This is a genomic window from Dehalococcoidia bacterium (genome assembly GCA_030018455.1).
GTDB lineage: Bacteria > Chloroflexota > Dehalococcoidia > DSTF01 > JALHUB01 > JASEFU01.
Genome location: JASEFU010000001.1, coordinates 1 through 115,343 on the forward strand (window position 1 = coordinate 1; position 115,343 = coordinate 115,343).

At 66.0% G+C, this 115,343-nt stretch carries 102 protein-coding genes, 3 tRNA genes, 2 other RNA genes and 1 pseudogene (1 of these 108 running past the window's edge); 36 read left to right on the top strand and 72 right to left on the bottom strand.

Annotated elements, in window-relative coordinates:
* The first annotated feature begins 167 nt into the window (after positions 1 to 167).
* The 4 genes from QME71_00005 (at position 168) to QME71_00020 (ending at position 4,320) form a co-directional block, all read left to right on the top strand.
* Positions 168 to 680, top strand: coding sequence for a helix-turn-helix domain-containing protein (locus QME71_00005; GenBank protein MDI6856694.1), 513 nt, complete (start codon positions 168 to 170; stop codon positions 678 to 680).
* Between the two features lie 61 nt (positions 681 to 741).
* Entirely contained in the window at positions 742 to 2,439 is a 1,698-nt protein-coding gene (locus tag QME71_00010; protein ID MDI6856695.1) for a peptide ABC transporter substrate-binding protein, read from the top strand.
* A 68-nt stretch (positions 2,440 to 2,507) separates the two neighbouring features.
* A complete protein-coding gene (locus QME71_00015) occupies positions 2,508 to 3,425 on the top strand; it encodes an ABC transporter permease (protein MDI6856696.1) in 918 nt (305 codons plus the stop codon).
* Positions 3,418 to 4,320 carry an ABC transporter permease gene (locus QME71_00020; protein MDI6856697.1) on the top strand — a complete coding sequence of 301 codons (903 nt, stop codon included), beginning with the start codon at positions 3,418 to 3,420 and terminating at the stop codon, positions 4,318 to 4,320. Before QME71_00015 ends, QME71_00020 begins: the two co-directional genes overlap by 8 nt.
* A gap of 144 nt (positions 4,321 to 4,464) precedes the next feature.
* Here the strand turns inward: QME71_00020 and QME71_00025 are convergent, their stop codons facing one another.
* Positions 4,465 to 5,346: a GGDEF domain-containing protein gene (locus QME71_00025; GenBank protein ID MDI6856698.1), complete on the bottom strand. Its 882-nt coding sequence runs from the start codon at positions 5,344 to 5,346 to the stop codon at positions 4,465 to 4,467.
* Between the two features lie 151 nt (positions 5,347 to 5,497).
* On the opposite strand from QME71_00025, the gene QME71_00030 reads away from it, so the two are divergent.
* Complete coding sequence (locus tag QME71_00030; GenBank protein ID MDI6856699.1) at positions 5,498 to 6,043, top strand: hypothetical protein; 546 nt, start codon at positions 5,498 to 5,500, stop codon at positions 6,041 to 6,043.
* Between the two features lie 142 nt (positions 6,044 to 6,185).
* Positions 6,186 to 7,694 carry an acyl--CoA ligase gene (locus QME71_00035; protein MDI6856700.1) on the top strand — a complete coding sequence of 503 codons (1,509 nt, stop codon included), beginning with the start codon at positions 6,186 to 6,188 and terminating at the stop codon, positions 7,692 to 7,694.
* Here the strand turns inward: QME71_00035 and hflX are convergent.
* Genes hflX through QME71_00095 form a run of 12 tightly spaced genes read right to left on the bottom strand, consistent with a single transcriptional unit; the run spans position 7,691 to position 19,659 of the window.
* Entirely contained in the window at positions 7,691 to 8,947 is a 1,257-nt protein-coding gene (gene hflX, locus QME71_00040; protein ID MDI6856701.1) for a GTPase HflX, read from the bottom strand. The genes QME71_00035 and hflX overlap by 4 nt on opposite strands.
* Complete coding sequence (locus tag QME71_00045) at positions 8,889 to 10,265, bottom strand: glycosyltransferase family 39 protein (protein MDI6856702.1); 1,377 nt, start codon at positions 10,263 to 10,265, stop codon at positions 8,889 to 8,891. The genes hflX and QME71_00045 overlap by 59 nt, the downstream gene beginning before the upstream one ends.
* Before the next feature lie 28 nt (positions 10,266 to 10,293).
* A complete protein-coding gene (locus QME71_00050; protein ID MDI6856703.1) occupies positions 10,294 to 11,472 on the bottom strand; it encodes an LL-diaminopimelate aminotransferase in 1,179 nt (392 codons plus the stop codon).
* Between the two features lie 10 nt (positions 11,473 to 11,482).
* Positions 11,483 to 12,421 carry a GNAT family N-acetyltransferase gene (locus QME71_00055; protein ID MDI6856704.1) on the bottom strand — a complete coding sequence of 313 codons (939 nt, stop codon included), beginning with the start codon at positions 12,419 to 12,421 and terminating at the stop codon, positions 11,483 to 11,485.
* Positions 12,418 to 13,344: a diaminopimelate epimerase gene (dapF, locus tag QME71_00060; GenBank protein MDI6856705.1), complete on the bottom strand. Its 927-nt coding sequence runs from the start codon at positions 13,342 to 13,344 to the stop codon at positions 12,418 to 12,420. The genes QME71_00055 and dapF overlap by 4 nt, the downstream gene beginning before the upstream one ends.
* A gap of 1 nt (position 13,345) precedes the next feature.
* The gene (miaA, locus tag QME71_00065) at positions 13,346 to 14,293 is read right to left on the bottom strand and encodes a tRNA (adenosine(37)-N6)-dimethylallyltransferase MiaA (GenBank protein MDI6856706.1); all 948 of its coding nucleotides are present in this window, start codon (positions 14,291 to 14,293) and stop codon (positions 13,346 to 13,348) included.
* A 3-nt stretch (positions 14,294 to 14,296) separates the two neighbouring features.
* The gene (tpiA, locus tag QME71_00070) at positions 14,297 to 15,064 is read right to left on the bottom strand and encodes a triose-phosphate isomerase (protein ID MDI6856707.1); all 768 of its coding nucleotides are present in this window, start codon (positions 15,062 to 15,064) and stop codon (positions 14,297 to 14,299) included.
* Between the two features lie 2 nt (positions 15,065 to 15,066).
* The gene (locus QME71_00075) at positions 15,067 to 16,272 is read right to left on the bottom strand and encodes a 2,3-bisphosphoglycerate-independent phosphoglycerate mutase (protein ID MDI6856708.1); all 1,206 of its coding nucleotides are present in this window, start codon (positions 16,270 to 16,272) and stop codon (positions 15,067 to 15,069) included.
* A gap of 27 nt (positions 16,273 to 16,299) precedes the next feature.
* Positions 16,300 to 17,493, bottom strand: coding sequence for a phosphoglycerate kinase (locus QME71_00080; GenBank protein MDI6856709.1), 1,194 nt, complete (start codon positions 17,491 to 17,493; stop codon positions 16,300 to 16,302).
* 32 nt (positions 17,494 to 17,525) lie between these two features.
* Entirely contained in the window at positions 17,526 to 18,569 is a 1,044-nt protein-coding gene (locus tag QME71_00085) for a polyprenyl synthetase family protein (protein MDI6856710.1), read from the bottom strand.
* Positions 18,566 to 19,012 (bottom strand): ribose 5-phosphate isomerase B, encoded by a 447-nt coding sequence (rpiB, locus tag QME71_00090; GenBank protein ID MDI6856711.1) that lies wholly within the window; start codon positions 19,010 to 19,012, stop codon positions 18,566 to 18,568. Before rpiB ends, QME71_00085 begins: the two co-directional genes overlap by 4 nt.
* 2 nt (positions 19,013 to 19,014) lie before the next feature.
* Positions 19,015 to 19,659, bottom strand: a complete 645-nt coding sequence (locus QME71_00095) for an L-threonylcarbamoyladenylate synthase (protein MDI6856712.1) — start codon at positions 19,657 to 19,659, stop codon at positions 19,015 to 19,017.
* 219 nt (positions 19,660 to 19,878) lie between these two features.
* Here QME71_00095 and guaA point away from each other — a divergent pair, with 219 nt between their 5' ends.
* The 10 genes from guaA to purS all read left to right on the top strand — a co-directional run bounded on the left by guaA (position 19,879) and on the right by purS (position 30,384).
* Positions 19,879 to 21,483: a glutamine-hydrolyzing GMP synthase gene (gene guaA / locus QME71_00100; protein MDI6856713.1), complete on the top strand. Its 1,605-nt coding sequence runs from the start codon at positions 19,879 to 19,881 to the stop codon at positions 21,481 to 21,483.
* 311 nt (positions 21,484 to 21,794) lie between these two features.
* Positions 21,795 to 24,455 (top strand): aldehyde dehydrogenase family protein, encoded by a 2,661-nt coding sequence (locus tag QME71_00105; GenBank protein MDI6856714.1) that lies wholly within the window; start codon positions 21,795 to 21,797, stop codon positions 24,453 to 24,455.
* A gap of 6 nt (positions 24,456 to 24,461) precedes the next feature.
* Positions 24,462 to 24,830, top strand: coding sequence for a hypothetical protein (locus QME71_00110; protein ID MDI6856715.1), 369 nt, complete (start codon positions 24,462 to 24,464; stop codon positions 24,828 to 24,830).
* Between the two features lie 166 nt (positions 24,831 to 24,996).
* Positions 24,997 to 26,289 carry a phosphoribosylamine--glycine ligase gene (purD, locus tag QME71_00115; protein ID MDI6856716.1) on the top strand — a complete coding sequence of 431 codons (1,293 nt, stop codon included), beginning with the start codon at positions 24,997 to 24,999 and terminating at the stop codon, positions 26,287 to 26,289.
* A gap of 75 nt (positions 26,290 to 26,364) precedes the next feature.
* Complete coding sequence (gene purE, locus QME71_00120) at positions 26,365 to 26,829, top strand: 5-(carboxyamino)imidazole ribonucleotide mutase (GenBank protein MDI6856717.1); 465 nt, start codon at positions 26,365 to 26,367, stop codon at positions 26,827 to 26,829.
* A gap of 71 nt (positions 26,830 to 26,900) precedes the next feature.
* Positions 26,901 to 27,191 carry a cupin domain-containing protein gene (locus QME71_00125; protein MDI6856718.1) on the top strand — a complete coding sequence of 97 codons (291 nt, stop codon included), beginning with the start codon at positions 26,901 to 26,903 and terminating at the stop codon, positions 27,189 to 27,191.
* Positions 27,188 to 28,480: an adenylosuccinate lyase gene (purB, locus tag QME71_00130; GenBank protein MDI6856719.1), complete on the top strand. Its 1,293-nt coding sequence runs from the start codon at positions 27,188 to 27,190 to the stop codon at positions 28,478 to 28,480. The genes QME71_00125 and purB overlap by 4 nt, the downstream gene beginning before the upstream one ends.
* A gap of 22 nt (positions 28,481 to 28,502) precedes the next feature.
* Positions 28,503 to 29,234 carry a hypothetical protein gene (locus QME71_00135; GenBank protein MDI6856720.1) on the top strand — a complete coding sequence of 244 codons (732 nt, stop codon included), beginning with the start codon at positions 28,503 to 28,505 and terminating at the stop codon, positions 29,232 to 29,234.
* The gene (locus QME71_00140) at positions 29,218 to 30,111 is read left to right on the top strand and encodes a phosphoribosylaminoimidazolesuccinocarboxamide synthase (GenBank protein MDI6856721.1); all 894 of its coding nucleotides are present in this window, start codon (positions 29,218 to 29,220) and stop codon (positions 30,109 to 30,111) included. The genes QME71_00135 and QME71_00140 overlap by 17 nt, the downstream gene beginning before the upstream one ends.
* Before the next feature lie 18 nt (positions 30,112 to 30,129).
* Positions 30,130 to 30,384, top strand: coding sequence for a phosphoribosylformylglycinamidine synthase subunit PurS (gene purS, locus QME71_00145; GenBank protein MDI6856722.1), 255 nt, complete (start codon positions 30,130 to 30,132; stop codon positions 30,382 to 30,384).
* Between the two features lie 81 nt (positions 30,385 to 30,465).
* Here purS and hisB read toward each other — a convergent pair whose 3' ends face one another.
* From hisB to QME71_00175, 6 genes are read right to left on the bottom strand one after another with little or no spacing between them, the layout of a single operon-like run.
* Positions 30,466 to 31,062 (bottom strand): imidazoleglycerol-phosphate dehydratase HisB, encoded by a 597-nt coding sequence (gene hisB / locus QME71_00150; protein MDI6856723.1) that lies wholly within the window; start codon positions 31,060 to 31,062, stop codon positions 30,466 to 30,468.
* Entirely contained in the window at positions 31,052 to 32,170 is a 1,119-nt protein-coding gene (gene hisC / locus QME71_00155; GenBank protein MDI6856724.1) for a histidinol-phosphate transaminase, read from the bottom strand. The genes hisB and hisC overlap by 11 nt, the downstream gene beginning before the upstream one ends.
* The gene (hisD, locus tag QME71_00160; protein ID MDI6856725.1) at positions 32,167 to 33,507 is read right to left on the bottom strand and encodes a histidinol dehydrogenase; all 1,341 of its coding nucleotides are present in this window, start codon (positions 33,505 to 33,507) and stop codon (positions 32,167 to 32,169) included. The genes hisC and hisD overlap by 4 nt, the downstream gene beginning before the upstream one ends.
* Entirely contained in the window at positions 33,504 to 34,256 is a 753-nt protein-coding gene (locus QME71_00165; GenBank protein ID MDI6856726.1) for a zinc dependent phospholipase C family protein, read from the bottom strand. Before QME71_00165 ends, hisD begins: the two co-directional genes overlap by 4 nt.
* 2 nt (positions 34,257 to 34,258) lie before the next feature.
* A complete protein-coding gene (gene hisG, locus QME71_00170) occupies positions 34,259 to 35,671 on the bottom strand; it encodes an ATP phosphoribosyltransferase (protein ID MDI6856727.1) in 1,413 nt (470 codons plus the stop codon).
* Positions 35,668 to 36,891, bottom strand: a complete 1,224-nt coding sequence (locus QME71_00175; protein ID MDI6856728.1) for an ATP phosphoribosyltransferase regulatory subunit — start codon at positions 36,889 to 36,891, stop codon at positions 35,668 to 35,670. Before QME71_00175 ends, hisG begins: the two co-directional genes overlap by 4 nt.
* A 215-nt stretch (positions 36,892 to 37,106) precedes the next feature.
* Here QME71_00175 and QME71_00180 point away from each other — a divergent pair, with 215 nt between their 5' ends.
* A complete protein-coding gene (locus QME71_00180) occupies positions 37,107 to 38,438 on the top strand; it encodes a nodulation protein NfeD (protein ID MDI6856729.1) in 1,332 nt (443 codons plus the stop codon).
* Between the two features lie 23 nt (positions 38,439 to 38,461).
* Positions 38,462 to 39,334 carry a slipin family protein gene (locus QME71_00185; GenBank protein ID MDI6856730.1) on the top strand — a complete coding sequence of 291 codons (873 nt, stop codon included), beginning with the start codon at positions 38,462 to 38,464 and terminating at the stop codon, positions 39,332 to 39,334.
* Between the two features lie 22 nt (positions 39,335 to 39,356).
* On the opposite strand, the gene QME71_00190 is transcribed toward QME71_00185, so the two are convergent.
* The 11 genes from QME71_00190 to QME71_00240 all read right to left on the bottom strand — a co-directional run bounded on the left by QME71_00190 (position 39,357) and on the right by QME71_00240 (position 48,906).
* Positions 39,357 to 40,136: a biotin--[acetyl-CoA-carboxylase] ligase gene (locus QME71_00190; GenBank protein MDI6856731.1), complete on the bottom strand. Its 780-nt coding sequence runs from the start codon at positions 40,134 to 40,136 to the stop codon at positions 39,357 to 39,359.
* Positions 40,133 to 41,677, bottom strand: coding sequence for a UDP-N-acetylmuramoyl-L-alanyl-D-glutamate--2,6-diaminopimelate ligase (locus QME71_00195; protein MDI6856732.1), 1,545 nt, complete (start codon positions 41,675 to 41,677; stop codon positions 40,133 to 40,135). The genes QME71_00190 and QME71_00195 overlap by 4 nt, the downstream gene beginning before the upstream one ends.
* A 108-nt stretch (positions 41,678 to 41,785) precedes the next feature.
* The gene (locus QME71_00200; protein MDI6856733.1) at positions 41,786 to 44,212 is read right to left on the bottom strand and encodes a DNA translocase FtsK; all 2,427 of its coding nucleotides are present in this window, start codon (positions 44,210 to 44,212) and stop codon (positions 41,786 to 41,788) included.
* Positions 44,213 to 44,241: 29 nt separating this feature from the next.
* Positions 44,242 to 44,850, bottom strand: a complete 609-nt coding sequence (locus QME71_00205; protein ID MDI6856734.1) for a uracil-DNA glycosylase — start codon at positions 44,848 to 44,850, stop codon at positions 44,242 to 44,244.
* Positions 44,851 to 45,097: 247 nt separating this feature from the next.
* Entirely contained in the window at positions 45,098 to 45,871 is a 774-nt protein-coding gene (tatC, locus tag QME71_00210) for a twin-arginine translocase subunit TatC (GenBank protein ID MDI6856735.1), read from the bottom strand.
* A gap of 45 nt (positions 45,872 to 45,916) precedes the next feature.
* A complete protein-coding gene (gene tatB, locus QME71_00215) occupies positions 45,917 to 46,300 on the bottom strand; it encodes a Sec-independent protein translocase protein TatB (GenBank protein MDI6856736.1) in 384 nt (127 codons plus the stop codon).
* 98 nt (positions 46,301 to 46,398) lie between these two features.
* Positions 46,399 to 46,662, bottom strand: coding sequence for an acyl carrier protein (acpP, locus tag QME71_00220; GenBank protein MDI6856737.1), 264 nt, complete (start codon positions 46,660 to 46,662; stop codon positions 46,399 to 46,401).
* A gap of 37 nt (positions 46,663 to 46,699) precedes the next feature.
* A complete protein-coding gene (gene nusB, locus QME71_00225; GenBank protein MDI6856738.1) occupies positions 46,700 to 47,107 on the bottom strand; it encodes a transcription antitermination factor NusB in 408 nt (135 codons plus the stop codon).
* Between the two features lie 88 nt (positions 47,108 to 47,195).
* The gene (fabD, locus tag QME71_00230; GenBank protein MDI6856739.1) at positions 47,196 to 48,104 is read right to left on the bottom strand and encodes an ACP S-malonyltransferase; all 909 of its coding nucleotides are present in this window, start codon (positions 48,102 to 48,104) and stop codon (positions 47,196 to 47,198) included.
* A gap of 67 nt (positions 48,105 to 48,171) precedes the next feature.
* Positions 48,172 to 48,369: a 50S ribosomal protein L32 gene (gene rpmF / locus QME71_00235; protein MDI6856740.1), complete on the bottom strand. Its 198-nt coding sequence runs from the start codon at positions 48,367 to 48,369 to the stop codon at positions 48,172 to 48,174.
* Positions 48,370 to 48,372: 3 nt separating this feature from the next.
* Complete coding sequence (locus QME71_00240) at positions 48,373 to 48,906, bottom strand: DUF177 domain-containing protein (protein MDI6856741.1); 534 nt, start codon at positions 48,904 to 48,906, stop codon at positions 48,373 to 48,375.
* A 203-nt stretch (positions 48,907 to 49,109) separates the two neighbouring features.
* On the opposite strand from QME71_00240, the gene QME71_00245 reads away from it, so the two are divergent.
* The 5 genes from QME71_00245 to QME71_00265 all read left to right on the top strand — a co-directional run bounded on the left by QME71_00245 (position 49,110) and on the right by QME71_00265 (position 54,738).
* Positions 49,110 to 49,814 (top strand): hypothetical protein, encoded by a 705-nt coding sequence (locus tag QME71_00245; protein ID MDI6856742.1) that lies wholly within the window; start codon positions 49,110 to 49,112, stop codon positions 49,812 to 49,814.
* Positions 49,815 to 49,816: 2 nt separating this feature from the next.
* Entirely contained in the window at positions 49,817 to 51,232 is a 1,416-nt protein-coding gene (locus tag QME71_00250) for a recombinase family protein (protein MDI6856743.1), read from the top strand.
* The gene (locus QME71_00255; GenBank protein MDI6856744.1) at positions 51,229 to 51,696 is read left to right on the top strand and encodes a ribonuclease HI family protein; all 468 of its coding nucleotides are present in this window, start codon (positions 51,229 to 51,231) and stop codon (positions 51,694 to 51,696) included. Before QME71_00250 ends, QME71_00255 begins: the two co-directional genes overlap by 4 nt.
* A 19-nt stretch (positions 51,697 to 51,715) precedes the next feature.
* Positions 51,716 to 52,125: RNase P RNA component class A (rnpB, locus tag QME71_00260), an RNA gene on the top strand.
* 135 nt (positions 52,126 to 52,260) lie between these two features.
* Positions 52,261 to 54,738 carry a S8 family serine peptidase gene (locus QME71_00265; GenBank protein ID MDI6856745.1) on the top strand — a complete coding sequence of 826 codons (2,478 nt, stop codon included), beginning with the start codon at positions 52,261 to 52,263 and terminating at the stop codon, positions 54,736 to 54,738.
* Positions 54,739 to 54,748: 10 nt separating this feature from the next.
* On the opposite strand, the gene QME71_00270 is transcribed toward QME71_00265, so the two are convergent.
* The 11 genes and pseudogenes from QME71_00270 to polA all read right to left on the bottom strand — a co-directional run bounded on the left by QME71_00270 (position 54,749) and on the right by polA (position 67,456).
* Positions 54,749 to 55,459 carry an adenylate/guanylate cyclase domain-containing protein gene (locus QME71_00270; GenBank protein ID MDI6856746.1) on the bottom strand — a complete coding sequence of 237 codons (711 nt, stop codon included), beginning with the start codon at positions 55,457 to 55,459 and terminating at the stop codon, positions 54,749 to 54,751.
* Between the two features lie 148 nt (positions 55,460 to 55,607).
* Positions 55,608 to 57,686: an excinuclease ABC subunit UvrB gene (gene uvrB / locus QME71_00275; GenBank protein MDI6856747.1), complete on the bottom strand. Its 2,079-nt coding sequence runs from the start codon at positions 57,684 to 57,686 to the stop codon at positions 55,608 to 55,610.
* A 222-nt stretch (positions 57,687 to 57,908) separates the two neighbouring features.
* Positions 57,909 to 58,502, bottom strand: coding sequence for a Holliday junction branch migration protein RuvA (gene ruvA / locus QME71_00280; protein ID MDI6856748.1), 594 nt, complete (start codon positions 58,500 to 58,502; stop codon positions 57,909 to 57,911).
* Positions 58,499 to 59,002 (bottom strand): crossover junction endodeoxyribonuclease RuvC, encoded by a 504-nt coding sequence (gene ruvC / locus QME71_00285; protein MDI6856749.1) that lies wholly within the window; start codon positions 59,000 to 59,002, stop codon positions 58,499 to 58,501. The genes ruvA and ruvC overlap by 4 nt, the downstream gene beginning before the upstream one ends.
* 49 nt (positions 59,003 to 59,051) lie before the next feature.
* A complete protein-coding gene (locus tag QME71_00290; GenBank protein ID MDI6856750.1) occupies positions 59,052 to 59,801 on the bottom strand; it encodes a YebC/PmpR family DNA-binding transcriptional regulator in 750 nt (249 codons plus the stop codon).
* 117 nt (positions 59,802 to 59,918) lie between these two features.
* A complete protein-coding gene (gene panC, locus QME71_00295; protein MDI6856751.1) occupies positions 59,919 to 60,827 on the bottom strand; it encodes a pantoate--beta-alanine ligase in 909 nt (302 codons plus the stop codon).
* A 1-nt stretch (position 60,828) separates the two neighbouring features.
* Positions 60,829 to 61,671, bottom strand: coding sequence for a 3-methyl-2-oxobutanoate hydroxymethyltransferase (panB, locus tag QME71_00300; GenBank protein MDI6856752.1), 843 nt, complete (start codon positions 61,669 to 61,671; stop codon positions 60,829 to 60,831).
* Positions 61,672 to 61,748: 77 nt separating this feature from the next.
* Positions 61,749 to 62,078: pseudogene (locus QME71_00305) on the bottom strand (aspartate 1-decarboxylase).
* A 319-nt stretch (positions 62,079 to 62,397) separates the two neighbouring features.
* Positions 62,398 to 63,375 (bottom strand): P1 family peptidase, encoded by a 978-nt coding sequence (locus QME71_00310; protein MDI6856753.1) that lies wholly within the window; start codon positions 63,373 to 63,375, stop codon positions 62,398 to 62,400.
* A gap of 108 nt (positions 63,376 to 63,483) precedes the next feature.
* Positions 63,484 to 64,317 carry a bifunctional DNA-formamidopyrimidine glycosylase/DNA-(apurinic or apyrimidinic site) lyase gene (mutM, locus tag QME71_00315; GenBank protein MDI6856754.1) on the bottom strand — a complete coding sequence of 278 codons (834 nt, stop codon included), beginning with the start codon at positions 64,315 to 64,317 and terminating at the stop codon, positions 63,484 to 63,486.
* A 361-nt stretch (positions 64,318 to 64,678) separates the two neighbouring features.
* On the bottom strand, positions 64,679 to 67,456 hold the full coding sequence (gene polA, locus QME71_00320; protein ID MDI6856755.1) for a DNA polymerase I: 2,778 nt from the start codon (positions 67,454 to 67,456) through the stop codon (positions 64,679 to 64,681).
* A gap of 95 nt (positions 67,457 to 67,551) precedes the next feature.
* Between polA and QME71_00325 the strand changes: the two genes are divergently transcribed.
* The gene (locus QME71_00325; GenBank protein ID MDI6856756.1) at positions 67,552 to 68,142 is read left to right on the top strand and encodes a hypothetical protein; all 591 of its coding nucleotides are present in this window, start codon (positions 67,552 to 67,554) and stop codon (positions 68,140 to 68,142) included.
* A 4-nt stretch (positions 68,143 to 68,146) separates the two neighbouring features.
* Here QME71_00325 and QME71_00330 read toward each other — a convergent pair whose 3' ends face one another.
* The 12 genes from QME71_00330 to QME71_00385 form a co-directional block, all read right to left on the bottom strand.
* Positions 68,147 to 69,202 carry a GntG family PLP-dependent aldolase gene (locus QME71_00330; GenBank protein MDI6856757.1) on the bottom strand — a complete coding sequence of 352 codons (1,056 nt, stop codon included), beginning with the start codon at positions 69,200 to 69,202 and terminating at the stop codon, positions 68,147 to 68,149.
* Between the two features lie 90 nt (positions 69,203 to 69,292).
* Positions 69,293 to 69,369: transfer RNA gene (locus QME71_00335), tRNA-Glu, on the bottom strand.
* Between the two features lie 36 nt (positions 69,370 to 69,405).
* Complete coding sequence (locus QME71_00340; protein ID MDI6856758.1) at positions 69,406 to 69,636, bottom strand: winged helix-turn-helix domain-containing protein; 231 nt, start codon at positions 69,634 to 69,636, stop codon at positions 69,406 to 69,408.
* Positions 69,637 to 69,640: 4 nt separating this feature from the next.
* Positions 69,641 to 70,288 carry a peroxiredoxin gene (locus tag QME71_00345; GenBank protein ID MDI6856759.1) on the bottom strand — a complete coding sequence of 216 codons (648 nt, stop codon included), beginning with the start codon at positions 70,286 to 70,288 and terminating at the stop codon, positions 69,641 to 69,643.
* 37 nt (positions 70,289 to 70,325) lie between these two features.
* Positions 70,326 to 70,399 (bottom strand) — tRNA-Gln (locus QME71_00350).
* Between the two features lie 124 nt (positions 70,400 to 70,523).
* Positions 70,524 to 71,993: a glutamate--tRNA ligase gene (gltX, locus tag QME71_00355; GenBank protein ID MDI6856760.1), complete on the bottom strand. Its 1,470-nt coding sequence runs from the start codon at positions 71,991 to 71,993 to the stop codon at positions 70,524 to 70,526.
* A gap of 48 nt (positions 71,994 to 72,041) precedes the next feature.
* Entirely contained in the window at positions 72,042 to 72,410 is a 369-nt protein-coding gene (locus QME71_00360; protein MDI6856761.1) for a hypothetical protein, read from the bottom strand.
* Between the two features lie 88 nt (positions 72,411 to 72,498).
* Positions 72,499 to 73,440 carry an RluA family pseudouridine synthase gene (locus QME71_00365; protein ID MDI6856762.1) on the bottom strand — a complete coding sequence of 314 codons (942 nt, stop codon included), beginning with the start codon at positions 73,438 to 73,440 and terminating at the stop codon, positions 72,499 to 72,501.
* Positions 73,416 to 73,934 carry a signal peptidase II gene (gene lspA, locus QME71_00370; protein MDI6856763.1) on the bottom strand — a complete coding sequence of 173 codons (519 nt, stop codon included), beginning with the start codon at positions 73,932 to 73,934 and terminating at the stop codon, positions 73,416 to 73,418. The genes QME71_00365 and lspA overlap by 25 nt, the downstream gene beginning before the upstream one ends.
* A 131-nt stretch (positions 73,935 to 74,065) precedes the next feature.
* Positions 74,066 to 75,292, bottom strand: coding sequence for a thiolase family protein (locus tag QME71_00375; GenBank protein ID MDI6856764.1), 1,227 nt, complete (start codon positions 75,290 to 75,292; stop codon positions 74,066 to 74,068).
* A gap of 94 nt (positions 75,293 to 75,386) precedes the next feature.
* Positions 75,387 to 77,747: a glycoside hydrolase family 3 N-terminal domain-containing protein gene (locus QME71_00380; protein ID MDI6856765.1), complete on the bottom strand. Its 2,361-nt coding sequence runs from the start codon at positions 77,745 to 77,747 to the stop codon at positions 75,387 to 75,389.
* Between the two features lie 131 nt (positions 77,748 to 77,878).
* Positions 77,879 to 79,291 (bottom strand): NAD(P)/FAD-dependent oxidoreductase, encoded by a 1,413-nt coding sequence (locus tag QME71_00385; GenBank protein MDI6856766.1) that lies wholly within the window; start codon positions 79,289 to 79,291, stop codon positions 77,879 to 77,881.
* A gap of 233 nt (positions 79,292 to 79,524) precedes the next feature.
* Between QME71_00385 and QME71_00390 the strand changes: the two genes are divergently transcribed.
* Both QME71_00390 and QME71_00395 read left to right on the top strand, forming a co-directional pair.
* Positions 79,525 to 80,154, top strand: coding sequence for a hypothetical protein (locus QME71_00390; protein ID MDI6856767.1), 630 nt, complete (start codon positions 79,525 to 79,527; stop codon positions 80,152 to 80,154).
* 113 nt (positions 80,155 to 80,267) lie between these two features.
* Positions 80,268 to 81,392 (top strand): CapA family protein, encoded by a 1,125-nt coding sequence (locus QME71_00395; protein MDI6856768.1) that lies wholly within the window; start codon positions 80,268 to 80,270, stop codon positions 81,390 to 81,392.
* A 42-nt stretch (positions 81,393 to 81,434) separates the two neighbouring features.
* Here QME71_00395 and QME71_00400 read toward each other — a convergent pair.
* The 3 genes from QME71_00400 to QME71_00410 all read right to left on the bottom strand — a co-directional run bounded on the left by QME71_00400 (position 81,435) and on the right by QME71_00410 (position 83,629).
* Positions 81,435 to 81,510 (bottom strand) — tRNA-Glu (locus tag QME71_00400).
* 86 nt (positions 81,511 to 81,596) lie between these two features.
* Positions 81,597 to 82,145 carry a hypothetical protein gene (locus tag QME71_00405; protein MDI6856769.1) on the bottom strand — a complete coding sequence of 183 codons (549 nt, stop codon included), beginning with the start codon at positions 82,143 to 82,145 and terminating at the stop codon, positions 81,597 to 81,599.
* Between the two features lie 236 nt (positions 82,146 to 82,381).
* The gene (locus QME71_00410; GenBank protein MDI6856770.1) at positions 82,382 to 83,629 is read right to left on the bottom strand and encodes an acyl-CoA dehydrogenase family protein; all 1,248 of its coding nucleotides are present in this window, start codon (positions 83,627 to 83,629) and stop codon (positions 82,382 to 82,384) included.
* Between the two features lie 263 nt (positions 83,630 to 83,892).
* On the opposite strand from QME71_00410, the gene QME71_00415 reads away from it, so the two are divergent.
* Together QME71_00415 and QME71_00420 are read left to right on the top strand one after the other, a co-directional pair.
* Positions 83,893 to 84,264: a DUF488 family protein gene (locus QME71_00415; protein ID MDI6856771.1), complete on the top strand. Its 372-nt coding sequence runs from the start codon at positions 83,893 to 83,895 to the stop codon at positions 84,262 to 84,264.
* Positions 84,261 to 85,685, top strand: coding sequence for a hypothetical protein (locus QME71_00420; GenBank protein ID MDI6856772.1), 1,425 nt, complete (start codon positions 84,261 to 84,263; stop codon positions 85,683 to 85,685). Before QME71_00415 ends, QME71_00420 begins: the two co-directional genes overlap by 4 nt.
* Here QME71_00420 and QME71_00425 read toward each other — a convergent pair.
* The 3 genes from QME71_00425 to rnc form a co-directional block, all read right to left on the bottom strand.
* On the bottom strand, positions 85,655 to 87,187 hold the full coding sequence (locus QME71_00425; protein ID MDI6856773.1) for an MFS transporter: 1,533 nt from the start codon (positions 87,185 to 87,187) through the stop codon (positions 85,655 to 85,657). The two genes, QME71_00420 and QME71_00425, sit on opposite strands and share 31 nt — an antisense overlap.
* 159 nt (positions 87,188 to 87,346) lie before the next feature.
* Positions 87,347 to 91,018 carry a chromosome segregation protein SMC gene (gene smc, locus QME71_00430; protein MDI6856774.1) on the bottom strand — a complete coding sequence of 1,224 codons (3,672 nt, stop codon included), beginning with the start codon at positions 91,016 to 91,018 and terminating at the stop codon, positions 87,347 to 87,349.
* A gap of 6 nt (positions 91,019 to 91,024) precedes the next feature.
* On the bottom strand, positions 91,025 to 91,720 hold the full coding sequence (rnc, locus tag QME71_00435) for a ribonuclease III (protein ID MDI6856775.1): 696 nt from the start codon (positions 91,718 to 91,720) through the stop codon (positions 91,025 to 91,027).
* A gap of 303 nt (positions 91,721 to 92,023) precedes the next feature.
* Between rnc and QME71_00440 the strand changes: the two genes are divergently transcribed.
* Positions 92,024 to 93,283 (top strand): hypothetical protein, encoded by a 1,260-nt coding sequence (locus QME71_00440; GenBank protein ID MDI6856776.1) that lies wholly within the window; start codon positions 92,024 to 92,026, stop codon positions 93,281 to 93,283.
* Here the strand turns inward: QME71_00440 and QME71_00445 are convergent.
* The 7 genes from QME71_00445 to ffs all read right to left on the bottom strand — a co-directional run bounded on the left by QME71_00445 (position 93,255) and on the right by ffs (position 100,944).
* Positions 93,255 to 96,068 (bottom strand): helicase C-terminal domain-containing protein, encoded by a 2,814-nt coding sequence (locus QME71_00445; GenBank protein ID MDI6856777.1) that lies wholly within the window; start codon positions 96,066 to 96,068, stop codon positions 93,255 to 93,257. The genes QME71_00440 and QME71_00445 overlap by 29 nt on opposite strands.
* Before the next feature lie 68 nt (positions 96,069 to 96,136).
* Complete coding sequence (locus QME71_00450) at positions 96,137 to 96,841, bottom strand: PHP domain-containing protein (protein MDI6856778.1); 705 nt, start codon at positions 96,839 to 96,841, stop codon at positions 96,137 to 96,139.
* Between the two features lie 55 nt (positions 96,842 to 96,896).
* Positions 96,897 to 97,322 carry a hypothetical protein gene (locus QME71_00455; protein MDI6856779.1) on the bottom strand — a complete coding sequence of 142 codons (426 nt, stop codon included), beginning with the start codon at positions 97,320 to 97,322 and terminating at the stop codon, positions 96,897 to 96,899.
* Between the two features lies 1 nt (position 97,323).
* Complete coding sequence (gene ispE, locus QME71_00460; GenBank protein ID MDI6856780.1) at positions 97,324 to 98,220, bottom strand: 4-(cytidine 5'-diphospho)-2-C-methyl-D-erythritol kinase; 897 nt, start codon at positions 98,218 to 98,220, stop codon at positions 97,324 to 97,326.
* On the bottom strand, positions 98,217 to 99,164 hold the full coding sequence (gene rsmA, locus QME71_00465) for a 16S rRNA (adenine(1518)-N(6)/adenine(1519)-N(6))-dimethyltransferase RsmA (protein ID MDI6856781.1): 948 nt from the start codon (positions 99,162 to 99,164) through the stop codon (positions 98,217 to 98,219). The genes ispE and rsmA overlap by 4 nt, the downstream gene beginning before the upstream one ends.
* Entirely contained in the window at positions 99,139 to 100,611 is a 1,473-nt protein-coding gene (locus tag QME71_00470) for a ubiquitin-like domain-containing protein (protein MDI6856782.1), read from the bottom strand. Before QME71_00470 ends, rsmA begins: the two co-directional genes overlap by 26 nt.
* A 69-nt stretch (positions 100,612 to 100,680) precedes the next feature.
* An RNA gene (gene ffs / locus QME71_00475) (signal recognition particle sRNA large type) lies at positions 100,681 to 100,944 on the bottom strand.
* Between the two features lie 312 nt (positions 100,945 to 101,256).
* Between ffs and QME71_00480 the strand changes: the two genes are divergently transcribed.
* Genes QME71_00480 through QME71_00495 form a run of 4 tightly spaced genes read left to right on the top strand, consistent with a single transcriptional unit; the run spans position 101,257 to position 105,032 of the window.
* Complete coding sequence (locus QME71_00480) at positions 101,257 to 102,120, top strand: UTP--glucose-1-phosphate uridylyltransferase (GenBank protein ID MDI6856783.1); 864 nt, start codon at positions 101,257 to 101,259, stop codon at positions 102,118 to 102,120.
* Positions 102,121 to 102,148: 28 nt separating this feature from the next.
* Positions 102,149 to 103,525 carry a hypothetical protein gene (locus QME71_00485; GenBank protein MDI6856784.1) on the top strand — a complete coding sequence of 459 codons (1,377 nt, stop codon included), beginning with the start codon at positions 102,149 to 102,151 and terminating at the stop codon, positions 103,523 to 103,525.
* 13 nt (positions 103,526 to 103,538) lie between these two features.
* Positions 103,539 to 104,351 (top strand): SDR family oxidoreductase, encoded by an 813-nt coding sequence (locus QME71_00490; protein MDI6856785.1) that lies wholly within the window; start codon positions 103,539 to 103,541, stop codon positions 104,349 to 104,351.
* A 3-nt stretch (positions 104,352 to 104,354) separates the two neighbouring features.
* Positions 104,355 to 105,032, top strand: a complete 678-nt coding sequence (locus QME71_00495; protein ID MDI6856786.1) for an adenine nucleotide alpha hydrolase — start codon at positions 104,355 to 104,357, stop codon at positions 105,030 to 105,032.
* Here QME71_00495 and QME71_00500 read toward each other — a convergent pair.
* The 5 genes from QME71_00500 to lepA all read right to left on the bottom strand — a co-directional run bounded on the left by QME71_00500 (position 105,001) and on the right by lepA (position 112,785).
* Positions 105,001 to 106,308 (bottom strand): MFS transporter, encoded by a 1,308-nt coding sequence (locus tag QME71_00500; GenBank protein MDI6856787.1) that lies wholly within the window; start codon positions 106,306 to 106,308, stop codon positions 105,001 to 105,003. The genes QME71_00495 and QME71_00500 overlap by 32 nt on opposite strands.
* A gap of 102 nt (positions 106,309 to 106,410) precedes the next feature.
* Positions 106,411 to 108,693, bottom strand: coding sequence for an MMPL family transporter (locus QME71_00505; GenBank protein MDI6856788.1), 2,283 nt, complete (start codon positions 108,691 to 108,693; stop codon positions 106,411 to 106,413).
* A gap of 29 nt (positions 108,694 to 108,722) precedes the next feature.
* Positions 108,723 to 109,826, bottom strand: a complete 1,104-nt coding sequence (locus QME71_00510; protein ID MDI6856789.1) for a branched-chain amino acid ABC transporter substrate-binding protein — start codon at positions 109,824 to 109,826, stop codon at positions 108,723 to 108,725.
* Between the two features lie 296 nt (positions 109,827 to 110,122).
* The gene (locus QME71_00515) at positions 110,123 to 110,881 is read right to left on the bottom strand and encodes a glutaminyl-peptide cyclotransferase (GenBank protein MDI6856790.1); all 759 of its coding nucleotides are present in this window, start codon (positions 110,879 to 110,881) and stop codon (positions 110,123 to 110,125) included.
* A 68-nt stretch (positions 110,882 to 110,949) separates the two neighbouring features.
* The gene (gene lepA / locus QME71_00520; protein MDI6856791.1) at positions 110,950 to 112,785 is read right to left on the bottom strand and encodes a translation elongation factor 4; all 1,836 of its coding nucleotides are present in this window, start codon (positions 112,783 to 112,785) and stop codon (positions 110,950 to 110,952) included.
* A 61-nt stretch (positions 112,786 to 112,846) separates the two neighbouring features.
* Here lepA and QME71_00525 point away from each other — a divergent pair, with 61 nt between their 5' ends.
* The 3 genes from QME71_00525 to QME71_00535 all read left to right on the top strand — a co-directional run bounded on the left by QME71_00525 (position 112,847) and on the right by QME71_00535 (position 114,839).
* Complete coding sequence (locus QME71_00525; protein MDI6856792.1) at positions 112,847 to 113,404, top strand: hemerythrin domain-containing protein; 558 nt, start codon at positions 112,847 to 112,849, stop codon at positions 113,402 to 113,404.
* Positions 113,405 to 113,423: 19 nt separating this feature from the next.
* A complete protein-coding gene (locus QME71_00530; protein ID MDI6856793.1) occupies positions 113,424 to 113,927 on the top strand; it encodes a GNAT family N-acetyltransferase in 504 nt (167 codons plus the stop codon).
* Between the two features lie 159 nt (positions 113,928 to 114,086).
* A complete protein-coding gene (locus tag QME71_00535) occupies positions 114,087 to 114,839 on the top strand; it encodes a dockerin type I domain-containing protein (protein MDI6856794.1) in 753 nt (250 codons plus the stop codon).
* A 72-nt stretch (positions 114,840 to 114,911) separates the two neighbouring features.
* Here the strand turns inward: QME71_00535 and QME71_00540 are convergent, their stop codons facing one another.
* A protein-coding gene (locus QME71_00540) for a dipeptide ABC transporter ATP-binding protein (protein ID MDI6856795.1) crosses the window boundary here: on the bottom strand, positions 114,912 to 115,343 show its 3' portion. 588 nt of this gene lie beyond the right edge of the window; the window shows 432 of its 1,020 coding nt (coding positions 589–1,020); its start codon lies beyond the right edge, outside the window; the stop codon is at positions 114,912 to 114,914.

Below are 115,343 nucleotides of genomic sequence, written 5' to 3' on the forward strand. Positions count from 1 at the left end.
ATGAATCGCATAGTGACACCATTCTAGGTGTCACCAATGTTTCTGAACGAGCACAGCCCCTGCCGGGCCCAGTTGTCACTTTATTCGGTATCCGACGAATTACGCACCGGCCTGCGCCTAAAGTGAGGGGCCTTAGTAGACGATAAGAACAACAGGCGGTGTATGGGATGAACGGGGCTGGCTTTTCAAAACGACAACAGTCCCACGAGGGGCGATCGCGGCTCCTGTGGGCAGCGCTCCGCGTCTTCGAACGCGAAGGGTTCGAGGGCGCCACCGTCGATGCTATCTGCAGGGAGGCAGGTTATTCGAAGGGAGGATTCTACTTCCACTTCTGCAGCAAAGACGCCCTTATCGATGAACTATTGAGGAGAACGCCCGCCGATCATCTCTTTGGAACCGGACGGCGCTCGCTGCTCACCCAACTGTGGGCGGAAACCCGGCGCGAACCCGTCCGCAAGTGGCTTGTGACGCATTACTCGCGGCGGCTCGCCCAGCTTCAAAAGGGAATGAGAACACGGGGGTACCATGACGCGGACGCTCTGGCCCGCCTCCTACTGACGTTGGAGACCGGACTCCAGGTGCAGTGCCAGATGATGGCTTCAGCCCCCGGAAGGAGACAGATACAGCGAGCGCTCAACGACTTGATACCGGAGAAGACAGCCGCAACCGCCGCAGCGTAAGAGGCCGCGCGACGCCCTGCGGCGCTTTTCGCAGCCCGGGAGACTCCGAAGGAGGAGTAAAGTGGTACAACGCAATCTTGTGAAACGATTATTGCCGGCGGTCCTGCTCGCGGTGGTCGCCGTTCTCGCCTTTGCCTGCAGCAGCGACGAGACCGGCGCGCCGTCGACGCAACTGGCGCCCGTGCAGGAGCTCCGGCTCAATCTCGGCGGCGAACCGCAGACCATCGACCCCAATCTCGCCGACGACGCCCTGTCGGTCGGTGTCGTCCGTCAGCTTTACAGCGGCCTCCTCGGCTTTGACGAGAACCTCGAACTAACGCCGGTGCTGGCGAAGGAACTGCCGTCACAGGCCAACGGCGGCATCTCCGAGGACGGCCTGGTCTACACTTTCCGTCTGCGGGAAGACGCCGCCTGGAGCGACGGCGAACCGCTGACCGCGGATGACGTCGTCTACAGCGTGAAGCGCCTGCTCGACCCCATGACAGGTTCGCCCTACGCGCCGATGTACTTCGATATCAAGGGCGCCGCCGAATACGCTATGGCCATGGGCAATCCCGCCGATCCGCAGCCGGTCGACGAAGCCACGCTGGCGCAACTTCGCGACGGTGTGGGCGTGGAGGCGGTCGATGAGCGCACGGTGCGGATAACGCTTGTCAGCCCCCGCTACACGTTCGCTTATCTGGCCGCTATCTGGCCCATCTACCCGCTGCGTGAGGACATCGTCGAAAGCGGCGGCGACTGGACGGAGCCCGGAAGACACGTCAGCAGCGGCCCGTTCATGCTCGATGAATGGACCCACAACGACCACATCACGCTCGTCCCCAATCCCTACTGGTGCGGAGAAGAGCCCAAGCTGACGAAGATTGTGCTGCGGATGATGGCCGACCCCAACGCGGCTTACGCCGCATATCTGAACAACGAGCTCGACGTCGTGATCGTCCCGCCTCCCAACGTGAAGGCGGTCGAGGGCGACCCTGAGTTGAGCAAGCAAATTGCGCGCTGGGTCGACATGAGCACGTTCGCCTATGAGTTCAACGTGAATCAGCCGCCTTTCGATGACCCGCGCGTGCGCCAGGCGTTCGCCATGGCGGTCGACCGCGAAGCGTTCGTCGACAAGGTCCAGTTCGGCATCGGCGAGGTGGCCTACAGCCTCATTCCCCCGAACATGCCGGGCTATGACGAAGACCTCGGACAGCAGTGGCAGTACAACCCGGAGCGGGCGAAGGAGCTGCTGGCCGAGGCCGGCTATTCCGGCGAGAATTTCCCGGTAGTGACCATCCATGCGCCGGACGTAGGCGCCAACCGGCTGTGGGCGGAGTTCGCGCAGGGCCAGTTCGAGCAGAACCTGGGCATCGACGTGGAGCTGGAGCCCCTCGAACCTCACGCGTTTGCAGCCACAGTGATGCAGGGACAGTTCATGATCATCCCTGTCGGCTGGGGCGCCGATTACCCGGAGCCGGACAGCATGCTCCCGCAGAACTTCGGCAGCATGGGCGGGAACAACCTCGCCGGGTACAGCAACGCTGAATTCGACGCGCTGGTGCAGCAGGCCATGGCCGAGCCCGACCCGCAGAAGCGGCTTGCGCTCTGGAACGAGGCGCAGCGCATCCTCGTCGACGACGCGGCCGCCGTATTCGTGAGCTACCACGAGCGCCTGCTGCTCGTGAAGCCGTATGTCAAGAACCTGGTCCTCTCGGGGATGGACGCCGCGCTGGACGGCGAGCTGTTCCTCACGAAGACATACATCGCCGAACACTAACAGCAGTACCGATGGGCCGGCCCGGCGCGTTCGAAGTCGGGCCGGCCTTTTCTCAAAGACACTTTCAAATGGTCGGTTACGTTCTGCGGCGCATCCTCACCCTGGGGCCCGTCCTGCTGGCGGTTGCCCTGATTACATTCCTGCTGATGCACGCCGTCCCCGGCGGCCCGTGGGACACCGAGAAGCCGCTCGACCCGGTTACTGTTGCCGGCCTCAACCGCAAATATGGTCTCGACGAACCGCTCTGGCGGCAGTTCCTGCTCTTTCTCGCCAACGCGCTGCGCGGCGACCTCGGGGTGTCCTACATGAACCAGGGGCGGCCCGTAACTGAAATCCTTAGCGATGGCCTTTTGACCTCGGCAACACTGGGCGGGGCCTCGCTGGCCGTCGGCCTCACTTTGGGGCTTGCGCTCGGGCTGGCCGCTGCCCTGCGCAGGAACTCCGCCCTCGACCGCGCGACGTCGATCGCTTCCGCCTGCGCCGCCAGCACGCCAACGTTCGTTCTCGGCGCCTTCCTCGTCGCTCTCTTCTCGGTGCGGTTGCACTGGCTTCCCGCGAGCGGCTGGGGGAGCCTTCAGCAGATGGTTATGCCTGTAGCGGTCCTCGCCGCCCTGCCCGCAGCCTACATTGCCCGCGTGAGCCGCGCCGCCCTGCTGGAGGTACTCGATGAGGAGTACATACGCACCGCCAGGTCGAAGGGTCTGCCCGAGCGGACCGTTCTACTGCGTCACACCGTCCGCAATGGCCTCGTCCCCGTCATCACCGTCGTCGGGCCTGTCGCCGCCGCCCTTGTGACCGGCTCTTTCATCGTCGAGTCCTTCTTCTCGATACCGGGTACGGGGCGTCTCTTCGTTCAGGCCGTGTTTGCCCGCGACTACGGCCTGATCATGGGCGCCACCCTGTTCTACGCCTCCATCGTGGTAGTTGCGAACCTCATCGTCGACCTGCTGTGCGCGGCCGTCGACCCGCGGATCCGTTATGAGTAGAAGGGACGTGGCTGGAAGCAGTCTGTTGTTAGGCGGGCAGGCCACGCCGTACCCTGAGGGCCGCGCAGAATCGGGGGTATGGCGGCGGCTTGGCCGCCAGAAGGGCGCCGTGCTGGGCGCCGCTGCAATCTGCCTGCTTGTCCTCATCGCCGTCATCGGACCCGCCATCACGCCCTATCACTACGCCCGCCAGAACTACGACGAGATCTACGTGTTGCCCGGCGCCGATCACTGGCTGGGCACCGATGGGCTCGGCCGCGACGTCCTCAGCCGGCTGGTGCAGGGGGCGCGCACGTCGCTTGCCGTGGGGATTACGTCTCAGCTTGTTGTGCTTTGCATCGGTCTCGCCGTAGGGACGCTCGCGGCGATGGGAGGGCGCGTTCTCGACGGCATTCTGATGCGCTTCACCGACGTCGTCTTTGCCTTTCCCGATCTGCTGTTCATCCTGCTGCTGCGGGCGGTCTTCGGAGGTGGCTTGTTCATGATCATCCTGGCGATAGCGCTCGTGCAGTGGGCGACGATTGCCCGTCTCGTCAGGGCACAACTGCTGTCGATGAAGGGGCGCGACTTCGCGCTGGCGGCAAAAGCCGTGGGCGCGGGCGATGCGAGGATTGTATTTCGCCATCTGCTGCCCAACAGCCTGGGGCCGGTCATCGTCGCGCTGACCTTTGGAGTGCCTCAGGCCATATTCGCTGAGGCGGCGCTGAGCTTCATTGGCATAGGCGTGGCGCCGCCGCTGCCCAGCTGGGGCTCGATGGTGCAGGACGGCTACCGCGCGATCTACGCTTACCCGCACCTCGTGCTATCGCCCGCCGCGGCGATAGCGGTGCTCATGCTCGCCTTCACTCTCCTCGGCGACGGCCTGCGCGACGCCCTCGACCCGCGGCGACGATGACGGTTCGCCATCACGCGAAGTGTTGAGGCGCTCGCGCACGCGGGGTACCCGTTCGTCCCTCGATTCAGGCTGGGCAAGCTGATGTGATGACAGCGGGCGAGACGTTCCGGTGGAAGTGAGGCTTCTTGAGAACGCGCGTGACGTCTAAGCGGGACGGCTGCTCCAGCGCTCGCGGCGGCGATCGCGGTCCTCCTTGGCCATCTGGAGATCGCGTCGCGCCTCCGCCAGCAACTCTTCGGGCGACTGCGTTTCGCGGGCGGAGGCAAGGCCCGTGCAGACGCCTATCCAGAGGTTTACCATCTGGTCCTCCACGCTGACGGTCACCGCCTTGCGCGTGACGTAATGCTCCAGGCGGCGAACGTACTGGACGGCGTCCGGCTTGTCACACTCGAGCAGGATGAGAGCGAATTCATCGCCGCCCAGGCGGACGGCGATATCGGAGGCGCGCTTCGTCGACTCGATGATGGTGGCGACGTGCTTGAGGACAGCGTCTCCGCAGGCCTCGCCGTAGGCTTCGTTTACGGACGTGAGGTTGTTGACGTCGATGATCGCGAGGGAGACGGGGATGCCGTAGCGATGGACCCGCTTGCATTCCTCGCGAAGACGGAGCCGGAAGTAATGCTCGTCGGGCAGGCCGGTGATGGAATCGCGCGCCGGTGGAGGCGCCGTCCGGATCAGTCCTTCAGCCACCCGGCGGGCCCTGTATATCGCCAGCAGGCTTGTGGCGACGACGGCGATCATTATGGTCGTCGTGCCGGCTGTCAGATGAGGAACGCCGTACGTCTCGTCGACGATGGCGAAAAGCAGGCCGACGCTGATCATTCCCAGCATGACCAGCAGGTACCGTTTCAGCTCCCGCAGCTCCACCGGCTGCTTCGCGGTGAATGCCACCGGCGCCACCTTGCGCAGCACCGTTTCCCTGGTCTCCCGCCAATGACCGGCGGTTTCAGGCTGGGCTTCCGTCTGCTGGTGTTCAGCTCGCCCTGGTGTGTCTTCGCCTGACACAGCGAATTCGCCGTCGTCCATACGGCTCCTCCTGTCGATTGAATTATCGGACACACGAGACCGCATGTTTATAACCTCACACCGCTTTCACGCAGTCTCTCGCGCTCTTCCTCCCGCTGTTGACACTCATGCGGGCGATAGTATGATTGAAGATGAATGTTGCGAGGCCTTTATGCAGATCGACTGGGGCAAAACGGTAAACGATATCCTCGATGATAAGGTGTCCTGCCCGCGTTGCGGACGCCTGGAGTCGACGGTCCACGTGGGCTACTCCCGCTCATCGGCGGCGGCCGAATATGCGCCACGATGTCAGACCTGCAGCCGCAAGGACGGGTGCGAGGCCCGAAAGCTGGTGGTGGTCTGCGAGGACTGCGCCCGGTACTTCCACATCCGGGCGAGCGCCGTCGACAAGGCGGGGATGATGGCCCTCCTCATGAACGACTGCCGCAAAGACCTTGAGGACTGCCTCGACTACCTGGCGGACTACTGGCAGGAAGACCTCGAGATTCCACCGGAGGAGGCGGACGGCACGCTGGAGGGGCTGGCCCCTGACGTCTTCGAGGAAGAGAACGCCTGGCGCCGCCAACTGGAGGAGGAGTACCTCTCCTACCACCGCTGGTTCCGCGAGCGCGGTCTCCGCGTCCCCAACGCGCACTGGCGCTCCGAGTACGTCGAAGAAGTGATCGCCCTCGGCTACGCCACCCTGCTTGGCGACTAGCCCTTTTCCCCCACGCCAACCCTCGAATCGACATATTCGCCTTCTTCGGCGTATGATGCCTAGGCGCGCGACGGGTATGCGGAAGAAAGGGCGTGACATGTCGATTACCAGTCCGTGGATGAGTCTTGAGCCGTATCCGAGGATGAATCTAGCGCATTTCGTGGAGGACCAGGGCAGGCGTTTTGGTGACAAAGCGGCGGCGGTCTCGGCGGAGGGCAAAGAATACTCCTTCCGCCAGATTCATGAATGGTCGAGACGGGTCGGCCGCTTCCTTCAGGAGAAGGGCGTTGGGAAAGGAGACCGCGTGGGTCTCTTTTCCACGAATTGCCCCGAATACTTTGTCGCCTTCTTCGGCATTCTGCACGCCGGCGGGGTTGTGACGCCCCTTAACTCGATGTACCGGGAACGCGAGGTGCATCACCAGATGGCGGATTCAGGAGCTACCGCTCTTCTTGCGGGCAGAGCGATGCTGCCGGTGGCGCAGGCGGCCACAACGGAGCTGTCCGACCTGAAGGCCGTCTATTGCCTCGACGACGTCTGGGAGTGGGCGGCAAACACGCCGGCCGAGCCTGCGCCGGTTGAGATCGATCCGGTGGAGGACCTCGCGGTCCTGCCGTACTCCAGCGGCACCACCGGACTCCCCAAGGGCGTCATGCTCACTCACTTCAACATCACCAGCAATCTCCGCCAGTCGCTCACGCTCGGATACACGACCTCCTACTCCGTCTCCGTCGATTTCCTCCCCTTCTATCACATATACGGACTCACCGTCCTCATGAACTGCGGCCTCGTCGTAGGCCAGACGCAGGTAGTGATGCCGTCGTTCAGCCCTGAGCTGCTCATGTCGCTGATCGAGAAGCACAAGGTCACGGACATGTTCGTGGTGCCGCCGGCGTTGCTGATCATGCTTAACCACCCGAGCTTCGGCAAGTACGACACGTCCTCGCTGAAGTTCATCTACGCCGGCGCGGCGCCTTTGCCTGCCGAGCTGGGCGAACAGGCGCGGCGCGCGTTCAAATGCGCGCTTGTGGAGGCGTACGGCCTGACGGAGACCAGCCCCGTCATCAACACGCCGCCGGTCCACATGATCGTCCCCGGCGCCGTCGGGCCGCCAGTATCGGACACCGAGGAGAAGATAGTCGACCTCGACACGGACGAGGAGCTGCCGACGGGCAAGGCGGGCGAGCTGCTGGTCAGGGGGCCGCAGATAATGAAGGGCTACTGGAACCAGCCGGAGGCGACGGCGGAGGCGCTGACGGAGGACGGCTGGCTGCGCACCGGTGACATCGCTTACGCCGACGAGCTCGGGTACATCCGCATCGTCGACCGCAAGAAGGAGATGATCAAGTACAAGGGGTACCAGATCGCCCCCGCCGAGCTCGAATCGCTCCTCCTCGATCACCCTGCGGTCCTCGATGCCGCCGTCATCCCCAAGCGCCAAGCCGACGGGAGCGAGACGCCGAAAGCCTTCGTCGTACTCCGGCCAGGTGCGACATGCACCCCGGAGGAGATTCGGGCCTTCATCGAGGAAAGGGTCGCCCCCTACAAGAAGATCCGGGACGTGGAGTTCCTGGACGTGATACCGAAAAGCCTCTCCGGGAAGATCCTGCGCCGGGAGCTCATCGAGCGGGAGCGGCAGGGAAGCGGCTAGCGAACCGTTGCCTGATGACCTCCCGCTGACGCTCGCGATGGCGCCCAGCGCGAGCCCGGCCTCGCCGGAGCGGCCGCGCCCTCTCGCAGCACCGTTTCGATGCGTTCGAGGAGCGTGTCCAGCCCCCATCCCTTCTCTGCCGAGATGAGCAGCGCGTCCGGACGGTAGGCCAGCGTCGCCGCCTGCTCGCGCAGCTCGTCGACGCCGCCCACCGGCGAGCCGTCGCGCCGCAGCAACAAGTCGACCTTGTTCAGCACGCTGATCACAGGCTTCTCCGCAAGGCCAAGCTCCGCGAGCGTCTCCTCCACCGTCTGGCTCTGGAGCGCGGCGTCCGGGTGCGTTATGTCGACCACGTGCACAAGGACGTGGGCCGCCTCCAGCTCCTCGAGCGTGGCGCGGAAGGCGGCGACGAGCTGCGTAGGCAGCTTCTGAATGAAGCCCACCGTGTCGGAGAGGAGGACGGCGCCGCCGCCGGGCAGCGCAATGCGTCTTGTCAGCGGGTCGAGGGTAGCGAAAAGCTTGTCCTCGGTGAAGACGTCGGCGCCGGAAAGGGCGCGCATCAGCGTGCTCTTGCCCGCGTTCGTGTAGCCGACGAGCGCGATGACCGGCACTCCCGCTCTCGCCCGCCGTCGACGATAGAGCGCCCGCTGGCGTCGCACCGCCTCGATCTGCCGCTTGAGGCGCGCGATCTTGTTACGCACCAGGCGTCGGTCGGTCTCGAGCTGCGTCTCGCCGGGGCCGCGCGTCCCGATGGCCCCTTCCAGACGCTCGAGGTGGCTCCACTGGCCGGCGAGGCGCGGCAGGAGGTACTCGCTCTGGGCAAGCTCCACCTGCAGCGCGCCCTCCCGTGTTCGCGCCCGCTGCGCGAAGATGTCGAGAATCAGCGCCGTGCGGTCGAGCACCTTCACGCCGAGGGCGTTCTCCAGGTTGCGTTGCTGCGAGGGGCTGAGCTCGTCGTCGAAGATGACGAGCGAATAGCCGGCCGTGCCCCGCTGCGATTTGATTTCCGCGAGCTTGCCCTTGCCCACGTAGTGCGCCGGGTGCGGGCTCTCCAGCTTCTGGACGGCGCGTCCGACGACCTGCGCGCCTGCGGTCTCGGCGAGGAGCGCCAGCTCGTCGAGCGAGCTCTCGCTGCTGAAGGGGGAGCCATTAGCGTGCGACCCCTTCATCTCCACGGCCACGAGGTACGCCCGCTCAATCGGCTCTGCTGTAGGATACGTTCTTGCCGTCTGTATCAGCCTCCCTGTCTTCACCCTCTATTATATCCGCTGGAACGAAGGCGCGTTGCTCTGCTCTCCGAGGTGAAAGTTGCGAGATAGCCGCCTCCCAGAGCCAGACGAGCGGGGCCGCAGCCACCGGTATCATGAGCGCCAGCGCGGGCAGGTGATAGCGCGGCTCGCCGAAGAAGACGATATGCGTCGCCGTCCACAGGACGACAAGGGCGGCCAGCAGAGAGAGCTGCGGCGCGAAGGCCCGAGCTCGCACGAACGCGCAGCCTACAAGCCACAGCAATACGGCGTAGCTGCCGTCGACCAGCCAGCGGAGCGGCCCGACAGCACCCGCGGGCAGAGGCGTGCGACCGTAGCTCTCCACCCAGTCGAGGGCGTCGGAGTCGGGTGCCCACAACCATAGCGTCTTCCGCACCGCAAGCTCCGCCTCTTCAAGCGGATGTCCCAGCGCGTACTCCGTTGCCCGCTCGAGGCCAAGATCGTTGAATACGGGCTCCAGTTCCCGAAAGGTCGTCCTCTCGGACCGAGAGTTCCACAAGTCGTCAGGCAGGATGTAACGTCCGGTCGAGTACGGGGCGTGCCCGACCCGAAGGTTGTAGCCCACGTTCGCCGAAAGAAGAATCGGCGAACCCATCGCGGCGGTGTTGCGGACGCTCCACGGCACGACGACGGCTGCGGCCAGCGCCAGGCAGGCGCCTCCCGAGAGGAGGCACTTCGCAGGTTTCGCGCCGGCAACGGCCCAGTACACCGCGACCACCGGCACCAGCACCAGGGCCTGCCCCCGCACCAGCATCGCCAGCCCAAGGACGACCCCACCAGCGGCGAGCAACGCAAGGCTGAATGTCCCGTCTTGCCGCAGCGCATGGAGCAGGAGCGCGGCGACCATCGCGAAGAGGAGCGTGAAGAGCGTGTCCGAGAACAGCACGGGGACCCAGTAGACGAGGCTCGGGAGCAGGGCGGCGGCGGCGGCGGCGACCAGGGCGATCCTTCGTCCGAAGAGTCGCAGCCCGATGAAATAGATGGGCACGACGACGAGCGCTCCGGCGACGACGTTTGCCGCCTGCGCCACTTCATCGCCTTTGCCGAAGAGCCAGTAGAAGGTCGCCAGGTATGCCGAGTAGCCCGGCGGCCAGAACGCCGTTTCCTCGCCGCCGGGAAGGAAGCCAACGTCCCTGTGAAAGGTTACGCTGTACCCCTCGCCGCGGGCGAGACTGAGCGCGGTCGCGTTGTAGTACTGGGGATCGGAGAGCTCGGGCGGCGTCGGATCGGTCCACCACGTCCACGCGAGACGGGCCACCAGGGCGGCTGCAAGAATGACGGCCAGGGTGACAGCCCATCGCACGTGGTCACGCTCCCATGGTAGACCGGGCCTACTGTGAAGTCTGGCGCGTCCCTTGCCACGACGCCAGGCGGCGGAGGGCTTCGTCCAGACTCTCGTCCGGTATCGTCAGCGAGAGGCGCACATACCCCTCGCCGTGCTCGCCGTAGCCCGAACCCGGGGTTACCACAATCGATAGTTCGTCCAGCAGCCGCTCCGCGAAGGACGCCGACGTGAACTCCGGCGGCACCCGCGCCCACACATAGAGGCTTGCTTTCGGCGGCTGCACGCGCAACCCCAGCGACTGCAGCGCCGCGACCAGCCGGTCGCGCCGCCGCTGGTACACCGCGTTGTGCTCCGCGATGCAGTCCTGCGGGCCCCGCAGCGCCGCGATCGCCATGCGCTGTATCGCCTGGGGTATGCCGGAGTCGAGGTTCGACTTCACCCGCCGGAGGGCGTCGATCATGCGCGCGTTGCCGACGGCCATGCCGATGCGCCAGCCGGTCATGTTGTAGGTCTTGGAGAATGAGTGGAACTCGATTGCAACCTCGCGCGCGCCTTCCGCTTCGAGAAAACTGACCGGTCGGTATCCGTCAAACGCGACTTCGCTGTAGGGGCCGTCGTGGCAGATGGCGATGTCGTGGCGGCGAGCGAAAGCGACCGCCTCTTCGAAGAACGAGCGCTCGGCGACCGCGCCGGTCGGGTTGTTGGGGTAGTTGAGCCACAGCAGCTTTGCCCGCCGGGCGACCTCCCCCGGGACGGCGCTGAAGTCGGGGAGGAAGTCGTTCTCCTCCAGGAGAGGCATGAAGTGGCACTCGCCGCCCGCGAACATGGTGCCGACCGAGTACACCGGATAGCCCGGGTCGGGTACGAGGGCAACGTCGCCGGGGTCGATGAAGCAGAGCGGGACGTGGCCTATCCCTTCCTTCGAGCCGATAAGCGCTACGACCTCTGTATCCGGGTCGAACGATAGGCCGAAGCGCCGCTCGTACCATTCGGCGATGGCCTGTCGAAGCTCCGGCATCCCTTCCGACTCCGGATAGCGGTGGTTCGCGGGGTCGCGCGCGGCGTCGATGAGGGCGTCGATTACGTGCGGCGGAGTGGGGATATCGGGGTCGCCGATGGCGAAAGTGATGATGTCTGCGCCCTCGGCCCGTTTCTGCGCCATCTTGCGCGAGATCTCGGCAAAGAGGTAGGGCTTCAGTTCCCGGACACGCCTTGCCAGCTCCATCTCGCCCTCGCTATCGCCAGTCGCCGAATTTGACGTACGTCCCCTTGCGTTTCTGCGCCATCTCGGCAAGCTCGCGCTCGTCCGTGGGGCGGCGGTACGTCAGCCCCGAGCGGTGGTGGGTGAACCCGAGCTTGCGGTAGAGCGCAATCGCAGCGGCGTTGTCCGTGTGCACCGTTAGCCGCGCGCGCCGCATGCCCTGCCCGCGGAACCATGCGAGGCTCCAGCGCAGCATCGTCTCCGCCAGGCCACGACGACGGAAGTCGGGATGCACGCCCAGCAGATCGATCTTCCCGACGCGGCCCTCCTCGAGCCAGAGACCGATGTATCCGACGATGCGCGCGCCGTCGCGCTCCTCGAGAACCCTGAACTCGGACGCCTCGCGAGCGGCATCGACGAAGTCCGCGACCTGCCATGCCTCGTCGGCGAAAGCGGCCACGTCGATAGCGCCCGCGGCCTCCTGTTCGGCGGGAGAGGCCCGTCGGAGGACAAACCCCGGCGCAATCTCATCGGTGGGGGCAGTGTCTTCGGGCAGGCGGGCAAGGCCCATCTCCATCCATTCGTGCCGCAGCTCGAAGAAGCAGTCGACCAGGACCGGCTCGACGTACGGGCGGTTCGGGTGGTCGGCAAACCAGAGGAAGATGCCCCTTGTCGCCTCGCCCGTCTTCAGGGCGGCTACCAGTTTCTCGAACACCGGCTTGAACTCTCTGCGCAGAGCGTCGAGGTTGCTGAAGCCGTAGCAGAGCCAGGCGCGGTTGCGCTTCGGCTGGAGGAGCATTACCCCGTCGTCCCTCGACACGACCAGCTCCGGCCGCTCCGTTTGCACGCGCCGCACCTCCTCGCGCGTCACCTCGAAAGCGCGTACAAGGCTCCTGCTGCCCCGCTCGAAAACGTCCTTCTCCGGCGGTACCTCAAGCCGCCGCATGTCCTTCATCTGCTTCAACCCCCTCAATCAGGCCATTCGCCTTCGAATACCATCGCCGCCGGCCCGCTCAAGAACACCTGCCCTGCCCCGTCCCATTCCGCCCTCAGCGTGCCGCCCGGCAGCGTTATGTCTACTACATCGTCCACCAGCCCCTGCAGCCGCGCCGCCACCATCGCCGCGCACGTGCCCGACCCGCAGGCGAGCGTGATCCCGACGCCCCGCTCCCACACCCGCGCCTCCATCCGCCCGCGATCGATGACTGACGCGACGGTGAAGTTCGTCCGGCTGGGGAACAGCGGATGCCGCTCCACTCGCGGCCCCATCTCCGCCAGCGGATACCCGGCAACCGGGCCGGGCAGGAAGTAGACGGCGTGCGGATTCCCCATCGACAGGCAGGTCAGGGGGATGATGAGGCGGTCGCTGCGCTCGGCGCTCGCCGGTCCGCGCGCGATATCCAGTAAACGCTCCATGCTCAGCGGCGCCTCGCTTCCCGCAGCTCCCAAGTCGATCTCCACCGGTGCGTTGACTAGCGGCGGTTGGGCGTCGATTAGCGTGGGCACTTCCTCCGGGCGGAACCGGGGCGCCCCCATCCCAACGCGCGCCCTTTCGACCTTGCCGCCTTCTCCCATCACCTGCACGGGCAGGATGCCGGCCACCGTCCCGACGCTCAGCTTGCCCTCTTTCGGCCGCACGAGGCCGCGCTCGACGGCGTATTTCGCCAGACAGCGGACCGCGTTGCCGCACATCTCCGCCTCTGAGCCGTCGGCGTTGAATATGCGCATGCCCACGTCCGCCTCCGCCGACGGCAGCACTAGGACCAGGCCGTCGGCGCCGATTCCGAAGTGGCGGTCGCACATTCGCAGCGCGAGGTGTGGCCAGTGCCGCTCGTCCCCCTTCGCCTCCACGAGGACGAAGTCGTTGCCCGCCCCCTGCATCTTCGCGAACTTCATGCTACCTTCGTTTCTCGCTCAACCATCCGGCCACGAGACGCGCCCCCTCGTCCCGAAGGCCCTCTCCGCCTTCCACCCAGCGGATCCGTGGGTCGTCGCGCCGGAACCATGCCGACTGCATGCGGGCGAGCCGGTGGTTTTCCGTCTTCATCTCCGCCGCCGCCTCAGCGAGCGTCATCTCACCCCGGAGGTGCCGGCAGATTTGCCTGTACCCGATGCCCGACATCGAGGGCAGCTCCGGGCTGTACCCGCGTTCGAGCAGCCCTCTTACCTCATCGACGAAGCCGGCCGCCAGCATCCGCTCCACGCGCTCGTCGATGCGCTGGTAGAGCTCGGCCCGCGGCCAGGCAATACCAAGGATAAGCGCTTCGAAGGCAGGTCGCAACTTGTCCTGAAGCGATGAGATAGGGCGGCCGGTCATTCTGTACACTTCCAGCGCCCTTATTACCCGCCGTACGTTTCGCGGGTCGGCTCGCTGCGCCGCTTGCGGGTCGACCTCCGCCAGCTCGCGGTGCAGCGAGTCCGCGCCCTCCCGTCGGGCCCGTTCTTCGAGGCTCCGCCGGAGCTTCCAGTCCGGCGGCACCCGCGGCACTTGCCAGCCTTCGAGCAGCGCCCACACGTACTGCCCCGTCCCTCCGACCAGGAACGCCGTCTTCCCCCGCGACCAGATGTCCCTCAGGGCCGTCAGCGCATCCTCCTGGTAGCGCGCGAGGCTGTACTCCTCGTCGGGCTCGATGACGTCGATGAGCCAGTGGCGCACTGCCGCGCGCTCTTGCGGCGTGGGCTTCGCCGTGCCGATGTCCATGTGGCGGTACACCTGGCGCGAATCGGCGTTGACGATCTCGCCGTTAAAGCGGGACGCCAGCTCAAGGGACAGCGACGTCTTGCCGGAGGCCGTCGCGCCGACTATGGCGACGAGGGGGCCCGACGCAGGGGAATCCGGGGTCATTGGCTACTTGCTTGCGGCGGTCCGCGCTGACTGCTCGATGATGGCGGAAAAAGAATCGACGTTGAGGCAGGCGCCGCCGACGAGCGCGCCGTCTATCTCCGGCTCGCGCATGAACTCGACGATGTTGTCGGGCGTGACGCTGCCGCCGTAGAGGACGCGCAGGGAGTCGCCGCGCGGCGCGTCGAAGAGACGCGTCACCTCGGCGCGGATGAGCCCTATCGCCTCGTTGGCCATGGCGCCGGTGGCCGCCTTGCCCGTTCCGATTGCCCATACCGGCTCGTAGGCGATAGCGAAGCTCTCCGGCAGGTCTACTCCGTCGAGGCCGCCGCGGACCTGACGCAGCAGCACCTCTTCCGTCTGCCCGGCCTGGCGTTCCGACTCCGTCTCCCCCACGCACATGATGGGCCGCAGGCCCGCCGCGAGCACCGCTTTGACCTTCTTGTTCACCGTTTCGTCCGTCTCGCAGAAGTAGGCGCGTCTCTCCGAGTGGCCGATTATGACGAAATCGACGATTCCCTTGAGCATCGGCGGCGACACTTCGCCGGTGAAAGCGCCTTTCTCCTCCCAGTAGACGTTCTGGGCGCCGGCCTTTATCGAACTCCCCTTCAGGCACTCGGCCACGAGCATGAGGAAAGGGAACGGCGGGCACATCACCTTCTCGACGCCGCTGACGCCGTCGACGCGCTGTCTGACGCCCTCGCACAGCTCTCTGGCGCCCTCCGCGTCCTTGTTCATCTTCCAGTTGCCGGCGATGATCGGCGTTCGCTTCATTATCAAGCTCCGAACTTTGTCAGCCGAAGAGCGTTGGCCAGCGCCAGCGGCATAGCCTCCTTTGCCGGGAAGACGCCCAGTCCGCCGTGCCGGCAGCGCGCCTCATCGAACGTCTCGATTTCATCAGGGCGGCACCAGCGCGAGTGCATAATAAAGGGTACCGGGTGCCAGCTATGTGCGCCCAGCAACGACGGCGTCGAGTGGTCGCCGCCCACCATGAATACGTCCGGGCCGAGTTCGCGTATAGCTGGAACGACCGAGTCGACCTCCTCAAGGGCAGCCACCTTGCCCTCAAAATCGCCGTCCTCGCCGCGCGAATCGGTCGCCTTGTAGTGCACGAAGAAGAAGTCGAACTCGTTCCAGTTCGCCTTCAGCGTTTCGATCTCGTCGGCGATGCCCGAGCCGGCCGGCAGGACTGTCATGCCCACCAGCTTCGCGAGTCCCCGGTACATGGGGTAGACCGCTATCGCCGCCGCCCGCAGACCGAAGACGTCGCTCACCTGGGGAATATCCGGCCACTTCGAGAACCCGCGCAGAAGGAGCATGTTTGCGGGATGCTTGTCGTGGAGGCGCTCGCGGGCGCGGGCGATGAACTCGTTCGCCAGCCGCGCCGTCTCCTCTGCTTCCGGGCGTTCCGCCTGCGCCGGCAGCGGCGGCGCTTCAAGGCGCTGCGGGTCGGTGTCCGAGACGCCCTCGGCGAGGTGGCCGCCGCGCAGCACGAGCAGGAAGCGGTGCTCGCGCACAGGCTCGACGAAAAGCTCGACGCCGGGTAGGGAGATTGTCCGCAGCTCGGCGCACAGCTCAGCGTTGCGATCGGTGCTGATGCGTCCCGCCCGCCGGTCCGTGACGGCGCCTTGGGAATCGACGGTGCAAAAGTTGCCGCGCGCCGCGACGTCCTCGCGTCTGAGATCGAAGTCGATCCCGAGGGCTTCGAGGACGCCGCGCCCCACCTGGTACCTGAGCGGATCGTACCCGAAGAGAGCGAGGTGGCCGGGGCCGCTGCCGGGGGTGATGCCGAGTCCGACGGGGACGGTCAGCCCGCAGACACCGTCGGCGGCGAGGCGGTCGAGATGCACAGTATTCGCCGCCTCCAGCTCCGAGCGCCCTGTCTCGTTGTGAGGCAGGCCTCCCAGGCCATCGATCACGAGGAGAACGATCTTCGTATCGTTCTTGACTACAAGCTCGCGGATGATATCGAGGTCCATCAACGCATCCCGGCGTATGGTCTGCTGCCGCTACCGGTCCATCAAGGCAGCCACTCCCGGCAGCGTCTTCCCCTCCAGGAACTCGAGGGAGGCGCCGCCGCCAGTGGAGACGTGAGTAAACTTGTCTTGCAGCCCCGCGTCCTCGATCAGCGCCACCGTCTCGCCCCCGCCGACGATGGTAACAGCGTCGAGGGCGGCGAGGGTCTTGGCCATCGCCAGCGAGCCCTGGGCGAACTGCGGGAACTCCGCTACCCCCAGGGGGCCGTTCCAGACCACCGTTTTGCAGTCCTCCACCGCCTCCTGAAAGGTCGCAACGCTGTCGGGGCCTATGTCCATGATACGCATTTCAGGCGGTATGTTCTGCACCTCCACTGTCTCGGCGTTGGCGTCGGCAGCGAAGCGGTCGGCAACGACAGCATCCGAGGGGAGCAGGAGCGGGACGCCGCGCTCGTCGGCCTGGCGCATGAGATCGCGCGCCACGTCGATCTGATCGTCCTCGACCAGCGATTGCCCCACGTTCATGCCGTTAGCCTTGAGCAGAGTGGATGCCATGCCGCCGCCGACGATGAGGCAATCGAGCCGCGACAGGAGGTTGCGGAGCACCCCGATCTTGGTGCTTATCTTCGCCCCGCCGATTATGGCGGCGAAGGGCCGTTGCGGGTTCGTGAGCGCCTTGCTTAGATAGTCCACTTCTCTCTCCATCAGGAAGCCGGCGACGGCGGGAAGCTCGCCGGCTATGCCGACGGTGGAGGCGTGCGCCCGATGGGCCGACCCGAAGGCGTCGTCGACATACACGTCCGCGAGTTGCGCCAGGGCGTGCGACATCTTGGGGTCGTTCGCCTCCTCTTCGGGGAAAAAGCGGACGTTTTCCAGGAGGAGGACCTCGCCGGGCTTCAACTGCCGCGTGGCTTCCTCAGCCTTCGGCCCGATAACGTGGTGAAGGGTGCGCACGGGCACCCCCAGCAGTTCGGAGAGCCGCTCACCAATTCCTGCCCGTGACATCCGCAGCTCCTCAACGACCTTGCCCTTTGGGCGGCCGAGGTGCGAACAGAGAACGACGCGCGCCCCCTTGTCCATCAGGTATCGGATGGTGGGCAGCGAGGCCCGAAGCCGGCTGTCATCGGAGATCTTGCCCGTTTCCTTGTCGAGCGGGACGTTGAAATCGACCCGCACGAGCGCGCGCTTCCCCGCGACGTCGATATCGCGGACGGTCTTCTTGTTCATGGTTCCCTCCTATCAGGACGCGAGGGAAAGGCTCAGGCCTCCCGATCAACGAAATAGTCCGCCAAGGCCTTCAGGTTGCGCCTGCTTTCGGCGGGCATCTTCACGCCTCGCAACCGGCCGAGAGCGCGAGACGCGTACCGCATAGCGGCGTTCTGGCTCTCTTCCCGCGACGAGACGCTTTGGAGCGCCGCCAGGACGTCCTCGACATCGGCTGCTGTCAGTTCCGGCTTCTCGTACAGCGCTTGCAGCTTTGTCCTGTCAGCGCCGCGCGACCGCTCCAGGGCAAAGACGACGGGGAAGGATTTCTTCCGCGCGTAGATGTCTTCCCCTGTGGGCTTCCCCATCTCGGTCGACTTCCCCCAGATGCCAAGGATATCATCCCTTATCTGGAAGGCAAAACCCAGGTTCCTGCCGAATTCCTGAAAGAGGCCGACTATATCGGGCGTCGCGCCGCCGATGACGGCTCCCCCGGCGGAGGCCGCGGACATCAGGGCGGCCGTCTTGCCTGCGGCCATGTCCAGGTAATGCTTGCAGGTGACGTCGAGCCGCCTCTCGTACTCAAGGTCGAGGTACTGACCTTCGCAAAGTTCCAGGGAGGCGATGTCGAGCAAGCGCCGTATCTCCAGCGCCTTTTCGGGCGGCAGTCCCGTCTCGCCGAGTCTCTGGAGCGTCACGTGGGCGAGCGCGAACATGCCGTCGCCGGCATTTACGGCCAGGGGGACGCCCCATATCTTCCACAGTGTCTCGCGGCCATGCCTTTCGGGGGAGCAGTCCTCAATGTCGTCATGGATGAGGCTGAAGTTGTGCAGGAACTCCAGCGCCGCCGCTGCCGGCAGGGCGCTTTCCGCTTTGCCGCCCACAGCTTCGCAGCTCAGGAGGCAGAGAAGAGGGCGCAGCATCTTGCCGCGGAACCAGTGCTCGGGCCTGCCCTCGCGGTCCTCCCACCCGAGGTGGTAGCGCATGAGGCCGTAGTGAACGAGCCGCCTGTCCTGGAGGGCCCGCTTCATCTCCCCCTCGATGAGCGGAACGTACCGCTCCTGCAAGTCGAGAAGGCGTTCCGGCCCCAATAGCGTCACCTCTCCTGGTTCTCGAGCGCCTTTACTTTTTCCAGCCGTCGGACGTGACGCCCACCCTCGAAGCCGGCGGCGAGGAATGCCTCGACCACCTCTCTCGCTACCCCTTCGCCGATGCACCAGGAGCCGAGGCAGAGGACGTTAGCGTCGGTGTGCTGTCGGGCGCGGCGTGAACTGAAGGGGTCGTGACAGAGCGCGGCGCGTACCCCCTTCACCTTGTTCGCGCAGATGCACATGCCGACGCCATTGCTGCAGACGAGGATTCCGAGGTCGTGCTCGCCGCTGACGACCGCCTTCGAAAGCGGCACAGCGATGTCGGGGTAGTCGACGGAGCTTGTATCCGGGCAGCCGAAATCCGTAACGCTATGACCGAGCGACCCGACGTGTTGGGCAAGCACCTGCTTGAGAGCAAACCCCGCGTGATCACTGCCGATGGCAATGCGCATTCTCACCCCTCGCTTGCGTCTACGTGTCCGACGACGGCTTCGATCTGAGCGCGGGTGAGCGCGCCCTCTCGCAGCAGCCGCGGCGTCTCTCCTACTAAGTCTATCACGGTTGACTCTACGCCGATCGGCGTGCGGCCCCCGTCGATGATGATGTCGACGCTGTCGCCAAGCTGTTTCGCCACGTCTCGAGCCGTCGTCGTGGGAGGCAGCCCAGAAATGTTGGCGCTGGTACCGGTGATGGGTTCGCCCAGCGTCTCGATCAGCAAACGCGGCACCTCGTGGGCAGGGACACGGACGGCCACATCGTCGCGCCCGGCGAGGGCAAGCGAGTGAAAGGCAGGGTTGCGGGGCAAGACAAGGGTGAGAGGGCCCGGCCAGAAGCGAGAGGCTAACTTCAACGCCAAATCAGGCACTCTCAGGGTTACCTGCCGTGCGTCATGGGGATGAGAAAGAAGCATGGGAAGCGGATCGTCCGCGGGGCGGTTCTTGGCTTTGTATAGCCTCTTCACCGCTTCGTCGTTGGCGGCGGCGGCAGCCAGACCGTACAATGTGTCGGTTGGGAAGGCGACGAGGCCGCCATTGCGCAAACACTCGACGACAACGGAGAGTTCGCGCGCAAAAAGGGCTTCACAAGTGATTATCCGCATATTCTCAAGAGCAGAAGCGCCGGTTGACGGTAGTATAACACGGGTGCTATTCTGAGGTCGACATGGACGCTGCTGAGCAAGAGGCCTGGGCACGAGAACCCGGGCCTTGCTGCTTAGCTCGGCAGCGCAGCTTCGAGTCCCGGTAGCGCCATGGACAGCTCTGAGGACGCCCCCGACCGGCGGTTCCGCACAAGCGACGACATCGAGGTGTCGACGTACCTGGAGATTGCGCGCGAAAAGGGCGGCGAGCGTCCGGTCGCGGCGGAGCCGGGACGCGAGGTAAAGCCGGAAGCGGTAGTGGTCCTCGATTTCGGCTCGCAGACGAGCCTGCTCATCGCGCGGCGCATCCGCGAGTGTCATGTCTACTGCGAGCTCGTCCCCTACTATGCCCCCTGGGAGGAAATCGCCGGCCTCAACATCAAGGGCTTCGTCCTGTCAGGCGGACCGGCAAGCGTTTATGCGGAGGGAGCGCCCCTCACCCCATCATACGTGTTCGAAGCGGGAGTCCCTGTGCTCGGCATCTGCTACGGGATGCAGCTGCTCGCTCACCAGCTCGGCGGGCGCGTGTCCCCCGGCGAGAAGCACGAGTACGGCCACACCATGCTGCATCAGGCGGAGCAGTCGGACCTGTTCGCCGACCTGCCGCCCTCGATGCCGGTCTGGATGAGCCACGGCGATCACATTGTCGAGCCGCCGCCCGGCTTCCGATCCCTCGCCTACTCCGACAATTCGCCCATCGCCGTCATGGGCAACGAGCGCGGGCTCCTCGGCTTGCAGTTCCATCCGGAGGTCGTCCACACGCCGCAGGGCAAGAAGATCATGGAGAACTTCCTGTACCGGGTGTGTGGCTGCCGCGGCGATTGGACCCCGGAGAACTTCGCGGCGGAAAGTGTGAAGCGCATAAGGTCGCAGGTCGGCGACGGGCGGGTAATCTGCGCCCTTTCAGGCGGCGTCGACTCTGCGGTGGCCGCCACGCTTGTGCACCGGGCCGTTGGCGACCAGTTAACGTGCATATTCGTGAACAACGGTCTGCTGCGGCGCGAGGAGCCCGAACGCGTGCTGCAGACGTTCCGTCGCAACATGAAGATGAACCTGATTGACGTCGACGCCACCGACCGCTTCCTCAAGGTGCTGGCCGGCGTCACTGACCCCGAGGAGAAGCGGCACCGCGTCGGGGAGGAGTTCATCCGCGTCTTTGAGGAGGAGGCGGACAAGCTGGGCCGGGTCGACTTCATCGTGCAGGGGACCACGTACCCCGATGTCATCGAGAGCGCGTCCTCGCCCACGGGCGACGGCTCCGCCGCGAAGATCAAGAGCCATCACAACGTCGGCGGGCTGCCCAAAGAGATGACGCTACAACTCATCGAGCCTTTGCGCTATCTGTTCAAGGACGAGGTGCGACAGGTGGGCCTGGAAGTTGGCCTTCCGGAGGAGATGGTCTTCCGCCAGCCTTTCCCCGGGCCCGGGCTTGCGATCCGCATTATCGGCGAGGTGACGCCGGGGAAGCTGGAGACGCTTCGCGCCTGCGACTGGATAGTTATGAACGAGATCAAGAACGCGCGCCTCTATCGCGAACTGTGGCAGGCTTTCGCGGTGCTGACGGACAGTCGCAGCGTTGGTGTCATGGGTGACTTCCGCACCTACGGGCACGTCGTCGCATTGCGCGTCGTCACGGCCGAGGACGCGATGACTGCCGACTGGGCGCGGCTCCCCTACGACCTGCTGGCGCGGATCGCGAGCCGCATCGTCAACGAGGTGCCGGCGGTGAACCGCGTAGTTTACGACATCACGTCGAAGCCACCCGGCACAATTGAGTGGGAGTAGTTTCCCGCCCACCGGCAAGCGCGCGATCATTTTCCCACACGGTCCCACCCCAGAACTGTCAGACCGCAATCGAAATGTCCGCGTTCCCACCCCGCCCCTTCCCCACACGCAAGCGGCGCGCAGTTTTTCCCACGTCCCACCCCAGAAACGTCTCGCGGCAAGCGAGGCGCCGGTACTCCCACCCCACCCTTCCCCAGCACCTTTCCCGCCCTTAGCAGCTTCTACCTAAGTGGGAGCAGTGGTATCTTTCAGCTACCTCGGAGCGTCCCGACCGGGGGGACGCAAGGTCGCAGCCTGCAGGGAGGAGTTCAATGGAGCAGTACAAGCTCTTCATCAACGGCGAGTTCGTCGACGCCCGCGACGGGAAGACATTCGAGTCCATTGACCCGGGGACGGAGCAACCTATCGCCACCATCGCCCAGGCGGGGACCGCCGATGCCGAGGCCGCCATTGCTGCCGCGCGCAGAGCGTTTGACAGCGGGGTATGGAGCGGCCTTTCGCCGAAAGCGCGCATGGCCAAGATCCAGGACTTCGCCGACCAGGTGGCGCGGCAGGCCCTTCGGCTGGCCGCAACGGAGTCGATGGACTCAGGGCAGGTCATATCACTCGCCAAGTTCTTCCCCCTGCTGGGGGTCGGTTTTCTTCGCAACATAAGCCTCTACGCCGCGACGAAGTTTCCCTGGGAAGAGGAGATACCCGTCTCGGGCAACGTCTTTGCCCCCGGGCGCGACTTCATCCGTCGCGAGCCGATCGGCGTCTGCGTGGGCATCATCCCCTGGAACTACCCGATGACGATGGCGTTCTGGAAGATCGCACCCGCGCTCGCGACCGGTAACACCGTCGTGCTCAAGCCTGCCTCCTACACCTCGCTGAGCGCCCTCATCATCGCCGAGGCAGCGCAAGCGGCCGGGCTTCCCGCGGGCGTCTTGAACGTCATTCCCGGGCCGGGCGGCTCGTTGGGCAAGACCCTTTGCACCCATCCCGACGTCGACAAGATCGCCTTTACCGGCAGCACCGAGGTGGGACGCGAGATCATGCGAATGGCCTCCGACACGGTGAAGAAAGTGACCCTCGAACTTGGCGGCAAGTCGGCCAACATCATCCTCGACGACTGCGACATGGAGCTTGCCGTTGAAGGCGCGTGCTTCGGCACGTTCTTCCACCAGGGTCAGGTGTGCGAATCGGGCACGCGCGTGCTCGTCCAGTCGAAGATCTACGACGAGTTCCTGGGGAAGATGAAGAAGCGCGCCGAAGCCCTCCGCGTCGGCTACCAGCTCGATCCCACCTCTCACCTCGGGCCGCTTGTCAGCAAGGAGCAGCTCGCTACCGTCGAGCGCTACGTGGCGCTGGGCAAGGAAGAGGGCGCGACGCTTATAACGGGCGGGCAGCGCGTGGAGGTCCCCGGCATCGCCGGCGGCTACTACTACCCCCCCACGATCTTCGCCGACGTCGACAACAAGATGCGCATCGCCCAGGAGGAGATCTTCGGCCCTGTCGTCTGCGTCATCAAGTTCCACGACGACGATGAGGCGGTTGCCATCGCCAACGACTCCATATACGGACTCGGCGGCGGCGTCTTCTCCTCCAACACGGCGAGAGCGGAGCGCATCGCCCGCGGCGTGCGCACCGGCACGATGTGGATCAACAACTACCACATTTTCGCCGACTTCGCCCCCTTCGGCGGCTACAAGCAGTCGGGCGTCGGGCGCGAGCTGGGCGGTGCCGGACTGCACGAGTACGTGGAAATCAAGCGCGTGCACGTGCCTGCCCTCGCCGACAAGAACTCCAACATGACCTTCCAGATACTATCCGACAACAAACGAGTCGAAGGCTTCTCTTACTCCTGCCCCACAAACGTCATCGTTGGCCACGGGTCGCTCAGCGGCATTTACAAGGCGATCGCCGACCTCGGCTGCCGGAGGGCGCTGATCCTCACCGACCCCGGCGTCCGGAAAGCGGGGCTCGCCGACCTGACGAAGAACGCGCTCGTTGATTTCTGCGTCGGCATCTACGACAGCATCCCGGCCGACCCCGACCTCGAATCCGTTGACGCCGCCGTCGAAGCCGCGCGCGAACTAAACGCCGATTGCATCGTCAGCGTGGGCGGCGGCAGCGTGCTCGACACGGGCAAATCCGTTTGCGTCACGCTGAAGAACGGCGGCAAGGCCAACGACTACCTCAACATGCAGGTGCTCACCGAGCCGCAGACGCCCCACATCGCCATCCCCACGACCGCGGGCACGGGCAGCGAGGTGACGACCATCGCCGTGCTCACGAGCAAGGGCGCCGGCCGCAAGCTCTTCATCGTCGACCCGCGCATCCTGCCGAACGTCGCCATCCTCGACCCCCGCTTCACGATGACCCTGCCCAAGGACATGACGGCCTGCACCGCCATGGACGCCCTCACGCACGCTGTCGAGGCGCTGACGAGCACGATGGCCAACCCGATGTGCGACGGCCACGCCCTGCAGGCAATACGCCTGATAACCGAGAACCTGCCGCTCGTCATCGCCGACGGGAGCAACGAGAAGGCGCGGCTCAACATGCAGATCGCGGCCACGGCGGCCGGGCTGGCCTTCACCACCGCCCAGGTCGGGCTGGCGCACGGCATGGCGCACACCCTGGGCACGCTGCACCACGTTTCGCACGGCGCGGCCTGCGGCATCGTCCTCCCCAAAGTGATGCGCTACAACGTCGACTATGCAGCGCCCAAGCTGGCCCTTGTCGCGCAGGCTATGGGGGTCGACACCCGCGGCATGGACGAGCGCGAAGCGGCGCTGGCCGCCGCCGAGGCGGTCGAAGCCCTCATGGTGAAGGCGCAGCACCCGCTAAAGCTGCGCGACGTGGGCGTGCCCGAAGACAACCTGCCTATGTGCGCGTTCCACGCCATCGCCGACACAGCCGTGATCTTCAACGCCCGCCCCGTCAATGACCCGAACGAAATCCTGGCACTCTATCAGCAGGCCTACTAGCGACGGGTGGACCACCGCGCGGGGTGGATAGGCAAGGAGCAGACCATAGCGGCGATCACGGCGGACGCGGCGGCCATCGCGGCCATTAAATCGTTCCTGGCTGAGGCGGGCGCGCGGGGCGCCGTGCGCGTCGAGCTCGCTTCCAGCGGCTGTTGCGACGCCGCGCTCGCACTGCGAGTGGACGCCGCCCGCGAGTCCGACCACGTGGAAGAGGTCGACGGCCTGACGTTCGTCATCGACAGGGAGACGCTGGAAATCGTGGGCGAGGTGCGTATCTCTCACGCCGACGAGCGGGGGCGAAAGGGCTTCGTCGTCACTTCCAGCAACCCCGTCAGCGAATGGGACGGCTTCGCGCCTACAGGCATCACAACATGAGATGCTCCCTCGTCGGGCATCTTGCCCGCCCGCTTCGGCGCCGTGACGTCCCCGCATATCCGTTTATCCGTTATCCATCCGCTGACAGGTCTCATCTTGCCCCTGCCGCCGTCACCGGATACCATCATAGCGGCCGTCTCGCTCACACCCACCGCAGAGGAAGCGTTTGCGAGTTCTCATCGTCGGCTCCGGTGGCCGTGAACACGCCCTCGCCTGGAAGATAAGGCAGTCTTCCCGGCTCGACGCCCTCTACGTCTCCCCGGGCAACGCCGGCACCGCGGCAATCGCCGATAACCTGCCCGTCAAGGCCAACGATATCGAAGGCATCGTCCGCGTGGCCCGCGAGCAGCGCATCGACCTCGTCGTTGTCGGACCGGAGGAGCCGCTAACCCTGGGCCTCGTCGACGCCCTCGCTGCCGCCGGGATCGCCGCCTTCGGCCCCACGAAAGCGGCCGCTGAGCTGGAGGCAAGCAAGGTCTTCGCCAAGGAGCTGATGGTCCGCCACGGCATCCCGACAGCGCGACACCAGAGCTTCGACTCCATGTGGGAGGCAGGCCTCTACATCGCCGAGCATAAGGAGCCGCTTGTCATCAAGGCCGACGGGCTCACCGCCGGCAAGGGCGCGATCGTCACCCGGGATGCGGCGGAAGCCCTGGAGGCCGCCGACGCCATACTCTGCGACCGCGTCTTCGGCGCGGCGGGCGCCCGCATCGTCGTCGAGGAGCGGCTGAGCGGCCGCGAAACGTCGGCGCAGGCGTTCACCGACGGGCGTACCGTTGTGTCCATGCCTCTCTCTTGCGATCACAAGCCCGTCTTCGACTACGACGAGGGGCCGAACACCGGCGGCATGGGCGCCTACAGCCCGCCCGGGTGGATCCGGCCGGAGCTGGTGCCCTGGATCCACGAACACGTCACCCAGGCCACCGTGCGGGCCATGGCGGAAGAGGGCCGCCCTTACTGTGGCGTCCTCTACCCCGGCCTGCTGGTCACCGAGAACGGGCCGAATGTGCTCGAGTTCAACTGCCGCTTCGGCGACCCCGAGACGCAGGCGATCCTGCCGCGCCTCAAGAGCGACCTGCTCGAAATACTGTGGGCGGTGGCGAACGGACGCCTGCACGAGGCGCAGGTGGAGTGGCGCGACGAGCCGTGCGTCGCCGTGGTGCTGGCGTCCGGCGGCTACCCCGGCAAGTACGACACCGGCTTCCCGATACGGGGGCTGGACGAGCTTGACGAAGACGCTATAGTGTTCCATGCGGGTACGCGCCGCGAGAATGACGGACAACTCGTCACGTCGGGGGGGCGGGTGATGGCAGTGACGGCGCTGGGCGCGACACTCGAGGAGGCGCGGCGCAAGGCGTACACCAACGTCGAGCGCATCCGCTTCGAGGGGATGCACTACCGTCGCGACATCGGCGGGCGGCGCTTCCGCCCCCGCCCCGAATGGCTAGAGATACCGTAGCGCGCATCAACAGATCGGGTCTCGCAGAAGAGTAATGGGTCGGGCATTTTGCCCGACGCCCAAAAGGAACTTGCCATGCCAGAGGCAATCGTCGCCGTTGTGATGGGGTCGAAGTCAGACGCTCCGCTCGTCCAGGAGTGCCTCGACACCCTGAACGCCCTCGGCATCCCCCACGAGACGCACGTCCTCTCCGCCCACCGCACCCCCGACAAGGTGCGCGAGTTCGCCCAATCGGCGGAGCAGCGGGGGATACGCGTCGTCATCGCCGCCGCCGGCGGCTCCGCTGCTCTTCCGGGCGCCATCAAGGCCTACACCGCCGTGCCGGTCATCGGCGTCCCCCTCGCCTCCAGCGACCTCAAGGGCGTCGACGCCCTCCTCGCCATCGCCCAGATGCCGCCGGGCGTTCCGGTCGCCACCGTTGCCGTCGGCAAGTGGGGGGCGCGCAACGCCGCCCTTCTCGCCGCCGAGATCCTCGCCCTCAGCGACGCGCGGATAAGACAGGCGTACGGGGCCTATCGCGAGAAGCAGGCGTCGAGGTAAACTGAAGAGTGGCCGTGCCGGAGAAATCGAATCCCGCGTTCAAAGCCAACTCTGAATGCAGACCCGTTGAGATGTCGGCGGGCGTGGTGCGCCGCACTCTCGTCAGCGGCGAACGCGTCACCATCTGCGAGTTCACGCTGACGAAGGGGGCAGTGATTGCCCCGCACAACCACGAGCACGAGCAGGCGGGGTACGTCGCGCGTGGCCGGCTGTCATTCGTCATCGGCGGCGAAGGCCGGGAGCTGTGCGCCGGCGACGGCTACGTCGTCCCGGCCAACGTGACCCATGCCGTGACGGCGCTCGAGGACAGCATCGCTATCGACGCCTTCTCACCGCCTCGATTGGAGTACATGGACTCATGATCCCGAAATACTCACGACCCGAAATGGCCGCCATCTGGTCGGACAAAGGGAAGTACGACCGCTGGCTTCAGGTGGAGATCGCCGTGTGCGACGCCTGGGCGCAGCGCGGCGACATCCCCGAAGAGGCGGCGGAAAAGATCCGCCACGCCTCCTACGACCTGGAGGCGATGGAGCGCTACCTCGCGGAGACGCACCACGACGTCATCTCCTTCCTCCGCACCGTCGCCGACAGCCTCGGCGAGGAGGGGCGCTACGTCCACATGGGCCTCACCTCGTATGACGTCGTCGATACCGCCCTCGGCATCGCCCTGCGCGATTCGTCCGACATCCTCCTGCGCGATCTCGCCGCCCTCATCGAGGCGGTGGAAGAGAAGGCGCGCGAGCATAAGTACACGCTCATGATGGGGCGCACGCACGGCGTCCACGCCGAGCCCATAACCTTCGGGCTGAAGCTGGCGTCGTGGGTGGACGAGCTGCGCCGCAATGAGCGCCGCCTCGCGGAGGCGAAGGCGGAGGTCGCTGTGGGCAAGATAAGCGGGCCCGTGGGCAGCCACGCCACCGTCCCGCCCGACATCGAGGAGGCGGTCTGCAAGCGGCTCGGCCTGGGAATCGAAGCGATAAGCACGCAGATCGTCCACCGCGACCGGCACGCCCGCTTCCTGACCACGCTTGCCGTCCTCGCCTCGTCGCTCGACAAGTTCGCCACCGACCTGCGCAACATGCAGCGCACGGAGATCCTCGAGGTGGAGGAGCCGTTCGAGGCGGGACAGACGGGGTCGAGCGCCATGCCCCACAAGCGCAACCCCGAGAAGTGCGAGCGCATATCCGGCCTCGCCCGCGTCGTCCGTGGCTATGCCGTCGCCGCGCTGGAGAACGTCGCTCTCTGGCACGAGCGCGACCTCACGGACTCCGCGCCCGAACGCATCATCCTCCCCGACGCATGCCTGCTCGTCGACTACATGCTGGACCTCTTCACTTACGTCGTGCGCGGCCTCCAGGTCTACCCCGACCGCATGCGCGAAAACGTCGAGCTCACGCAGGGCCTTGTCTTCTCGCAGCGAGTGCTGATTGCCCTCATAGAGAAGGGGCTGAGCCGCGACAAGGCCTACAAGACCGTGCAGGCCAGCTCGATGCGCGCTTGGAAGGAGCGGCGGCCCCTACGAGGCCTGCTCGAGGAAGACCCGGAGGTCACCAGCCGGCTCAGCGCACAGGAGATGGACGCCATATTCGACTACGGCGTGTACACCCGCTACGTCGACCACTCCTTCGAAAGACTGGGCCTGTCCTGAGCGCTGCCGCAGGGAGGCGTGAATGACGAATAACGGCGGCGAGCCCGACCTGCTCCGCCGGCGCATGGAGCTGGGACAGATAATCGACCGCTCCCTCACCCTGTACCGGTTGAACTTCCCCGAACTCGTGGCGATGGCCGCCATCACTCTCCCCGTCGACATCGTCAGCGCGCTGGCCGCCGCTGCAATCACCGACGCAATCGTCCTGACAATCGCAAGCATCCCTCTTTACGTGGTGAGCATCGCCGTCACCGTCATCGCGACTGCCGCCATCGCCCGCGCCGTCGACGACATCGCCGACGGGCTTCCGGCGGATTTCAATCGCAGTTATCGCTACGTGGCGGAGCGCCTTCGCACGCTCATGCTGGCTGCGCTGCGGGTCTTCCTCCCCGTCGTCCTCGCCGCCGTCACCGTGGTAGGAATCCCGCTCGCCGTTTACCTGCTCGTCCGCTGGATATTCTTCCCGCAGGCGGTCGCAATCGATGGCCAATCATCAGACGACGCCGTCGCCTTGAGCGCGCGCATAGTCAAGGGACAGTGGTGGCGTACTTTTGGTATACTCCTGGTGGTGTGGCTGCTCGCCAGTTTTCCGGCCGTTGCGGTCGCCATATTGTTCGCGCCCGCGGCGGTGATTGCGTCCGGGCTGGCGAGCGCAGCCATCGCAGTCATCATCCTGCCGTTTGTAGCGGTGGCTTCCACCCTCCTCTACTACGATTTGAGAAGCAGGGAGCGCGAGCGTGCCGGTACTACTTGAGACCCAATTGCCCAACCTCTACGCCCGCGGCAAGGTGCGCGACACGTACGACGTCGGCGACGGGCGCCTGCTCATGGTCACCACCGACCGCATCTCGGCGTTCGATGTGGTGCTACCCAACGGCATCCCCGACAAGGGCGCCGTCCTGACGCAACTCTCCGGCTTCTGGTTCGGGAAGACGGCCGGAATTGTCCCCAACCACCTTCTGCGCATCATCGAAGACACGAAAGCGCCCGACTTGCCGCTGGCCGTGCCGCCTGAGCTCGTCGGACGCTCGATGCTGGTGAAGAAGGCGGAGCGCATCGACATCGAATGCGTCGCGCGGGGCTACCTGTCCGGCTCGGCGTGGGTCGAGTACCAGGAAACGGGTCGCGTGTGCGGCGTGGCGCTGCCGGAAGGGTTGCGAGAGAGCGACCAGCTTCCGCAACCGATATTCACGCCGGCAACGAAGGCGGAAAGCGGCCACGATATTAACATCAGCTACGACGAGGTGGCTGCGAAGGTCGGGCCGGACCTGGCCGAGCAGTTGAGAGACACAACGCTGGCGGTTTACCGTTACGCCGCCGGCTACGCCCGTCGCCGCGGGATCATAATCGCCGACACGAAGATGGAGTTCGGGCGCGCGGACGGCCAACTGATCCTCATCGACGAGCTGCTGACGCCAGACTCAAGCCGCTTCTGGTCGCTCGACACGTACGAGCCGGGCAAGCCGCAGCCCAGCTTTGACAAGCAGCCTGTGCGCGACTGGCTGATCCGCTCCGGCTGGAACCGCGAGCCGCCGGCGCCCGAGCTGCCGCCGAAGATCGTCGCCGAGACGTCGGAGCGCTACAAAGAGGCGTTTCGCCGCCTCACCGGACGCGAGATCCGCCACCGCTAGCGCTGCAAGGAGAGAGCCGTGTATCTGGCGAAGGTGTACGTGACCCTCAAGCCGACGGTGAACGACCCACAGGGGCTGACGATACGAGGAGGTCTGCACTCGCTCGGCTTCGGCGAGGTGGAGAGCGTGCGGGCGGGGAAGTACCTGGAGATACGTCTGGACGAGGAGCAGCGGTCGGAGGCAGAGGCGCGCGTGCACGACATGTGCCGCAAGCTGCTGGCGAACCCCGTCATCGAAGACTACCGCTTCGAACTCGAGGAGTTGCCGCGTTAGCGGCCGATGGACATACGGTATGCGGGTGAGAGACGGCCCGGAGCCCAGGTAGGGGCGGGCCTCTGTGCCCGCCCAGTCAGATCAAAGCTGCCCCTTCGTGCTGGGTACTTCGCTGCCCAGGCGCGGGTCCCGGCGCACCGCCTCACCCAGCGCGCGCGCGAGCGCCTTGAACACCGCCTCGGCCTTGTGATGGTCGCTCGCGCCCGCAAGCGTGCGCGCGTGCAGCGTCAGCCGCCCCTCCGTCGCGATCGACCACAACAGATGGCTGACAAGCTCCGTCGGCAGCTCGCCCACGCGCTCCCCTGTCCACGAAAGCTCCGTCGAGGCGTACCCGCGCCCGCTGACGTCCACGGACACGAGCGCCAGCGCCTCGTCCAGCGGCACGACCGCATGCCCGAAGCGAACGATCCCCTTTCGCTCGCCCAGCGCCTTGCGCAGCGCCCGCCCCAGGCAGATCGCCACGTCCTCCGCCGTGTGGTGCGGGTCGACCTCGAGGTCGCCTTTCGCTTCGACAGTTATGTCAATCAGGCTATGCCGCGATAGCTGCTGCAGCAGGTGGTCCAGCATCCCGATGCCGGTCTCCACCTCGGCGCGTCCGCGTCCGTCGAGGTTGACCTCAACGCGGACGGTCGTCTCCTTCGTCTCGCGCTCTTCCTTGCCGCGACGTTCACCGGCCAATCTCGCCTCCTATCTCTTGCAGCGCCGCAATCAGCGCCTCCGTTTGCTCGGGCAGCCCCACGCTTATGCGCAGGCAGTCGCGCAGGCGCGGCGCTTCGAAGTAGCGCACCATTATCCCGCGCTCGCGCAGCCTTCGCCACACGTCCTTCGCGTCCGCTCCGATAACGCGGCAGAGGACGAAGTTCGCCTGCGAGGGCAGCGGCCGCAGGAACGGAACGCCGCTCAGGAGTTCGAACAGACGCTCCCTTTCGCCGAGCAGGCGCCGCACTCGCTCCTCGAGCAGCGCCGCGTCCTCCAGCGAGGCGATGAGCGCCGCCTGCGCCGCCGCGTTCAGGTTATACGGCTGCTTGATCTTCATCAGCGTCCGCGCTACGGCCGGCGTCATCACACCGTACCCCGCGCGCAGCCCGGCCAGGCCCGCCCACTTGCTGAACGTCCGCAGCACGATGAGATTGTCGCGCGACGGCACGAGCGAGGCGAAGCTTCCGCCCGAAAACTCGACATACGCCTCATCGACAACGACGATGAGCCCCGTCGCCAGCAGCGCGTCCAGCTCGTCGCGGCCGGTCACATTCCCCGTCGGGTTGTTCGGCGAGGCGACGAACAGCATTTTCGCGTCGCGGGCGGCCGCGCGCACCGACGCCACGTCCAGCGAATAGTCGTCGCTGCGCGGCGCCTCGATGACGCGTCCGCCCGCCACACTCGTCAGGAACGAGTACATCCCGAACGTGGGCGGACAATCGATGACCGCTTCGCCGGGCGAAAGGAACGCCTTGATCAGCAGCTCGATCAGCTCGTCGCTGCCGCTCCCCGCGACGATGTGCTCCTCGCTCAGCGAAAGATAAGCGGCAATCGCCCGCCTCGCCTCCCGCTGCACGGGGTCGGGGTAGATGTGGTAACTGGGGTAACTCGCCAGCGCCTCCAGCGCCCGCGGCGATGGCCCGTAGGGGTTCTCGTTGCCGTCGAGCTTGACGATCTGCTCCGGTTTCACCCCCAGCCGCTGCGCGAGCTGGTCCACTGGCTCAATGGGCTCGTAGCCCTCCAGCGCAGAGAGATCAGGCCGCAACAGGCGCTGCACGTCGATATCCAGACTGCTCTTCTCGCTCATCCGTCAGAGCCCCCGTCGAGGCCGAGCCGCATCTCGATGGCGCGGGCGTGCGCCGTCAGTCCCTCCGCGCGCGCTATAGCCGCCGCCGCCGGCCCCCACTCGCGCAGCGACTCCTCGCCGACGCCCACGACGTTGGTGATCTTCAGGAAGTCGAGCACGTTCAGCGGCGACGAGAAGCGGGCGCTCCCCGCCGTGGGCATGACGTGGCTGGGGCCGGCCGTGTAGTCGCCCATCGCCTCGGGCGAAGACTCTCCAATGAAGACGCCGCCCGCGTTGCGCACCCGTCGCGACCACGGACGCGGGTTGCGGACGAGCAGACAGAGGTGCTCCGGCGCGTACTCGTTGGCGAGGGCGATCGCCTCGTCCAGCGTGCGGACGATGACGGCGCCGCCCCGCGCCTCCATCGACGCCCGCGCGACCCGTTCGCGTTCGAGGCCGGTAAGCTGCCGTTCCACCTCGCGCTCAACGTCCGCGGCAAACCTGCGGGAGGTCGTGATCAGTAAGGCCGTCGCCAGCTCGTCGTGCTCCGCCTGCGCCAGGAGATCGGCCGCGCACAGGGCGGGATCGGCGCTGCCGTCAGCGATGATCACGGTCTCCGTCGGCCCGTAAACGGAATCGATCCCGACGACACCGTAGAGCTGCTGCTTCGCTAGGGTGACGAAGATGTTCCCGGGACCGCAGATCTTGTCGACGCGCGGCACCGTTTCCGTCCCGAAAGCAAAGGCCGCGATGGCCTGCGCGCCGCTGCCGCAGAACACGCTGTCGATGCCGGCGATATCGGCGGCGACAAGCTTCAGCGGGGAGACGCGGCCCGCCCTATCGACCGGCGAGATCATGAACATCTCTTCGACGCACGCGACCTTGGCCGGCAGCGCGGTCATGAGAACGGAGGAGGGGTAGACGGCGTCGGTGCCCAGCGCGTACACGCCCACGCGCTGGAGAGCCCGGACGCGCATCCCCAGGCCGTCCTTCGTGAAGCTGGACATGGTCCGGTCGTACTGCATCTCGTGGAACAGCCGGATACGCTCGGCGGCGAACCGCAGCGCGGCCGCGATTCTCGGCTCGACCTGCTCGTACGCGGCCTTCACCTCTTCGGGAGAGACGGTCAGGGACGGGTACGGCACGCCGTCAAACGCTTCGCTGTAGCGCCTGAGGGCGGCGTCGCCCTCGTTTCGCACGTCGCGTATGATGCGCGCCACCGCCTCCGCCGGCGAAAGCTCCCGACCGAACACCGCCCGCGTCCTCTCGTGAATGTGGGGCGGCACGTCCATCTGCGTCAGGGGCCGGCGGCGTAGCAGCGAGCGGCGCGCCTCGTCCGCGCCGAGAACGATCCTCATTTCAGGTACCTTCGCAAAGCAGCCAGGGAACCGGTTGTGACAGCATGGAGGAACTCCGTCATGCGGTGCTCCGTTACGTGCTCCTTTGCCTCCCTGAGCAGGTCGGGGACGGTTGACAGGAACTCGTCGAGCTTCTCTTCGGTATCGATTCCGGCGTTAAGAAGAAAACGTCCCGCCAGATAGCGGAAGCGGTCCCAGCTCGGCGGGCGTTCGAGCATTTCGACGGCAACGTCCCGCCAGCGCCGCAGCGACGCGCTGTCAACGAAGGCGATGTCAAGGTCCAGGTCGCTCCCCAGAAGCACGGCTCTGATCTCGCGCGTGATCTCCGCGCGGCGACGGCGCTCCAAGTCCATATCGTACTGCAGCACCCGGTCCATTATGTTGGCGCGGGCGTCGCCGCCGAGGGGCGAGTCGGGCCCGAAGACAGGACGGTATATCTCGGTTATCCAGAGCTCGTCGATTACCAGGTGTGAGATGTACCCTGCGACAAACGCCGGCGCGCCGCCTCTAAGCTCGTCGGGGCAACGAAGTTCGGGATGCGCCTCGAAAAACGTCGCCACGCTGTTCTGCTCGTGCAGCTCGTCGAGCTCGAAGTAGTGAGAAAGGCTCCTCTTCCGCCCGTCAAGGATGTGCATGTCGGGGCCCGTCGAGCCCATATAATAGGCGCCTCGGTAGGCGTCGAGCGTGGGATGTGAGAGGGTATCGGCCAGCTCTCTCGCGACGGACATGTGAAAGACGAGATGCGGCATCGCTACCCCTTGAGCGCCACGTTGCTCAGGAACATGCCCGTCAGCTCCTTGACGAGGCGTTCTCGTTCGCCCGGCGGCTCTTGCGTAGACGCAATCAGGCAGGTGGTCGATTGGAAGAGCCGCTCGATTACCTTCAGACGGTTGGCGGCGAGCGTAGCGCCGGTCTCCGTCCCTTCGATCAGAAGCTCGGCGTCCTCAGGAACAAACCCTTCCGAGGCGCCACTTATCGGCACCACTTTGTAGCGGCCCAGGTGACGGCCGCGGGCGAAATGGTCGGCGACGTTTACGTACTCGGAGGCGACCCGAATGAAGGCGCGTCCTTCCGCCCGCCACGCTTTCAACGCCTCGTCGAGACCCGCCGCCGGCAGCTCCTCGCTCACCACGGCAGCGATGCTGTAGCTCCCGAGATGCAGGTCCGCCGCTTCCCTGACGGGGCTAAGGGGAAAGCGGTACAGGTGATCGAGCAGCCAGTCGCGGCCGGTGATCGCCAGGTCGAAATTGCCCAGCGCGACCTGCTGCGGCATATCCTGCGGGCGGATCACCTTCACTTCGACCCCGTCCATACTGCAGCCGGGTCGCCGCGCTGCCGTCTCCTCGTCATAGCCCGACAGCTGGATGCCGGCTTCCCTCAGTGCAGCGACAGCGTGGCGTTGCTGGTGGCCGTCCGGCAGCGCCAGGCGCACCGCGTTGTCGCGCCGCTTCCACGGGACATCCTGTCTCCTTCCGGGTGCGCGCGCAAGCGGCGGAGGCGGCGTCAGCGGCGGGCGGCCGTTTGTCACGCCCTTCAGCGATAGCAGGGGCTTAATGAGGCGGCCCAGGTCCTTCGAACGCAGGCTCTGCTCGTTGGCGACAAGCCACACTGAGCTCTCCAGCAGCCGGTGAACGGGGCGCAAGCCGTTTCTCGAAAGGTCGTCCTCGTCCTTTGTCGCCACGAGCGCCAGCTCGGCGTCCTCCGGCGGGTACGCCTCGGCGGCGCCCCACACGGGAAATATGCGATACGAAGGCAGCCGGGCGGCGCGCGCGAAGGCCTCCGCTAGGCCGGGGTACTCGCTTACGAGACGCACGACGGGCGTCTCCCACCAGGGGGCGTTTTCGCCCGACGCAGCGGCCGCGACGTATATCGAGCGCTTCCCGAGCCCAAGGTCGCACAGGGGGACAATCGCCTCGCTCGAGTAACGGCCGAGCAGCTCTTCGACCCACGCCGCATCGCAGATACCGAGGTCGTAGTTGCCGAGGGCGATCTGGATCGGTATGTCCCGCTCGCGGAAGACGCGGACCCGAAGGCCGTTCTCCCGCGAGGCGGCGACGTAGGCACGCGAGCCCCGCGCGTACTCCTCGAGCGGCAGTCCCACCTCCGTGAGCAGCCGTCCGAGGGCCGGTCTGACGTCGCCGGCGGGGAGGGCGAGCCTTATCATCGCCGCTCCTCCTGCCAGCGCAGCGCATCTTCGAGAGCGCCGTACCGCGCCTCGCTGCCGCTCTTCGTGTCCCGCAGCTCGTAGACGAGAGGCCCGGCCGGCTGCGATATTGCCAGCTCCCAGCGCGCGGGTTCCTGCTCGCCGGAGGGCGCCCCTACCACCGCCCGGCGCCCCTCCTGCCGCAGCCGCTCGACGGCGGCGAAGACGGCGGCCAGCACCTCCGGGCCATCGCTGTCCGCCTTCACGACCCATGCCTCGCTTTGCTCAGTCCTTACGGGCCCATCGATTCTGGCGGCGACTGCGTCGAGGCCGAGGGCGAAGCCGGAGGCGGGCACCGATCTGCCGCCGACGAGGGCGATGAGATCGTCGTAGCGGCCGCCGCCGCCGATGCGCTTTCCGTCCACCCTGAACTCGAAGACCGGGCCCGTATAGTACTCGAAGCTCCGTACAAGCGTCGTCTCGATCTCGTACTCACAGCCGGCGCGCTCCAGCACATCGGTTATCTTCGCCAGGTCATCGAGCGGCCTTTCGAGGCCAGGCAACGCGGAGAGGAACGCTGCCCGCAGATTGGCGAGGTAGGGGGCCTTGCCGCCCTCCACGTCAAACAGGAGATGCAGGGGCGCCTTCAGGTCGGGCAGCCTCGCCTCTATCTCTTCCAACACCGTCAAGTCGCCGTCGAGGAGGCGGTCGTAGCAGGCCACCTGCTGTTCCGGTGATAGCGATGCCGCTGCCAGCACTGTCCTGACGAGACCCGCGTGCGAAAGCCCCACCTGCGCCCGCTTCAGCCCCATTTCGGCGAGCGCGGCCCGTCCGAGAAGCACCAACTCGATATCGCCCGCCAGCCCCAGATCGCCGATAAGCTCCACTCCGCACTGCCAGTCCTCGCGGCTCTCGTCCCCTGTGGAGAAGCGGAAGACGCTCTGGCTGTAGAAGAAGCGGGCAACGTCGCCGGGAGAAAGGTTCTCTACGTAGAGGCGGGCCGCCGGGATCGTCGCGTCCGGCCTGAGGACCACGCGCTCACCGCTCCAGCCGTCCCAGTCGAGGAACGAGTAGGTGCGTTCGAGCATCTGCGGCGAGAGGGTGCCGGCGGCGGTGAAGAGGTGCAGGAATTCGATGGTAGGGGTCCGTATCTCCGAGTAGCCCCACGCCCGGCAGACGCGGCCGAAGGCCTCTTCGGCACGGCGGTAGCGCGCCATCTCATCCGGCAGAAGGTCTCGCATACCCCGGCAACGCAATGATTTGTCTCCATCGGACATCAAACGCTCTCTCGCCCGGCTCCGCTCAGGGGAACGCCTCAATCGAAACGCTTTCCTCGGTGAGGGCAGCAACATTCTACAATAGCCCTGTTCCGCTTTCAACCGAAATGCGCCTTCGCGTGGCCGGTTGCTCGTTCGAGAAACGACATTGCGAATCGGGTATAATGACTTGACACAGCATGAAGAAGCGAAGACGCAAGTTTGCACGCTCTGTGCGCCTTCTCGCCGCCGGCGCGCTCATGGCGGTAGCTCTCCTCGGCTTTGCTTGCGCCTCGTCCGTCGATACGCGGGGCGCAGTCAACGTCCTGACAGCGGAAGGGACGGTCAACCCGATCATGGCGCGCTACATCGACCGCGGCATCGACGCCGCCGAGGACGCCGACGCTACCGCCGTTGTCGTCCGGCTCGACACTCCTGGGGGGCTGGACACTTCAATGCGGGACATCGTCAAGCGCTTCAACGAGGCGGAGGTCCCCGTCATCGTCTACGTCTGGCCCTCCGGCGCGCGGGCGGCCTCCGCGGGCACCTTCATTACGATGGCAGCGCACGTTGCAGCGATGGCCCCGAACACCACCATCGGCGCTGCCCATCCTGTCGGCGCGGGCGGCGAGGACATCGAAGGGACGCTTGGCGACAAGGTGACAAACGAGGCGGCGGAGTACATCCGCGGCATCGCGCAACTGCGCGGCCGCAACGCCGACTGGGCGGAGGACGCCGTTCGCCGCAGTATCGCCGCCAACGAGAACGAGGCGCTGGAGGAGAATGTGATCGACATCGTCGCCGACAACCTGGACGATCTCCTCGAGCAAGCAGACGGCCTGACGGTGCGGCCGGCATCGGGAGAGACGACGGTGCGCACGGTCGGCGTTCCCGTCGTCCACAACGACATGACCCTGATCGAGCGCTTCCTTTCCATCATCAGCGACCCGAACATTGCCTTCATACTGCTGAGTCTGGGCATGTTGGGCGTCTTCTTCGAGCTGCTGAACCCCGGCGCCCTCTTTCCGGGCGTCCTGGGCGCCATCGCCCTCCTCCTCGGCTTCTTCTCGCTGGGGACGCTGCCCATCAACTGGGCGGGCGTCTTCCTCATCGTCCTCGCGTTCGTCCTCTTCGTCGCCGAGATCGCCGTCGCGGGCTTCGGGATACTCGGCGTCGGGGGCGTCATCTCGCTGATTCTCGGCGGTCTCCTCCTGACCAGCACGAGTAACCCCGAGTTCCAGGTCTCGCGCTGGCTCATCTTCGGGATGGCCGCGGTGATCGGCGTCTTCTTCCTGACGACGATCGGCGCCCTCGTGCGCGCGCGGCGGCAACCGGTCGCTCTCGGCCCGCAGACGCTTGTCGGCAGGCAGGCGGTGGCGCGCTCGCCCCTTGACCCCAGTGGTATCGTCTTCCTGGAAGGCGAGCGCTGGACGGCCGTAAGCGTAGGCGGGCGGGTCGAAGAGGGAGAGACGGTGGAGGTCGTCGGCATGGAGGGCATCAGGCTGAGAGTGCGCCCCGTCCAAAAGGAGTAGTCCCGATTGAAGAGGAGGGGAAAATGACAACTGTATCCGTTGACACGGCGGCTGTCCAGGAAAGGACGGTGACCAACTGGTGGGCGCGCTGGTTCCTTCTGCCGCTTGCCATCCTGGGTTCGCTGCGCATCGTGCAGGAGTATGAGCGCGGAGTGTTGTTCCGCCTAGGACGCGCCATGGGCGTCTGCCCGCCCGGGCCGTTCCTGATTATTCCCGGCGTCGAGCGCCTGGTGAAGACCGACCTTCGCATCGTGACGATGGACGTGCCCAGCCAGGAGGCGATCACCAAAGACAACGTCACTGTGAAGGTCAACGCGGTGGTCTACTTCCGCATCGTGCGGCCCTGGGACGCCGTCCTCAAGGTGCTCGACCACATACGCGCCACCTTCCAGATAGCGCAGACCACGCTGCGAAGCGTCCTCGGCCAGTCATCGCTGGACGAGCTGCTTTCCGAACGAGAGCAGATCAACCAGCGCCTGCAGCAGATCATCGACGAGCAGACCGAGCCCTGGGGGGTGAAAGTCAGCACTGTCGAGGTGAAGGACGTCGAGCTGCCGCAGGGGATGCAGCGTGCGATGGCCCGTCAGGCGGAAGCAGAGAGGGAGCGGCGGGCGAAGATCATCAACGCGGAAGGCGAGTTCCAGGCGGCGGAACGCCTGGCGCAAGCGGGACGCATAATCGCCGGCACGCCGACGACGCTGCAACTGCGCTTCCTGCAAACGCTCAGCGAGGTGGCTTCGGAGCGGAACAGCACGATCGTCTTCCCGGTGCCGATAGACGTGCTGCGCGCCTTCATGGGGGACCGCGCGCCGGAAATCCAGTCACCGCCCGCAGCGCCGAAGAGCTCGGAAGAGACAGGGCCCGCGGAACTTGAAGGCGGCGGCGAGACGCAGTAACCTCAAGCGTCTCCGGCAGCTTTCACGCCTCGAGTGTGACGTCGCCGGCGGCAAGTGGGATGACGCTGCCGTCCGGGCGGCGTAGCAGCAGGTTGCCGTTGGCGTCCACGTCCTCCGCCATCCCCTCCTCGACGCGATCGCCAATGCGCACCGTAACGCGGCGCCCGAGCGTCTCCAGCCGTTCTTTCCAGGAGCCGGCTGCGCTTTCGCCCCGTCGCGCCGCCACGTACAGGCTCTCAAGCCGCTCCAGGAAGGTGGCTAGCACCGCTTCCCGCGACACTTCGCGGCCCGTTTCCCGCTTCAGGCTGGTAGCCGATGCCGCGATCTCCTCGTAGCGCTCGGGATCGAAGTTGACGTTGATACCGACGCCCAGCAGCGCGTAGTCCAATTCATCGCCGGCAAACCGGAGGTCGATGAGAACGCCTGCGACCTTCCTCCCGCCGATAAGCACGTCGTTGGGCCACTTGATGGCGCTGCGCGTCCCCGCGACCGCGTCCGCCGCCTCGCATATGGCGAGCGCGACGGTCATCGCCAGCGAGCGCGCCGTGGCCGCATCCGGCCGCAGCACGACCGTGACGTACACGTTGCTGCGCGGCGGCGACACCCAGGAGCGTCCTCCGCGGCCCTTGCCATGTGTCTGCTCGTCGGCGACGACGATCATGCCGTCCGGGGCGCCGCCTTCCGCCTCCTCGTGCGCGACATCCATAGTCGACCCGATGCGTTCCTGGTAGACGGCGGTCCGCCCTATGAACTCCGTCGTCAGCTTCGCCTGCAGCGCCGCCAGCGAGAACGCTTCGCTCATCGCGCTCGCCAGCCCATCTCGGCAAGCAGCTCCCGCGCCACGACCCGCTCGTCCCACGGGATATGCTCGTGCCCCACGACGATGGACTGCTCGCTGCCCTTCCCCGCCAGCAGCACGAGGTCGCCCGCTCTTGCCTGCCCGAATGCGTACGCCAGTGCCTCCCGCCGGTCAAGGACGCGCACGAAATCGGCGCCCTCTCGCCGTCCTGTCTCAGTCAGCCCCCGCGCGATATCGTCGGTTATCGCCAGCGGGTCTTCGCTGCGGGGGTCCTCGTTCGTCAGCACAACGAAGTCGGCCAGCTCGCCGGCGGCGCGGCCCATGCCGTCGCGGCGTCCGGGATCGCGCTCGCCTGCGCACCCGAACACCGCGATCAGCCGCCCCTTCGTCTGCGGGCGCAGCACCGTCAGCAACCGCCGCAGGGCGTCGGGCGTCGATGCGATATCGACGACGACCGCGAACGGCTGCCCGCAGTCGACAGCCTCCATGCGGCCGGGGACACCTCGGAATTCAGACAGACCGCCGGCTGCGGCATCGAGTGGGAGGCTGAGGGCGTGAGCGACGGCGATGGCGGCGAGCGCGTTGTAGACGTTGTGCCGCCCCGCGAGCGGAAGGCGAACGGGAACGCGCTGCTGCTCGCAGGTCGCCGTAAAGACAGAGGACAGCCCTTCGGAGCGAACGTCGCTTGCGGTGACGTCCGCCGCGTTTTCCAGGCCGTACGTGAGCGCGCGTGCCCGCGTCCGCGACCGCAGGTACTCCGAAGCAAAGTCGTCCGCATTGAGGACGGCTGTCTTTGGCACGCCCTTGTCGACCGCCTCATCGAGCATAGCGAAGAGGCGCCCCTTTGCCGCGAGGTACTCGTCGACGGAGCGATGGAAGTCGAGGTGGTCGCTACTGAGCATCGTGAAGACGGCGACATCGAACTCGCAGCAGTCGACTCGGTTCAGCGCCAGCCCGTGTGAGGACGCTTCGATCACCGCCGTCCGGCAGCCCGCCGCCGCCATCTGCGACAGCAGCGACTGCACCTCCGGCGACTCTGCGGTTGTCATGTGCGTCGCGTTGAGCCGGGGGGCGCCCGTCGTCTTGAACTCGACGCTGCTCAGATAGCCCGTGGGCATGCCGGCGGCTTCCAGCAGCGATGCGATCAGATGGATAGTGGTCGTCTTGCCGTCGGTGCCGGTCACGCCGACGGTGGTGAGATGGCGCGCGGGGCGCCCGTAGTACTCGGCGGCGACTTCGGCGAGGGCGCGTCGGCTATCGGGGACGGCCACGAAGGCCGCGCGCCCGGCCATCGCGATTCGTTCCCATTTCGGGCGGTGGTCGGCCTGGACGACGATGACGGCCGCCCCGCGGTCGAGGGCGTCCCCAATGAAGTCATGGCCGTCGCGGCTGCGGGGTGGCATTGCCCCCGGCACGGCGACGAAGACGCACCCGGGGACGCCGCTGCGCGAATCGTAGTGGATGCCGCTCACGGTCGGCGTCGGCGCGCCGATGATCTCCGCGGAAGGGAAGAGACGCCGCCAGTCGATAGGATTGCCGTCCATACAGGCAATTTACGGCACGGGGATGGCGCAGTCCAGTCCAAAGAATAGGGCGGGCATCTTGCCCGCCGCGTAATTGCAGTACGGCTTTCTGCCCACTGCCGGGTTGTGCTAACCGTCGGCGTCGTCTTCTGCGCGGGCGAGGACCTTGCGCGAGCTGCCGCCCTCGGCCTCGCCGACGATCCCCTTCTCCTCCAGCATGTCCATCAGCCGCGCCGCCCGCGGATAACCGATGCGCAGCCGGCGTTGCAGCAGGGACGTCGATATCCGCGTGTGCTCCATCGCCAGGTCCTTCGCCCTCTCGTAGAGCGGGTCGTCGGCGCCGAACAGCTCATCGACCTCCGGCCGCGCTTCCTCGATCAGGTGGTCGTACATCTGGCGCTGGAGCTCCCGAAAGCGCTCTTGCGTCCAGAACTTCACCAGCCGCTCGATCTCCTGGTCGGAGACGTAGACGCCCTGCAACCGCTTGGGCTTGGCGGCGTCCGTGGGCTGATAGAGCATGTCACCGCGGCCAAGCAGCTTCTCGGCGCCGGCGCCGTCGAGGATTGTGCGCGAGTCCACCTGCGATGACACGGCGAAGGCGATGCGCGTGGGAAAGTTGGCCTTGATAAGGCCGGTCACGACGTCCACCGACGGCCGCTGCGTGGCGACGATGAGGTGGATGCCCGTCGCGCGGGCAAGCTGCGCCAGCCGACAGATCTGACGCTCCACTTCGTAAGGGGCGGCCATCATGAGGTCGGCCAGCTCGTCGATAATCACCACCCAGTACGGCAGCCTTCCCGGGCAGCGCGGGTGACGGTTGTACGCTTCGATGTTGCGCACCGCCAGGGACGCGAAGCGGCGGTAGCGGCTCTCCATCTCGTGGATTACCGCCTGCAACGTCCCCACCACCTTGTCGAGATCGACGACGATGGACGAGAAGGCGAGATGCGGTATGTGCGCGAAAGCCGCCAGCTCTACCCGCTTGGGGTCGATCATCACCAGCCGCACCTCATCAGGCGTGGAATGCATCAGCAGGCAGGTGATGAGGGAGTTGATGCAGACGCTCTTGCCGCTGCCCGTCGCTCCCGCGATGAGAAGGTGCGGCATCTTGCTGAGGTCGGCGACGACAGGCTCACCCGAGACGCTCTTCCCCAACGCTATGGCCAGCTTCGAGCGCCCCGCCAGCCGCTGGAACGCCGTGCTTTCGATCACGCTCCGCAGGCTGACCAACGACGTCGTGATGTTCGGTACCTCGATGCCGACCACAGGCTGCCCCGGCACCGGCGCCTCAATGCGGATCGACGGGCTGGCCAGCGCGAGCGCCAGGTCGTTGGCGAGGGAAGTAATCTGACTCACCCGCACCCGCGTCCGCGATACCTCCTCCGTCTTCATCTTCGGCTGACCGTTCCGGTCGAAGACGGGGCGGCCCTGAGCGTCGCGCTCCTGCACCGTCCGCGTCTTGACCTCCCATCCGGGCTCGACGCCGAACTGAGTGACGGCAGGCCCCTCGTTTATCTGGACGACTTCCGCATCGACGCCAAAGCTGGCCAACGTCTCGACGATGAGGCGCGCGCGGGCGGCGTTGTCCGGCTTTTCCCCCGTGTCCGGCCCAGCCACAGCGAGGACGTCGATGGGCGGGAGTTGCCAGCCTTCACCTCCTGGCCCCCACGCCGGCTGCGCTTTCTCTTCGACCGCCGGCTCCACGTCGAGCGGCAGCGACGGTTGCCAGGGCTGCTGGGCCGCCGCTTCCTCCTGGGCCGGCGTGCCTTCTCCGGCCGCGGGCGCTGGGGCAGCGGCTTCCTCCAGGGGCGGCGCCGCCGTCCGCGCCCACATCAACGTCTCCATCGAAAGGGGCGCCGGCGGCTCCGGCTCCGGCTTCGTGGGGAACAGCATGTCGACGATTGCCCGCGAAGCCCCCCACATCCGCTGCGGGATACGCCATCGCCAGACGATGACCGCCAGACGAGGGCTGTTCCGCAGGCCGCGCGCCACCGTGTGCGGCATGACCGTCGATACGGCTGCGAACCCCAGCCCCAGCCACACCAGGATGCCGAGCCAGTCGCCGGCGAGGATGTGCCCCAGATCGCCGCCGGCCGTCTTTTCCGAAAGCGATGTGCCGCCCAGCTGCCAGTCGGGACGCCAGAAGCCGAGCAGCCCAATGGCGAACGCGGCGATGAGAGCGGCGGCCAGCCACACGCGCCAATAGTACCGGAACGATGTGAAGAGGGCCCCGCGAATGATAAGCCAGCCGAGCAGCGCCAGAAGCGCTATCAGAAGAAAGACGTGCAGCCCCAGCGCCTCGACCACACCGTCGCGGAGTTCGGAAAGGCTGGTGGTGATTGGGACCAGCCAGGGGATGGCGACGATGGCGGTAACGAGAAAGGCGACCCCCAGGGTCTCGCGCCGGAAGACGATGCTCGCGACCGTTCTCGGGAAGGATGAGCGCTGGCGGCGGCGCCCCACGGGACGCAACCGCGCGCCTCCTCCCCTGGGCAGGGCCGCTCCCGTCCTGGCCCGTGCGCCTCCCGTCTGCGGTTTCGTGCTCGCCTTCGCCATCGCCTCGTCCTCACCTCATCCGCTCGCCGCTAAAACAGCGACATCTGCTTGCTCTCGACCGCCTCCGCCGGCGCTTCCTCCTGCGTCGCCGCCTTCAGGAAGCCCGGCAGCCTCCGAAAGTCCTCCTCAATCGTCCTGCGCAGACTGCCCTGGTGCAGCGCTGCCGCGGGATGGTACATGGGAACGACGACAAGCTCGCCTACCCGGCGCGCCTGGCCGTGAATGCGGCTTATCGACTGTCCGGGGAAGAACCGCGCCAGAGAGTAGCGCCCCAGGGTGACGACCATGCGAGGACCTATCAGTTCAAGCTGTGAGGTCAACCACTTATCGCAGGCCCTGATCTGATGGGGAAGCGGGTCCTGGTTTTGGGGCGGCCGGCACTTAACAACGTTGCAGATGTAGACATCCTGGCGCCGCAGGCCGATAGAGCCGAGGAGCTGGTCGAGAAACTGGCCGGCAGGCCCGACGAAAGGGCGCCCCTGCTGGTCCTCATAGTACCCGGGCGCCTCGCCGATGAATACGATCTCCGCGTCCGGGCGTCCCTCTCCCGGCACCGTTCGCGTTCGCGTCTCCGCCAGGTCGCATTCCCGGCAGCCTGCGATCTGCGCGTACAGCTCTCTCAGGTTGTCTCCGGCCAATCCCTGCCTCCGCTGTTCGCTCCCTGTTACAGCGGTCTATAAGACAATAGCGAAGGGAAGTCTACGGCCCGGGAGGGACTCAAGATCAGAGCAACGGTCATCCCTGCCGCCGGGCCTGAGGTCGCCTGTGCGCTCCGTCCGTCGCTTTCCAAGCTCGTTTCGCGACCTCAGACTGCCACCTCGCCACCTTGCGGCGAATGATAGCACAGGCCGAAACGGGATGTCAATGAGAAAGCGATAAGACTTATTAGCTGTTGTTTCGCCCTCTCTCCACCACCTTGGCGAGGATGATGCCGGTGAAGTAGAGGACAATGATGGGGCCGGCGACGAGCGACTGCGTGACGGGATCGATGGACGGGGTGACGACGGCAGCGGCGACAAAGGCGAGGACGATGGCGTACCGCCACCAGGAGATAAGCTTGCGCGACGACACGACGTGCAACTTCGCCAGCGCCATGATCACGAGGGGCATCTCGAAGACGATGCCGGTGACGAGCATCAGCCGCGTGATGAAGTCGATGTAGCTTGTGACGTTGATGAACGGCTCGATTCCGCCGCCGGAGTTCAGCAGGAAGCGGAGGGCAGGCGGCAGCTCGATGTAGTAGGCGAAAGCCCCGCCGGCGACGAACGCCAGAGAAGCTCCGATGACCAGTGGGTACACCCAACGCCTCTCCTGTCGGGTGAGCCCCGGCCCGACGAAAGCCAGCACCTCGTAAACGATCACCGGCATAGCAATCGTGACACCGGAAAGGAGGGCAACCCGGAAATACGCTCCCCAGTAGCCCAGCGGGTCGGTGAAGATGATTCTGACGTCCTCCACCGAGTTGCGCGCCGGCGCTGTGAGCCATCCGAGCAGCCAGTTCGTGAGGACAAGGGAACCGACTGTGGCAAGTATCAGAGCGCCGGCGGCAATCATGAGCCGCTGCCGAAGCTCCTGCAAATGTTCGAGGATGGTGAGTTCTTTGCCCTCGCTCTCCGCTTTAGGAGGGGCAGCCACTGCTGGATTGCTGTCTGCGCTCATCGGTTGAGGGGTCGTTTCTTAACGGAGATTCTGGGCAGCGCGTGGTCAAGGCTCTTCACTCTTGAGCTCACTCGCTGATGTATTGAGAGGGGCGCCGTCTTTCTCGCCGCGGGCATCTGCAACCGACTGCCGCAGCGTTCGCTCCGCCTCTTCGGTGGCCGCGGTCAGCTCGCCGCCGACCGACTGCGTCTCTCGCCGGATCTCCTCCCTCGCCTCTTTGAGCTCGCCTTTCAGCTCTTCGTACTCCCGCTCCAGCTCTTTGACCGCGTCGTTGAGTTCGCGCGTCACGCCGGTGCTGTACTGGCGAATCTGGCGGATGGTACGGGCGACCTGGGCCGCTGTTTCAGGCAATCGCCGGGGGCCTACGACTATCAGGGTGAGGACGAGTATGACGATCAGCTCAGGCAGGCCAATCCCCAGGAAATCCATCGAGCATATTCACTCTGAAAACAGACTTTCTCTACCAATTATGCTCTTTTGGAGGGGCTTATGCCAACCCGTGCGGATACAGGGGCGAGTCCAAGAGTCTAGGGTTGATCCTCTATTCCCAGGTCCTTCAGGTAATCGATCGCGTCCTGGACGGTGACGATCTTCTCGGCGTCCTCGTCGGATATCTCCAAAGGCTTGCCGTCTTTGCTGAACTCCTCCTCCATCGACATGATGAGCTCGACGAGGTCGAGGGAGTCGGCGTTCAGATCGTCGACAAAGGAAGCGCTGGGTACTACCTGTTCCTCATCAACTCCCAATTGCTCAACAATGATCTTTCGTACCCGTTCGAAGACTGTCGCCAAACTGACACCCCCTTCTTCTGGCACTGGCGCAGCGCCCTCAGCCTTTCATTAAGCTGACAGAACCAAGGACGCCATTAACGAATTTCGCGGAGTTGTCGCTGCCGAAGGTCTTGGCAAGTTCAACTGCCTCGTTTATGGCAGCTCTCAACGGCGTTCTATTATTCAGCAAAATCTCCAGGATTGCAAGCCGCAGGATGTTGCGATCGACGGCCGCCATTTGTTCCAGCGGCCACGCCGGCGCCACCTTCGCTATCACGGAATCAATGTACTCACGGTGCTCCGTTGCGCCGCCGACAAGCTCACGCGCGAATTCAGCAATCTCCTCCGGCGCGAGCGCGTCCTGCAGCAGACGCTCCAGGATGCCCATCGCTTCGTGGCCCGTTGTGTCGGCCTCGTATAGCGTTTGAAGGGCAATGATCCGCGCCCGCCGTCGCCTGCTCGGCATCGTCTTACCGTCTACCGCGCGACTATCGTCTGACTATGATGACGACAAGGTGAGTGCCCGTCAAGACGCGCCGGGACGGATTCTGAAGTCATCCTTCGACCGGAACGACAGGGCGGCTGACATTCAGCGTCCGGACAGAGGGAGCGGTCCGGCGGACCAGGCCCGTCAGCACTTCCCCCGGCCCGATCTCAATGAACAACGACACACCGTTGTCCGCCATAAGCTCCACCGATCTCTGCCAGAGAACAGGGTGCGTGAGCTGGTACAGCAGCTCGCTTCGAAGCTCCTCGCCGCTGGTGATCACCCCCGCCGTCCCGTTGGCCACCAGCGGGATAGCGGGATCGCGGATTTCCACCGCGGCCAACGCCGCCCTCATCCCCTCGACAGCGGGGGACATGAGGCTGGTGTGGAACGCGCCGCTCACGTTCAGGGGCACTGCCCGCTTGGCGCCGTAGGAGCGGCACGTCTCGACCGCCTCCGCCACGCACTCGAGCCGCCCGCCGATGACGATCTGGCCGGGCGCATTCAGATTGCAGAGCTCGGCGCCGACACAACGGCAAAGCTCCGTCGCCTGCTCCTGAGTCAGCCCCAGCACGGCAGCCAGCGTCCCGGGGTTCTCCTCGCCGGCCTGCTGCATCAGGCGGCCGCGCTCCTGCACGAGGCGCAGCCCGTCGGCGAAGGACAAGGCGCCGCTCGCGACCGCGGCCGTGTACTCGCCGAGGCTGTGCCCCGCGACGAACGCCGGCGGCGAGGGAAGATATCCCGACTCTTTCGCGAAGGCGAGACAGGCCAGACTCACGACCATGATCGCAGGCTGCGCGTTCTCCGTCCGGCGCAGGACGTCCTCCGGACCCTCGAAGCAAATTTCGCTCAGCGGCCGTCCGAGGATGCGATCGGCGTCTTCAAAGACGCGGCGGGCGGCGGGTGACGATTCGAAGAGATCGCGTCCCATCCCGACTTGCTGCGATCCCTGCCCGGGAAAGAGCCAGGCCGCCATCTCGCCCTGAATGGGAGACGCCGGCCCGGATGATATCGCGTCGTTTGCCGGATCAGCGGGCACAGGATTACGGGCCAAGGGCGGGGCTCTCGATCTTGATAGCCTCGCGCCCGCGGTAATTGCCGCACACGGGGCACGGATGATGCGGAAGCCGCGGACTGTGGCACTGCGGACACTCGACCAGTTGGCGGACGCTCAGCTTGATGTGGCTGCGGCGTTTCCCCTGGCGCGATTTCGGGTACTTTCTCTTCGGTACGGGAGGCAAGCCTTATTCACCCCCTCTCCCCTCGCCCGTCTTCAGCCGGCTGAGGACGCTAAGACGCGTATCGGTTGTTTCCTTCGGGCAGTCGCAAGGACCCAGGTTCAGGTTCTTGCCACACGTCGGGCAGAGTCCTTTGCAGTCGGGGCGGCACAGGTTTTGCAGCGGCTGCGCCGCGAAATGGTACTGCCGTATCGCCTCGCCGAGCTCCAGCGTCTGGCGCTCGTCGATGAGGAACGCTTCGTCATCGTCCGGCGGCTCGATCGGCATGCCTGTGCCGGCGTCGACTGTTGCGTAGTACTCTTCTTCGAAGTCAAGCTCTACCGGCACGTCCAGGGGCTCCAGACAGCGGCTGCAGCGATCAGCCGTTATCGACCGCAGGCGCGCCCTCACCAGTATCCCTCGGCCCGCCTTGGAGAGCGACACCCGGCCCGAGATCTCGTCGTACGGTTCCTCTTCGTCGCCGGGCTCACTCAGCTGGTACGTCTTCGTCGCGCCGGCTGGCCCGCGCAGCAAAGGCGCAACGTCAAAATCGATTCTCATGGCAAGTCTATTCCCAAAGCCATCATAACAATCGGTCTGACCCCCGTCAAACCAGCGCCGCCCACGCTCCGCCCGCCTTGCCGCTCTCCCGCCGCAGGCATATAATCCTGGCGTCGGTGGCGACAACTCCTCCGAACCATTCCGCCTTGAACGCCGCAGCGAGCATTAACCGGAACGGCTCCATGCACTAAAATGAATCTGATATGAGCAGGGTATCGGAGTTGTACCAGCTTCAGGAGACCGACCTGGAGATCGACGCGAAGCGCGCCGCCCTGGCCGAGACCGAAGAACAGATCGGCGAGACCGAGGAGATGCTTTCGGCGAGAGAAGCGGTCGACCGGTTGCAGGAGACAGTGGCGGAGTTGCGGAAGCGCCTGCGCGCCGCCGAGTACCAGGTCGACGACGTGGACGGCAAGATCCAGCCGCTGAATAAGAAGCTCTACGGCGGCACTATCCGGAATCCCAAAGAGCTTTCCAGCATCGAGGACGACGTGAAGGCGCTGCTTTCGCATAAGCGCAAGCTGGAAGACCAGGTGCTGGAGGTAATGGCGGAACTGGAAGAGGCGGAAGCCACCCTGGCGGCGGCCCGCAAGAACGCCGCCTCAATTCAAGCAGCGTGGGAGGCCGAGCAAGAGCGCCTGAAACGGCAAAAGGCGACCCTCGAGGAAGAGATCGCGCGGCTGGACGAACAGCGGCGGGCGCAGAGCGAGCGGTTCGACGCCGCCACCCTCGCCGTTTACGATTCGCTGCGCGTTAAACACCAGGGACGCGCCGTCGCCAAAGTCGAGCGCGGCATGTGCCAGGGGTGCCGCATATCGTTGCCCATGACGCTGCTTCAGAAGGCCCGCAGCAGCGGCGACGGCCTCGTCCACTGCAGTAGCTGCGAGCGCATTCTCTACGTGAGCTGACGGTGAAAGCGGTAGGATACTTCCGAGAGCTACCCGGCAAGCAGGCCCTCACCCTGGCCGACCAGAGCAAGGCGTTCCTCGAGCTGTGCAAGGAACAAGGGTACGAGGTCGTCGCGTCGTTCGTCGACGGCCTGAGCGCGGAGGAAGACGGCCGGCCAGGGTTCCGCCAGCTCATCGAGTTCCTGCGGCGCCCCGAGAAGGGCTTTATCGCCGTCATAACCCCTTCCATGGCGACTCTGGGGCATGACCTGCGGGAGGCGGCGCGAAGCTGCTTCGAGCTGGAAAGCCTGGGCGCGCAGGTCCTATTGATCGACGGCTTCGAGGAGGCAAGCAACCGCCTGCTCGCCGACTGGGCCAAGAGCGCCGAAGGCCGGCTTGCCGACCGCGTGCGCTCCGCCATGCGCCGCAAGGCGGTGAAGGGAGAGGTGCTGGGCCGCCCGCCTTACGGATATCGCGTCGGAAACCGGCGGCGGCTGGAGCTCGTCCCCGAGGAAGCCGTGGTCGTGCGCTACATCTTCCGTCTCTACCTCCAGGAAGGGCTCGGCATACGACGTATCGCCCGCTGCCTGAACGAGGAGGGGATAAAGACGCGGCGCGGCGGAAACTGGAGCATGGTCAGTATCCGCGACATCCTGCGCAACCGCGCTTACCTCGGGACCTACAGCCGCTTTGGCGTGCGCGTGCCGGGGAGCCATCCCGCCCTCATCTCGCCGGAGGACTTTCGTCGCGCGCAGGACTGCCTCATCGCCCGCCGCAGCAGCTACTCGCCGCGCCAGGTGACGCCCTTTCTGCTGTCGGGAATCGCGTTTTGTGGCTACTGCGGCAACAAGATGATAGGCGTCTCCCGCAGGCAGACTTGGAAGCGCCAGAAAGACGGCACGAAAGCGGAGGCCTCCTATCGCTACTACCAGTGCGAGTCCCGCACCAACCACAGCCTTTGCGATTATCACACGCGGCGGGCCGACGATCTCGAGGAGGAGGTCCGGCAGAAGCTGGCCGGCCTCGATGCCGAGTCCGTGCGCGCGTTCCCGAAGACGGGCGACGAAGCGGGCGTCCTGGCAGAGGCCCAGGAGCAGTGCCGGCAGCTCCGGCGCCGGCTGGCGCAGCTCGACAAGCGCCTTGAGCAGTGCGTCGACGCCGGGGCCCGCGGACGCCTCAGCCGCGACAAGATGCGCGCGCTCAGCCTCGACCTGGCAGCGCAGCGACTGGAGACGGAGGAGCGTCTCCAGCAGGCGGAGCGGCGCGCGCAGGAGCAGGCGTCGCTGGCGGCCCACGAGCGCGCGCAGGCGCAGGCGCTCGACCGGCTCATCGCCACATGGGACTCCCTCGACTTCAACAGCCGCCGGTCGCTGCTTCGGGAGGTGGTCGACCGCCTAATCGTGCGTGACGACGAGGTCAGGGTGCTATTGAGGCCGTGACCGGCAAATCTGCTTCCGGGACCTACGCCGTCTACGCCGATGGCGCTTCGCGGGGCAACCCCGGCCCGGCTGCTATCGGCGTCGTGGTATACGACCCGGCAGGGAACGAGGTCTACGCGACGTCGAAGGCGCTGGGACGGACCACCAACAATCAGGCCGAGTACAAGGCAGCGATCGCCGGCCTGGAGGCGGCGCTCGGTCTGGGCGCGCGGCAGGTCGAGCTGCGGATGGACTCGGAGCTCGTGACGCGGCAGCTCAGCGGCCGCTACCGCGTGCGCAATCCGCGCCTCATCCCCCTCCACAAGAGGCTGCTCGACCTCCGCACTCGCTTCGATAAAGTGAGCATCCGGCACGTTCCACGCGGCGAAAACGTCCTCGCCGATAAGCTGGCGAACCAGGCGCTCGACAACGTGTCGCGTCAGGAGCCGTGGCCGCGGCAGCAGCGGTTTGACTTCCCTCGTTGATGAAGATATACTGACACTGTCAGCAGACCGGGTGGCCGCTCTTCCGAGCGGTTCGCTTTTGCGGGCCGAACGGAGGGGAGGAAAGTCCGAGCTCCAGCGGACGAGGGTGCTGGGTAACCCCCAGGAGGGGCGACCCTACGGATAGCGCCACAGAAACTACACCGTCCTTCCGGGAGCTGTCCGGGAAGGACAAGGGTGAAAAGGTGAGGTAAGAGCTCACCAGCGGTCGGGTGACCGGCCGGCTGGGCAAGCCCCACCCGGAGCAAGACCGAATAGGAGGGCTAAGGGACGTCCGCCCTGCCGTGGCTTTCGGGCTGCGGGTGTCCTCGGGTTGGTCGCTAGAGGTGGCGGGTAACCGTCATCCCAGATAGATGGCCACCGTCCTTCGCAGGAAGGAAACAGAACTCGGCTTACAGGTCTACTGACGCACGTGGCCCGCATCGCAAAGATGCGGGCCGACCTTTTCTCTATTCAGGACATCGGACAGACGCCGTTGACGCTGCGGCAGCAACCCACTACGCTTATTCCCAAATTGCTGACTTTGGAAGAAGAAGGGAGGCGAAGATGGGAAGTCGGCTGCCGCTGCGGATTCTTCTGGGAACCACGCTGGTATCGATAGCCGCCTGCTTGGGCGGCGTTTTCGTGGCCGGGCCGGCGGGCGCAGACCGATCGGGCGCCCCGTCCGCATTCGGCCCAACGCCGTCACCCCCTCAGCGGACCGAAGCTGTGCTATCGCTGCCCGCTCAGCCAGCGCTCAGGAAGGCGCACCCCAAGCTGGACACCGCGCTGACGGAATTGAGCGACGCCTACGCGCGCGGCGGGATCGGCGAGGCGCGAGCGGCCGCCGCCACACTCGCCCTCGACCTGCCGCAGGACAGAGCGCGGGTCATCATCGAAACAGTCGAGGGACGGGAGTCGGCGCTGCGCGGGCCCGTCCGTGGCCTGGGCGCGACGATCGAAAAAGAGAGCGGGAGTCTGGCGCAGGCGCTCGTACCCGTGCAGGCACTGAGAGGCCTGGCGGCGCTCGACTCCGTCGCGCTCGTGCGCAGACCGCTTGTCGCCCTCCCCGCCGCCGTCGGTGAAGGAGTGGCGCTCGTCAATGCCGACGACTGGCACGCCGCCGGAGTTACGGGCAGCGGCATGAAAGTCGCGATCGTCGACCTCGGGTTCCAGGGGTACTCCTCGCTGCTGGGAACGGAACTGCCGTCGTCGGTGGTTACGCACTCCTGCCGTACCGACGGCGACATTACGGGCGGAGGCGAAAAGCACGGCACGGGCGTCGCCGAGATCGTCCACGAGATGGCGCCGGACGCCGAACTGTACCTCGTCAATTTCGAGACGGAGGTCGACCTGGCAACGTGCATCGACTGGATGGCGGCGCAGGGAGTGACCGTGGCCAACCACTCGGTGATCTGGTTCGGCACCGGCCCCGGCGACGGCACGGGCATAATCAACGATATTGTGAACGATGCTATCTTGACGCACGGCATTTTCTGGGCGAACGCGGCCGGCAATCACGCTCTAATGCACTGGATGGGCAACTGGTCGGACCCGGAGGAAAACGGTTTTCACAACTTCACGGCGCTGGATGAGGGAAATACCATTTCCGTAGGGGCCGGCGAGTCCGTCCTCGCGGTCCTGAAGTGGGATGACCCCTTCGGAGGCTCCTCGAACGACTACGATATTGGGCTGTATTCTCCTGAGCTTGAAAGCTTCGTCTGTTGGTCGGGCAACTGGCAAGACGGCGACGATGATCCGGTCGATTTCTTCGTCTGCCAGCCTGGAGCTGGGACGTATGAACTGGCTATCGCGCTCTATAGCGCCGACGGAACGGCTAATTTCCACCTGTACACCGGCAGCCATCCCCTCGAGTACTACGACGTACAGAGCAGTATCCTCGAGCCCGCCGATAATCCCAACGTTCTGACAACGGGGGCCGTGTTCTGGGGCACGCCCACCGTGATCGAATACTTTAGCTCCCAGGGGCCGACCGAGGACGTGCGCATAAAGCCCGACATCGTCGCGCCCGACGGCGTTACGAACGCGACGTATCCCGGCGGCTTTTTCGGCACGTCCGCCGCCTCGCCTCACAGCGCCGGCGCTGCCGCCCTCGTCAGACAGACGTATCCGTCATACACGCCAGCGCAGGTCGCCGCGTTTCTTACCGGCCCGCGCTGCATCGACCTCGGCGCGGGCGGTGACGACAACGTGTTCGGCTGCGGCAGGCTGAACCTTGGCTCTCCGCCCGACACCGACACAGACGGCGTGATTGACGCCTTCGACAACTGCCCGCTGGTCGCCAACCCGCCTGTCCCCAACGGCCTCGACGATGACACAGACGGCACGGTCGACGAGGCGGGCGAGCAGGTCAACACCGATAACGCCGCCATCCCCAACGGCCCCGTCGTGGCCCTCGACGATGTCACCGTCCCCAACGGCGACCCCCTTGGCGACGCCTGCGACGACGACGACGATAACGACGGCCTAACAGACGCCGAGGAGGCATCCGCGGGCACCAACCCCCTGCTCCGCGACACCGACGGCGACCGCGTCATCGATGGCGCCGAGGTGCTTCTCGGCTCCGATCCCCTGAACCCCGGAAGCAAGCCCGGTTGCACGGGGATCATCGACGTCGACAAGGACTGCCTGTCGGCCAATATCGAGGCCCTGCTGGGAACGAGCGACAAGATCAAGGACACCGACGGCGACGGCATAAACGACGGCGTCGAGGTGATGGGCTGGGGTACCTCCCCCACCAGCGTCGACACCGACGGCGACGGCTGCAACGACGACAAGGAGATCGCAGACGTGAACGGCGACCGCATCAGCGGCGTCCTCGACTATGTCAGGGTGGCCCAGCGGGCCTTCAGCGCCCAGGACGACGACCCCGATGACGGCGACCCTGTTCCCGACATGTCGATGGTCGTCGACCCGTCATTCGACGTGAACAAGGACAGAGTGATGACTGCGCTCGACGTGACTCTGACAGGGCTGAACTCCAGCCTGGTGGAGCCGGTGGAGGACTGCAACTGCAATTTCTGACCGGACAGGGCTAGCTCCGCCAGACCACCTCGTACAGCCGGTAGCGGCCGGGGAAGCCGCGCAGGCGGAAGCTGCCGCAGGGGGCGTATTCGAAGCCGGGGTACGGTCCCGCGAGGCCCTTGACCAGCTCTGACATCAGGATCTGGCCGCCCTTCGCCTTCTCCGCTATTCGCGCCGCCATGTTGACTGCCGCCCCGAAGAAATCGTCCTCTTCGCGCAGCACGTCGCCGGCGTTGAGCCCCATGCGCAGCACCAGCGGCCGCGTCGGGTACTCGCGGTTGTACTCCGCCATCTTCTTCTGGATGTCGACGGCGCAGAGGACCGCCCGGCGCGCCGTGCGAAAAGCGACCATGAACCCGTCGCCCTGGTACTTCACCTCGAACCCCCCGTGGTCCTGGATCTGCGTGCGCACGATCTGATTGTGACGCTTGAGGACATCGAGCGCTTCTTCGTCGCCAACGGACGACATGAGCTGCGAGAAGCCCGCCATGTCGGTGAAAAGGATTGTCGTCGTGCTCTCGACGGCCGGACGCTCGCTTGAGCTGCTCAGAGGGTAGCCGCAGTGGCCGCAAAAACGGAACTCCTGCGGCATGGGAGAACTGCAACTGGGGCATATGCGCGTGTCGGGGCCCGAGGGCGCGTAGGCCACCGGCATGAGCGATTCGACGTGCGGGTCAAGCTCTCGAGCCGGCGGGAGCTTCTCTACTTCCCGTTCATGCAAGTCCGGCCTCTCCCTTCAACATACGAAGGCCCGCTCAAGACTATCGAGCAGGCCTCCGCCGTATAGTCATCGGGCTTGCGCCTCTGTGCCTCATAGAAAAGTCTAGCACTACGAACAGGAGCGGGTCAACGAAAGAATCCCCGCGGCGCTAGCGGTAGGGGTGGCGGCGGCCGCGACGCCCCCTATCGTTGAAACTCGGGGCGGGCCGCGCAGGCTTGCTCGCCGCCTCAGCGAACTCGTGCAGCACGTCCTGGTCGCTCACAAGCTGCTTGCGGAACTCGCTTATCTGGTCGCGCAGGAGCGCCGCCTTCTCGAACTCGAGGTTCTTCGCCGCCTGCTTCATCTGCCCTTCGAGGTCGCGCACCAGCCGCGCCAGCTCGTCCTTCGGGATGGCGCCCGCTGGATAGTACGCCGCCTGCTCCTCCGCCACCTTCTTCACGCGGTCCGTTATGTCACGTATCGCCTTGCGTATCCCCTGCGGCGTGATCCCGCGCTCCTCGTTGTACGCGATCTGGATGCGACGGCGGCGGTACGTCTCATCGATTGCCCGCCGCATCGAATCCGTCATGGTGTCGGCGTACATGATGACGTGCCCCTCGATGTGGCGCGACGCGCGCCCTATCGTCTGGATGAGCGAATCGCGCGACCTCAGGTACCCCTCCTTGTCGGCGTCGAGGATGGCGATGAGGCTCACCTCCGGCAGGTCGAGCCCTTCGCGCAGCAGGTTTATGCCCACCACGACGTCATATACGCCCATGCGGAGGTCGCGCAATATCTCCACCCGCTCCAGCGTGTCGATCTCCGAGTGCAGGTAGTGGGTGCGGATGCCCATCTCGACCAGGTAGTCGGCAAGGTCTTCCGCCATCTTCTTCGTCAGCGTGGTCACCAGCGCGCGCTCTCCCCGCTCGACGCGGACGCGTATCTGTTCCAGGAGGTCGTCGATCTGCCCGGCCGTCGGCTTCACCTCCACCGATGGATCGATCAGCCCCGTGGGCCGCACGATTTGCTCCACCACCTGTTCGCTGTGCTCGTACTCGAACGGGCCGGGCGTCGCCGACACGTATATCACCTGGTTGAGGTGGTCCAGAAACTCGTTAAAGTTCAGCGGGCGGTTGTCGAGCGCCGACGGCAGGCGAAAGCCGAAGTCGACAAGCGTCTGCTTGCGCGAGACGTCGCCGTGGTACATGCCGCGCACCTGGGGGATGCTGATGTGCGACTCGTCGATGAACATCAGAAAGTCGTCTGGAAAGTAGTCGAGCAGCGTCCAGGGGGTGCTGCCCGCCGGACGCCGCGCCAGGTGACGGGCGTAGTTCTCGATGCCGGCGCAGTAGCCCGCCTCCCGCAGGCTCTCGATGTCGTACTTAGTGCGTTCCTCCAGCCGCGCCGCCTCCAGCAACTTTCCCTGTGAGCGCAGCTCCGCGACCCGCTCCTCCAGTTCCGCTTCGATATCCAGGATCGCTTCGTCGAGCTTCTCGCGCGATGTCACGAAGTGCTTCGCCGGATAGATATCGATCCGGTCGCGCTCCGCCAGCAGCTCGCCGGTCAGGGGGTCGATCTCGATGATACGCTCGACCTCGTCGCCCATGAAGTCGATGCGCGCGGCGAGTTCCTCGTATGCGGGCATGATCGTGAGGCTATCGCCGCGCAGACGGAAGTGGCCGCGGGTGAGCGTCATGTCGTTGCGGTCGTACTGCATGTCGACCAGGCGGCGGACGGCGCGTCCGCGGTTGAACGGCTGCCCCTTGCGGAAGGTGAGGGTGAAGCTATGGTACTCTTCCGGCTCGCCGAGACCGTAGATGCAGGAGACGGACGCCACGATGAGCACGTCGCGGCGCTCGAAGAGGGCGCGCGTGGCAGCGTGGCGCAGCTTGTCGATCTCGTCGTTGATGTCGGCGTCCTTCGCGATGTAGGTATCGCTCCGGGGGATGTAGGCCTCCGGCTGGTAGTAGTCGTAGTAGCTCACGAAGTACTCGACGGCGTTCTCGGGAAAGAACTCCTTGAACTCGGAGGCGAGTTGCGCGGCGAGCGTGCGGTTGGGCGCGAGGACGAGCGTCGGACGCTGCGCGCGCTCGACGACGCTTGCCATCGTGAACGTCTTGCCGCTACCGGTCACGCCGAGGAGCGTCTGGTGCTTGTAGCCCCTGCGGAGCCCATCGACGAGCTGGTCGATAGCCTGGGGCTGATCGCCCGTGGGCTTGAAATCAGAAACGAGCTTAAACTCTGCCATTGCATGATCCAGTTTACCGTATTCTCGCGGGATTCCCTAGTGCTCGCCTGTCGTTTCCACGCTGCGCCGCTGCCGCCAGCCCTAACATGGACGTCTATCTCCCCCCACCCACCCCAGGGCTGTTTGGAGGAAATCGCGGCGGCACCCCCTGTAACCCCCGGCCTGCGGGCGGCTGGTTTCACGCAGCGGGCAAGATGCCCGCCCTATCGGTTCGTGGAGCCGCTATTCCGAGGTGAAGGAGGAGAGGGCGATGCGGATCTTCTCTTCGAGGGTGAGGGACTCGTCCCTCGGAACGCGCGATGCTGCGGCGGAAGCCTCCGCCTGGCTGTACCCGAGCGCGACAAGCGCCGCCACCACGTCGTCGTCGTCCGAACGCGGGGCCACGCCGCCCGCCGCGACGGGGATGTGCTCCGGCAACCGCCCCTTCAGATCAAGCACGATGCGGCTCGCCGTCTTCGCGCCGATCCCCGGCACCCGCCGTATCCGCTCGACGTCGCCGCCTGCTATCGCCTCCCACAGCTCGTCGCCCGGCAGCCCGGAGAGAAGCGCCAGCGCCCCCTTCGGCCCGAGGCCCGACACGCCGATGAGCATGCGGAACAGCCGCAGCTCCTCCGCCGTCGCGAAGCCGAACAGCGCGACGTCGTTCTCGCGCGCCTGAAGATGCGTGTACAGCGACACCTCGCGCCCGGCCACGCCCAGCGCGTCCCGCGTGTGTCCCGCGACCTGCACCAGCAGCCCGAGACCCACGCCTTCCGGCCGTATCACCAGGCCGTCCGGGGTCGCTTCTTCGACCGTGCCCCGGATGCGGGCGATCACGTCTGCGTCCCTTCGCGGAGCATATCGTTCGTTCGGCAGCGCGCGAGGTGGCACAGGGCAACGGCGAGGGCGTCGGCGGCGTCCTGCGGCTCCGGCGCCTCCGTCATCCCCAGTTGCAGCCGCACCATCTCCTGCACCTGCCCTTTCGAGCCACGGCCGTACCCGGTCACGCTCTGCTTCACCTCCGCCGGCGAGTAGCGGCATACCGGCACGCCCGCCTGCGCCGCCGCCAGCAACGCCAGCGCGCGCGCCTCGCCTATCGCCATCGCCGAACGGACGTTAGCGGCGACGAACGGCTCCTCCACCGCCACCTCCGACGGCTGGCAGCGCTCGATCAGCGTCCGCAGGCCGTCGTAGAGATAAGCCAGGCGCTCGGCGAGGGGCAGCCTGGCGTTGACGCGCAGCGCGCCGCAATCGATAAGAGACGGCTCGCTGCCCGGTGTCTGACAGAGCACGCCGAAACCGGTGACTCGCAGACCGGGGTCGATGCCGAGGACGATTAGACGTTCGCCGGACGCGACCGGCGCGGCCCCCTCGACCGCGCGGCGCCTAGCCGCTGTACGTCGCCAGGACTTCGTCGGGGAACTCCGCGTTGGAATAGACTCGCTGGACGTCGTCGAGCTCCTCCAGCTTATCGAGCAGCTTGAGTGACTGCACGGCCTGCTTCTCGTCGAGGCTTATCGTGCTTTTCGGCAGTTTCGCCAGCTCAGCCGACTCGATATGCACTCCCTGCTCTTCCAGGGCTCGCCGCACCTTCTCCAGGTCCTCGGCGGCGGTGCGGACCTGCACGCGGCCGTCATCGATGTCCACATCTTCGGCGCCGGCGTCGATTGCCATCAGGGCCAGGTCCTCGCTGTTCTGCTCGTCTGCGCCGACCATGATCAGCCCCCTGGTGTCGAAGAGCCAGGCAACCGATCCTGCCTCGCTGAGACTGCCGCCGTGGCGCGAGAAGGTGGCGCGGATATCAGCGACGGAGCGGTTGCGGTTGTCGGTCAGCACCTCCACCAGCACGGCGGTGCCGCCGGGGCCGTAGCCCTCATAAGTGGCCTCTATGAGCTCGCTGGCGCCCTCGCCGCCGGCGCCGCGGCGTATCGCCCGCTCGATGGTGTCATTGGGCATGTTGGCGTCGCGCGCCCGCTGGACGGCGAGACGCAGGCGGAAGTTCGATGCCGGATCGGGCCCTCCCTGGCGGGCCGCGACCGTTATCTCACGGCCGAGTTTGGTGAAGATCTGACCCCTGCGGGCGTCGGCGGCGCCCTTCTGCCGCTTGATCTGAGTCCAGTGTGAGTGTCCACCCATACGCGTCTAGGTTACTTTTCAGGATGCGGCATCATTCTAGCATTTCGGAGCAGGCGACGAAAAGCCTCAGGGCGCCCGTCGAGGACGCCCTGAGACCGGTGTGTTGCGAAGCGCCGGCTATTTGGCGCCCAGGTCGGCGTAGCGGGAAACGCGCTTCTCGCCTACCGTTACGTTGTCGATGAGCCTCGTCTCGCCGATGCGGATCGCCAGCGATATCAACGCCGGCCCCTCGATCACCTCCAGCTCCTGGAGCGTCTCCGGGTCGGCGATGCTGATGTAGTCGATCCTCGCCAGCGGCTCCCGCTTGATGAGTCCTTCCAGCCTGTCGCGCAGCCTGCCGGCGTCTCGTTCTCCCGTGCGGTGAAGGCGCTCGGAGAGGCTGAGCGCGCGGAACAGGATGAGAGCGGCCCGCCGCTCGTCGGGCGACAGGAAGACGTTGCGGCTGCTCATCGCCAGACCGCCCGTTTCGCGGACGGTGGGGCAGGGCACTATCTCAACGTTCAGGTTCAGGTCCCGCACCATTTTGCGAATCACGACGAGCTGCTGGGCATCCTTCTGTCCGAAATAGGCCCGGTGCGGCTGGACGATGTTCAGAAGCTTGAGGACAACGCTCGCGACGCCTCGGAAATGCCCAGGACGACAGGCGCCCTCGAGGACTTCCGTTACGCCTCCCACCTCGACAGTCGTGCCGAACCCCTCCGGGTACATCTCGATCGCCGGCGGCATGAAGACGACATCCACGCGCTCCTGCTGCAGGAGCGTCAAGTCGCGCTGCGGGTCGCGGGGGTACTTCTCAAAGTCTTCGTTGGGTCCGAACTGAGTGGGGTTGACGAAGATGCTGGTGACGACCACATCGTTTTCGGCGCGGGCGCGGCGCACGAGCGAGAGGTGTCCCTCGTGCAGGTAGCCCATCGTGGGCACAAACCCGACGCTTCCCGAGGCCTGCGACCGCAAGCGCCGCATTCCATCGATTGTCGCCACCACTTGAAGTACGGGGAGGGCACGGATGGTTTCGGAGAGAGCCATGTTACACCGCCATCTTTGAGAGCTCCGCCAGGACGCTCTCGTCCATCAGAAAGCTCTCCTTGTCGGTCGGGAAAGCCCCCGACCGCACCTCTTCCAGATAACGAAGCACCGCCTCCCGTATCTCCTCGTGAAGACGGAGGTACTGTTTGGCGTGCTTGGGTACGAAATCGGAAAGGAGACCGAGGAAGTCGTGGATCACCTGCACCTGGCCGTCGCACTGGGGGCCGGCGCCGATGCCGATGGTAGGGATGTCGAGCCGCTCGGAGATGATCCTGCCGAGAGGAGCGGGTATGGTCTCGAGGACGATGGCGAACGCGCCCGCTTCCTGCAATGCGAGCGCATCCTGGAGCGTCTTGACGGCGGCTTCCGGCGTCTTGCCCTGTACCTTGTGGCCGCCGATCTGGCTGACCGACTGCGGCGTCAGCCCGATGTGCCCCATGACGGGAATACCTATCGAGACAAGCCGCCGGACCGTCTCCGCCATGTGGACGCCGCCCTCCAGCTTCACGGCGGTGGCGCCCGCCTCCTGCAAGAAACGACCGGCGTTTCGGAGCGCGTCCTCAATGCCGGTCTGGTAGCTCATGAAGGGCATGTCGCCTACTACGATCGCCCTCTTCGTCCCCCTCACCACCGCCCTCGTGTGATGGAGCATCTCCTCCATCGTGACGGGTATCGTCGAGTCATAGCCGAGGACGACCATGCCGAGGCTGTCGCCGACGAGGATTATGGGGATGCCCGCTTCGTCGAGGATGCGCGCTGTGGGGTAGTCGTAGGCGGTGAGCATGGGGATCTTTTCGCCCCGCTGCTTCATCGCCTTCAACTCGTGGACGCTCAGTCGAGCCATGGCTGGACCTCCTGGCTGAACGGATCGGCGCGGCCGTGCGCGAGAGCGAACTCCTCGACGCGGGGGCCGATCCAGGAGATGCGGTTGTTCTCATCGACGTGCACCACGCGCGGCCTCAGGTTTCGCGCCTCTTCTTCCGTGCACGGCGCGTATGTAAGAACGAGGACGATGTCGCCAGGATGGACGAGGTGCGCAGCGGCGCCGTTTATGCACGCTTCGCCGCTGCCGCGGCAGCCGGGGATGGCGTAGGTGATCAGGCGGTTGCCGTTATCGACATCCAGGACGTGCACCTGCTCATAGGGCAGGATATCGGCCGCTTCCATCAGCTCGGGGTCGAGCGTAATGCTCCCCATATAGTTCAGGTCCGCCTCCGTGACGCGCACGCGGTGGATCTTGCTCTTGAACATCAGCCTCAAGGCTCTACCTCCTTACTCCGCTCCGGACGCAGCGGTGGAAGCGATAACCAAAAAGCCCTTCCGGCCGGAACCGAAAGGGCAAGCAAAGTCAGGCCATCTTGCACGTCTCGGTCGACCAGGCGATCCAAGCGGCTTTTATTGACTTTCGGAGGCTTCCTGAGCCCCCTGGTTGGCGTCCGCAGCGCTTGCCCAGACGCCGGTTATTGCCCCACCCAAGGTCAATACCGACCATAGTATAGGTCTGAGAATGAGGGCTGTCAAGCAAATCCGGGGAATGAATCCGGTGATTATTGTGTCGATGGGGTGCGGCCTACTGCCGCCCCGTCAGCCACTCCCGCGCCGACGGTACGCCCGCGAGCCCCTTCGCCTCGCGGATGGCGTTCAGCACGGCCCGTTGCACCGCTTCTGCCGCCAGCGCGCCGATGACCCCGGCGTTCGCGGCGCCCGCGGCCTCGCTGGTCGCGAGCGCGAAGATCGCGTCGCCGTCGACGGGGCAGTGGGCAGGCCGGATGGCGCGGCTTATGCCGTCGTGCGCCATCTGCGCAACGGTCGTCGCCTGTGTTTTGGTTAGGGTCGCGTTCGTGGCCACGACACCGATGGTCGTATTCGCCAGCGGCAGCGTCGCGAACGGACCCGCCGTCCGCATGAGGTCGACCGCGCTCTCAAAGCGCCCCTGCTCGCCCCGCACGCCGGCCACGATCTGCCCCGTCTGCGGGTCGACGATCTCCCCAAACGCGTTCACCGCCACGAGCGCCCCGACGACCACCTCGCCGGTCCTCTCGCTCGCCGTGCCGATGCCGCCCTTAAGCCCGCGCGCTATCGTCCGCACCTTGGCGACGGTCGCGCCCGTGCCCGCGCCCACGCTGCCTTGCGCGACGCGCCCCCCTTTCGCTGCCTTGCAGGCCCGGTAGCCGGCCTCAGCGTTCGGCCGCACATCGTGGCGTCCGATGTTGAGGTCGAAGAGGACGGCGCCGCAGACGATCGGGATCACCGAACCGCCGTAGGAGAAGCCGATGCCGCGCTCCTCGAGGTAGCGCATGATACCGGAGCCGACGTCGAGCCCAAACGCGCTGCCGCCGGTGAGGAAGACGGCGTGCACCTGCTGGACGAGCGCCTCGGGGCGCAACAGCGACGCCTCGCGGGTGCCCGGGGCGCCGCCGCGCACGTCCACGCCGGCGACCGCGCCCTTCTTGCAGAGGACGACTGTGCAGCCGGTGGCGGCCCTCCGGTCCGTCCAGTGCCCGACGAGTATGCCGGGGACGTCCGTTATCGCGTCGTGTCTTCTCATCTCATAGGGCGAGCATCTTGCCTGCCGCGCATGTCCTGGTTTATGCGCCTCTTCCGCAACATTGAAGCGTGGCCCGAATCGCCCCTGGTCGGGTACGGAGCGCCGACCCTACGGGGAACCGGGCGCAGGCTGGCAGCGCGGACAGAAGTGGGCGCTGCGGCCTCCTACCTTCGCCCGCTGGATTTCGGCGCCGCAAACATAGCACGGCTGCCCCGTACGGCGGAAGACCTTCACCTTGATCTGGTGCCGCCCTGCCTGCCCGTTCGCATCGACGTAATCGCGGAACGACGACCCGCGGTTGCCGAGGGCCTCGCGCAGCACCTCACGTATGCCGCGCCGAACGCCCTTCACCTCTCGCTCCGACAGGGAATCGGCGCGACGCAGCGGGTTGACGCGCGCCGCGAAAAGCGCCTCGTCGGCGTAGATGTTGCCGAGTCCCGCCAGCGTCTTCTGGTCCATCAGCACGGCCTTAACCGGCGCCCGCCGCCGCTCGAAGGCGCGTTGCAGGTAGCCGGCCGTGAACCGATCCGACAGGGCGTCGGGGCCGAGCTTGTCGGTTACCGCTCGCAAGTCCTCGACGAGGCGCAGTCGCCCCAGCTTGCGCAGGTCGGCGTAACGCAGGTCCGCACCGTTGTCGAGCGAAAGGACGGCGCGAAGATACGGGTCATCGGTGTCGCCGGCGTTGCGGAGGAGGAGCGAGCCGGTCATGCGCAGGTGGACGGCGAGGTGGAGCCCGCCCGAGAGCGCGAACAGGAGGTACTTCCCCCGCCGTTCGATCCCCTCGATGCGGCGTCCCTTCAGCTTGCTGCGGAACGTGACGGGCGAGGCGCCCTCGACGGTCGGCACGCGGTCGCGGACGATGCGGACGGCGGTTATGGAGCGTCCGACGACGCGGGGCGCGAGGTCGCGGCGTATCGTTTCTACTTCCGGCAGCTCAGGCATGGGGAGCGCATTTGGGACGGGGTCGGCACACGGTTCCGGGGTTTCAAACTCTCGGCCTAGCGCGACGCTGTCAGGCGCGGGCCGCGGGATTCATCCCACAGAACCGTCCAGTCATCCATCGTCTCTACCTCGGGCAACTCAGCCAAATCAGGGGGAGCCCGGAGGGCGATGTCCCTCTCCGGCGGGAGTCTGGACCCGCCTCCCGGCAAAGCAGGTGTGTCCCCCCGGCACTAACAAACGCCCCGCGGGTGGGCGGCGGGAAGATGGGCGCAAGTGTTCCGGCGATAACGCCAACGCCGTACAGGAACGCCACGCTTCATTCCTGGTCAACACCTTACATCCGCCTGGAAGAGCACCGGGATTACACTTCGCCCCAGTTCTTGCCCAGCTTCACGTCCACCTTCAGCGGCACGTCCAGCTCCAGCGACGCCGGCATGATCCGCAGCACCATCTCCCGCAGGTCGGTCATCTCCGAGGCCGGCCCTTCGAAGATCAGCTCGTCGTGCACCTGCAGCAGCATCTTCGAACGCATCTTCCGCGCCTCGAGCTCCGCGTCCAGCCTGTCCATCGCCACTTTGATGATGTCGGCGGCGGTCCCCTGCACCGGCATGTTGATCGCGATGCGCTCGGCGGCGCCCCGCACCTGCGGGTTCGCCGAGTTGATCGCCGGGATGTAGCGCCGGCGCCCCATCATCGTCTCCGCGTACCCCTTCACCCGCGCGTCGCCTATCACCTCCTCGCGCCATTCCTTCACGCGCGCGTACTTCTCGAAATAGCGGTTGATGAACTCTGTCGCCTCCTCGCGCGATATCCCCTCGCGCTGCGACAGCCCGAACCCCGTCAGCCCGTACAGCACGCCGAAGTTGAACACTTTCGCCCGCCTTCGCATCGTCGGCGTCACCTCCTCGATGGGAACGCCGAACACCTGCGACGCCGTCGCCGCGTGGATGTCCTCGTCCTGCCGGAACGCTTCCAGGAGGCCGGGGTCTTTGCACAGGTGCGCCAGGATGCGCAGCTCCACCTGTGAGTAGTCGGCGGCGAGCAAGTAGGGGTCCGGGCCTACGTCTCGAGCGATGAACGCGGCCCGGATCTGGCCCCCCAGTTCGCCCCGCACGGGGATGTTTTGCAGGTTCGGGTCGTTTGACGACAGCCGGCCTGTCGCCGTGATCGTCTGGTTGAACGTCGTGTGGATGCGGCCGGTGTTCGGGTTGATAAGCGCGGGCAGCGTGTCTATGTAAGTCGACTTCAGTTTCGTAAGCTGGCGGTACGTCAGGATCATGTCGATAACCGGATGGGCGTCCCGCAGCGCCTCGAGCACCATCGCGTCGGTTGCGTAGCCCTGCTGCCTCACCTTGCGCGGCTTCGGCAGCCCGATCTCCTCAAACAGCACCACCGAAAGCTGCTGCGGCGACCCGATGTTGAACTGGTGCCCGCAGGCCTCGTATATCTGCTGTTCCAGCGCGACAATCTGCGTCTCCAGTTGCTGCGACATCTCCCGCAAGACCGCCACATCGATCGCTACGCCTGCCAGCTCCATGCGCGTGAGCACCGGCACCAGCGGCATCTCAACTTCCGTGAAGAGGCTCCACAGGTTCTGTTCCTTCAGCTCCTTCTCGAGTAGCGCGCGCAGACGGAAAGTCACGTCGGCGTCGCCGCATGAGTAATCGGCGACGGCGCTCACAGGCGCCTGCGCCATCGAGAGCTGCTTCGGCCCGCGCCTGCCGAGGATCTCCGTGATGTCCGTCATCTCGATGCCTAGGCGGCGCGACGCCAGCCACTTCAGGCTCAGCGATCCCTCGCCCGGCCGGTACGCCTCCGAGCCGCCGCCCTCGCCGAGCAGATACGCGGCGACCATCGTGTCAAACGCAAGGCCGCGGACAGTCACGCCGTGGTTCGCGAGCACCACCATGTCGTACTTGCCGTTGTGCGCCACTTTGGGGCGCAGCCCGTCCTCCAGCACCGGGCCGAGCTTCGACAGCACGGTCGAAAGCGGCAACTGCGGCCTGCCGCCGAGCTCCGCGATGTGCCCGACGGGGATGTAGAACGCCTCCGCGATGGAATCGGAGAACGACAGGCCGACGAGCCGCGCGCGCATGGCATGTATCTCGTCCGTCTCGGTGTCGAACGAGAAACTCTCGGCCTTGGACAACCGTTGCGCCAGCGAGTCCAGCTCCTCTTCGTCGTAGATGCAGTGGTATATCTTCTCCGGCGCTCCCAGCTCGACCGGGGGCGCCTTCTCTTCCAGGGGACGCACGTACTCGGGCAGTCTGCCCATCAGGGTCCGGAACTCCAGCTCGCGGAAGATCTCCAGGACCTTCTGTCGGTCGTACCCTTTAAGCTCGGCGGCCTTGAGATCGAGGCTGACGGGCACGTCCGTGCGGATCGTCGCCATCTCCTTACTGTGGCGCGCTTCTTCTTCGTGGGCGGCGAGCGTCTCCCGCAGCTTCGACGGCTCGACGAGATCGAGGTGCTCGTAGATTGTCTCGACGCTGCCGAACTGCTCGATGAGACGCACTGCCGTTTTCTCGCCGACGCCGGGCACGCCGGGAATGTTGTCCGACACGTCGCCCTTGAGCCCTTTGAAGTCCGGCATCTGCTGCGGATCGAAACCGTAGCGCTCGCGCGCCGACCTCTCGTCGTAGACGACGGTGTCGCGCTGGTAAGGGCGGAACATGAAGAGTTTTACGTTCGGCCGCAGAAGCTGGACCATGTCGCTGTCCAGGCTGACGACGTACGTCTCGATGCCCTGCTCCGCAGCCTGTCGCGCGAGAGTCCCGAGCACGTCGTCGGCCTCGAAGCCCTCGACCTGAAAAATGGGGATGTTGAACGCCTCGATCAGCTCCACACAGCGCGCGAACTGCTCGCGCAGGTCTTCGGGCGCACCGGGGCGCTGCGCTTTATACGTGTCGTCAAGCTCGTGTCGGAACGTCGGCCCCTTGGGGTCAAGGGCGACGATTATGTGCGTTGGGCGAAGCTGTTCGAGCACGCTCAGCAGCGTGTTGGCGAGCCCGTATACCGCGGTCACCACTTCGCCCGTCTTGCGCACGACCAGCGGCTCGCGGAAAGCGTGATACGCGCGGTGGATGATGCCGTGTCCGTCGAGGAGCGCCAGCAGGGGTTTGTCGGTATCCGAAGCCATCGACACGATTATAGCATCGGAAGCGGCGGCTGCGAAGGAGCGCGGATGGCCTGCTCACCGGCGACGTGCTAGGATCGCGGTCGGGGTCTCGATACGTGGTCCTTCACCTTCTGCTCGTGCGCCTGAAAGCGCGGGACCGTCACGAAAACGGGGAAGCGCTCGTCTCCCGATTCCTGCGCCTTCAACACGCCTGCGAAGTGTTGCGCCTCGGCTGCGTCGTTGGCAGCCGCGCCGGCTCCACGCACGATCTCGCGCTCTTCGCCTACCTCGCGGACGCCGCCGCCCTCGAGCGCTTCGGCACCGACGCCCGCTACATGCGGTTTCTTCAGCAGTCCTTCCTGCCTGCCGTCGGCGATTTCGTGACCATGGACATCGTCATCGACGACGGCCCGCTGCCGGAGAACCGACCATCCGCTCTTTGCTTCTGCCTCAACGTCGCGCCGGCCACCTACGACTGGCAGGTGCGCTCGCTCCTCGAGAGGTTCATCGCCGCGCCGGGCGCGTCCGCGGCATCGCTGGGAATGGCGCTGAACGACCGCCAGCCGTACAGGGCAGGGGGTGTGGTGTATGCGCCGAAGGGGCAGATCGAGGCGTTTGCGGAGATGTTTCGGGAGCTGGCGGCTGAGGCCGTTGTCACCGGCGCAGTATCGGTTGCGGGCGGGCTGACCCTTCAGGCAACCGGCTGACGTTTCACTGTGCCGCCTGTCCCGCTTTCAATTGCTCGCGCGCCACTTTTTCGACAACCGTGAGCGCCTGCTCAATGTCCTCGCGGTCGACACCGTAGTGGGTGACCATCCGCACGCGGTCGGGCCCGACCGGCAACGCCAAGACTCCTCGCTCCGAAAGCGCCGTGAGAAAATCCCGCATCTCCCACCGCTCGTCGATCGAGAAGATCACGATGTTTGTAGGCGCGCGGGCGGGATCGATCGAAATGCCTTCAATAGACGAAAGCCCTTCGGCCAGCGCGCGTGCGTTCTCGTGGTCCTCCGCCAGCCGGTCGACCATCTTTTCAAGCGCGACGATGCCGGCCGCGCCCAGGATGCCGACCTGACGCATGGCGCCGCCGACCCATCGCCGCGACTGCCGCGCCCGCACGATGAACTCGCCACTGCCGCAGAGGACGGAGCCCACCGGCGCCGATAGCCCTTTCGACAAGCAGAACATCACCGAGTCCGCTTCTCTCGCCAGCTCGGCGGCAGGCACACCGAGCGCGACGGCGGCGTTGAATATGCGGGCTCCATCCAGATGCAGGGGGACGCCACGCTCGTGCGCCACCTCCGCCACCCGGGCCGTGTACTCGGCGCTCAAGGGGACGCCGCCGCAGCGCATGTGTGTGTTCTCCAGGCAAACGAGGGTAATGGGCGGGCCCTGGCTCTCCCACAGGACCTTGTCAAGCTCCGCGACGTCGATGCGCCCGTCCTCGTCGTTCGGCAGCTCACGCATATCGACGCCGACGAGGTGGCTTATCCCCTCGCCTTCGTAGTAGTGGATGTGGGCCTCGCTCCCGACAATTATGCGATCGTCGGCCTCGCAATGCGTCAGCACGGCCACGAGGTTGCCCATCGTCCCGCTGGCGACGAAAAGAGCGTCTTCTTTGCCCAGCTTTTCGGCGGCGATGCTCTCCAACCGCTTTATCGTCGGGTCCTCATGGTGGACGTCATCACCGACTTCCGCCCTGTACATCGCTTCGCGCATCTCTTGAGTGGGGAGCGTCACCGTGTCGCTGCGAAGGTCGATCGTCTTCACAGTTGCCTCCTCGGGCTTGCGCAACGTCTCATCGCCCACATTATAGATGCAAGAAGGCAGGAGTTCATCTCCTGCCTTTCGCGTTCTGTATGGTAGCGCATGCGGGATTCGAACCCGCGATCTCCGCCTTGAGAGGGCGGTGTCCTGGGCCGCTAGACGAATGCGCCGAACCTATTATCGTTGAACCCGCGCTGCGGCGCAACCTACTGCGCGTCTTGCAGGCTCTCAGCGCCCTTCGCCGTCAGCTCGTACCGCTCGCCCGCCACTTCGACGAGCCCGGCGTAGGAAAGCTCCCGCAGCCCGCTCCGAACACGGAAAAGTGACATGTTGGTCTTTTCGGCGACCTCTTCGGGCGAACGGGGGCCTTCCTTCAGGGCGCTCAGCATCGCCCTTCCCGATGCCGTCGGCTTGCCTTCAGGCGTAACGCATGCCACGGCGTCACACCTTCTTCCGACACAGGTACCAGTCTGTGCAGTCGTAGCCCTCGGTGAGCCGTTCCTCCGCGCCTTCCTGCGTCAGCGGCGGCGGGACGATCACGGGGTCGCCGGGGCGCCAGTTGGCCGGCGTCGCCACGTTGTGCTCGTCCGTCGTTTGCAGAGCATCGATCAGTCGCACGATCTCGTCCATGTTCCGCCCCGCGCTCAGCGGGTAATACAGCATCGCCCGTACTATCTGGTTAGGGTCGATGATGAAAACGCAGCGCACGGCCTCGGTGTTGCTCTGATCGGGGTGGATCATGCCGTAGGCGTTTGCCACCACTTTGTTCAGATCGGCGATGATGGGGTACTGGATTTTCACGCCGGTCTTCTCCTCAATGTTGCGCAACCAGGCAATATGCGAAAAGACGCTGTCGATGCTGAGCCCGAGCAGGTCGACGCCGCGCTTCTGCAGCTCGTCGTATATCTCGGCGAAAGCGATGAACTCGGTTGTGCATACGGGCGTGAAATCGGCGGGGTGTGAGAAAAGGACAAGCCAACGGCCGCGAAAATCGTCAAGAGTGAGGGTTCCCTGCGTGGTCTGCGCTACGAAGTCGGGTGCGGGGCCGCCGAGCCGCGGCAGGCCGATTGTCTCACCCACCTCTACCATTCGGCACCTCCCTGTGAATCGGCTGCGTAGAAAGAATTGGCTGGGGAGGGAGGATTCGAACCCCCGCATACGGATCCAGAGTCCGCTGTCCTACCTCTAGACGACTCCCCAACCGAACCTCATTCTATCATGGGGTTCTCAGGGCGTAAACAGAGACGAATACGGCGGGAGCACGCCTGAGCTGCGCGCGCCGGGCGGCACAGCGCGAAACGATGTGCGCCGGGATATCGTGCCCTTAGCCGTGCAGCCGGCCGAGCGCGTCTTCCAGCCGCGCCAGCGACCGCTCGCGGCCCAGCACCTCCATCGTCTCGAAGAGGGGAGGCGTCGCCGTGCGGCCCGTCACCGCCACACGCACCAGCATGAAGAGATCGCCTGTCTTGAGCGACAGCTCCTCCGCCAGCGGTCGCAGCGCGCCTTCCAGCGCCTCGTGCCGCCAGTCCTCGATGCCGCTCACACGCTTGACTACCGCATCCAGGACGCGCGCCGCCTCTTCCGGCTTGCCCGCGAACCGCTTCCCCAGTAGCGTGTCGAGGCCGTGGTCAAGCGTCCCCTCGACGAAGAAGAAGCCCAGCAGGTCGACGGCTTCGTCGAGGCGCCGCATGCGCTCCTGGGCCAGCGGCACGAGCCGCATCACGAAGCCGGCGTCGAGCGGCCGTGGCGCCTCCGGCGGCAGGTCGCGCTCCAGTCGCTCCTTCAGAAGCTCGCCGAAGCGCTCCGGCGAAAGCTCGCGCATGTACACGCCGTTCATCCACGTCAGCTTGTCCACGTCGAAGATCGCCGGATTCTTCACCACGCGCTCGAGGCTGAAGTAGCGGATGAACTGCTCGCGCGAGATGATCTCCGTCCGGTCGTCCAGCGACCACCCGAGCAGCCCGAGGAAGTTGAACATCGCCTCCGGTAGGTAGCCCTGCCTCTCGTAGTCGAGTATCGACACGGCGCCGTGGCGCTTGCTCAGCTTCGCGCGGTCCTTTCCTAGCAGCATCGGCAGATGGCCGAACAGCGGCGGCTGCCAGCCCAGCGCGTCGTAGATCAGCAGGTGGCGCGGCGTGCTGGGGAGCCACTCGTCGGCGCGCAGCACGTGCGATATCTCCATCAAGTGGTCGTCGACGACGCTCGCGAGGTGATACGTTGGAAAGCCGTCCGACTTCAGGAGCACGAAATCGTCCAGCGTTTCGTTCTCGAAACTCACGTGCTCGCGTATGAGGTCGAAGAACGACGTCTGCCCGGAGAGCGGCGTCTTGAACCGCACGACGGCGGCCAGCCCCTCGGCCTCCCGTTGCTCGCGCTGTTCGGGCGTTAGATTCCGGCAGAAGCGGTCGTAGCGCGGAGGCTCCTTGCGACGCGTCTGCTCCGCCCGCACCTTCTCCAGCCGCTCCGGCGAGCAGTAGCAGCGGTATGCCATTCCCCTCTCGATAAGCTCCCGCGACGCGCGGTCGTAGTGCTCCAGCCGCTGCGACTGGAAGTACGGTCCGTAAGGCCCTTCCACGTCCGGCCCTTCGTCCCAATCGAGGCCGAGCCAGCGCAGTCCCCGCAGTATGGCGTCGAGCGCGCCCGGAACGATGCGCGCCTGATCGGTGTCTTCGATGCGCAGCACGAACTTGCCCCCTTCGTGGCGCGCAAAGAGCCAGTTGAAGAGGGCGGTGCGGATGTTCCCCACGTGGGGAACGCCGGTGGGACTTGGCGCAAACCGAACGCGGACGGTCAAAGACTAGACCCTGAAACCCTTCGAATACATTCTACATCTTCCGCGAGGCTACTTCAGGAAGCGGGCCGGCACCCGCATCACGCCGAGCAGACCCATCACCACCATCGTCACCAGCGATATCGCCGTCAGCACGCCCGAAAGGGCGAAGGGCCTCTCTTCCGCGTACCCGACGAAGCCCATGTTGATGAAATCGGAAAGCTCTTCCCGGAGCCCTTCCCACCCCAGAGCGATGACCAGGACAACCATCGCCGCGACCGTCAGGAGCGCGAACGACAGCGTGAAGCCGGCGATCACCAGCTCCCACCGGCCCGGCTCCGACCCCCCGCCCGCAGTGCGCCAGCGGTTGGCGTAGTAGTTGATGAGGCCCGGCACGACCACAAACGCGCTGAGGATAATAACGAACAGCAGCAGGTCCATCAGCCACCTCCGTGTGACCTGAAACTTGAGGACATAGCGGCGGGCGCCGCCTCGGTCGCGACAATTCTAGTCGAAGGCAGGCCGAGCCTCAAGACGGGCGGGAAGGCGCTGCTCGCGCCAGACGAAGCGCCTGCTCCAGGTCATCCGGCAGCGGCGATTCTAGCTCCATGCGCCGCCCGTCGACGGGATGACGAAAGGCGAGCCGGTACGCGTGCAGGAACTGACGCGCGACGAGCGAAGAGGGGCGCCCGTAAACGGCATCCCCGACGACAGGGTGCCCGATAGCGGCGAGATGCACTCGTATCTGGTGCGTTCGCCCCGTCGAAGGCGCCACCTCGAGCAGCGTGTAGCCGCCGATGCGCTCGCGCTTGCGATAGCGCGTGATCGCCTCGCGCCCGCCTGCGACAATCGCCATCCGCTTTCGGTTGCGCGGGTCTCGCCCGATGGCCCCCTCGATGACTCCTTCCGGCGGCTCGACATCTCCCTTCACCAGCGCCAGATAGCCCTTCTCGACTTGCCGCTCCTTCAACTGGCGCGACATCCCCTCGTGGGCGAGGTCGTTCTTCGCCACCAGCAGTAGCCCGGAGGTGTCCCTGTCGAGCCGGTGGACGATCCCGGGGCGCAGCCTGCCGCCGATCCCCGAGAGATCGGGGCTATGGGCGAGGAGGGCATTCACCAAAGTGTTGCGCGCGCGGCCGGCGCCGGGGTGGACGGCCATGCCGGCGGGCTTGTCGACGACGATGATGTCGACGTCCTCGTGGATGATTCGCAACGGGAGAGGCTGCGGCTCCGCCTCAATTGGTTGGGGCGGCGGCACGCGAACCTCTACGTCGTCGCCTGCTTCGACGAGCAGCGACGGTCTGGCGGAACGTCCGTTCACCGTCACTTCCAGCTCGCGAATGAGACGCTGGGCCTGCGAGCGGGAAACGCCGGGGCAGTGACGGGCAACGAAGACATCGAGGCGCTCGCCTCCGCCCTCTGCGACGATGCGAAAGACGCGCTCCTTCAAGCTCCCTTCTTCCGCTGCCATACCGTCTCGTTGAAGACGAAGAAGACTACTATGGTGCTTACGCCGATGACGATAGCCGAATCAGCTACGTTGAACGCAGGCCAGCAACGAAAATCGATGAAGTCGGTCACTTCGCCCAGGCGGATGCGGTCCGTCAGGTTGCCGATGGCCCCTCCCAGTTGCAGGCCGAGGGCGGTGCGCAGTAGCCCGTGCTCCATCGGCGGGTATAGGTAGTACAGGAGGATCGCCCCGAGGCCGAGGAGCGTGGTCGCTGTGAGGAAGAGGGTCTGACCCTGCAGAATACCGAAGGCGGCGCCGCTGTTTGCGACGTGGACGATGCGCACGAACCCCTCATCGGGATAGGCCTCCCCCAGGGCGAGGTTGGCGCGCACGATTGCCTTCGTGAGCTGGTCAAGGGCGAAGACGGCTCCCACGACGAGAAAGAAGAGGGCGTCGCGGCGCAACCGCAGCCAGGGCCGGCTCCGCTCCACCGAACCACCGCTCTCTGTCGTCACGCTGCTTTCAGTCACGTATGCGAAGCCTGCCCCGCGCTTCCGAATCGATTCGCGATCATGATAGCACACAACAGGAGGCGGCGCTGCGGGCTGCCGGGGGCAGCGAAGCGGAAATAACAGGAGCTGGGGAACTATAGTGAAAGGATGTGCACGGATGCGGCCGCCGCCTCGCCGCGCACCATGCCGCCGCCGTTTTCCGTCAGCCCCACCTTGGCGCCCTCGACCTGGCGGTCGCCGGCCTCGCCGCGCAGTTGCAGGAACAGCTCGTAGAGCTGGGCAACGCCCGTAGCGCCGACAGGATGTCCTTTCGCGAGCAGCCCGCCGCTCGTATTCACGGGAATCCGGCCGCCGAGCTCTGTTGCCCCCTCATCGATGAGGCGGGCCCCTTCGCCGGGCGCGCAGAAGCCCAGCTCCTCGTAGATCAGCAGCTCCGCCGGGGCCGTCGCGTCGTGCACCTCCGCCACATCGACGTCCCCCGGCCCGATACCCGCCATCTCGTACGCGGCGCGCGCCACCCGCTCGGTGATCCCGGGCGGACGCTGATCGGTGCCGGAGGCAACCGCCGAGCCGCGGACCCAGACGGGCTTCGTCGTGTACTGGAACACCTTCTCTTTGGCGACGAGCACGGCGGCGGAAGCGCCGTCGCCGATGGGGGCGCACATCAGCCGCGTGAGGGGCTCGGCGACCAGAGGCGAAGCCAGTATCTCTTCGAGTGTGTACACTTCGCGGTACTGGGCGTGCGGGTTGAGGCTACCGTTGTAGTGGTTCTTCACCGCCACCTTACCAAAGTGCTCTTTTGTCACGCCGTAGCGCTCCATGTGCTGGCGGGCGCCCGCAGCGTAGATGTCCATGAACACGCTGCGCGACTTCCCGGGCTCGCCGACGGCTCCTGGCGCCGCCTTCGCAGCCTTCTCCGCCTGCTCCTTCATGTAGGCGAGCATCTGCTGCGCCAGCTCGACGTCCGTACCCGCCGTGAAAAGCGAGAAGACCTTCGCCTTGTCCTCGCTGTACATCTTTTCCATGCCCACCGCCAGCGCGATGTCGTACATGCCGGAAGCGACGTAGAGCCACGCGAGCTGGAAGGCGGTGGAGGAGCTTGCGCATGCGTTCTCGGTGTTGATCATCGGTATGCCCTGGATCCCCATGTCGCGCAGCACCACCTGCGCCCGCACGCACTCCTGGCCCTGTCCCAGCCCGGCGGCGGCATTGCCCACGACCGCGACCTGCGGCACCGACTTGTCCATCCCGCAGGAATCAAGCGCGGCCGTAACCGCCTCGCGCGTGAGGCTCTTCAGGTTGCGGTCCAGGTACTTTCCAAAGCGCGTCATCCCCGCGCCGACGATGGCGACATCCCTCATTTCTCACTCCTTTTCAGACGGTAACCGGGCCTAGGTCTATCTGGGTCTATCTCTAAGTTAGCCCTCGGTTATGTATACGGCAAGCGATGCGCTCTCAGACTACGTCGACGCCCGTGGGCGCGACCTCGCCCCCTCGCACCGGCCGCCGCGCGCCCCCGATCCGAAAGCGGCCCATCAACCGTATGTCCTCCGACGAGCTGCCCACCATCACTTCCACGTCTCCCGGCTCGACCACGAACTCCATCGCCCGGTCATAGAACGCGAGCGCACGCGGGTCGACGCGGAAGGTCACCGTGCGCGTCTCTCCCGGCGCGAGGGCCAGCCGCTTGAACCCGGCAAGCTGTTTGACGGGCCGCGTCACCGTGGCGACTACGTCCCGCAGGTAGAGCTGCACGACCTCCTCGCCCGCCCGAATGCCGCTGTTCGTTATGTCCACACTGATCGCGACCCTCCCGTCCGGGGCGACCACTTCCGGACTCACCTTCAGCCCGCTGTATTCGAACGACGTGTAGCTCAGGCCGTGCCCGAAGGCGTACAGCGGCGATACCGGCAAGTCCACGTAGTCGCCCTGCCACATCGTGCGACCCCCGGACGGCTTGTGCCCATAGTAGACCGGAACCTGCCCGACGGAGCGGGGAAACGTGATGGGCAGCTTCCCTCCCGGCGCCGTCTCGCCGAAGAGGACGCGGGCGACAGCGTTTCCGCCCTCCTCGCCGGGCAGCCAGGCGACGAGCACCGCCGCCACGTTCTCTGCTATCCACGGGACCGCGGCCGGGCGCCCGACGGTGAGGACGACGACGACGGGCCGCCCTGTGGCCGCTACCGCCTCGATCAGCGCCTGCTGCGCGCCCGGCAGCCCCAGATCGGCGCGGTCGCTCGACTCGCCGCTGGTGCAGCCGCGAACGAGACCCGACCTGTCGCCAACGCAAACGACCGCGACCTCGGCGCGAAGGGTGGCCTCCACCGCCGCGGCGAAACCCGCCGTCGAGGGGTCGAGCACATCACAGCCCTTCGCGTGGAAGACCTCCGCATCCGGCGCGATATTGCGGATGCCCTGCAATATCGACACCATCGGCACGAAATGCTGCGACAGATCGGGCGGCGCAGCGTCGGGGCGCGGCTCGGCGCCGGCTGCCGCGGGCGCAAACGTTATTTCCAGGTGGGACGGGTAGTGATAGTCGCCCTGCATCAGGCGAATGTCGTCGGCGCTGGGGCCGATGACCGCGATCCGCTTGAGCGAGCGGCTCAGCGGCAGGAGACCGCCTTCGTTCTTGAGCAGCACGATCGACTTCTCGGCGACGCGAAGCGCCAGTTGCCGCTGCTCCGTCGTATCGAAGACGGCGGCCGCGGACGGGGCATGCACGTACGGGTCTTCGAAGAGGCCGAGCCGGAACTTCATGCGCAGCACCCGCGCGACCGACCGGTCGATGAGCGACATCGCGATCCGGCCCTGTTCCAGCGCCTCCCGAAGCGGCCCGCCATAATAACGCAGCTCCGGCAACTCAACGTCGATTCCGGCTTCGAGCGCCAGCGCCGCCGCCTCCGGCTTTGAATCCGTCAGGTGGTGGTAGTGCACCAACATGGGAAGCGTGGTGTAGTCGCTGACGACGACGCCCTCGAAGCCGAGCTCATCGCGTAGGAGCGCTTCGAGAAGCTCGCGCGAGGCGCCGCAGGGGACGCCGTCGAGCTCGTGGTACGCGTTCATCATCGACCCGAGGCGCGCCTCCCGTATCGCCGCCTCGAAAGGGGCCGCGTATACTTCCAGCAACTCCCGCCGGGGGATATGCGCGGGCGCCCAGTTGAGGCCCCCTTCTGAGGCGCCGTAGCCGATGAAGTGCTTTCCCGTGGCGACGACACCGCTCTTCCAGTCGTCGCCCTGGAGTCCCTTCACATAGGCGACCCCAATGCGTGATATGAGGTGCGGGTCTTCGCCGAACGTCTCCTCCGTCCGCCCCCAGCGGGGGTCGCGCACGACATCGAGGACGGGCGCCAGCGCCTGGTGCGCCCCCACCGACCGCATCTGGAGCCGGATGACGGACGTCATTTCCTCGATGAGCTCCGGCTCCCAGGTGGCCGCCAGCCCGATCGCCTGGGGGAAGCAGGTGGCGTCGCGGGCTGTGTAGCCGGCGCAGCTTTCCTCGTGGACTATTGCCGGGATACCGAGACGCGTTTGCTCACGGAGAAACCGCTGGATCTCATTCGCCAGCTGCGCCGTTTCCTCGGGACGCAGCGTCGTCGCGCCGCCGATGCGCGTTATGTGCCCGATCCCGTGGCCGATCAGCTCCCGCGCCTTTGCTTCCGCGAACGAACCGTCCTCCAGCAGCGACGTCGACCACGCTGCCCCCAGTTGCGCCACCTTCTCATCGAGGGTCATCCGGCCCAGCAAGTCGGCGACCCTTTCGGCCAGCGGCCTGCGGGCATCCTTGTATGCGGGTAAGCCTTTCGTTCCCTTCATGGGCAGTGCCTCGAGGTGGGAGAATCGGCCTGAGGGTATCATCGGGCGGCGCGAATCCGCAACAAGAACGCCGCCGTAAACCGGCGACGCGCCTGCCATGTTCAATCCGAGACGCTATCGAATGGCGCGCCCTAGGCGGCCCGCTCCTTCTTTGCCGGCCGCGCGTCCTCGGGATGCGGCACGGGCTGCATCTCAAGGCGGGCGGTATCGAGCCCGTACAATATGCCGACCGCCCAGTCGAGGGCGACCATTACCCGGTTGCGTACGCTGGCGATCTTCATCAGGTGGATGCCGCGCCATACGGCCCAGCCCAGGATGCCCTCGAACAGGAAGGGGCCGATCTCTGCCGCGCCCGCAAGGCCGCCCAGCGAGATCACGTTTCCCTTCGAGCGGAACCGGAAAGGCTTCTGAGGCCGTCCCCTGATGGACCGCACCACGTTCTCCGCGGCGGCTTTGCCCTCTTCCTCTGCCGACTGGGCGAGGAGCGGCACCGGCTCGCGTGTGCGAGGGTCTTCGATGTGGGCGTTGTCACCCACGGCGTACACACCTGGCCGTCCCTGTACCTGAAGAAACTGGTCTACCAGGAGCCCGCCGCTGGAGCCGTGTGGAGCATCAAGCGAAGTGACCAGGTCGGGAGCGCGAACACCCGTCGCCCAGATCATCGTTCTCGTCGCCAGTCTTCTTCCGTCCGCGAGCAACAACTGGTCGGGCAGGACCTCGGCGGGCCGCGTGTTCAGCCAGACCTCGACCCCTGATTCCCTCAGCTTCGTGAGCGCGGCCTTCGCCATCCGTTCGCCCATGTGGCCGAGTAGCCTTCCCGCAAGCTCGACGACGACCACCCGCGCTTCGTCCATGCTCAGCAAGGGGTAGTCCGATGGTATCACCTTGCGCAGGAAGTCCATCAGTGCGGCGGCTGCCTCAACACCCGTCGAGCCGCCGCCGACTATCACGAACGTGAGCAGCCTGCGCCTTTCCTGCGCCTCCCGCGTCTGCACGGCCTCCTCCAGCATATCGATGACGTGGTTGCGGATCGCCAGCCCGTCCTCGATCCACTTCAGAGGGAGGGCGTGCCGCTGCGCGCTCTCGTTGCCGAAGAAATTGGTGGCGGAACCGAGAGCGATGATCAGGTAGTCGTAGTGTTCTTCATCGCCGTCGAGAAGCACGCGGCAACGCTCGAAATCGATCCCCTGCACCGTCGCGCGCCGGAACTCGATGCCGCGGCGTCCCGCGTACTGCCGCAGCGGGCTCGCCACCTCATACGGGTCGAGCGCCCACGTGGCGACCTCGTACAGCAGGGGCGTGAAAAGATGGTCGTTGTGCCGGTCGATCAGCCGGACGTGAGCGTGGTCGCCAAGACGCCGGTGCAGCGTGCGGACGGCGGAGAGGCCGCCGAAACCCGCCCCCAGGACGACGATCCGCGGCCAAGCGTTGGGAGCCTCGATCCGCCGCCGATCGCGCAGGACAAAGCGGACAAAGCCTACCACGGCAAGAATCGCCAGGAAAGCGAGCCCCGCAGCTTTCATCGCTGTGCGCACGAGCGACATCTCTTTTCACCTGCGCCCGCCATCGAGGTGGCAACAGTCTCTTGTCGCGGCCGGTGTCCACGCCGCCATATTCAATATAGACGCCTTCCATGAAGAAGCCATGAAGGGGCGCACATCCGGCATGAACAGGACGTGAAAGGCTTTTCCGCCCGTTTCGACGGCAGTCGGGCTCGCGTCACACCTTTTCTCGCGGCAGGACAGTCCGACAATTACTGTGGGGGTACGCCAACACGATGACCGGAACGAGGCCGATACGAGCAGCGCTCGCGGGAGCGCTCGTAGCCTCCGTCGTCGGTCTCGCCTCAACTCTTCTCCTACCCTCGGCCGCTGCCGCCGCATGCGCCGGCTTCGCCGCGCTGGCATGTGCCATCGCGTCCGCGCTTACGTGGCGCCGTCATTCCGCGGCCGGCGACGGGCTGGTGGAAAAGGCCGCGAAGGAGGCGGAGACGGGACGCAAGCTCGTTATCTACGAGCGGACGACGGGGCTGTTCGCGTACTGGTACATGGCGATGAGGACGGAAGAGGAATGCGCCCGCGCCACCCGCTACGAGATGCCCTTCGCCCTCGCCGTCGTCGAGCCCGCGACCGGCTCCAACGAATGGGCCCTGCACGGCCTGCTCAGCGACTGGCTGCAGGCCAACACGAGGGCGACCGACCTCGCGGGCTACGCCGGTAACGGACGCTTTCTCGTGCTGATGGTCCAGACGAATGAAGCGGCGGCTGTGGCCGTCCTGGAGCGGCTCAGAAGCCAGATCGCCAACGTGGAGGCGGGCATAAGCGTCTTCCCCACCGACGGCGCCTCCTTCGCGGAGCTGTACGCCACAGCTCAGAGCCGGCTCGCCGGTCTGACTGAGGCAGCCTGAGGGCTATCTGCAACGCTATTTCAATCGCCGTTTTGCCTCCTGAAAGCCCTGCGCCAACGGCTGGCGCGTAGAGTAGAGCAAGAGTAAGGCTGCCGGAAGAAGGAGACCGCACTTTGGGCAATGGCAATGGTTTCCTGAGGACTATTCTCCTGCTGTTGGCGGTAGCTGTCCTGCCGGCGGCGTGCCGCTCGCACGAAGAACCCCGCAAGGAGGAACAGGCCCAAGCGTTCGAGCGGCAGGAGCGGCAGGAAGTCGCTCACCCGCCGGAGTCCGAGCCCGAGCCTGTCATACGGCTCCTCTTCACCGGCGATATCATTCTCGCCCGCTGCGTCTACCAGCAACAGGCTCTGCGGAACGATTTCACGTCCGTCTTCTCCGACCTGGCGCCCCTCCTTCGCGACGCGGACATCACCATCGGCAGCCTCGACTCTCCGCTGTCGGATGCCGGGCGGCCGATCGGGTGCACTCCCACGTTCAACCTTCTGGCGCCCGCCCGTAGCGTCGAAGGCCTGGCGCACGCCGGCTTCGATGTCCTCACCGTCGCGGGCAATCACGCGAAGGACTGCGGAGGCGGCGCTCCCTCATGCGACCAGGCGCTCCTCGACACGGTCTCGAACCTCACTCGGGCAGGCATCGCGAGCGCGGGCGGCGGCGCGAATCTGGCAGAGGCGAGGGCGCCGGCCGTGGTGTCGGTAAGAGGCGTCGATTTCGCGTTCCTGGGCTACGACGATATCGCCCCCTACTATCACGCCTTCGACGGGGCGCCCGGCACAGCGCCCCTGCAAGAGGCGTACCTGACCGAAGACATCGCCGCCGCAAAGGCGCAGGCGGACGTCGTGATCGTCCTGCCACATTGGGGCGTGGAATACACCGCCACGCCGACCGAGCGGCAGGTCCGCCTGGCGAGGCTCGCCATCGAGGCAAGAGCGTCGCTGGTCGTGGGCAATCACCCCCACTGGGTCCAGGCGAGCGAAAGCGGCGCCGACGGGTTCGTCGCTTACGCTCTCGGCAACTTCGTCTTCGATCAGGACTGGTCGCTGCAGACCCAGCAGGGGGCAATCCTGGAGGCAACGTTCCAGGGCGCGCAGCTCGTCGAAACGCGGTTCCTGCCGGTGCGCATTGGGGAGGGCTATCGTCCCGCTCTCGCCGAACGGGAGGAGGCGGCGCAGATCCTGGCGAGAATCGAAGAGGCGTCGCGCCTGCTGCCCCGGCCCGCTCTCACGAGGCTCGGCCGCTAGCGGGCGCGCTCTCCCACAGCGCACGTGTCTCAGGAATGCTGCTGGTGCCCCCAGGGGAAATCGAATCCCCGTTTCCACCTTGAAAGGGTGGCGTCCTAGGCCACTAGACGATGGGGGCCACCTGATTAGTCTAGCACCTGCCTGGACGCCCCGCAAATAGAGCGCCCGGGCAGGTGCCAGATTGTCTTTCCGTTCAGTCTGTCGCTATTCGGACAGCAGCTCCAGGTCGGCGCAGGCAGGCTCGTTCTCGAAAGCGTCCTGGTACTCCTGCGGAAGTTCACCGACGCCCGCGAAGGCCGTCTGCATCTCTTCCAGCTCCGGCATCAGTTCCTCCAGCGCCCCCATAGCCTCGTCCAGCGGCTTGTCGAGCACGTCTCCAAGCTTGCCGAACAGCTCCGACGCCTGTGAAAGGGCCGATACCATACTGTCGTGCCATTCCTCGACTTCGGCGGGAGGGTCGATGTCGTCGAGGTCGTTCGACAGGTCTTCGAGGACCGGCCGTGCCTCGTCTATGGCTTCGCGCAACTGTTCCGGGTCCTCGAAATCGCTGCCCTCCATCAGCCGGTCGAGCTCGTTGAAGCGGTCGCCCAGGGTCTCGCATACCTGCTTCGCGTACTCGTCCGGGCTCTCTGCCGCTCCGCCGCCGCCGCCGTTCCCGTCGTCATCACCGCCGCAGCCGCTCATTAGGGTCACCGCAACCAGCAGGCTTACGACGACTGCTCCTGCCAGCCCCGGCCACTTGCCGATCTTCACGATTTGCTGCTCCTTCCTGCTCTGTTGAACATCCGGCCTCCAGCCTGGAGGACGCCGGGAGCGTCCTCGCGCCAACTATAGGTGGGGCCGGCTGTTCAGTCTAGATATGCCGTACTCTCTTATCGGCAAGAAGGCCGTTCCGGCGTAGTGCGTCCGCTTCCGGGTCCCCCGATCGGCAGACGCGACGTGACACCGTGTTGCCCGTGCGCGGCCGAACTCGACGGCGGCCCGAATCGCTAGCGCGAATAGACGTAGCTTCTGACCATCGACGGCGCCGCCGACAGCGCGAGCGAATCATTCGCCCCGTCTTCGATGAGACCGGCCCGTGCGTCGCGGAAGAGCTTCTCTATCAGCATGCCCTTGCACAACCCGATGCCGCCGTGCAGTTGCACGCCCTGGTCGGCGATCTCATAGGCGACCTGGGTAGCGTATATCTTCGAGGCGTTGCTGTAGAAGCCGAAGCCCAGGGGGTTGGCGCTGTTGTAAAGCGACACGGCGCGTGCGTAGGCGCGGGCCGTCTCCACTTTTGTCATCATGTCGAAGAGCTTGCGCTGGACCAGTTGGTGCTCTACGAGCGGCGCACCCCCCTGAACGCGGTTTTTGCAGTACTCGAGCGTCTCCTCGAACGCCGCCCGCGCGACGCCCACAAAAGCCACTCCCAGCGCCGCGTTGGGGTTGAAGCCCGTACTGCCCGTTGGCGCATCCTCGGGCTTGCGACGAGGTAATATCACCATCTCGCTACGCGGCACCGCCACTTCGTCGAAGAAGATCTCCCCCTGGTTCAGCGCCCGCTGACCGATCTTGTTGAGTGGCTTCCCCTTCGAGACTCCCGGCTGGTCGAGCGCCACTACGCACACACCAACGGCCGGCTCCTTACCGTCTTCTGTCTCAGCGCTCACAAATGTCAGGGCGTGCTTCGCCACCGTGCCGTTGCTCACCCACGCCGACTTCTGTCCGCTGATAATCCAGTTGTCGCCGTCGAGTTTTGCGCGCGTGTCGAAGCTGATGCCGCTCCCGTCGACGAACGTGAGCATGACATCGTAGCCGCGCGCCGGCTCAGTGATCGCCCAGCAGCCGATGCACGTCCCGTCTTTGTCCTCAATGTAGGGGATGACCACCTCCTCCACGAGCCGCGGGCTGCCGATGACGTTGGCGAAAATGTAGGGCATCGAGCTCGCCCCGAAGGCCACCGCCCAATCGATTGACCCCCACGACAGCTCTTCCATGAGGATGCAGTTCTGGATTGGCGTGAGCATCACCCCTCCCAGGTGTTCCGGCATGCCCCGCTTGTGGAGCCCCAGCTCTTTTATCTGCCGCCAGACGTCCCAGTACACGGAGCCTTTCGCTATCGCTTGCTCCGGCGTCATCTCGTCCAGCGCCATCGCGGAGGGGCGCAACACTTCCTTGGCAAAGCGATGTATGTGCTCCTTCAGCGCGCGATCATCGTCGGTCAGACCAACGCTGAGCTCGTGATAGATGTCCATCCTTTCACCTCCTTGGCGGTGCCGTTGCTTCCCGGATGCGGCAAGTCTACTCCCAGCGACGACGATGGAACAATAAGCCCAACCGGAGGCTCGTACAGCCATTCGTCACGTTCTCCGCGTCCATTTTCATGCTTCTGCTAGCCGCAGGTCTGTAGATTAGCGCTGAGCGCCGGGAGTCCGCTTCTTCATCAATCGCCCGTTGGGCGGTAGAATCACTGACTCAGAGATATGCGGCGAAAGATTGTCCCGGGGGGAGGGAAAGCGTGTCTGTTCGCGTGAAAAGGGCTTACGAGCCTTCGTCGCCGGAAGACGGCGTAAGGGTGCTGACCGAACGCCTCTGGCCGCGAGGTATCGCAAAGGAGAAGCTGGCGATCGACGCCTGGCTGAGAGAGATCGCTCCGTCGCCCGAGCTGCGCCGCTGGTACAACCACGAGCCTGAGAAGTGGGACGAGTTCCAGCGGAGGTACCGCCGAGAACTCCAAGGGCCGCGCCAGCAGGACCTCGTGGCGGAACTGGCCGAAAAGGCCGCCGCGGGCACTCTAACGCTTGTCTACGGCTCGCGCGACACCGAACGCAACAGCTCGGTCATCCTCGCGGAAGTGATCAGGGAGCGCATAGCGCGAAAGGACCGATGACGAAGCAGAGAAAGGGCGTTTCGGCTCGCGCGAAGTTCTACCCGCTGCTGGCGCTGCTCGCCGTCACGCTCGCCGTGCGGCTTCCGCTGCTGCCCCTCACGGCGCACCTCTCCGGCGATTACTCAGACGGGCTAATCTTCAAGCAGTGGGCAGCGCTGATCTATGAGCATGGCCTGGCGAACGTCTACGAAGACCCCGAGGTCAACTACATAGGCTACAACTACTTCCTCTGGGCTACCGGTCTGGCGTACGGGTGGCTCTCGCCAGGCTTCGACACGTCGTCGTTCCGGCTCGACCTGCTGGTGAAGGCGTCGCCCGTCCTCTTCGATCTGCTCCTCGTCTGGGCGACTTTCGCCGTTTCGTCCCATCTGCTGAAGTCACGCCCGGATGTCGTCGACGCTGCCGTGAGCCGCTTCCCCGCTCTCCGGCGTCTCCCGATGACGCCCGGCGTCTCCCTTGCGTTGCTCCCGGCGGCGGCGGTCGCCTTCGCACCCGCCCTGGTCTACGATTCAGCCGTCTGGGGGCAGACGGACGGCATCATCACCTTCTTCATCCTTACCGCTGTCTTCGCGCTGGCGACAGGCCGGCCCGCACCCGCGTTTTTCCTGTGGGCCGTGGGCTTCGCGATCAAACCGCAGCCGCTGTTCGTGCTCCCGTTGCTTATCGCTTTCGTTTGGTGGCAGTGGCGATGGACGGGACTGGGCAAGGCGTTCATCGGCGCCGTTGCCGGAGTCGGCCTCATGTACGGCTACTGGCTGGCAAATGGCAAGGCGGCGGAGCTGCTGCACGTCTACGAAACGCTTTTCACCCCACAGCCGACCCTCTCCATGCAGGCCTGGAACCTTTGGTGGCTTCCCGCTATCCACACCCATCCGCTGCCGGACGACACCCTGCTGTCGATTGCCGGAGCATCCCTGAGCTACAAGAACGCCTCGATTCTCGTCTTCGGGGCGGCCGCTTTGCTGGCCCTCGCCTACCTGCAACGCCGCCGCGACCTGACGGGACTGCTCGAAGCGTGCGCTTTCATGGCTTTCGCGTTCTACATGCTTCCCGTCTCCGTCCACGAGCGCTACCTCTACCCATTCTTCGTTCTCGCCGCGCCCATGCTGGTGATCCGCCCACGCTGGCTCCTCCTCTATGCGCCGCTGAGCGTCACCTTCTTCCTAAACGTCTTTATCGTTGGGCCGGCGTACAAGCCGTTCGCCACCCGTTACCTCTACTCTGAGCTGACAGTGGGGGTCGCCGCCTTACACACGCTGGTCTTCGCGGTCCTCTGCCTCGCGCTGCTGCGGGCGGCGCTGCCGCCGCTTTCGGCCTCGCTTGTGGCCCGTCTGGCCCGAACACGCGCCCGAGTACCGGCTGCCGGGTCGCGAGCAGGATGGGCCGACGTTCAGGAAGAGCGGCCCGCCTCTTCACGCTGAGCCTGCGCCGCGTAAACGGGCGGCCGCGAATCGCCGGCAGGGCCTCTCAAAGCAGAGGCGATAATCCCAATGATGATCACGATAACCGCGGCATGCATCGCCAGGTGCATACCGTCCAGGAACACCGGCATCACCCTCTCCGCCAGGCCGGGATTCGAGACCGTCGCCTGCAAGTCTCCTTTGAACCCGTGCGAGGCGAGCTGCGAGGTGACTATGGTGCCCCACACGGCGATGCCCAGCGAGCTGCCCGCATTACGAAGCGTGGCGATAAAGCCGGAAGCAACGCCGTAGAACTCGCGCGGCACAGCGCCGAAGATGAAGCTGTTGTTCGGCGACTGGAACAAACCCATCCCCAGACCGAGGAGCACGAAGGCGCCCAAGATCGGCCCGTAATCCTGCGACTCGGTCGTGATCGACGACAGGAGGAAGAGCCCTGCCCCGACAACGGCGAGTCCAGCCGTCGCCAGCCCGCGTGAGCCGTAGCGGTCGGAGAGGCGCCCGCTTATCGGCGCGACGACGGCCATGCTGAACGGAACGGCCGTCATCAGCACACCGGCCGTGCGAGCGCTCAAGCCGAGGGCGAGCTGGAGGTAGAACGGCATGAGAAAGACACTCGCCTGCTGGCCCATGAAACTGGCGAAGCTGGCGGTCGAGCCCGCCGAGAAGCCCCAGACCCTGAACAGGCTCAGCCGGATGGTGGGGTTGCTCACCTTTAGTTCCCTGACGAGAAAACTCGCCAGCAAGAGCCCCGAGGCGGCGAATAGCGCCACCACCGCCGACGACTTCCACCCGAGCAGAGAGCCCCGGTTGAGCCCGAAGAGGAGGCAGAACAGGAAACCGGCCCAAAGCGCCGCCCCCGGCCAATCGAAGCGACGCTCCAGCAAACGAGCGCCGGTGGAAATCAGGCGCTCCCGCAAGACGAGCGCGGCGAACGGTATCGCCGTCAGTCCCACCGGTATCGCGATATAGAACACCGACCGCCACCCCAGCGCGTCGGTAAGCACGCCGCCGATCGTCGGGCCGGCGACGAGGCCGGAGGCGACGATCGTCCCGTTCAGCCCCAGCGCCTTCCCCCTCTCCTCCGGCGGGAAGACAGCAGCGGTGATCGCCGCGCCGTTGGCCTGGATCATCGCGCCGCCCACGCCGGCGAGCGCCCTCGCCACGATGAGCAGGACGACATTGGGAGCGATCGCCGCAAACAGGTTGCCGAACGTGAAGACGGCGAAGCCGGCGACGTATACCTTCTTGCGGCCGATCAGGTCGGCGAGGCTGCCGAAGGCAAGCAGCAGCGACGTAATGGTCAAGAGATAAGAGAGCACGACCCACTGCACGGCATCGAAGCCCGCGTTGAGGCCGGTCATGATGCGGGGGAGCGAGATGTTGACGATGCTGACGTCGAGGGTGGACATGAAGACGCCGATGGAGACAGCAGCGAAGGCCCACCACTTGTAGGCCGGGCCTTCCACCGCCTTTCCGAGCCGTTCAAACAGCGCCTTCCGCAAGCAGACCTCCCGATCGCAGGACCACGCGTGTAATCGCAGCGTCGGTTCCAGAATAGCGGACGGCCCGCTTCGCTTCAACGAAAGCAGACGCAGTCTTCGCTTGCTGCGGGAAAAGCGGGAAGCCGGGCGAAGAATACCCCGGCCCGGATCAAAGGGGCGTCAGTTGGGCACGTCGGCGAGGCGCAACGAGAGGACGCGCGAGACGCTGTCCTGTCCCATCGATACGCCGTAGATGTGGTCGGCCATCTCGATGGTGCGCCGGTTGTGGGTGACGAGGATGAACTGGCTGAGCCGCGACAGCTTCCGCACGGCGTCGACGAACCGCCCCACGTTCGCCTCGTCCAGCATCGCGTCCACCTCGTCGAGGAGGCAGAAGGGCGACGGACGCGTTTGGAGAAGAGCGAAGAGCAGCGCGACCGAGGTCAGCGCCCTTTCGCCTCCCGAAAGCATGGAGAGGCTGCTGACGCGCTTTCCCGGCGGCTGCGCCACGATATCGACCCCCGGCTCGTCGCCGTCTTTGCCGGTCAGCATAAGCCGGGCGCTGCCTCCCTGGAAGAACGTGGCGAAATACTCCTGGAACCGTCCGTTGACCTGCTGGAATACCTCCCCGAAACGCTCCCTGATCTTGGTCTCGAGCTGCGCGATAACTTCCTGCAACGAGCGCTCCGCCTGCTTGAGGTCGTCGACCTGGCCGGCGAGGAAGTCGTAGCGCTGCCGGCGCTCCGCGTAGTCGGCAGGCGCCTGGGCGTCGACCGGGCCGAGCGCGCGGATTCGCGCCCGCAGCTCCGATATCGTCTCCCTCAGGGCGACGGGATCGACGGGCGCTCCGCCCTGTATCGGCGGCAGGAACTCCTCACGCCCCATCCCGCCCTCAACACCGCCGCTGAGCCACACGGGGACCTCTCTCGCAGGCTCCGCCTTTATCGGCACGACGTCGCCCGTCGGAGTGGGCATGAGCCCTTCCGCTTCCATGTTCTCCTGCAGCGCCTTTAGCTCGTCCGACTTGAGCTTGACCTGCGCCTGCGCTTCGAGCAGGAATCGCTCCGCTTCCAGCCGCTGCGCGAGGGCCCGTTCGAGCTCCGCTCTCAGCGTCTTCTCGCGCGATTCGAGCTGGGCCAGCTCCTCCTGACCGGGCCCCTGGACGCGCGTCACGCTCTCGAGCTGCTCGCGCTGCTTCAGCACGAGGAGGCGCGAATCCTGGAGACGCCGCGCCACCATCGAAAGAGACTTTTCGAGTTCGGAAAGCTGGGCGCGCTTCTGTTCAAGCTGTCCGTCGACGCGGGCGAGGGCGGCCTGCTGCTCCTCTTGCCGCAGGGCGACGGCCTGACGCTCCCCCTCTACCGCCGCCAGCGCTACGCTCGCGTTGCTCACAGCCTCGGTGAGCGCCGGCAGACGCTCGCTGAGGGCGGCCACCGCTTCCTCTTGGCGCTCCGCCCTCTCACGCGCCGCCTTCGCCTCCCCGAGCATGGCGTCCCGCTCCCGCTCCAGCGTCTTGACCTCCGTTACGAGCTGCCGCGCCGATTGTGCGGCCCGAGCGCTCTCGCGGCGCAATTCGTTGAGCTGTCCTCCCACCGACGCCAGCCGGCTGCGGTACTCGACAAGCGACTGCTCGAGACCGGCGCGCTCCTGCCACAAACGCTGCTGTCGCGCCGCTTCCTTCGCGAGCGTCGCCTCGCATTCCTTCACCGTCTCGCGTCCGACCTCGATCTCCTTCTGAAGCCCTTCCAGCTCCGCCTTCGCCTGCGACGCCTGCTCCGGCAGATGGTGCAGTTCGCTTTCGCGCCGCACAAGCTCGCCCGCGCTGCGGATGGTGCCGCTGGTCATGGCGCCGCTGGGGCGCAGCAGCTCGCCGTCGAGCGTCACCACGTTGCCCAGGCCACGGCGCACGACCTTCTGCGCCAGCGGCAGCGTCTCGACCACTATCGTGCGCCCGAGGAGCGTCTCGACAAGGGGCCGGTAGCGCGCTTCGCAGCTCACGAGGTCGGACGCTACCCCAAGTATTCCCTTCTCCTTCAACAGCACCAGCGGCCGCGATACCTTCAGGCTGTCGAGGGCGTACATCGTGACGCGCCCGTTCTGGTACTGGCGGAGCAGCTCCATCACGGCGAGGGCGTCGGTGTAGCTCTCCAGCACGATCGCCTGCAGACTTTCGGCCAGCGCCGCCTCGATCGCTTTCTCCAGTCCCGGCGCCACGCGCACCAGCCGCGCCATGATGCCAAGCACGCCCTGAAGGCTGCCCGGCTCGGGATAATCGTCGTCGTCGGCGGGCGGAATGCGCCCCGCGGCGACGAGGAGCATGCGCACGGCGTCCTCGAACCCTTCGTACTGCGCCTGGACACGCCCCAGTATCTCGAGCCGCGCCTCCGCGTGCTGGACCTGGGCCTGGAGCCGGGGGACCTGCTCTTCGGCGCGGAGGATCGCCGCCCTCGCCTCGGCGATGCGCGCGTTGGCCGACGTCTGCGCGTCGGCGGCGTCCGCCAGCTCGCGTTCGAGGCGCCGCTTCTCGTTGTGGTAAAGGAGGAAGTCCTGCGCCAACGAGCCGAGCCGTCTCAGCGACTCTTTGCGCCGCCCCTCGATCTCGGCGAGCTCGTTTGCGAGGCCCTCCTGCGCCCTCTTGAGCCGCTCGATGCGCCCTTCTGTTTCTCGCACCGATGTCTCGAGACGCAGTGCCTGCTCCTCAGCCTCCACTTGTCCGCGGCGAAGCTCGGCGTGTTCCCGCTCAGCCTCCGTCAATTCTTGACGCCGCGCCACGAGCTGCGCGCGACAGCGCTCGACCTCCTCGTCGAGGGCCGCCTGCCGCTCGCCGCCGCCGGCCGCCCGCTGAGATTGGCGCTCCCGCTCCGCCTCTAGGCTCTCGATGTCGGAGCGCAACTCCTGCCTGCGGTCGCCGAGAAGGCGCTGCCGCTCCTCGTCGAGGGCAAGCTGGTGTTCGAGGCGGCGCACGTCATCGCTGAGGCGGCGCTCCGCCTGCGTCCGCTCCTCAATCTCGCGCCGTCGCTTCTCGATCGCCTTTTGCAGCGCCTGCAAGCCCTCCTGGTACGTCGCGATGCGCGTCTCCGCCTGGCGGTACTCTTCTTGTTTCTGGTCGGAAGCGGCGAGCGCGGCCGTAAGGTAGTCCTGCGCCTCGCGCCAGAGGTGGCCGTACAGCGCCTGGAGCGCCTGTTCAAGCTCGCGGCTGAGCTGACTGTGCAGCATTGCCCGCTCGGCCTGCCGTTCGAGACGGCCCAGCGTCGGGCCGATCTCCGCCAGAAGAAGGTTGACCCGATCGAGGTTTTCGCGGGTGGCGGCGAGACGGCCGCGCGCCTCTTCCAGGCGCAGGCGGTGCCGGCGGACGTCGGCGGCCTCTTCGACAAGCGCGCGGCGGTCTTCCGGCCGCAGAGCCAGCACTTCCTCGACCAGCCCCTGCCCGATGAAGGCGTAACCGCCGTGCCCCACGTGCGCGCCCGCGAACAGGTCCTGTATCTCGCGAAGGCGCACGCGGTTCCCGTTGAGCAGGTACTCGCTCTGGCCGTCCCTGAAGGCGCGGCGGCCGATGCGCACTTCCGTAAAATCGATGGGGAGGGCGCCGTCGCTGTTGTCGAGGATGAGATCGACCTCGGCCATGCCGACAGGCGACTTCACGCTGCTGCCGGAGAAGATGACCTCTTCCAGCTTGCGCGCCCGCAGCGCCCGCGAGTTGTGCTCGCCGAGCACCCAGCGGATAGCGTCGCCGACGTTGCTCTTGCCGACGCCGTTGGGCCCGATGATGCAGGTCACGCCGGGGCTGAACTCAAGCGCGGTGCGAGAGGCGAAGCTCTTGAATCCCTGCAGCTCGAGTCGCTTGAGGTACATCCTTCCTCAGGACCTTTTCTTCCTGGCGCGCCGCCGCGAGCCCTCGCCTTCGAGGCTCTCAAGAGCGCGCGTCGCTGCCGCCTTCTCCGCCTGCTGCTTGCTCTTCCCCTGTCCCGTGCCGAGCACCTTTCTGCCCGCCGATACCTGCACCGTGAACACCTTCGAGTGATCGGGGCCTTCGTCGCGCACCACCCTGTAGACGGGCGGCCGCTGATAGCGGGCCTGCAGTATCTCCTGCAGCCGCGATTTCGGGTCGCCGGGAATGCGTCCCTTGGGGAGCGCGCCCAACTCCGGGGCCAGCGACCGGATGACAAAGCGCCGCGCCTTATCGATTCCCCCGTCCAGATAGACAGCGCCGACGACGGCCTCGAACGCGGCGGAGAGGTTCGAGGGGCGGTTCCTCCCCCCTGCCGACTCCTCACCCTTCCCGAGGTACAGGTACTCCCCCAGAGTGAGCCGCTTCGCCACCTTCGCCAGCGCGTCGCGGCGCACGACCGCCGCCCGCAGCTCCGTAAGCTGGCCCTCCTGACGGTCGGGGTAGTCGCCGTAAAGCTTGGCTGCGACAACCAGTCCCAGGACGGCGTCGCCCAGGAACTCGAGTCGCTCGTTGGAATCAAACCCCGACTCGGGGACCTCGTTCAGGTAAGAGCGGTGCACCAGCGCCTGCTGGAGTAGCGACGGATTACGGAACTTTACACCCATGCGTTTTTCCAACAAGCTCCAGTCCGGCAATTTCAAGCCCTCGCTAACATGGTCTTCTCGTCGGACAAATATGATAGACCGCCCAGAGGCGGTCTCTCCACCACAACGATCGCGTTCGTGATCGGAAAAACGGGGCCGGATGCATACTTGCTGGCCGTCCCCCTCATCAAGACGAGCGCCCCCGGCGGCTCCCTTCAGCTAGCCTGGGCCGACTCTAGCCGCATGATATGAATCGAACGTAGGTTTGTCAAGCCGCGTGCTATAATTGGCCGACCCGCAGTCTGAAGGGGGACCTTTCGCACTATGCCAGCACGCCCGCTGCTGTCCGTGCTGAAGAAGCATCTCCCGGGGCCCGCCCTGAACGCTCTCGGGCAACTCACGCGGCTGGCTGAGACCCGAGAAGAAGCGCTGTACCTCGTGGGCGGCAGCGTCCGCGATCTGCTGCTCGACCGCCCGGAGGTCGATCTCGACATCGCGGTCGAAGGTGACGCCATCGCCCTGGCCGGGGAGATGGCGGCGCTTACGGGCGCAAGGGTCACGGTCCACTCGGCCTTCGGCACCGCCTCTGTCGCCGGTCAGGGCTTCCGCCTCGACCTCGCGCAAACACGCGCGGAGAGCTACCCCCGGCCGGGGTCGCTTCCCGTCGTGCGGCCCGCCAGCCTCCAAGACGACCTGTCGCGGCGCGACTTCACCGTCAACGCGATGGCCCTGAAACTGACGCGTCCCGGCGCCGGACGCCTGATCGATCCCTTCTTCGGCAAGCGCGACCTCGAGCAGAGGACGATCCGCGTGCTCCACGAGGCCAGCTTCCGCGACGACGCGACCCGGATCCTGCGGGCGGTGCGCTACGAGGGCCGGCTCTCGTTCACGATTGACGGCCCGACGCTGGCTCTGGTGGAGCGCGATCGCGCGTATCTCGACACGATCAGCGGCGCCCGCATCATGCACGAGCTGACCCTCATGTTCTACGAGCCGCGTCCCGACGTCCTCCTCGCCCGCTGCGAAGAGCTGGGGTTGCTGCGCGCTATCCACCCGGCGCTGCATTTCGATGCCGGCGGGGCGGCGGCGCTGGCGCTGGCGGAAGAGGAGCGTGCCGCCCCCTGGGACGAAGTATGCCTTTGCCTCATCGCCTGGGGAAGCAGCGAGCAGGAGGTAGAATCACTCGGAGAGCGCCTCAGCCTGGCGCGACGTCATCAGCAGGCCCTTCGTGATGCAGCGAAGGCGCGCGAACTCGTGCCGACGCTGCTCGACCCCCACCTCGCGCCCAGCGCCGTCGTGGAGATGCTGGAGCCGCTCGCCGTCGCCGGCGTCTGGGCGTTGCGGCTCATGCTCCGCGAAGGGACAGCGGCGGAGCGGACAGACATGTTCCTCAAGGAATGGCGGCGCCTGCGGCCGTTCCTCAACGGGCGCGCTCTCAGGCGCATGGGCGTGCCGGAGGGCCCCCGCCTGGGCGCGCTGCTCAGAATGCTTCGCGCCGCCCGACTGGACGGCCTGACGTCAAGCCGCGAGGACGAGATCGCGCTGGTGGAGCGTCTCAGGCCCCTGGGCCCGGCTCACGGCTGAGCCAGTCCCGTACTGCCTGCGGCATCGCCCGCAGCGGCTCCTCCCGCAACGTGCATGCCGGCAGCGATTCCAAGAAGGCCCGTCCGTACGCCTTGCTCTTGATCCGCCGGTCGAGGACGACGACTACCCCACGGTCTGTCTTTCGGCGGATGAGGCGCCCAAAGCCCTGCTTGAACCTGAGTACGGCCTGCGGAAGGGCGTACTGCATGAACGGGTCGTCGAACAGCTCGGAGCGGGAAGCAAATATGGGGTCGGTAGGAACGGAAAACGGCAGACGGGCGATCACCAGCAGCGACAGCGCCTCCCCGACTACGTCGACCCCTTCCCAGAAGCTCGCCGTCCCCAAGATGACCGTCCGGTGGTCCTCCCGCAGCGTGTTCAGCAGGTTCTTCGGCGCGCCGTCGATCCCCTGCGCGAGGACGAGGACATCGTCTTCTTCCAGCCGGCCCCTTATCGCGTGGTATGTCGTCTGAAGGGCGCCGTGCGACGTAAAGAGGACGAGGGCGCGGCCCCCGCTGGCGCGGCACAATTCGACAAGAGCCTGCTCCAGCAGCGGCTGGTAGGCGTTTTCATTAGGCTCCGGCATGTTCGACGGCAGCAGCATGAGGGTCGAGCGCTCGTAGTCGAACGGCGAGCCGAGGAGCAGCTCCCGCGCGCCTTCGATGCCGATCCGGCTGCAGAGGTAGTCCATCCGGCCCGCCACGCTAAGGGTGGCGCCGCTCAGAATGACGCTCTCCTTTTTCGAGAACAGGCCTTTTTGCAGCAGGCCGGCCACCTCCAGCGGCGCCGCCGACAGGACAATGCGCCCGCTCGACCGCTCCAGAGTCATCCAGGTGATCGCCTCACGGTCTGACCCTGAGACCACGGACGCCACGCCCCGCCGCAGGCGATGCCCGTCTTGCAGGAGGCCCAGCGTCTCAGAAAGCAACTCCTCTTGCAGCGGACTGCCGCCTGCTCCCAGCGACACCGCCTCCGCCGTCGCCGCCAGCGCCTCGACGGCCTGCCGCATGGCCGAATCGAGCTTCTCCCATGCTACTTCGACAGCCGTCCACCCGGGTTGCGCGCGCGATGCCCGCGTCAAGAGCATCCGCTGGTCGTAATCGCCTTCCCTTGCGGCGTGGGTGGTCAGAAACCCGCTCAGGACGTCGAACAGGGGCGGCACTGCCCGCCTTCCTTCCTGGGAGGCCGACGCCAGCCTGTCGATCAGACTCTGCGCCTCTGCATGCGATTCCGCTGGGAGCGTTCGCAGCGCGTGCAGCAGGCCGGCGATCAGCCCCGACATGCGCGTGCGCGTGCGCGACCCCACTCTCTCGAAGAAAGCGGCCAGGTCCGCCTCGCCGGCCTCGAAGCCGAACTGGTCAGTGGCCTCCTCCTCCAGGTTATGGGCCTCGTCGATTATCAAGTGGTCGTACTCGGGAAGCACGTGACCGCCGGTCGCCACGTCTGCCAGCAGCAGGGCGTGATTGACGACCACCAGATGGGAGGACTCCGCCTGCTTTCGCGCGTGCTGGAGGAAGCACGTCCCTCGGCGCAGGTGCTCGCAGGGGAGGCCCAGACACTCCTCGCTGTCGGCGCTCACACGGCCCCACAGCGTTTCCTGCTGCGGGGGGAGCCTCAGTTCGGCGCGGTCGCCGGTCGCCGTCCTCGATAGCCAGAGCAGGATGCGGGCCGCCAGCTTCGCCTCCTGAAGGTTGCGGGGAGCGCTGAGGAAAGCGGCGAAACGGCGCGGACAGAGGTAGTTGCGGCGGCCCTTCAACTGACAGTGGCGCAGCGGTTCGCTTCCTGTCTTTTTGCCCGCCGCTTCGAGGAGCCGCTCCAGCGCGGGTATGTCCTTGCTCATGAGCTGCTCCTGGAGATTGATCGTATCCGTAGATATGACGACGCGGGCGCCGTTGCGCAGTGCGTGCAATGCGGCCGGAACGAGGTAGGCAAGCGATTTGCCTGTCCCCGTGCCCGCTTCGACGACGAGGTAGCCGCCCTCGCTCAAGGTCTCCGCCACGCTCCGCGTCATCGCCAGCTGTTCCGCCCGGTGCTCATAGCCCGCGAACGCCTCCGGCCGCCTTTGTGGGCTTTCCAGCGTGGCCAGCGCTTCTTCGGGGTCAACGGGACGGCGGGACGCGGCGGCCGCAAGGGGAGGCGGGACCCTCGGCAAAGCAGGCAACGTCTCTCCTCCTGCCCCTGGGGTGGAGAGCGCGGGCGCCTCACGCAAAATCTCTTCGAGCAGGTATGACAGAGGCCACTGGAAGGCCCGGGCCAAACGCTGCAGCTCGATCAGGATCGTCAGCGGCTGCTCAGCAAGGCGCGAGCGCAGGCGCAGGAAGACATTCGCCGCGGCCTGCGCATCGGCGAGGGCCCGGTGTCGCTGCGGAAAGTCGACACCCAGGTGCTGCGCCACCGACTGCAGGCTGTACTCGCCCGCCTCCCAGAGGAGCAACGACGCCAGGTCGTACGTGTCGAACGCGACGGCGGGCGGAGCGAAGCCCTGCGCGGCGAGAAACGACAGGTCGAAGGAGGCATTGTGCGCCACGACGGGCAGGTCACCCAGGAATGCGGTCAGTCCGGGCGCGATTTCTGAGAAGGTAGGCGCGCGCTTGAGGTCTTCCGCCCTTATGCTGGTGAGACGGTGAACGAAAAGGGGCACGCGCCCCCGCGGACGCACGAGAGCCTGAAAGCTCTCGATCTCCCCGTTGAGGTCGAACCTCACGGCGCCGACCTCGATAATCTCGCAGCTTTCGGGACTGAGACCCGTTGTCTCAAGATCGAGGGCTACGTAGGCAGGGGTCACGCGGTCTCCGGGAGGAAGAGATGACAGACTCATTCTAGCATGGCCGCGAACGTCGAGATATCCGGAGGTCAGACGCCCCCTGAAGGCGAACTCAGGGTGAAGCGCTCGACCTTGCCACGAAGCAGCCCGTGCGCGGGATAGAAGCGCCCCGCCTTGAGCTCGCGCAGGAGGTCTTCCTCGCTCTCAAGAGTATTCTCGAAGACCGTGGTGTACAGACCGATGCCCTGGTCCGAGTGGGCATCGCTGCCGCCGATGCCCGGCTTCCCCAGGATGTCGGCTACCTGCAGCGCAAAGCGGTTCTCCTCGTAGTTGTTGCCGCCGTTGAGCACCTCGATCGCGTCCACGAGATCGAACAGCGGGAGCTTCGCGGCCTCTTCAGGGGTCATGTTGAAGGGCTCCCAGCCCTGGCGAACCCAGTAGACGCGGTAGAAGTAGTGACGGAAGGGGTGGGCGGCGATCATGTAACCGCCCGCTTCGAGGACCACGCGGCGAAGCTCCTCAGCGTAGCGGATCCCCGGCAGGTACTTGCGCAAGCCGACGACCAGGATGTGACCGAGCTCCGTCGAGACCTCCATCCCGCCGGCGATGAACAGGGAATGGGTGTCGTGGAAACGCTCCAGCTCCAGCGGGTCCCACACGCGGTCGTGCTCCGTCACCACCACGCCGTCGAGCCCGACGCGTCTCGCCTCGCGGGCGAGCTCCGCCGGGCGCAGGCTGCTGTCGGCGGCACCGTGGGTCGTGTGGATGTGCATATCGATGATGCTGCCGGACATGACGCGAATGCTCGCCCTCCTCGCGCCTCTTACTGTATCACAGCACCGACGCCGCTCACGAATTGGGGCCGATCTGCGCCAGATACGGCGTCACCCAGCCGAAAAGCGCAACAAAGCACGCGGCAAGGAAGAGCGCCATCCTTCGCGCGGACGGCACCAGAACAAAAGGCGGCACGAAAATCATCACGGCGAGGATGAGGATAATGGCGGTGAAGAGCAGGTTCGGGCTGCCGAGGCCCCCCTGCGACGTGGCGCGCTCAACGAGGATCAGCCCCATGCCGAGCACGATGCCGAGCGCAGTCCAGAGGAGAAAGGCGACGTTCGCCGCTGGTATGGTGATGAGCAGGACGGGCACGCCCCGCGCCGCTTGACGCACGAACGCGACATTCTCGCGCGACCTCACGATCCAGACGGCGAAAAGCGGCGTGCTTATGAGGGACAGGACAAACCCGCAAATGAAACCGGCCAGTACCTCCGCCACGTCACTCCTCCACGCGGAGTGCGGTGGCAGGCGTCGCTTCGAGCGTCCCGACCAGGAAAAGGTCGAGGCCCGCCGCGGCGAGACGGTCCAGGTACTCCTGGGTTGTCTCGCCGGGGCAGAGGAGGAAGAAGAAGGCGGGCCCGCTGCCGGCAAGATGGGGCCGGTTCGAGCCGATTGTGCCCGCGAGCGTCATCGCCTCGGTGGCCGCAGGGACTACATCGGAGACAACCTTCTCGAAAACGTTATAGAGGTCGCCATCGCCGACAGGCTCTCCGCCGCGGAGCTTCTCCACGAGCGCAGCAGTCCGGCTTCCGTCCGTGTAATGTTCCGGCGTCAGCCGCGCGTACATTAGCGCCGTCTTGCGGGGAATGAGCGTATGCGGGACGACCAGGAGCAGCCGGCACTGAGGGCTATCCGGCAACGGCGTCACTTCCTCTCCGCGACCGCCGGCCCGGGCAGTGCCCCCGTGAAGGAAGAACGGGACATCGGCGCCGAGCTTCGCCCCGATCGACGCCAGCTCCCCAACAGACAGCCCGAGGCCCCAGAGCGCGTTGAGCGCTCTCAATACCGCCGCCGCGTCGGAGCTGCCGCCGCCCAGTCCGGCCGCCGCCGGCACGACCTTTTCCAACTCGATGAGCGCCCCCCGCTGGCGGTCTCCCGCCGCTTCCAGGAGCGCCGTCGCCGCCCGCTGCGCGAGGTTCTCTTCCGGCACGGCCGGCAGCCCCTCGACGCGGCCTCTCACCGACAGCCGAAGCTCCTCGTCCGGCGATACCACCACCCTATCGGCGAGGTCGATCGTCTGCAGTACCGTCGCGACCTCGTGGTAGCCGTCGTCCCGGCGTCGCAGCGCTTCCAGCGTCCAGTTCACCTTCGCCGGAGCAAACGTCGATATCCTCACCGGGCGGTGCCTCCCGATTTATGTAAACCGGACGCCGAGAACGCCCCGTAGAGTCGCGCCCAGTCTTCCAGGCCCAGCGCCTGCGCCCGCACCCGCGGATCGACTCCCGCCTCCGCGATCGTCGCCGCAACGTGGGGCGCAGACGCGCCGAGGGCATGGCTGAGGGCGTTGCGCAGTTGCTTGCGCGGGGCGCTGAAGCCGGCGCGCACGAACCGGAAGAAGCCGCCGGTGTCTTCCACTTCGACCGCCGGGCGCGCGCGCACGTCGAGCCGCAGCACGGCCGACTGCACTTTCGGCGGCGGGTAGAAGGCTGAGGGCGGAACCGTGAAGAGCAGGCGGGGCGACGCGTAGAACTGCACGCTCATTCCCAGCAGACTCGTTTTCCCCGGCCCGGCGACGATGCTCTCCGCCACCTCCTTCTGCACCATGACGACGAGTCGCGACGGTGGCGCCGTAGCCTCGAGGAAGAAGCGCAGCACCGGCGCGGCGATGTAGTACGGGAGGTTGGCGACGACGACGTACGGCGGCGATGCGCCCGCCTCCCGCAACAGTTGCGAGGGGGTGAGCGACAGCACGTCGGCGCAGACCAGCGAGAGGTTGGGCGTCTCCGCGAACCGCTGCCGCAGGTGGTCGCAAAGCTCCTCGTCTACCTCGACCGCGACAACCCTGGCGGCGCGCTTTGCGAGCAGGGCCGTCAGCGTGCCCAGCCCGGCGCCCACCTCCACCACCGTGTCGTCGGGAGACAGTTTGGCGGCGCGGACGATCCGCTGTAGTATTCGGCGGTCGCGCAGGAAGTGCTGCCCTAGCCCCTTGCGCGCGAAGTGGCCTGCTTCTCGAAGCGCGCGGGGGGCGCGGGGGAAGCGGCGGGTTGGGGGAATGCGCCAGTCGTCTTCGACGGCTTGCCGCTTCTTTCCCTCGTCAGGGGCCGAGGATGTAGATGTCAACCCAGCGCGAGGTCCAGTTCGGGGTGACCCCATCGGGAAAACCGAGGTCGATAATATTGCCCTTGATGGCGCCGCCGCAGTCCGCGGCTACCCCAAAGCCGTAGCCGGGAATGTACATGCGTGTTCCATATGGTATCACGGTCGGGTCGACGGCCACAACGCCGATGGTGACGGGGACGCCGGTGCTGGTGATTCCGTACCCTGGCGAGGAGCGGGGCTTCCCCGCCGACGCAGGGTTGTACCACGTAGCGTATACCCGCATGACCTGCACAACGTTCAGGCCATCGGGCACGGAAACGGCGGCAGCGGCGACCGCGCTTCGGGTCGAGTAGTACACGACAGCGTCCACCGGCTCTTTCTCCACCCACTCGCGGCTCAGCGTCCTCGCCACTTCAACGCCGTTCTCGTATGTCACATCGTACTCTCTGGCGAGGATGCCCGGCTCGCCGTCGACCTCCCGCACCTTACCCCAGGGCAGGTCGGGGTCGGCGCGCGCCACGGTGTCGTACGGGATGTCCTCCCACTCGACCAGCTTGTCGACGTCGACGGCGAAGACCTGGACCGTCATCCCGTCTACCACCGCTTCGTCCCGCCCCGGCTCGACGCGGTCCATCGCTCCCAGTTCGATTCCCGCCTCTTCGAGCGCGTCCCCGACGACGGGTTGGTGCGTGTAGACGGTCCTCTCGCCGTCCGGCAGCAACACGTTCAACTTCTCGGCATGGGTGACGTGCACGGACATCCCGGCGACGAGCGGCGTATCGAGATCGGGGACGACGCGGTCACCAGGGCGGATGAGGACGCCGCCCTCCTTTAGCGCCAGAGACAGGTTCAGCTCGCTGGAACGCAGATGAAGCGTATGGCCGTCCTCGATGACCGTGAACGATACTGCCCGGCGCAGGGACAGCGAAAGCGGCGCTTTGGGGCTGGCAACAGCGGGGAAGCTGCCGATCCCCCGCGAGCGGTATACCATGAGCATCCTGCCGGCGGCGAGCGAATCGTCCGGACTGACACGCACGTCGTTCACGAAAACGCTGTCGGCGTCCGCGATGCGCACCCCGATCTCCGCCAGGGCCTCCCCCACCGTCTTCGCCGTAGTTCTCCAGTAGACGAGGCGACCATCGACCTCGGCGATCACGGGGACCGCGCGCTCGACAGTCACGATCTCGTCGCCCCGCCTGCTCTGCCGGTGAGTTACGACGTCGCCTTGCGACAGGGTGACGCCGGCCGAGCGGAGGAGAGCCGCCTCCGACCGCAGATGAGTGGCCACAGTCCGCTCGGTCCCGTCCGCCACAACTACGAAACGGCGGGCAGGGAGAAGCAGAAGGGCTACGGCAGCTATGAGCGCGAGCGCTGAGAGAAAAGCTACGTGTGAGCCGTGGATTAAGAGTCTTGCTTCCGGTGTTTGGTGAGTCCCGGCCTGCCACCCTGCCGGAACCCTGCTACGCATTCGCGCTCCGTTGCTTTTCTCGGGCAAACAACCTCCCTGTTAAAGGCGGAGCAGGGCATATAATCGCGGCCGTGCACCCGCTGTCGATCTGGCCCGCAGGCTTCACACCGCTCGCTAGCTCAAACCCGGTTGCCCTGCGGCACCCGAAGACCGCTACTTACCGCTGCTTCCTTCCGGACCTGACGGGGTTCATAGGGTTTCGCTGCGTAGGACCAGGTCGTCAACACTGCGCTGCGGCGCTCAGTCCCGCGAACTTAAGACCTCGAGCGGGAGTTCAACCCCGCTATAGCGGCTTGCGGGTTCAGGGCACCGCTAGCTCCCCGTCTAGCACGACCGCGCGAAATACTAACACGGCGCTTTGGCCTAATGTCAATCCTTTTTTGTCAAGTAATGAACAAAAACCTTGCTATCCAAAGCTGTAAACACGTCCACTTCATTATACCAGAAGCGCGCAAACGCTGTTCTCGCCCTCTCCTCCGAATGGCCGCCCGGTCGCTGAGCCACCCATGCGCCGGCCGCCTGTAGAGCCTCTCGCCGCCCCGGCGACGGGAACGCGACGCCTGCCTCTCTCGGCTTCGACTGCTTGCCGGGCGCTTAGACAGCATCGTAGAATTAGGCAAATCTGTCATTCAGGCGAGAGCTTTCGTGGAAATCCGCAAAGGCGTCATTCTCTGCGCCGGTCACGGCACCAGGCTCCTTCCCGCCAGCAAGGCCCAGCCGAAGGAGACCTTTCCCCTCGTCGACCGGCCAATCATCCACTACGTCGTGCAGGAGGCGCTCGATTCCGGCCTCGAACAGATAATCATGGTCACTTCTGCCGCCAAACGCGCCCTTGAAGACTACTTCGACCGCGCGCCCGCCCTCGAAAAGGCGCTGGAGGAAAAGGGCGACGCCGAACGGCTGCGCGCCGTCGTCGACGCGGCGGAGATGGCGGACCTAGTCTTCCTGCGGCAGAAGGAACAGAAGGGCATCGGGCATGCGGTCTCGCTCACTGAACAGATCATCTGCGACGAGCCCTTCGTCCTCTTCTTCCCCGACGACGTCATCCTGGCCAGGACCCCGGTGACCCGCCAGCTTATCGACGTTTACGAGCGCTACGGCGGCCCTGTGCTCGCCGTGCAGCGCGTGCCCGAGGCCGAGGTGGAAAGCTACGGCGTGATCGACGGCGAACGCGCGGGCGAACGCGTTTTCCGCGTGCGCGGCCTCATCGAGAAGCCGAAGGCAGGCGAGGCGCCGTCCAATCTGGGGATAGTGGGACGCTACGTGTTGACGCCGCACATCTTCGGCGCGCTGAGGCGCACGTCTCCCGGCATTGGCGGCGAGCTGCAGATCACGGACGCCATCGCCAACATGCTGGCGCAGCAGCCCGTGTTCGCCTGCGAGTTCGAGGGAAAACGCTTCGACACCGGTCGGCCGCTGGGACTCCTCCAGGCGTCCATCGAAATCGGACTGCTGCACCCCGAAATCGGCCCGCAACTCCGGCAGTACCTGCGCGATCTGAAGCCATGACCGCGCGCTTCACGAAAGGTTCGACACCATGAGAGTCCTCTCCCTGGGCTTTGCCCTGCCGAACCCCAGCATCGATAACTACAGCTTCGCCAGCGCGCCCTCTTTCTTCGACTACGACGCCCTTGTCGTCGACCCCGCCGCTCTCTCCCGGCTGATCGAGGAGATAGCGGACCAGGCCGCGGAGCATGCGAGCAACGCCGGCGAGCCGCTGGTCAACGGCGCTACCAGCCCTGTCGCCGTTGGCCTCGCGGACATGCTGCGACGCCGTCAGACGGAGACGGTGCGCCTGCTCTCTAAGGGCGGCGCTATCGTCTGCTTCGCCTACCCGGATGTCTACCATCACCGCGTCGTCGGCTTCACCGGCTGCGACCGCTACTACTGGCTGCCCGCTCCCCCGGGGCTGCAGTACCGGGAGCCGCACCTGCTGCCGGGCGATGGTACCAGCGTCATCCCGACCGATCACGAGCACCCGTTCGCCGCCTACATCGACGCGTTCCGTGACCGCCTCGCCTATCGCGCCTACTTCAGCGACGCCATCCCCGGCTTCGACGGCTTCGGCCGGGTGTTTGCCCGCAGCGCCGGCGGCGCGGCCGTGGGTGTCGAGCTGCGGGTTGAGGCGGGACGGATAGTCTTCCTGCCGCCGGTCGCCGAGCCGGGCCGGGGCGCCGAGCGCCACCCGCTGGCAGAGACAATCGTCAATTGCCTGCGGCGCCTGCTCGCCCTCACAGCGGAGGAGTCGCCGCCGCGCTGGGTGCGCGACCACACGCTGCCCGGCCTGCCGGAGCTCGAAGCCGAGCGCTCGGCGGCGCAAGAGGCGCTTTCGGGAGCATACGCGCGACTACAGGAGACCGAAGCGCGATTGAGCGATGTCGAGAAACACCGTCGCCTGCTATGGCAGGAAGGCAAGTTCGGGCTGGAGACCGCCGTTCGCGACGCCTTCGCGCTGCTCGGCTTCCAGGTGACCAAGGACATCGACGAACAGGGAGCCGTCTACATGGCGGGCGAGAAGCTCCTGCTCGAAGTCGAAGGCTCGCCGGAGGCCGTGGGAATGGAGCCCCACTACCGCCTGCGACGCCGTCTGGAGCAGGCCATAGCGGAGACCGGACGCCCGCAGAAAGGGCTCATCGTAGTGAACGGCTTCCGACTCGCCCCGCCGGGGGAGCGCCCGCCGCAGTACTCCGACGCCCTGCGGGTCGCCGCCGAAAGCATGCACTACTGCCTCCTCGCTTCAACCGACCTGTTCGCCGTTGTGAAAAGGCATCTGGAGGGTGACGCGTCGGCGGCGAAGTCGTTGCGCGAACTGCTCCTCTTGTGCGAGGGGGCGCTATCGCTGGAGGACGGGAGTGAGGTCAAGCCCGGTGAAACGACGGAGCCGGAAGCCCCGCAACCCAAACATGAACGTTAAGAAGGAGGACGACGTGGCTACAGCGAGGGAGAACGCGAAGGACTGGGCGCTCATTTTGGGGGCATCGAGCGGCTTCGGGGCCGCCACCGCCCTCGAACTTGCACGCAGCGGGATGAACGTCTTCGGCGTCCACCTCGACCTCCGTTCTACCCTGCCCAACGCCCAGCGCGTCGTCGCCGAAATCGAGGGCATGGGCCGCAGGGCCGTCTTCTTCAACACCAACGCCGCCGACGCCGAAAAGCGCGCCGCCGTGCTGGAATCCGTCCGCGAGACGCTGAGCGCCCAAGGCCCCGATGCATCCGTGCGCGTCTTCCTGCACTCGCTCGCCTTCGGCACACTCGTCCCCTTCGTCGCCGACGACCCGAAGGCGCGCGTCTCCCAGCGCCAGCTCGAGATGACGCTCGACGTAATGGCCAGCGCCCTCGTCTACTGGGTGCAGGACCTGGTGGCGATGAAGCTGATGCGAGCGGGCGGACGCGTCTTCGCCATGACCAGCTCCGGCTCGACCCGCGTAATCAGGAACTACGGCCCCGTGTCGGCGGCGAAGGCAGCGCTCGAATCATACGTCCGTCAGCTTGCCTACGAGCTGGCGCCGCTCGGCATCACCGTCAACGCTATCCGCGCCGGCATCACCGACACGCCGGCGCTGCGCAAGATACCGGGCGGCATGGAACTACTCGAGCGGGCGCAGCGCCAGAACCCCAGCGGCCGCGCGACAACGCCCGAGGACGCCGCCCGGGCCATCGCCGCCCTCTGCGACCCCCGGACGCAGTGGATAACGGGCAACGTCATCGGCGTGGACGGCGGCGAAGACCTGACGGCGTAGCCCATGACGGCCCCCAGAGCATGGCTGGCATGGAGCAGCGGGAAAGATAGCGCCTGGGCTTTGCGCGTCGCGCGGCAGGCCGGTGAGCTCGATGTGGTCGCCCTTCTCACCACTGTGACGGACGACCACCGGCGCGTCTCCATGCACGGCGTGCGCGAAACGCTGCTCCACGCTCAAGCCGGGGCCCTGGGGCTGCCTCTCCACGTTGTCCGCATCCCCGCGCCTTGCCCGCAAGAAGTGTACGACGACGCCATGCGCCACGTCCTGCGGGATGCGCGGGAGGAAGGGGTCACGCACGTCGTCTTCGGCGACCTGTTCCTGGCCGATGTCCGCGCCCACCGCGAGGAGCGCTTGGCAGAGGTGGGGATGGCCGCCTGCTTCCCTCTCTGGCAGCGGGACAGCGCAGCGCTCGCGCGCGAGATCATCGCCGATGGTACGAAGAGCGTAGTCGTCTGCGTCGACCCGGCGAAGGCGCCGCGGGAGATCGCGGGCAGGGCCTACGACGAGGAACTCCTCGCCTCGCTGCCCGCATCCGTCGACCCGTGCGGCGAGAACGGCGAATTCCACACCTTTGTGTGGGACTGCCCATCGTTCGCGCGGCCTGTCGCCGTCCGCGTCGGCGAAACGGTGGAGCGCGACGGCTTCCTGTTCACGGATTTGCTGCCCGCGCCACAGCGCTGACTTCCCGGCCGTTGAACGGTCGCTGGTCGCCCGGGCGCTCCTTGACAAGGGCGAGGAACAGCAGCGCCGCCAGGAACCTCCCCCCGCTCGATACGATGAACACCAGCGGCAGGTTCCACAACTCGCCGATAAGGCCGCCGAGGAGCGGCCCCGCAAACGCTGAGCTGAACACCATCGACTGGTAGACCGCCGAGTAGAATGCGCGCTTCCCGCTCGGAGAGATGTAGAGGAGCAGGCTGAAAGCGCCGAGGTTGAAGCCTGCCCACAGCGCTCCCCCTACGCCGTTGATGAAGATCACGTGCCAGGGGGCGGTCGCTGCGACCCACGCCAGGGGAAGGAACGGGATCGCCAGGCCGGTTACGGCCATCAGCCACCGCGACCCGCGCTCGTCGAGGAGACGGCCCGCTATCGGCTGTCCCGCCAGCGCCGAGACGGAGTTGATCGCCGAAAGCCCTCCTACCCAAGCGGCGTTGCCCCCCATGTTCTTGACGAGATGAACGTTGAAAAAGGGGGCCGCCACATACAGCGCAAGGTTCCAGATGAAGGTGACGGCGCAGAAGGTAACGAAGTTCTTGTCGCTCAGGAGGCCGCCCCTCGTCTGTCCGTCCCCCTCCCGCTGGCGGATCGTCCGTTCGATGTCCTGGTCCGGTATCCGGGAGTAGAAGGCTGTCGCCAGGAGGCCGGCGACCAGCGCCAGCGCCCAGGCGGACTGCCATCCTTCGGGGAAACCGACGCGATTGATCATGAGCCCCGCCAGGGGCGCCCCTATCAGCGCGCCCACGCCCATGCCGAAATTGCGCGACGAGAAGAACCGCCCCCGCACCGAGAGCGGCACTATGTCGGCGGAGAGCGAAGTCCAGGCGGGAATGCCCAGGTTGACAAAGAAGATGCGCGCCGCCCCCAACCCCATTATCGCGTAAACGACCTCTTTCCCCTGGGAGAAGAAGGGCAGCACCGCCAGTCCTAGCAGCATCATTCGGGCCATGCCCCCTCCCGTGAGGAGGACGAGCAGCTTGCGACGCCCCCAGCGCTCCGCCAGCCGCGCGCCGGGAAGCAGCGCCACGGCGCCCGACAGGCTCACCAGCGCCGCAAGGTAGCCGATCTGGGAGTCGGAGGCGCCGAATGCGAGAGCGTAGACCGCGAGGTACTGGACGACGATCCACTCGCTGAACCAGGCAAAGAAGCCGTCGAACCAGAAGGCGCGCATCCCCCTTTCCTGCGCGGCCGTCGGCTCGTCCGGCGAAGGACGCGGAAGATCGGCTGTGAGGTCATTCATCGGGGCGGCTCAGCGTGATCGTAGGGTAGCGTCGGGGCTGGAAGCAACATCCGAGGAGGAGCGAACCGGAAGCCGGCGCGACGAATGAGGAGGAGGACCGCCTCACTCGGCCATGCGGATGTGCGGCAGCCACTCAAGCCAGCGCGGCAAGTACCAGTTCCAGTCGCCCAGAAGTTTCATCGTCGCCGGCAGCAATATCGAGCGGATAATCGTGGCGTCGATGAAGATCGCCAGCGCCAGCCCGAAGCCGAACTGCTTGATGCCGAGAAAGCGCGTGAAAGCGAAGATCATCGCCACCGCAATCATGATAGCGGCCGCGCTCGTGATCGTACCTGCCGTCGCGCGTACTCCCAACGAAACAGCGCGATCGCTGCCCGCGCCTCGCTCCCAGGCTTCCTTGATCCGCGCCAGGATGAACATGTGGTAGTCCATCGACAGGCCGAAGAGGATGGCGAACAGGAACAGCGGCAGCCAGGACTCGATGATGCCCGTGGCCTCGAATCCGAGCGGGCCCTCCAGCAACCAGCCTTCTTGAAAAACGAGCACCAGTATGCCGTATGCCGCGCCCACCGAGAGGAGGTTCAGGATTATGGCCTTGACGGCGATGACAAACGAACGGAAGGTCAGCAACAGCACGAAAAACGCCAGCCCGAGAACGAACGCGAAGACAATCGGCGTGCGGCCGTCTATATGACTCCGGAAGTCGATGTTGGCGGCCGTCGCTCCCGTGACGCTCACCCTCGCAGACGACCCCTCGAACGCCGCGGGGATCAGCTCGTTGCGCAAACGTCTCACGTCGTCGAGTGCCCGCTCCTCGCCCGTGTCGGCGTTGAGTGGTATGCGGATCACCTCCGTGTCGCCGGCGCCGTTGACATCCGTCTGTATGGGAGCGCCGAAAGGAGCGTCCGGCCGTTGCGCCGAGGCAGTCTCCGCCTGGACACGCTCGACCAACTGCCGCACGCCCGACTGGATATCCTCAGCGTAAACGTTGCGGCTCTCTCCTGCGTCGACCACGACCAGCGCCGGAGAGGTGAGCCCGAGGGTGAAGTTCTCCTCCAGGGCAAGCAGCGCGCGCTTCGCTTCAACGTCATCGGAGAGGGCTTTGGCGCCGTTGAAGCCGAGATTAAAGGTCACTATCGGCGCAGCAGCCGCCAGCAGGAGGCCGGTGGCAAGAATGGCGAGAATCGCCGGTCGGGCGAGAACGAAATCGGTGATGTGTCCCCACACACCGCCACGTTCCTCGCCGCGCACGAGGAAGGGAAGGGTAAAGCGGTCGATGTACCCCGCGAGCGCGCCGAGCAACGTCGGCAGCAAGGTCACGGAAATGATGATCGCGATCATGACGACAATGACGGCCGCGAGGCCAAGACTGGTGAACGTCGCCTCGCCCACAAGGAACATCCCGCACACAGCCAGCACCACCGTCGCCCCCGCGAAGACGACCGCCTTCCCCGACGTCCCCGCAGCGATGCGGAGCGCCTCCTCGTCGCTGCGCCCCGCGCGCCGCTCATTGCGAAAGCGGGTGACCACGAACAGCGTGTAGTCGATGCCCGTGGCGAGCCCCATGAGCAACACCATCTCCGTGTAGATGGGACTCAGGGTGTAGGACTGGCTAATCACGCTGAGAACCCCGAAGGCGGTAAGGACGGCGGCGATAGCGAGAGTGAGAGGAATGAGGGCCGCAACCGGTGCCCGAAACACCAGCAGCAGTATGACCAACGTGACGGTCAGGTTGAGCATGAGCGCCCGACCCAGGTCTTCCTCGATGATCTTGTCCTGCTCCGCGAACGTCGAAGCCTCTCCGCCGCTCAGGATCGTGAAACCGGGCGACTCCTCGCTCACCTGCGCCACGGTCCGGACCACGGGGTCGATGTTCTCTTTCGCGGTCAGCACGTCGCCCTGCAGGCTCACAAGGGCAAGGCTGACGTCGCCGCTGTCGCTCGGCGCCACAAGTGGCGACGCCTCACGGGGAAGGCCGGTATCGTAATGAGTGAAGCTCCCTGAGACGATGCGCTTGTACTCGGAGACTCTCGTTCCGCCGACGTCTCGAATCTCCTCCGTTCGCAGCTCGCTGAGCCGCGTCATCAGGTCCTCGACCGTCCGGCGATACGCGGGGTCGTCCACCTGCGTCGCCGAGGAGAAGACGACGACCTCCTGCGGCGGGACTTGCCGCTCGCCGAAGCGTTCCTCGTACAGCCTCAGGGCGTCGCCGGCCTCGCCGATCCCCTCCTGCTCCCACGACGTCTTCGTCGGCATCACAATCGACGCGCCCATGGCAACGACGATCACGAGCAACCACCCCAACCCAACCAGGAGCCGGTGGTGACTGCTCCAGACCGCCATCCGGGCCGTAAACGATGTCTCTCTGTGCCGAGCTGAGTCCAACTTGTTCTCCCGGCTATCGACCGATCTCACTACGGAAAGAGATTAACAAGCCTCCCGCCCTGTACCTGGCACGCGGCCACCCCGAAGTCGAGCGCCTGGGCCGTAAGGTCAGTCTCGCTGGTAGAGCGGTCTCCGTGCTCGTCGAAGGTGATGCGGCCCGAAAGGCCGTCCTCCAGCTCGCCGGCGCTAACGGCGTCGCGGAGGGCGGCGCGGTCTATCACCAGGCTTCCGTCTTCTCTCTCCTCTGCAACGCGGGCGACGGCATCGAGCAGCAGCGTCGCCGCGTCCGCGTACTGCGCCACGAAAGCGCTAGCGTCCGGCCGGTCGCCGTGCACACGCTCGAAGTCCGCCAGGAAGTCCTCGGGCAGGGTCAGCGGGCAACCCACGAAGTAGACGCCCTCCGCAGATTCGCGCCCGACCGGCTCCACAAACGTCTGCACGGAAGCGGCGGCATCGCCGGCGCCGAACTCTCCCGCGTACCCGGCGTCGCGGAGCTGACGGTAGAGCAGGGAAACGTCCGGGTTGAAGCTGGCAAAGCCGACGAAGTCGGGCTCTGCCTCCATGATGCGCTGCACAACCAGGCCGAAGTCGACGGTGCCGAGTGGCGCGGTGTCGCGGCTGACGGCGATCCCCTGCTCCCGCATCACCGCCTCCGCCGCATTGATCAAGTCGATGCCGTAGGTCTCGCCGTCGTCGATCAGGTAGGCTGTCGTTGCGCCCAGCTCGGTGGCGACGAAGAGACCTCCTACGAGCCCCTGGAAGGAGTTGCGGTAGGCGGTGCGGAAAAAGAAGCCGCCGGGCGGCTGCGTCGACGCAAGGTCAGAGTCGGTCGCAGAGCCCGAGATGGCGACGACGCCCGCTCCCTCGTACAGAGGGAGGGCCGCGCGCGCGCCCGTGCTGCAATCGGGCCCGATCACGCCGATGAGTCCCGGCGTGTCTATGAGACGCCGCGCCGCCTGCATCGTGATCTCCTCCTCGGTGCACCCGTCGTCCTCCATCCGCAGCTCTATCTCGTGGCCCTTGATGCGCTCCCCGTTCGCCTCTTTCCAGCGGACCACACTCGTGATCACGGCGTCGCCGTCTTCCGTGCCCTCCGGCTGCTGCGAGCCCGTGAGGGGGACGGAAACGCCGATAACGATGGGTTGTCCCGCGGGAATGACGATCTCTTCGGGGTCGCGCTCGAAGGGGGGCGCGCCGCTGGCGACGGGCGCTGCGCTGCCGCACGCCGTCAGGGCGACGGACAGTATCGCAACGAAAAGAACAGGCGCCGCCGCGCTCCAGCGCGGGAGACGGGCGGCACGTGCAGAGCAGACGCCGGGCCGGTCAGGCAGTACCGGGATGCTTCACCCTCCAAAGTTTGAGGACGGCGCAGGACTGGTCCTGGCCGTCCTGTTCAGAATACACCGTGCCGTTACGGCGGTCTACCCGTCTACCGGAACCGCGCCTGCCAGATGTCCGGGCATTCCTGGCCCGTCAGGTAGAAGACCTGCGCCTCGCTGTCCCAGGCGATGCCGTTCGGCGTGCCCCCCGGACAGACTTCCGGCGGGAGCTCGAAGCGCGCCACGTCCGAAGGGTCGCGCTCCTTGATACGGTAGACGTAGCGCGTCTGCCACTGGTTCGCCCAGATATACGTGCCGTCGAACTCCAGCTCGTTGAGCCGCGCCACGGGCTGCCCTTCGTAGGAAATCGTGACCTCTCGCTCCACCTCAAACGTCTCGGGGTCGCGATAGTAGAGTGTGGCGCTGCCGTTCGAGTTGACGAGGTGGCTGTCCGTCGCCGTCAGACCCCAACCTTCGCCCTTGTAGCGCGCGAAAAGCCGGTACGGCTCGTCGGCATTGCGGTCGAACAGATAGGCCTCACCCTCTTTGTACGTCAGCAGGTACGTCCTGCCGAACGCGCGCGCCAGCCCCTCGCCGAAGAAGCCCTGCGGGTTGGGCACCGCCCACAGCACTTCCCCCGTCTCGGTGTCCAGCCCGCGCACCTGCGACTTGCCCTCGAGGCCGGTGCTTTCCCAGAGAACGCCTTCGCTGATCAGCAGCCCCTCCGTCCAGGCGTTTCCCTCGTGAGGCAGCGACTCCAGGAGCTCGACGCGTCCCTGCGGCGTCCATTCTCCCGACGGCGTCGACTCGCCGCAGGAGACCACCAGCGCGACGACGAAGGCGATGGCGAGGAGACGGACTGCTTGCATTCAGGCGGTATGATAGCAGGCGATGACGGCCAATGCACGGGTCGGCGCCGACGGTGGAACAGGGCAGCCTACTTCCCCAGCTTCAAGACGGCCATGAACGCTTCCTGCGGTATCTCCACCTGCCCCACCATGCGCATTCGCTTCTTGCCCGCCTTCTGCTTTTCCAGCAGCTTCCGCTTGCGGGTAACGTCGCCGCCGTAGCACTTGGCGAGCACGTTCTTGCGCATCGCCCGTATCGTCTCCCGCGCGACGATGCGTCCGCCGACGGCCGCCTGCACCGGGACGTCGAAGAGCTGGCGAGGAATGAGCCGCCGCAACTGGTCGACAAGCGCCCGCCCTTGCGCCTGCGCCTTCTCCGCTGGCGTGATCAGCGAGAGCGCGTCGACCGGCTGCTGGTTGACGAGGATGTCCAGCTTGACGAGCCGGGCGGGCGCGTAGTGCGAAAACGAGTAGTCGAGGCTGGCGTAGCCCTGGGTCCGCGACTTTAGCTGATCATAGAACTCGACGAGCATCTCCGACAGCGGGATGCGGTACTCCAGCACGACCCGCGCCTCGCCCGCCGCCGAACGCGCGCTTCCCTCCGTGACACGCTGGTCGAGGTACTCCATGCGGACGAACTCGCCGCGGCGGTTCGTCACCAGGTCCATCACCGTCCCGATGTAGCGGTCGGGCGCGATTACAGAGATATTCATCCACGGCTCGCGCATGACCGCCACCGCGCTGGCGTCGGGGAGGTCGGACGGATTGTCGACCACCAGCTCGCGACCGTCGGTCGTCGTCACCAGGTACTCGACGCTGGGCGCGGTGATGAGGAGCGTGAGGCCGTACTCCCGCTCCAGCCGCTCCTGCACGATCTCCATGTGCAGCAGGCCGAGGAAGCCGCAGCGGAAGCCGAAGCCGAGGGCCGCGCTCGATTCCGGCTCGTAGGTCAGCGCGTAATCGTTCAGCTTAAGCTTATCGAGGGCGTCGCGCAGGAGGCCGTAGTCGTTGGCGGCGGCGGGATAGAGGCCGGCGAAGACCATCGGCTTGGCGGGCTGGTAGCCGGGGAGCGGCTCCGCGCGGCGTTCCTCCTCCGTCACGGTGTCGCCGACGCGACAGTCCTTCACGTTCTTGAGCCCGGTCGCCACGTAGCCGACCTCGCCCGTCTCCAGCGACGCTACCGACGTCATCTCCGGACGGAAAACTCCCACTTCCAGCGGCTCGATACCGCGATGAGCGGCCGCCAGCCACAGCCGCTGCCCCGCGCGCAACGAGCCGTCCATCACCCGCACGTAGGCGATGACGCCCTTGTACGGGTCGTACTTCGAATCGAAGATGAGCGCCCGCAGCGGCGAGCCGGGCCGGCCGCGCGGCGGGTGAAGGCGCGTCACCACCGCCTCGAGTACTTCCGGGGCGCCGGTGCCGTCCTTGGCCGACGTGTAGAGTATCTCGTCGCGGGCGAAGCCGATCGCTGTTTGCAGCTCCTGCGCCACGCGCTCCGGCTCCGCGTTCGGCAGATCGATCTTGTTGACGACGGGAATGATCGTGAGGTTGTGCTCGATGGCGAGGTAGCTGTGGGCCAGCGTCTGGGCCTGTATCCCCTGCACCGCGTCGACGACGAGCAGCGCCCCCTCGCAGGCGGCGAGCGCGCGCGACACCTCGTACGTGAAGTCGACGTGCCCCGGCGTATCGATGAGGTTCAGCTCGTACTCCTCGCCATCGCGCGCACGGTAGGTCATGCGCACCGCCTTCGCCTTTATCGTCACCCCCTTTTCGCGCTCGAGCTCCATCGTATCGAGCACCTGCTCCTGCATTTGCCGTTCGGGTATAGTACCCGTAAGCTCGAGCAGGCGGTCGGCCAGCGTCGATTTCCCGTGGTCGATGTGGGCGATGATAGAAAAGTTTCGGATATGACTCTGGTCCATTGACTCGATGGTAGCATAGAAGAAGACAGCTCTCAATTTGGACACTCGGAAAGGGGGACTCGTGGAGCGCGCAAGCGAAGTATTGACGGCGGAGCACCGCGGCATCGAGCGGATGCTGCGGATTCTCGAAACGGCGGCGGCGAAGGCCGAGCGGGGCGAGAAGGTGTCGGTGGAAGTCTTCTCCGACGCCATCGACTTCATCAGGGGCTTCGCCGACGGCTGCCACCACGCGAAGGAGGAGAAGACGCTATTCCCCCTGCTGGAGCAGCGCGGGATACCGCGGCAGGGGCCTATCGGAGTGATGCTGTCGGAGCACGAAGCAGGACGGCGCTACGTGGCGCAGATAGCGGCGTCGCTGGAGGGCTACGCCCGCGGCGATGCGGCGGCCACGCGCACGCTCACCGAAAACGCGCGTGAGTACGTGGCGCTTCTCCGCCAGCACATCACGAAGGAAGACAACGTCCTCTTCCCCATGAGCGACCGCGTCCTCACCGAAGACGACCAGAAGGGCCTGGTGGAGCGGTTCGAGGAGATCGAGCGGGAAGAGATCGGCGAGGGCGTCCACGAGCGGTACCACGGCATGCTCGACCGCCTGGAGCGCGAGATGGGTATCGTCTAGCGTGGCGGAGCCGCCATCAATGGACTCCTACGTCATTACGGAAGTGGGAGAAGGCGACGCCGATCTGCTGGCCTCGCTCATCCGTGAAGCCTTCGCTACCGTCGCGACGGAACTGGGACTAACACCCGAGAACGCCCCGAGGCACCCGTCGAACTGCACGCCGGAGTGGGTGCGCGCTGCGTTTGCGAAGGGCATCAGGCACTTCGTGCTCGAGACGCCAAACGGCCCGGCGGGCTGCGTCGCGCTGGAACAGGCCGATTCCGAAGTCTGCTACGTGGAGCGTCTGGCAGTGCTGCCCGCGCACCGTCGCAGCGGCTTCGGCGAGGCGCTGGTGGACTACGCCGTGGGCAGGGCGCGCGAATGCGGGGCGCGCCGCGTCGAGCTGGGGATGGTCGCCGCTCAAACGGGGCTGCGGGAGTGGTACGAGAAGCTGGGATTCTCGCTGACATCGATCGTGCAGTTTGAGGGCGCCCCGTTTGAGGTGGCGTTCATGCGGAAGTACCTCGAAGGAGGCGACGGCTAGGGCACACGGCGGCGGCGACTGCTCAGGGCCAGCGGGTGCACGTACTTCCTCCGCGGCGCACGCAACCTGTACTACGATGCCCCGGGCGTCACCACAGCCGAGGCAGAAGAGATCAGCAACGAAACGAACGCTCCCCTGACTTACACCGCCGAGCCACTGGTGCAGGACCCGACCGATTGGGACGGCGACGGGGTCGCCGACGGCGCCGACAACTGCCCTTATGTCTACAACCCGGCCCAGACGAACACCGACGCCGAAACCATTGACAACGGCCCGGTCGTGGTCGGCGACGATGTCACGGCGCCTTACGGCGACGCTCTGGGCGACGCGTGCGACGACGATGACGACAACGATTGGCTTCTTGACAGCGGTGAGGTAGCTGCGGGCACGGACCCGCTCGATCAGGACACTGACGGCGACCGCGTGCTCGACGGCGCGGAAGTCCTCCTCGGCTCCGACCCGCTTGATCCGGGCAGCCGCCCGTCGTGCACGGGCATCGTCGATGCCGACAAGGACTGCCTGCCGGCGGACGTGGAAGCGCTGTTCGGCTCGTCCGACGTCGCCAGGGACAGCGACGCCGACGGCATCACCGACAGCGTGGAGGTGAAGGGCTGGGGCACGTCTCCCGTCGCGGGGGACAGCGACGGCGACGCGTGCGACGACGACAAAGAGATCGCCGACGTGAACGGCGATGCGGTGGCGAACAGTCTCGACTACGTGCGGGTGGCCCAGCGCGTCTTCGGAGTGCAGGACGACGACCCGGACGACGGCAACCCCGTGCCTGACCCCGACATGCAGGTAAGCCCTGCCTTCGACGTCAACAAAGACGGGGTGATGAGTTCACTCGACTCGACCCTCGTGGGTCTAAACTCCAACCTCGTGGAAAACACGGGAAAATGCAACTGCAACTAGGCCTTTGCAGCGCGGCGTCAACAGAGAGGGCCTCCCTTCGGGAGACCCTCTCAACTTCGTCACTATCAGCGGCTAGATGCGGTGGCAGGCTACCCAGTGGTCGCGCGAAAGCTCGCGCCACACCGGCACGTGCTCGCGGCACTCCGTCGTCACCAGCGGGCAGCGCGTGTGGAAAACGCAGCCCGACGGCGGGAACAGGGGGCTGGGCACGTCGCCGCTGAGGATGATGCGCTCCCGCTTCGCCTCCACGACCGGGTCCGGTATGGGCACCGCCGAGAGCAGCGCCTTCGTGTAGGGGTGAAGCGGGTTCTCGTACAGCTCCACCCTGTCCGATAGCTCCATCAGCTTGCCCAGGTACATCACCGCCACGCGGTCGCTTATGTGCCGCACTACCGACAGGTCGTGGGCGATGAACAGATAAGTGAGGTCGAACCTCTCCTGCAGGTCCTCCAGCAGGTTGATGATCTGCGCCTGAATCGACACGTCGAGTGCCGAGACCGGCTC

Coding starts and splice junctions, on each gene's coding strand:
- QME71_00005 (MDI6856694.1), top strand. CDS start 168: ATGAACGGGGCTGGCTTTTCAAAACGACAACAGTCCCACGAGGGGCGA.
- QME71_00015 (MDI6856696.1), top strand. CDS start 2,508: ATGGTCGGTTACGTTCTGCGGCGCATCCTCACCCTGGGGCCCGTCCTG.
- QME71_00020 (MDI6856697.1), top strand. CDS start 3,418: ATGAGTAGAAGGGACGTGGCTGGAAGCAGTCTGTTGTTAGGCGGGCAG.
- QME71_00025 (MDI6856698.1), bottom strand. CDS start 5,346: ATGGACGACGGCGAATTCGCTGTGTCAGGCGAAGACACACCAGGGCGA.
- QME71_00030 (MDI6856699.1), top strand. CDS start 5,498: ATGCAGATCGACTGGGGCAAAACGGTAAACGATATCCTCGATGATAAG.
- QME71_00035 (MDI6856700.1), top strand. CDS start 6,186: ATGAATCTAGCGCATTTCGTGGAGGACCAGGGCAGGCGTTTTGGTGAC.
- QME71_00050 (MDI6856703.1), bottom strand. CDS start 11,472: ATGGAGCTGGCAAGGCGTGTCCGGGAACTGAAGCCCTACCTCTTTGCC.
- dapF (MDI6856705.1), bottom strand. CDS start 13,344: ATGAAGTTCGCGAAGATGCAGGGGGCGGGCAACGACTTCGTCCTCGTG.
- miaA (MDI6856706.1), bottom strand. CDS start 14,293: ATGACCCCGGATTCCCCTGCGTCGGGCCCCCTCGTCGCCATAGTCGGC.
- tpiA (MDI6856707.1), bottom strand. CDS start 15,064: ATGAAGCGAACGCCGATCATCGCCGGCAACTGGAAGATGAACAAGGAC.
- QME71_00080 (MDI6856709.1), bottom strand. CDS start 17,493: ATGAACAAGAAGACCGTCCGCGATATCGACGTCGCGGGGAAGCGCGCG.
- rpiB (MDI6856711.1), bottom strand. CDS start 19,012: ATGCGCATTGCCATCGGCAGTGATCACGCGGGGTTTGCTCTCAAGCAG.
- QME71_00095 (MDI6856712.1), bottom strand. CDS start 19,659: ATGCGGATAATCACTTGTGAAGCCCTTTTTGCGCGCGAACTCTCCGTT.
- QME71_00105 (MDI6856714.1), top strand. CDS start 21,795: ATGGAGCAGTACAAGCTCTTCATCAACGGCGAGTTCGTCGACGCCCGC.
- purE (MDI6856717.1), top strand. CDS start 26,365: ATGCCAGAGGCAATCGTCGCCGTTGTGATGGGGTCGAAGTCAGACGCT.
- QME71_00125 (MDI6856718.1), top strand. CDS start 26,901: ATGTCGGCGGGCGTGGTGCGCCGCACTCTCGTCAGCGGCGAACGCGTC.
- purB (MDI6856719.1), top strand. CDS start 27,188: ATGATCCCGAAATACTCACGACCCGAAATGGCCGCCATCTGGTCGGAC.
- QME71_00135 (MDI6856720.1), top strand. CDS start 28,503: ATGACGAATAACGGCGGCGAGCCCGACCTGCTCCGCCGGCGCATGGAG.
- hisC (MDI6856724.1), bottom strand. CDS start 32,170: ATGAGCGAGAAGAGCAGTCTGGATATCGACGTGCAGCGCCTGTTGCGG.
- hisD (MDI6856725.1), bottom strand. CDS start 33,507: ATGAGGATCGTTCTCGGCGCGGACGAGGCGCGCCGCTCGCTGCTACGC.
- QME71_00165 (MDI6856726.1), bottom strand. CDS start 34,256: ATGCCGCATCTCGTCTTTCACATGTCCGTCGCGAGAGAGCTGGCCGAT.
- hisG (MDI6856727.1), bottom strand. CDS start 35,671: ATGATAAGGCTCGCCCTCCCCGCCGGCGACGTCAGACCGGCCCTCGGA.
- QME71_00175 (MDI6856728.1), bottom strand. CDS start 36,891: ATGCGAGACCTTCTGCCGGATGAGATGGCGCGCTACCGCCGTGCCGAA.
- QME71_00180 (MDI6856729.1), top strand. CDS start 37,107: ATGAAGAAGCGAAGACGCAAGTTTGCACGCTCTGTGCGCCTTCTCGCC.
- QME71_00185 (MDI6856730.1), top strand. CDS start 38,462: ATGACAACTGTATCCGTTGACACGGCGGCTGTCCAGGAAAGGACGGTG.
- QME71_00190 (MDI6856731.1), bottom strand. CDS start 40,136: ATGAGCGAAGCGTTCTCGCTGGCGGCGCTGCAGGCGAAGCTGACGACG.
- QME71_00195 (MDI6856732.1), bottom strand. CDS start 41,677: ATGGACGGCAATCCTATCGACTGGCGGCGTCTCTTCCCTTCCGCGGAG.
- QME71_00200 (MDI6856733.1), bottom strand. CDS start 44,212: ATGGCGAAGGCGAGCACGAAACCGCAGACGGGAGGCGCACGGGCCAGG.
- tatC (MDI6856735.1), bottom strand. CDS start 45,871: ATGAGCGCAGACAGCAATCCAGCAGTGGCTGCCCCTCCTAAAGCGGAG.
- tatB (MDI6856736.1), bottom strand. CDS start 46,300: ATGGATTTCCTGGGGATTGGCCTGCCTGAGCTGATCGTCATACTCGTC.
- nusB (MDI6856738.1), bottom strand. CDS start 47,107: ATGCCGAGCAGGCGACGGCGGGCGCGGATCATTGCCCTTCAAACGCTA.
- fabD (MDI6856739.1), bottom strand. CDS start 48,104: ATGGCGGCCTGGCTCTTTCCCGGGCAGGGATCGCAGCAAGTCGGGATG.
- QME71_00240 (MDI6856741.1), bottom strand. CDS start 48,906: ATGAGAATCGATTTTGACGTTGCGCCTTTGCTGCGCGGGCCAGCCGGC.
- QME71_00245 (MDI6856742.1), top strand. CDS start 49,110: ATGAGCAGGGTATCGGAGTTGTACCAGCTTCAGGAGACCGACCTGGAG.
- QME71_00265 (MDI6856745.1), top strand. CDS start 52,261: ATGGGAAGTCGGCTGCCGCTGCGGATTCTTCTGGGAACCACGCTGGTA.
- uvrB (MDI6856747.1), bottom strand. CDS start 57,686: ATGGCAGAGTTTAAGCTCGTTTCTGATTTCAAGCCCACGGGCGATCAG.
- QME71_00290 (MDI6856750.1), bottom strand. CDS start 59,801: ATGGGTGGACACTCACACTGGACTCAGATCAAGCGGCAGAAGGGCGCC.
- panC (MDI6856751.1), bottom strand. CDS start 60,827: ATGGCTCTCTCCGAAACCATCCGTGCCCTCCCCGTACTTCAAGTGGTG.
- panB (MDI6856752.1), bottom strand. CDS start 61,671: ATGGCTCGACTGAGCGTCCACGAGTTGAAGGCGATGAAGCAGCGGGGC.
- QME71_00310 (MDI6856753.1), bottom strand. CDS start 63,375: ATGAGAAGACACGACGCGATAACGGACGTCCCCGGCATACTCGTCGGG.
- mutM (MDI6856754.1), bottom strand. CDS start 64,317: ATGCCTGAGCTGCCGGAAGTAGAAACGATACGCCGCGACCTCGCGCCC.
- polA (MDI6856755.1), bottom strand. CDS start 67,456: ATGGCTTCGGATACCGACAAACCCCTGCTGGCGCTCCTCGACGGACAC.
- QME71_00345 (MDI6856759.1), bottom strand. CDS start 70,288: ATGGTAGAGGTGGGTGAGACAATCGGCCTGCCGCGGCTCGGCGGCCCC.
- QME71_00360 (MDI6856761.1), bottom strand. CDS start 72,410: ATGGACCTGCTGCTGTTCGTTATTATCCTCAGCGCGTTTGTGGTCGTG.
- QME71_00365 (MDI6856762.1), bottom strand. CDS start 73,440: ATGGCAGCGGAAGAAGGGAGCTTGAAGGAGCGCGTCTTTCGCATCGTC.
- QME71_00375 (MDI6856764.1), bottom strand. CDS start 75,292: ATGAGGGATGTCGCCATCGTCGGCGCGGGGATGACGCGCTTTGGAAAG.
- QME71_00380 (MDI6856765.1), bottom strand. CDS start 77,747: ATGAAGGGAACGAAAGGCTTACCCGCATACAAGGATGCCCGCAGGCCG.
- QME71_00385 (MDI6856766.1), bottom strand. CDS start 79,291: ATGTCGCTCGTGCGCACAGCGATGAAAGCTGCGGGGCTCGCTTTCCTG.
- QME71_00390 (MDI6856767.1), top strand. CDS start 79,525: ATGACCGGAACGAGGCCGATACGAGCAGCGCTCGCGGGAGCGCTCGTA.
- QME71_00410 (MDI6856770.1), bottom strand. CDS start 83,629: ATGGACATCTATCACGAGCTCAGCGTTGGTCTGACCGACGATGATCGC.
- QME71_00420 (MDI6856772.1), top strand. CDS start 84,261: ATGACGAAGCAGAGAAAGGGCGTTTCGGCTCGCGCGAAGTTCTACCCG.
- smc (MDI6856774.1), bottom strand. CDS start 91,018: ATGTACCTCAAGCGACTCGAGCTGCAGGGATTCAAGAGCTTCGCCTCT.
- rnc (MDI6856775.1), bottom strand. CDS start 91,720: ATGGGTGTAAAGTTCCGTAATCCGTCGCTACTCCAGCAGGCGCTGGTG.
- QME71_00440 (MDI6856776.1), top strand. CDS start 92,024: ATGCCAGCACGCCCGCTGCTGTCCGTGCTGAAGAAGCATCTCCCGGGG.
- QME71_00450 (MDI6856778.1), bottom strand. CDS start 96,841: ATGTCCGGCAGCATCATCGATATGCACATCCACACGACCCACGGTGCC.
- QME71_00470 (MDI6856782.1), bottom strand. CDS start 100,611: ATGCGTAGCAGGGTTCCGGCAGGGTGGCAGGCCGGGACTCACCAAACA.
- QME71_00485 (MDI6856784.1), top strand. CDS start 102,149: ATGAGAGTCCTCTCCCTGGGCTTTGCCCTGCCGAACCCCAGCATCGAT.
- QME71_00495 (MDI6856786.1), top strand. CDS start 104,355: ATGACGGCCCCCAGAGCATGGCTGGCATGGAGCAGCGGGAAAGATAGC.
- QME71_00500 (MDI6856787.1), bottom strand. CDS start 106,308: ATGAATGACCTCACAGCCGATCTTCCGCGTCCTTCGCCGGACGAGCCG.
- QME71_00515 (MDI6856790.1), bottom strand. CDS start 110,881: ATGCAAGCAGTCCGTCTCCTCGCCATCGCCTTCGTCGTCGCGCTGGTG.
- lepA (MDI6856791.1), bottom strand. CDS start 112,785: ATGGACCAGAGTCATATCCGAAACTTTTCTATCATCGCCCACATCGAC.
- QME71_00530 (MDI6856793.1), top strand. CDS start 113,424: ATGGACTCCTACGTCATTACGGAAGTGGGAGAAGGCGACGCCGATCTG.